This window comes from Bacillus sp. FSL M8-0350 (assembly GCF_038593345.1).
Classification (GTDB): Bacteria; Bacillota; Bacilli; order Bacillales; family Bacillaceae; genus Bacillus; species Bacillus safensis.
The window spans coordinates 975,685-1,091,027 of sequence record NZ_CP151985.1; the positions used below are offsets into that span (position 1 = coordinate 975,685).

118 protein-coding genes (2 of these 118 only partly in view) are annotated in these 115,343 nt (G+C 41.0%); 65 read left to right on the forward strand and 53 right to left on the reverse strand.

The window, feature by feature from the left end:
• Positions 1-986, forward strand: partial view of an amino acid permease gene (locus NSS80_RS04915; RefSeq protein ID WP_024425289.1) — the 3' portion only. It extends 415 nt beyond the left edge of the window; the window shows 986 of its 1,401 coding nt (coding positions 416-1,401); the start codon falls outside the window, past its left edge; its stop codon occupies positions 984-986.
• Positions 987-1,050: 64 nt separating this feature from the next.
• On the opposite strand, the gene NSS80_RS04920 is transcribed toward NSS80_RS04915, so the two are convergent.
• The 3 genes from NSS80_RS04920 to NSS80_RS04930 are packed head-to-tail and all read right to left on the reverse strand — an operon-like array spanning position 1,051 to position 2,871.
• Positions 1,051-1,341, reverse strand: coding sequence for a hypothetical protein (locus tag NSS80_RS04920; RefSeq protein ID WP_024425288.1), 291 nt, complete (start codon positions 1,339-1,341; stop codon positions 1,051-1,053).
• Entirely contained in the window at positions 1,329-2,387 is a 1,059-nt protein-coding gene (locus NSS80_RS04925; protein WP_024426591.1) for an anti-sigma factor, read from the reverse strand. The genes NSS80_RS04920 and NSS80_RS04925 overlap by 13 nt, the downstream gene beginning before the upstream one ends.
• On the reverse strand, positions 2,380-2,871 hold the full coding sequence (locus NSS80_RS04930; RefSeq protein ID WP_024425287.1) for a sigma-70 family RNA polymerase sigma factor: 492 nt from the start codon (positions 2,869-2,871) through the stop codon (positions 2,380-2,382). The genes NSS80_RS04925 and NSS80_RS04930 overlap by 8 nt, the downstream gene beginning before the upstream one ends.
• A 370-nt stretch (positions 2,872-3,241) precedes the next feature.
• On the opposite strand from NSS80_RS04930, the gene NSS80_RS04935 reads away from it, so the two are divergent.
• A complete protein-coding gene (locus NSS80_RS04935; protein WP_024425286.1) occupies positions 3,242-3,844 on the forward strand; it encodes a 1-acyl-sn-glycerol-3-phosphate acyltransferase in 603 nt (200 codons plus the stop codon).
• 39 nt (positions 3,845-3,883) lie between these two features.
• On the opposite strand, the gene NSS80_RS04940 is transcribed toward NSS80_RS04935, so the two are convergent.
• Positions 3,884-5,215, reverse strand: a complete 1,332-nt coding sequence (locus NSS80_RS04940) for a hemolysin family protein (RefSeq protein WP_034282244.1) — start codon at positions 5,213-5,215, stop codon at positions 3,884-3,886.
• A gap of 58 nt (positions 5,216-5,273) precedes the next feature.
• The gene (locus tag NSS80_RS04945; protein ID WP_034667702.1) at positions 5,274-5,714 is read right to left on the reverse strand and encodes a MerR family transcriptional regulator; all 441 of its coding nucleotides are present in this window, start codon (positions 5,712-5,714) and stop codon (positions 5,274-5,276) included.
• Positions 5,715-6,051: 337 nt separating this feature from the next.
• Here NSS80_RS04945 and NSS80_RS04950 point away from each other — a divergent pair, with 337 nt between their 5' ends.
• Positions 6,052-7,434: a hemolysin family protein gene (locus tag NSS80_RS04950; RefSeq protein WP_041116973.1), complete on the forward strand. Its 1,383-nt coding sequence runs from the start codon at positions 6,052-6,054 to the stop codon at positions 7,432-7,434.
• A gap of 90 nt (positions 7,435-7,524) precedes the next feature.
• Complete coding sequence (locus tag NSS80_RS04955; RefSeq protein ID WP_034282242.1) at positions 7,525-7,917, forward strand: hypothetical protein; 393 nt, start codon at positions 7,525-7,527, stop codon at positions 7,915-7,917.
• Here NSS80_RS04955 and crcB (NSS80_RS04960) read toward each other — a convergent pair.
• Genes crcB (NSS80_RS04960) through NSS80_RS04970 form a run of 3 tightly spaced genes read right to left on the reverse strand, consistent with a single transcriptional unit; the run spans position 7,914 to position 9,396 of the window.
• Positions 7,914-8,279, reverse strand: coding sequence for a fluoride efflux transporter CrcB (crcB, locus tag NSS80_RS04960; protein ID WP_041116974.1), 366 nt, complete (start codon positions 8,277-8,279; stop codon positions 7,914-7,916). The genes NSS80_RS04955 and crcB (NSS80_RS04960) overlap by 4 nt on opposite strands.
• The gene (gene crcB, locus NSS80_RS04965; protein WP_041116976.1) at positions 8,280-8,675 is read right to left on the reverse strand and encodes a fluoride efflux transporter CrcB; all 396 of its coding nucleotides are present in this window, start codon (positions 8,673-8,675) and stop codon (positions 8,280-8,282) included. It abuts the gene before it with no gap.
• A gap of 4 nt (positions 8,676-8,679) precedes the next feature.
• Positions 8,680-9,396: a glycerophosphodiester phosphodiesterase family protein gene (locus NSS80_RS04970; RefSeq protein ID WP_034282238.1), complete on the reverse strand. Its 717-nt coding sequence runs from the start codon at positions 9,394-9,396 to the stop codon at positions 8,680-8,682.
• A 305-nt stretch (positions 9,397-9,701) separates the two neighbouring features.
• Here NSS80_RS04970 and NSS80_RS04975 point away from each other — a divergent pair, with 305 nt between their 5' ends.
• From NSS80_RS04975 to NSS80_RS04985, 3 genes are all read left to right on the forward strand, one after another.
• Entirely contained in the window at positions 9,702-9,803 is a 102-nt protein-coding gene (locus tag NSS80_RS04975) for a YhdX family protein (protein WP_017360338.1), read from the forward strand.
• Between the two features lie 164 nt (positions 9,804-9,967).
• Complete coding sequence (locus NSS80_RS04980; RefSeq protein WP_041116978.1) at positions 9,968-11,056, forward strand: mechanosensitive ion channel family protein; 1,089 nt, start codon at positions 9,968-9,970, stop codon at positions 11,054-11,056.
• Positions 11,057-11,070: 14 nt separating this feature from the next.
• Positions 11,071-11,817, forward strand: a complete 747-nt coding sequence (locus tag NSS80_RS04985; protein ID WP_080769816.1) for an NAD-dependent protein deacylase — start codon at positions 11,071-11,073, stop codon at positions 11,815-11,817.
• 40 nt (positions 11,818-11,857) lie between these two features.
• Here the strand turns inward: NSS80_RS04985 and NSS80_RS04990 are convergent, their stop codons facing one another.
• A complete protein-coding gene (locus NSS80_RS04990; RefSeq protein ID WP_034282235.1) occupies positions 11,858-12,712 on the reverse strand; it encodes a polysaccharide deacetylase family protein in 855 nt (284 codons plus the stop codon).
• Between the two features lie 296 nt (positions 12,713-13,008).
• Here NSS80_RS04990 and dat point away from each other — a divergent pair, with 296 nt between their 5' ends.
• Positions 13,009-13,866 (forward strand): D-amino-acid transaminase, encoded by an 858-nt coding sequence (gene dat / locus NSS80_RS04995; protein ID WP_041116980.1) that lies wholly within the window; start codon positions 13,009-13,011, stop codon positions 13,864-13,866.
• 45 nt (positions 13,867-13,911) lie between these two features.
• Here dat and NSS80_RS05000 read toward each other — a convergent pair whose 3' ends face one another.
• Positions 13,912-14,418, reverse strand: a complete 507-nt coding sequence (locus tag NSS80_RS05000) for a universal stress protein (protein ID WP_034282233.1) — start codon at positions 14,416-14,418, stop codon at positions 13,912-13,914.
• Between the two features lie 556 nt (positions 14,419-14,974).
• Here NSS80_RS05000 and NSS80_RS05005 point away from each other — a divergent pair.
• Both NSS80_RS05005 and NSS80_RS05010 read left to right on the forward strand, forming a co-directional pair.
• On the forward strand, positions 14,975-16,732 hold the full coding sequence (locus NSS80_RS05005) for an ABC transporter transmembrane domain-containing protein (protein WP_041116982.1): 1,758 nt from the start codon (positions 14,975-14,977) through the stop codon (positions 16,730-16,732).
• A complete protein-coding gene (locus tag NSS80_RS05010; RefSeq protein ID WP_041116983.1) occupies positions 16,729-18,744 on the forward strand; it encodes an ABC transporter ATP-binding protein in 2,016 nt (671 codons plus the stop codon). The genes NSS80_RS05005 and NSS80_RS05010 overlap by 4 nt, the downstream gene beginning before the upstream one ends.
• A 117-nt stretch (positions 18,745-18,861) precedes the next feature.
• Here NSS80_RS05010 and NSS80_RS05015 read toward each other — a convergent pair whose 3' ends face one another.
• The 7 genes from NSS80_RS05015 to NSS80_RS05045 form a co-directional block, all read right to left on the reverse strand.
• On the reverse strand, positions 18,862-19,479 hold the full coding sequence (locus NSS80_RS05015; RefSeq protein WP_041116985.1) for an NAD(P)H-binding protein: 618 nt from the start codon (positions 19,477-19,479) through the stop codon (positions 18,862-18,864).
• A gap of 285 nt (positions 19,480-19,764) precedes the next feature.
• Complete coding sequence (locus tag NSS80_RS05020; RefSeq protein WP_024425744.1) at positions 19,765-19,968, reverse strand: alpha/beta-type small acid-soluble spore protein; 204 nt, start codon at positions 19,966-19,968, stop codon at positions 19,765-19,767.
• A 236-nt stretch (positions 19,969-20,204) separates the two neighbouring features.
• Complete coding sequence (ugpC, locus tag NSS80_RS05025) at positions 20,205-21,311, reverse strand: sn-glycerol-3-phosphate ABC transporter ATP-binding protein UgpC (RefSeq protein ID WP_024425745.1); 1,107 nt, start codon at positions 21,309-21,311, stop codon at positions 20,205-20,207.
• A 145-nt stretch (positions 21,312-21,456) separates the two neighbouring features.
• Positions 21,457-22,332: a helix-turn-helix domain-containing protein gene (locus NSS80_RS05030; RefSeq protein WP_041116987.1), complete on the reverse strand. Its 876-nt coding sequence runs from the start codon at positions 22,330-22,332 to the stop codon at positions 21,457-21,459.
• Between the two features lie 20 nt (positions 22,333-22,352).
• Positions 22,353-22,562, reverse strand: a complete 210-nt coding sequence (locus NSS80_RS05035; protein WP_003211787.1) for a YheE family protein — start codon at positions 22,560-22,562, stop codon at positions 22,353-22,355.
• A gap of 152 nt (positions 22,563-22,714) precedes the next feature.
• Positions 22,715-24,073 (reverse strand): YheC/YheD family protein, encoded by a 1,359-nt coding sequence (locus NSS80_RS05040; RefSeq protein WP_041116989.1) that lies wholly within the window; start codon positions 24,071-24,073, stop codon positions 22,715-22,717.
• Complete coding sequence (locus NSS80_RS05045) at positions 24,030-25,142, reverse strand: YheC/YheD family protein (RefSeq protein ID WP_342498439.1); 1,113 nt, start codon at positions 25,140-25,142, stop codon at positions 24,030-24,032. Before NSS80_RS05045 ends, NSS80_RS05040 begins: the two co-directional genes overlap by 44 nt.
• Positions 25,143-25,357: 215 nt before the next feature.
• Here NSS80_RS05045 and NSS80_RS05050 point away from each other — a divergent pair, with 215 nt between their 5' ends.
• The 5 genes from NSS80_RS05050 to NSS80_RS05070 all read left to right on the forward strand — a co-directional run bounded on the left by NSS80_RS05050 (position 25,358) and on the right by NSS80_RS05070 (position 31,250).
• Positions 25,358-26,491, forward strand: coding sequence for a DUF445 family protein (locus tag NSS80_RS05050; RefSeq protein ID WP_065214184.1), 1,134 nt, complete (start codon positions 25,358-25,360; stop codon positions 26,489-26,491).
• A 121-nt stretch (positions 26,492-26,612) separates the two neighbouring features.
• On the forward strand, positions 26,613-26,969 hold the full coding sequence (locus tag NSS80_RS05055) for a YlbF family regulator (RefSeq protein ID WP_024425750.1): 357 nt from the start codon (positions 26,613-26,615) through the stop codon (positions 26,967-26,969).
• A 451-nt stretch (positions 26,970-27,420) separates the two neighbouring features.
• Positions 27,421-28,287: a Cof-type HAD-IIB family hydrolase gene (locus tag NSS80_RS05060; protein WP_039177545.1), complete on the forward strand. Its 867-nt coding sequence runs from the start codon at positions 27,421-27,423 to the stop codon at positions 28,285-28,287.
• Between the two features lie 113 nt (positions 28,288-28,400).
• Positions 28,401-29,900: a coproporphyrinogen III oxidase gene (locus NSS80_RS05065; protein WP_252050499.1), complete on the forward strand. Its 1,500-nt coding sequence runs from the start codon at positions 28,401-28,403 to the stop codon at positions 29,898-29,900.
• Between the two features lie 75 nt (positions 29,901-29,975).
• Positions 29,976-31,250 (forward strand): SidA/IucD/PvdA family monooxygenase, encoded by a 1,275-nt coding sequence (locus NSS80_RS05070; protein ID WP_342498440.1) that lies wholly within the window; start codon positions 29,976-29,978, stop codon positions 31,248-31,250.
• A gap of 37 nt (positions 31,251-31,287) precedes the next feature.
• Here NSS80_RS05070 and NSS80_RS05075 read toward each other — a convergent pair whose 3' ends face one another.
• The 3 genes from NSS80_RS05075 to NSS80_RS05085 form a co-directional block, all read right to left on the reverse strand.
• Positions 31,288-32,511 carry a cation:proton antiporter gene (locus NSS80_RS05075; RefSeq protein WP_041116997.1) on the reverse strand — a complete coding sequence of 408 codons (1,224 nt, stop codon included), beginning with the start codon at positions 32,509-32,511 and terminating at the stop codon, positions 31,288-31,290.
• 3 nt (positions 32,512-32,514) lie between these two features.
• Positions 32,515-33,012, reverse strand: a complete 498-nt coding sequence (locus NSS80_RS05080) for a cation:proton antiporter regulatory subunit (RefSeq protein ID WP_024425442.1) — start codon at positions 33,010-33,012, stop codon at positions 32,515-32,517.
• Between the two features lie 64 nt (positions 33,013-33,076).
• The gene (locus NSS80_RS05085) at positions 33,077-33,403 is read right to left on the reverse strand and encodes a potassium:proton antiporter (RefSeq protein WP_231506868.1); all 327 of its coding nucleotides are present in this window, start codon (positions 33,401-33,403) and stop codon (positions 33,077-33,079) included.
• 181 nt (positions 33,404-33,584) lie between these two features.
• Here NSS80_RS05085 and NSS80_RS05090 point away from each other — a divergent pair, with 181 nt between their 5' ends.
• The gene (locus NSS80_RS05090) at positions 33,585-34,358 is read left to right on the forward strand and encodes an enoyl-CoA hydratase (RefSeq protein WP_052470345.1); all 774 of its coding nucleotides are present in this window, start codon (positions 33,585-33,587) and stop codon (positions 34,356-34,358) included.
• 31 nt (positions 34,359-34,389) lie between these two features.
• On the opposite strand, the gene NSS80_RS05095 is transcribed toward NSS80_RS05090, so the two are convergent.
• Positions 34,390-34,578, reverse strand: coding sequence for a YhzD family protein (locus tag NSS80_RS05095; protein WP_041117003.1), 189 nt, complete (start codon positions 34,576-34,578; stop codon positions 34,390-34,392).
• A 171-nt stretch (positions 34,579-34,749) separates the two neighbouring features.
• Here NSS80_RS05095 and NSS80_RS05100 point away from each other — a divergent pair, with 171 nt between their 5' ends.
• The 4 genes from NSS80_RS05100 (at position 34,750) to NSS80_RS05115 (ending at position 40,125) form a co-directional block, all read left to right on the forward strand.
• Positions 34,750-35,964 carry a DNA repair exonuclease gene (locus NSS80_RS05100; protein ID WP_081124169.1) on the forward strand — a complete coding sequence of 405 codons (1,215 nt, stop codon included), beginning with the start codon at positions 34,750-34,752 and terminating at the stop codon, positions 35,962-35,964.
• A 16-nt stretch (positions 35,965-35,980) separates the two neighbouring features.
• Complete coding sequence (locus NSS80_RS05105; protein WP_041117007.1) at positions 35,981-38,767, forward strand: AAA family ATPase; 2,787 nt, start codon at positions 35,981-35,983, stop codon at positions 38,765-38,767.
• Between the two features lie 62 nt (positions 38,768-38,829).
• Positions 38,830-39,777: a 3'-5' exoribonuclease YhaM gene (yhaM, locus tag NSS80_RS05110; RefSeq protein WP_024425447.1), complete on the forward strand. Its 948-nt coding sequence runs from the start codon at positions 38,830-38,832 to the stop codon at positions 39,775-39,777.
• Between the two features lie 117 nt (positions 39,778-39,894).
• Positions 39,895-40,125 carry a sporulation YhaL family protein gene (locus NSS80_RS05115; protein ID WP_041089925.1) on the forward strand — a complete coding sequence of 77 codons (231 nt, stop codon included), beginning with the start codon at positions 39,895-39,897 and terminating at the stop codon, positions 40,123-40,125.
• A gap of 53 nt (positions 40,126-40,178) precedes the next feature.
• Here NSS80_RS05115 and NSS80_RS05120 read toward each other — a convergent pair whose 3' ends face one another.
• The gene (locus tag NSS80_RS05120) at positions 40,179-41,063 is read right to left on the reverse strand and encodes a peptidylprolyl isomerase (RefSeq protein ID WP_041117009.1); all 885 of its coding nucleotides are present in this window, start codon (positions 41,061-41,063) and stop codon (positions 40,179-40,181) included.
• A 161-nt stretch (positions 41,064-41,224) separates the two neighbouring features.
• Here NSS80_RS05120 and NSS80_RS05125 point away from each other — a divergent pair, with 161 nt between their 5' ends.
• Together NSS80_RS05125 and NSS80_RS05130 are read left to right on the forward strand one after the other, a co-directional pair.
• Positions 41,225-41,311, forward strand: coding sequence for a YjcZ family sporulation protein (locus tag NSS80_RS05125; protein ID WP_008361129.1), 87 nt, complete (start codon positions 41,225-41,227; stop codon positions 41,309-41,311).
• A gap of 145 nt (positions 41,312-41,456) precedes the next feature.
• Entirely contained in the window at positions 41,457-41,546 is a 90-nt protein-coding gene (locus tag NSS80_RS05130; RefSeq protein ID WP_017360317.1) for a YjcZ family sporulation protein, read from the forward strand.
• Positions 41,547-41,597: 51 nt separating this feature from the next.
• Here the strand turns inward: NSS80_RS05130 and NSS80_RS05135 are convergent, their stop codons facing one another.
• A complete protein-coding gene (locus tag NSS80_RS05135; RefSeq protein ID WP_072368131.1) occupies positions 41,598-41,783 on the reverse strand; it encodes a hypothetical protein in 186 nt (61 codons plus the stop codon).
• Positions 41,784-41,865: 82 nt separating this feature from the next.
• The gene (locus tag NSS80_RS05140) at positions 41,866-42,387 is read right to left on the reverse strand and encodes a DUF3267 domain-containing protein (protein WP_034282208.1); all 522 of its coding nucleotides are present in this window, start codon (positions 42,385-42,387) and stop codon (positions 41,866-41,868) included.
• A gap of 232 nt (positions 42,388-42,619) precedes the next feature.
• On the opposite strand from NSS80_RS05140, the gene NSS80_RS05145 reads away from it, so the two are divergent.
• A complete protein-coding gene (locus NSS80_RS05145; protein ID WP_041117011.1) occupies positions 42,620-42,964 on the forward strand; it encodes a YhaI family protein in 345 nt (114 codons plus the stop codon).
• On the opposite strand, the gene NSS80_RS05150 is transcribed toward NSS80_RS05145, so the two are convergent.
• Positions 42,942-43,562, reverse strand: a complete 621-nt coding sequence (locus NSS80_RS05150; protein WP_034282207.1) for an HTH-type transcriptional regulator Hpr — start codon at positions 43,560-43,562, stop codon at positions 42,942-42,944. The two genes, NSS80_RS05145 and NSS80_RS05150, sit on opposite strands and share 23 nt — an antisense overlap.
• A 187-nt stretch (positions 43,563-43,749) precedes the next feature.
• Positions 43,750-44,106 (reverse strand): YtxH domain-containing protein, encoded by a 357-nt coding sequence (locus NSS80_RS05155; protein ID WP_024425453.1) that lies wholly within the window; start codon positions 44,104-44,106, stop codon positions 43,750-43,752.
• 128 nt (positions 44,107-44,234) lie between these two features.
• Between NSS80_RS05155 and NSS80_RS05160 the strand changes: the two genes are divergently transcribed.
• Complete coding sequence (locus NSS80_RS05160; protein ID WP_041117013.1) at positions 44,235-44,426, forward strand: hypothetical protein; 192 nt, start codon at positions 44,235-44,237, stop codon at positions 44,424-44,426.
• Positions 44,427-44,678: 252 nt separating this feature from the next.
• Here the strand turns inward: NSS80_RS05160 and NSS80_RS05165 are convergent, their stop codons facing one another.
• The 3 genes from NSS80_RS05165 to NSS80_RS05175 all read right to left on the reverse strand — a co-directional run bounded on the left by NSS80_RS05165 (position 44,679) and on the right by NSS80_RS05175 (position 46,992).
• On the reverse strand, positions 44,679-45,197 hold the full coding sequence (locus tag NSS80_RS05165; protein ID WP_024425455.1) for a tryptophan transporter: 519 nt from the start codon (positions 45,195-45,197) through the stop codon (positions 44,679-44,681).
• A gap of 127 nt (positions 45,198-45,324) precedes the next feature.
• On the reverse strand, positions 45,325-46,404 hold the full coding sequence (serC, locus tag NSS80_RS05170) for a 3-phosphoserine/phosphohydroxythreonine transaminase (protein WP_034282206.1): 1,080 nt from the start codon (positions 46,402-46,404) through the stop codon (positions 45,325-45,327).
• Between the two features lie 159 nt (positions 46,405-46,563).
• On the reverse strand, positions 46,564-46,992 hold the full coding sequence (locus NSS80_RS05175) for an HIT family protein (protein WP_024425457.1): 429 nt from the start codon (positions 46,990-46,992) through the stop codon (positions 46,564-46,566).
• Between the two features lie 486 nt (positions 46,993-47,478).
• On the opposite strand from NSS80_RS05175, the gene NSS80_RS05180 reads away from it, so the two are divergent.
• The 3 genes from NSS80_RS05180 to NSS80_RS05190 are packed head-to-tail and all read left to right on the forward strand — an operon-like array spanning position 47,479 to position 50,185.
• Positions 47,479-48,219 (forward strand): ABC transporter ATP-binding protein, encoded by a 741-nt coding sequence (locus NSS80_RS05180; protein WP_046310435.1) that lies wholly within the window; start codon positions 47,479-47,481, stop codon positions 48,217-48,219.
• Positions 48,212-49,432, forward strand: coding sequence for an ABC transporter permease (locus tag NSS80_RS05185; RefSeq protein WP_317222121.1), 1,221 nt, complete (start codon positions 48,212-48,214; stop codon positions 49,430-49,432). Before NSS80_RS05180 ends, NSS80_RS05185 begins: the two co-directional genes overlap by 8 nt.
• 45 nt (positions 49,433-49,477) lie before the next feature.
• On the forward strand, positions 49,478-50,185 hold the full coding sequence (locus tag NSS80_RS05190) for an EcsC family protein (protein ID WP_034282199.1): 708 nt from the start codon (positions 49,478-49,480) through the stop codon (positions 50,183-50,185).
• Between the two features lie 27 nt (positions 50,186-50,212).
• Here the strand turns inward: NSS80_RS05190 and NSS80_RS05195 are convergent, their stop codons facing one another.
• Positions 50,213-51,400: a M20 family metallopeptidase gene (locus tag NSS80_RS05195; protein ID WP_176967538.1), complete on the reverse strand. Its 1,188-nt coding sequence runs from the start codon at positions 51,398-51,400 to the stop codon at positions 50,213-50,215.
• Positions 51,401-51,683: 283 nt separating this feature from the next.
• Here NSS80_RS05195 and NSS80_RS05200 point away from each other — a divergent pair, with 283 nt between their 5' ends.
• Positions 51,684-51,836, forward strand: a complete 153-nt coding sequence (locus NSS80_RS05200; protein ID WP_224426392.1) for a hypothetical protein — start codon at positions 51,684-51,686, stop codon at positions 51,834-51,836.
• A gap of 64 nt (positions 51,837-51,900) precedes the next feature.
• On the opposite strand, the gene NSS80_RS05205 is transcribed toward NSS80_RS05200, so the two are convergent.
• Positions 51,901-52,386, reverse strand: a complete 486-nt coding sequence (locus tag NSS80_RS05205; RefSeq protein ID WP_111927080.1) for an antibiotic biosynthesis monooxygenase — start codon at positions 52,384-52,386, stop codon at positions 51,901-51,903.
• A gap of 127 nt (positions 52,387-52,513) precedes the next feature.
• On the opposite strand from NSS80_RS05205, the gene NSS80_RS05210 reads away from it, so the two are divergent.
• The 7 genes from NSS80_RS05210 to NSS80_RS05240 all read left to right on the forward strand — a co-directional run bounded on the left by NSS80_RS05210 (position 52,514) and on the right by NSS80_RS05240 (position 62,558).
• Positions 52,514-54,649 carry a PBP1A family penicillin-binding protein gene (locus tag NSS80_RS05210; RefSeq protein WP_252050314.1) on the forward strand — a complete coding sequence of 712 codons (2,136 nt, stop codon included), beginning with the start codon at positions 52,514-52,516 and terminating at the stop codon, positions 54,647-54,649.
• A 125-nt stretch (positions 54,650-54,774) separates the two neighbouring features.
• Positions 54,775-55,833, forward strand: a complete 1,059-nt coding sequence (hemE, locus tag NSS80_RS05215; RefSeq protein WP_111927084.1) for a uroporphyrinogen decarboxylase — start codon at positions 54,775-54,777, stop codon at positions 55,831-55,833.
• A gap of 32 nt (positions 55,834-55,865) precedes the next feature.
• Entirely contained in the window at positions 55,866-56,804 is a 939-nt protein-coding gene (hemH, locus tag NSS80_RS05220) for a ferrochelatase (protein ID WP_024426557.1), read from the forward strand.
• Positions 56,805-56,826: 22 nt separating this feature from the next.
• On the forward strand, positions 56,827-58,239 hold the full coding sequence (gene hemY / locus NSS80_RS05225; protein WP_041117028.1) for a protoporphyrinogen oxidase: 1,413 nt from the start codon (positions 56,827-56,829) through the stop codon (positions 58,237-58,239).
• 175 nt (positions 58,240-58,414) lie between these two features.
• Complete coding sequence (locus tag NSS80_RS05230) at positions 58,415-58,993, forward strand: TetR/AcrR family transcriptional regulator (protein WP_041117030.1); 579 nt, start codon at positions 58,415-58,417, stop codon at positions 58,991-58,993.
• Positions 58,994-59,056: 63 nt separating this feature from the next.
• Positions 59,057-61,366: a YhgE/Pip domain-containing protein gene (locus NSS80_RS05235; protein WP_041117032.1), complete on the forward strand. Its 2,310-nt coding sequence runs from the start codon at positions 59,057-59,059 to the stop codon at positions 61,364-61,366.
• A gap of 142 nt (positions 61,367-61,508) precedes the next feature.
• Positions 61,509-62,558: a M42 family metallopeptidase gene (locus NSS80_RS05240; protein ID WP_041117034.1), complete on the forward strand. Its 1,050-nt coding sequence runs from the start codon at positions 61,509-61,511 to the stop codon at positions 62,556-62,558.
• A 34-nt stretch (positions 62,559-62,592) separates the two neighbouring features.
• Here NSS80_RS05240 and NSS80_RS05245 read toward each other — a convergent pair whose 3' ends face one another.
• Positions 62,593-63,882 carry a cation:dicarboxylase symporter family transporter gene (locus NSS80_RS05245; RefSeq protein ID WP_024425470.1) on the reverse strand — a complete coding sequence of 430 codons (1,290 nt, stop codon included), beginning with the start codon at positions 63,880-63,882 and terminating at the stop codon, positions 62,593-62,595.
• A gap of 340 nt (positions 63,883-64,222) precedes the next feature.
• A complete protein-coding gene (gene yhfH, locus NSS80_RS05250) occupies positions 64,223-64,360 on the reverse strand; it encodes a protein YhfH (protein WP_008359029.1) in 138 nt (45 codons plus the stop codon).
• 156 nt (positions 64,361-64,516) lie between these two features.
• Between yhfH and NSS80_RS05255 the strand changes: the two genes are divergently transcribed.
• From NSS80_RS05255 to NSS80_RS05265, 3 genes are all read left to right on the forward strand, one after another.
• Positions 64,517-65,260, forward strand: coding sequence for an MBL fold metallo-hydrolase (locus tag NSS80_RS05255; RefSeq protein WP_041117214.1), 744 nt, complete (start codon positions 64,517-64,519; stop codon positions 65,258-65,260).
• Positions 65,261-65,262: 2 nt separating this feature from the next.
• Positions 65,263-66,252 (forward strand): lipoate--protein ligase, encoded by a 990-nt coding sequence (locus tag NSS80_RS05260; RefSeq protein ID WP_024425472.1) that lies wholly within the window; start codon positions 65,263-65,265, stop codon positions 66,250-66,252.
• 172 nt (positions 66,253-66,424) lie between these two features.
• Positions 66,425-67,978, forward strand: a complete 1,554-nt coding sequence (locus tag NSS80_RS05265; protein WP_041117036.1) for a fatty acid--CoA ligase family protein — start codon at positions 66,425-66,427, stop codon at positions 67,976-67,978.
• Between the two features lie 76 nt (positions 67,979-68,054).
• Here the strand turns inward: NSS80_RS05265 and NSS80_RS05270 are convergent, their stop codons facing one another.
• Positions 68,055-68,462 carry a hypothetical protein gene (locus NSS80_RS05270; RefSeq protein WP_034282188.1) on the reverse strand — a complete coding sequence of 136 codons (408 nt, stop codon included), beginning with the start codon at positions 68,460-68,462 and terminating at the stop codon, positions 68,055-68,057.
• Positions 68,463-68,639: 177 nt separating this feature from the next.
• Between NSS80_RS05270 and NSS80_RS05275 the strand changes: the two genes are divergently transcribed.
• Positions 68,640-69,926: a M48 family metallopeptidase gene (locus NSS80_RS05275; protein WP_034282187.1), complete on the forward strand. Its 1,287-nt coding sequence runs from the start codon at positions 68,640-68,642 to the stop codon at positions 69,924-69,926.
• 45 nt (positions 69,927-69,971) lie between these two features.
• On the opposite strand, the gene NSS80_RS05280 is transcribed toward NSS80_RS05275, so the two are convergent.
• From NSS80_RS05280 to NSS80_RS05295, 4 genes are all read right to left on the reverse strand, one after another.
• Positions 69,972-71,117, reverse strand: a complete 1,146-nt coding sequence (locus tag NSS80_RS05280; protein ID WP_041117216.1) for a S8 family peptidase — start codon at positions 71,115-71,117, stop codon at positions 69,972-69,974.
• A gap of 387 nt (positions 71,118-71,504) precedes the next feature.
• Positions 71,505-72,089 carry a histidine phosphatase family protein gene (locus tag NSS80_RS05285; protein WP_024426547.1) on the reverse strand — a complete coding sequence of 195 codons (585 nt, stop codon included), beginning with the start codon at positions 72,087-72,089 and terminating at the stop codon, positions 71,505-71,507.
• Between the two features lie 61 nt (positions 72,090-72,150).
• Positions 72,151-73,446: a globin-coupled sensor protein gene (locus tag NSS80_RS05290; protein WP_024426546.1), complete on the reverse strand. Its 1,296-nt coding sequence runs from the start codon at positions 73,444-73,446 to the stop codon at positions 72,151-72,153.
• A 93-nt stretch (positions 73,447-73,539) separates the two neighbouring features.
• Entirely contained in the window at positions 73,540-75,072 is a 1,533-nt protein-coding gene (locus tag NSS80_RS05295; protein WP_041117038.1) for an FAD-dependent oxidoreductase, read from the reverse strand.
• 141 nt (positions 75,073-75,213) lie between these two features.
• Between NSS80_RS05295 and NSS80_RS05300 the strand changes: the two genes are divergently transcribed.
• Positions 75,214-76,074: an SDR family oxidoreductase gene (locus tag NSS80_RS05300; RefSeq protein ID WP_034282185.1), complete on the forward strand. Its 861-nt coding sequence runs from the start codon at positions 75,214-75,216 to the stop codon at positions 76,072-76,074.
• A gap of 56 nt (positions 76,075-76,130) precedes the next feature.
• Here NSS80_RS05300 and NSS80_RS05305 read toward each other — a convergent pair whose 3' ends face one another.
• Complete coding sequence (locus NSS80_RS05305) at positions 76,131-76,367, reverse strand: IDEAL domain-containing protein (protein WP_008348804.1); 237 nt, start codon at positions 76,365-76,367, stop codon at positions 76,131-76,133.
• Positions 76,368-76,656: 289 nt separating this feature from the next.
• On the opposite strand from NSS80_RS05305, the gene NSS80_RS05310 reads away from it, so the two are divergent.
• From NSS80_RS05310 to NSS80_RS05345, 8 genes are all read left to right on the forward strand, one after another.
• The gene (locus NSS80_RS05310; RefSeq protein WP_041117040.1) at positions 76,657-77,235 is read left to right on the forward strand and encodes a competence protein ComK; all 579 of its coding nucleotides are present in this window, start codon (positions 76,657-76,659) and stop codon (positions 77,233-77,235) included.
• 298 nt (positions 77,236-77,533) lie between these two features.
• The gene (locus NSS80_RS05315; RefSeq protein WP_041117042.1) at positions 77,534-78,016 is read left to right on the forward strand and encodes a hypothetical protein; all 483 of its coding nucleotides are present in this window, start codon (positions 77,534-77,536) and stop codon (positions 78,014-78,016) included.
• Between the two features lie 282 nt (positions 78,017-78,298).
• Positions 78,299-78,574 carry a barstar family protein gene (locus NSS80_RS05320; protein ID WP_041117044.1) on the forward strand — a complete coding sequence of 92 codons (276 nt, stop codon included), beginning with the start codon at positions 78,299-78,301 and terminating at the stop codon, positions 78,572-78,574.
• A gap of 161 nt (positions 78,575-78,735) precedes the next feature.
• Positions 78,736-79,686: an ABC transporter permease gene (locus NSS80_RS05325; RefSeq protein WP_041117046.1), complete on the forward strand. Its 951-nt coding sequence runs from the start codon at positions 78,736-78,738 to the stop codon at positions 79,684-79,686.
• Positions 79,679-80,629: an iron chelate uptake ABC transporter family permease subunit gene (locus NSS80_RS05330; protein ID WP_041117048.1), complete on the forward strand. Its 951-nt coding sequence runs from the start codon at positions 79,679-79,681 to the stop codon at positions 80,627-80,629. Before NSS80_RS05325 ends, NSS80_RS05330 begins: the two co-directional genes overlap by 8 nt.
• Complete coding sequence (locus NSS80_RS05335) at positions 80,620-81,378, forward strand: ATP-binding cassette domain-containing protein (protein ID WP_041117050.1); 759 nt, start codon at positions 80,620-80,622, stop codon at positions 81,376-81,378. Before NSS80_RS05330 ends, NSS80_RS05335 begins: the two co-directional genes overlap by 10 nt.
• Before the next feature lie 22 nt (positions 81,379-81,400).
• Complete coding sequence (locus NSS80_RS05340) at positions 81,401-82,345, forward strand: siderophore ABC transporter substrate-binding protein (protein WP_317222120.1); 945 nt, start codon at positions 81,401-81,403, stop codon at positions 82,343-82,345.
• Positions 82,346-82,483: 138 nt separating this feature from the next.
• Positions 82,484-83,437 carry an LCP family protein gene (locus tag NSS80_RS05345; RefSeq protein WP_034282168.1) on the forward strand — a complete coding sequence of 318 codons (954 nt, stop codon included), beginning with the start codon at positions 82,484-82,486 and terminating at the stop codon, positions 83,435-83,437.
• 68 nt (positions 83,438-83,505) lie between these two features.
• Here NSS80_RS05345 and NSS80_RS05350 read toward each other — a convergent pair whose 3' ends face one another.
• Positions 83,506-83,868 (reverse strand): hypothetical protein, encoded by a 363-nt coding sequence (locus tag NSS80_RS05350; protein ID WP_034282166.1) that lies wholly within the window; start codon positions 83,866-83,868, stop codon positions 83,506-83,508.
• A 156-nt stretch (positions 83,869-84,024) separates the two neighbouring features.
• Between NSS80_RS05350 and NSS80_RS05355 the strand changes: the two genes are divergently transcribed.
• The gene (locus NSS80_RS05355) at positions 84,025-84,642 is read left to right on the forward strand and encodes a TVP38/TMEM64 family protein (protein ID WP_024425492.1); all 618 of its coding nucleotides are present in this window, start codon (positions 84,025-84,027) and stop codon (positions 84,640-84,642) included.
• Complete coding sequence (lepB, locus tag NSS80_RS05360) at positions 84,642-85,154, forward strand: signal peptidase I (RefSeq protein WP_041117054.1); 513 nt, start codon at positions 84,642-84,644, stop codon at positions 85,152-85,154. Before NSS80_RS05355 ends, lepB begins: the two co-directional genes overlap by 1 nt.
• A 38-nt stretch (positions 85,155-85,192) precedes the next feature.
• Here the strand turns inward: lepB and NSS80_RS05365 are convergent, their stop codons facing one another.
• The gene (locus NSS80_RS05365; protein ID WP_034282161.1) at positions 85,193-86,338 is read right to left on the reverse strand and encodes an AbrB family transcriptional regulator; all 1,146 of its coding nucleotides are present in this window, start codon (positions 86,336-86,338) and stop codon (positions 85,193-85,195) included.
• Positions 86,339-86,604: 266 nt separating this feature from the next.
• Between NSS80_RS05365 and NSS80_RS05370 the strand changes: the two genes are divergently transcribed.
• Genes NSS80_RS05370 through NSS80_RS05380 form a run of 3 tightly spaced genes read left to right on the forward strand, consistent with a single transcriptional unit; the run spans position 86,605 to position 88,327 of the window.
• The gene (locus tag NSS80_RS05370) at positions 86,605-87,027 is read left to right on the forward strand and encodes a BlaI/MecI/CopY family transcriptional regulator (RefSeq protein ID WP_034282159.1); all 423 of its coding nucleotides are present in this window, start codon (positions 86,605-86,607) and stop codon (positions 87,025-87,027) included.
• On the forward strand, positions 87,020-87,859 hold the full coding sequence (locus tag NSS80_RS05375; RefSeq protein ID WP_041117056.1) for a M56 family metallopeptidase: 840 nt from the start codon (positions 87,020-87,022) through the stop codon (positions 87,857-87,859). Before NSS80_RS05370 ends, NSS80_RS05375 begins: the two co-directional genes overlap by 8 nt.
• 57 nt (positions 87,860-87,916) lie before the next feature.
• Entirely contained in the window at positions 87,917-88,327 is a 411-nt protein-coding gene (locus NSS80_RS05380) for a DoxX family protein (RefSeq protein WP_034282155.1), read from the forward strand.
• Positions 88,328-88,523: 196 nt separating this feature from the next.
• Here NSS80_RS05380 and NSS80_RS05385 read toward each other — a convergent pair whose 3' ends face one another.
• Positions 88,524-88,970: a ferritin-like domain-containing protein gene (locus NSS80_RS05385; RefSeq protein ID WP_034282153.1), complete on the reverse strand. Its 447-nt coding sequence runs from the start codon at positions 88,968-88,970 to the stop codon at positions 88,524-88,526.
• A 152-nt stretch (positions 88,971-89,122) separates the two neighbouring features.
• Here NSS80_RS05385 and addB point away from each other — a divergent pair, with 152 nt between their 5' ends.
• The 5 genes from addB to NSS80_RS05410 are packed head-to-tail and all read left to right on the forward strand — an operon-like array spanning position 89,123 to position 101,227.
• Positions 89,123-92,623 (forward strand): helicase-exonuclease AddAB subunit AddB, encoded by a 3,501-nt coding sequence (gene addB / locus NSS80_RS05390; protein WP_317222119.1) that lies wholly within the window; start codon positions 89,123-89,125, stop codon positions 92,621-92,623.
• The gene (addA, locus tag NSS80_RS05395) at positions 92,610-96,314 is read left to right on the forward strand and encodes a helicase-exonuclease AddAB subunit AddA (RefSeq protein WP_317222118.1); all 3,705 of its coding nucleotides are present in this window, start codon (positions 92,610-92,612) and stop codon (positions 96,312-96,314) included. The genes addB and addA overlap by 14 nt, the downstream gene beginning before the upstream one ends.
• 26 nt (positions 96,315-96,340) lie before the next feature.
• On the forward strand, positions 96,341-97,516 hold the full coding sequence (gene sbcD / locus NSS80_RS05400; RefSeq protein ID WP_046310472.1) for an exonuclease subunit SbcD: 1,176 nt from the start codon (positions 96,341-96,343) through the stop codon (positions 97,514-97,516).
• Positions 97,513-100,908, forward strand: a complete 3,396-nt coding sequence (locus NSS80_RS05405) for an SMC family ATPase (protein WP_317222117.1) — start codon at positions 97,513-97,515, stop codon at positions 100,906-100,908. The genes sbcD and NSS80_RS05405 overlap by 4 nt, the downstream gene beginning before the upstream one ends.
• A 19-nt stretch (positions 100,909-100,927) precedes the next feature.
• A complete protein-coding gene (locus NSS80_RS05410; protein ID WP_034282144.1) occupies positions 100,928-101,227 on the forward strand; it encodes a hypothetical protein in 300 nt (99 codons plus the stop codon).
• A 47-nt stretch (positions 101,228-101,274) separates the two neighbouring features.
• Here the strand turns inward: NSS80_RS05410 and NSS80_RS05415 are convergent, their stop codons facing one another.
• The 9 genes from NSS80_RS05415 to NSS80_RS05455 all read right to left on the reverse strand — a co-directional run bounded on the left by NSS80_RS05415 (position 101,275) and on the right by NSS80_RS05455 (position 105,624).
• Positions 101,275-101,493: a spore germination protein gene (locus NSS80_RS05415; protein WP_003211468.1), complete on the reverse strand. Its 219-nt coding sequence runs from the start codon at positions 101,491-101,493 to the stop codon at positions 101,275-101,277.
• 22 nt (positions 101,494-101,515) lie between these two features.
• Positions 101,516-101,947 carry a spore germination protein GerPE gene (locus NSS80_RS05420; RefSeq protein WP_041117063.1) on the reverse strand — a complete coding sequence of 144 codons (432 nt, stop codon included), beginning with the start codon at positions 101,945-101,947 and terminating at the stop codon, positions 101,516-101,518.
• Positions 101,947-102,123 (reverse strand): germination protein GerPD, encoded by a 177-nt coding sequence (locus NSS80_RS05425; RefSeq protein ID WP_003210893.1) that lies wholly within the window; start codon positions 102,121-102,123, stop codon positions 101,947-101,949. The genes NSS80_RS05420 and NSS80_RS05425 overlap by 1 nt, the downstream gene beginning before the upstream one ends.
• Positions 102,120-102,734 carry a spore germination protein GerPC gene (locus tag NSS80_RS05430; RefSeq protein WP_041117065.1) on the reverse strand — a complete coding sequence of 205 codons (615 nt, stop codon included), beginning with the start codon at positions 102,732-102,734 and terminating at the stop codon, positions 102,120-102,122. Before NSS80_RS05430 ends, NSS80_RS05425 begins: the two co-directional genes overlap by 4 nt.
• 30 nt (positions 102,735-102,764) lie before the next feature.
• Entirely contained in the window at positions 102,765-102,998 is a 234-nt protein-coding gene (locus NSS80_RS05435) for a spore germination protein GerPB (RefSeq protein WP_003210877.1), read from the reverse strand.
• A 14-nt stretch (positions 102,999-103,012) separates the two neighbouring features.
• The gene (locus NSS80_RS05440) at positions 103,013-103,234 is read right to left on the reverse strand and encodes a spore germination protein (RefSeq protein ID WP_003211745.1); all 222 of its coding nucleotides are present in this window, start codon (positions 103,232-103,234) and stop codon (positions 103,013-103,015) included.
• Positions 103,235-103,359: 125 nt separating this feature from the next.
• Positions 103,360-103,521, reverse strand: coding sequence for an aspartyl-phosphate phosphatase Spo0E family protein (locus NSS80_RS05445; RefSeq protein WP_029707539.1), 162 nt, complete (start codon positions 103,519-103,521; stop codon positions 103,360-103,362).
• 122 nt (positions 103,522-103,643) lie between these two features.
• Positions 103,644-104,738 (reverse strand): CotH kinase family protein, encoded by a 1,095-nt coding sequence (locus NSS80_RS05450; RefSeq protein WP_317222116.1) that lies wholly within the window; start codon positions 104,736-104,738, stop codon positions 103,644-103,646.
• A gap of 670 nt (positions 104,739-105,408) precedes the next feature.
• Positions 105,409-105,624: a hypothetical protein gene (locus tag NSS80_RS05455; RefSeq protein ID WP_046310485.1), complete on the reverse strand. Its 216-nt coding sequence runs from the start codon at positions 105,622-105,624 to the stop codon at positions 105,409-105,411.
• Positions 105,625-105,735: 111 nt separating this feature from the next.
• On the opposite strand from NSS80_RS05455, the gene NSS80_RS05460 reads away from it, so the two are divergent.
• Both NSS80_RS05460 and NSS80_RS05465 read left to right on the forward strand, forming a co-directional pair.
• A complete protein-coding gene (locus tag NSS80_RS05460) occupies positions 105,736-106,641 on the forward strand; it encodes a fumarylacetoacetate hydrolase family protein (RefSeq protein WP_317222115.1) in 906 nt (301 codons plus the stop codon).
• Between the two features lie 92 nt (positions 106,642-106,733).
• Positions 106,734-107,102 (forward strand): YisL family protein, encoded by a 369-nt coding sequence (locus NSS80_RS05465; RefSeq protein WP_046310488.1) that lies wholly within the window; start codon positions 106,734-106,736, stop codon positions 107,100-107,102.
• A gap of 38 nt (positions 107,103-107,140) precedes the next feature.
• Here the strand turns inward: NSS80_RS05465 and NSS80_RS05470 are convergent, their stop codons facing one another.
• The gene (locus tag NSS80_RS05470; protein WP_041117073.1) at positions 107,141-107,668 is read right to left on the reverse strand and encodes a DUF2777 family protein; all 528 of its coding nucleotides are present in this window, start codon (positions 107,666-107,668) and stop codon (positions 107,141-107,143) included.
• A gap of 154 nt (positions 107,669-107,822) precedes the next feature.
• Here NSS80_RS05470 and asnB point away from each other — a divergent pair, with 154 nt between their 5' ends.
• The 4 genes from asnB to NSS80_RS05490 all read left to right on the forward strand — a co-directional run bounded on the left by asnB (position 107,823) and on the right by NSS80_RS05490 (position 113,633).
• A complete protein-coding gene (asnB, locus tag NSS80_RS05475; protein ID WP_041117075.1) occupies positions 107,823-109,664 on the forward strand; it encodes an asparagine synthase (glutamine-hydrolyzing) in 1,842 nt (613 codons plus the stop codon).
• A gap of 147 nt (positions 109,665-109,811) precedes the next feature.
• Positions 109,812-111,329: a phytoene desaturase family protein gene (gene crtI, locus NSS80_RS05480; RefSeq protein ID WP_046310490.1), complete on the forward strand. Its 1,518-nt coding sequence runs from the start codon at positions 109,812-109,814 to the stop codon at positions 111,327-111,329.
• A complete protein-coding gene (gene crtI / locus NSS80_RS05485) occupies positions 111,326-112,801 on the forward strand; it encodes a phytoene desaturase family protein (protein WP_034282128.1) in 1,476 nt (491 codons plus the stop codon). The genes crtI (NSS80_RS05480) and crtI (NSS80_RS05485) overlap by 4 nt, the downstream gene beginning before the upstream one ends.
• Positions 112,794-113,633, forward strand: a complete 840-nt coding sequence (locus NSS80_RS05490) for a phytoene/squalene synthase family protein (RefSeq protein WP_046310493.1) — start codon at positions 112,794-112,796, stop codon at positions 113,631-113,633. The genes crtI (NSS80_RS05485) and NSS80_RS05490 overlap by 8 nt, the downstream gene beginning before the upstream one ends.
• Before the next feature lie 25 nt (positions 113,634-113,658).
• Here the strand turns inward: NSS80_RS05490 and NSS80_RS05495 are convergent, their stop codons facing one another.
• On the reverse strand, positions 113,659-115,035 hold the full coding sequence (locus NSS80_RS05495) for an MATE family efflux transporter (protein ID WP_034282125.1): 1,377 nt from the start codon (positions 115,033-115,035) through the stop codon (positions 113,659-113,661).
• Between the two features lie 113 nt (positions 115,036-115,148).
• Here NSS80_RS05495 and NSS80_RS05500 point away from each other — a divergent pair, with 113 nt between their 5' ends.
• Positions 115,149-115,343: the 5' end (the start) of an AraC family transcriptional regulator gene (locus NSS80_RS05500; protein WP_041117083.1), read on the forward strand. 672 nt of this gene lie beyond the right edge of the window; the window shows 195 of its 867 coding nt (coding positions 1-195); the start codon lies at positions 115,149-115,151; its stop codon lies beyond the right edge, outside the window.

Genomic DNA, 115,343 nt, shown 5'->3' on the forward strand with positions numbered 1-115,343 from the left:
GGATTCATATACCAGTTGAGTTAACAGCAGCACCAGGTGGTTTAAAAGGGCAAGTGACATATTTTAATCTTCCAGCATTTATTATTTTAATGGTCATCACCTTCCTGCTGTACTTTGGTATTAAAGAATCAAAACGAGTCAATAACATCATGGTTATTATGAAAATTGCTGTGATTCTGCTCTTTATTTTAGTCGCTGTGAAATATGTAAAACCTGAAAACTGGACACCATTCGTACCATTTGGGACATCAGGGGTCTTAAGTGCAGCAGCCCTCGTATTCTTTGCATTTATCGGGTTTGATGCAGTTGCTTCTGCAGCAGAGGAGACAAAAAATCCATCACGCAACCTGCCTAGAGGGATTATTACTTCCTTATTGATTTGTACACTGCTTTATGTCGTTGTCAGTGCGATTATGACAGGCATTGTTCCTTTCATGAATTTTGAAGGAGTATCACATCCAGTGTCTCTCGTTTTACAAGTAGCCGGACAAAACTGGGTGGCTGGTATTGTGGATGTCGGAGCGATTCTAGGGATGACAACCGTAATGCTTGTCATGCTGTACGGCCAGACACGCGTGATGTTTGCTATGTCTCGTGATGGCTTGGTGCCAAAGGTATTATCAAAAGTTCACCCAAAGCATAAAACTCCTTACATCAATACACTGTTCTTCGGTACATTGTCAGCATTAATGGGTGGATTTATTCCACTTGATGAGCTGGCAAGCCTAGTGAATATCGGGACACTTTCAGCATTTATTTTGATTTCAGTGGCGGTCATTGTGATGAGAAAAACGCAGCCGGACTTACCACGAGCTTTCAGATGCCCAGCAGTTCCGCTTATTCCGATCTTAGCTATTCTATCTTGCGGATTGCTCATTTATAAGCTTGGTGCAATCACCTTTGTTCGTTTCTTAATCTGGCTTGCCATTGGGCTGGTTGTGTATTTCTTATATTCAAGAAAGCATTCAGAATTGAATAAAAAGTAAATGAAAAAAGCCCGTGCTGCTTGGCATTAGTCAAGTAACACGGGCTTTTGCTTTTGAGTGCTGATTAAAAACCTAACTGAAGATCGACATCGATTGATACGATGGCATAGACACAAACAATGACAAAGATATTCAGTACGACACCGAGGAAACCTGGACCCGTACGGCCTTTTTTAATGAACAGTTCAATAATGCCAAATGGAACTGCGGCCATTGCAAAAGGAAGCATTTGAAAAGAATAAAATGTCACGTTGCTGATAATGGCGAGGTTTAGCATGAGCAGGGATAATATCGCTGTGCCGACAGAAATCCAGCCAAAAACATTATGCTCTTTAAAAATTCTTACCAATTCCATAATTCCACCTCGCTCACTTTTGCCGTTTTAATGCGTTTTGTCTTTACAAATTTCTCAATTTCTTTAGAAGGTCCAGTGACCACAGAGCCATAAACGGTGACGCCATTTTGATCTATATAGCGTATACGATTAGACAGATCAAGATCAGGTCTGCCAGAGATCGTTGTTGCCCATGTCGGGTGCTGATTAACATAAGCAAGGGCATCTTTGAATTGATCTACCTCAGTTTTTGATGTGTGCTGAAGCTCTTTTAAAAATTCAGAGTCCTTCCCAGGAAAGCCGATTGGCCGCTGATTTCCACTTAATGAATCCTCTGTTTTAATCGCATTCCACAGCACTTTCATATCATATTTTTTAGCAAAGGAATAAATATCCTTTGGTGTGTAAGCTCTGTCATAGGATACATACACTTCACTTACTGTTCCTTCAGGAAGCTTGTCTAACGTAGTGAGTGTTTGTTTTTTTGAGGCATCTGCCTGCGCCGAAGGATGGGTAAAGAAACCCTCCGTTTCGCGTGCGCTGTCACCATAATAAGAGATAGTAGGCTGCTTTAATTTATCGAAAAACATCTCGATTTGTTCACTGCCAATGGCTTCTGTTTTATTGCCAATTTGCTTTTGCAGCTTCAATTCGGTGTTCATTCCAAAAAGCTTGACCTGACCTTTTAAATCCTTCATATCAATGGCCACGTTTGGTTTGGTCAAAGCGACGGTGACAGCCGCTGTTTCCATGAAGTGATTGCCTTTGCTCTCGGCTCCGCCAACGCCGTAGTATAAATAACTTCCTAATGTACAAAGCGGTAAAATAATGAGTGTCGATATGACAGCAAGTACGGAAATACGTAAATATGACTTTCTTTTTCCGTATTGTAGAATGGCTTTTTGCTTCTCAGGACTGATGGAAAAATCTGTCCAATCCGAGTCGTTCAGTTCCTGGCTTAAGCGTTTTTCGTTTTCTTCAAGCTCTTCCTCAAACGCTATCATTTCTTCCTCATTCATCTCACCATTATTATATTGTTCCCATCGCTTGTTAAACTCTTCATTCATCATTAACACCTCTGTTGTAAAGTGCTTTTAGGCGCTGCCTTGCACGAAATAAAACACTTTTAAAATTTGCTTCAGTAATATTCATGACCTTGGATGCTTCCTTGTAATTTAGCTCTTTTAAATAATACAATGTCAACGCTTCCTTGTAGTTATCTGGAAGCTGCTCCAAATACATGGTGAGAACTTCCTTTATTTCAACCTGTTCAGCAGGGCTTTGTACAGACGTTTGTAAAAGACCGCCAATGAGGTCATCCGATATGGTCACTTCTTTTTTATGTTTCCTGACATAATCAATAAAAGCATTTCGTGCCACCTGAAATAACCAAGGTTTCACTTTGCTATGGTCGTAGGAATGAATATGTATATACGCACGCATAAAGGTTTCCTGCAATAAGTCTTCTGCCAAATGTTTGTCTTTTGTCATGGAGAGCAGAAACCTGTAAACATCGTTCATATACATTTGATAAATTTCATCGATCGTCACTGATTTTTCTCCCCTCTATGTTATACACGCATAAGAAAGGCATAAAGTTGCACGAAACTTCTCATTACCGTACATTACTCATTTCTTTCGCCGAATCAAAATCATTTCTCCTTATCATAGCGAAATTTGCATCATTTATAAAGTATTTTCAATAGAACAAATCAGGAAAAAACATCGAAAAACGACAAAATTGGACACAATTCCTATTCTATTCTCCCCTAAAACCTTGTGCTTGAATACAGTCAGAACGTTCATTTTAAACGAAAAAAATAGGGAGGATTGGACTGCGTACAAATTTTTAGTACCAGGTAATAAAAAATTTGTTATAATAGAGACAAATCCTTCATTCTTCAAACAAAGGAAGTGCACTATGTATAAATTTTCAGGCTATACCGTCAAATTATTATTTGGTCTCCGAGGTGGAATCAAAGTATATCAAAAAGAGAATCTGCCAACTGATCGGGGTTTTGTCATTGCTTGTACACATGAGGGTTTTGTGGATGTTCTTGCATTAGGCGCAGGAATTCTTCCGTTTGAGATCCACTACATGGCGAAAAAAGAATTGTTTGCAAATAAATGGATCGGTGGATTTTTAAAAAAGATTCATGCCTTTCCAGTTGATCGAGAGAATCCTGGGCCAAGCAGTATTAAAACGCCCATTAAATTATTAAAAGAGGGAAAGATCGTTGGGATTTTTCCAAGCGGCACACGTACTACAGAGGATGTTCCTTTAAAAAGAGGAGCGGTTACCATTGCGCAGCTCGGTAAAGCGCCAATTGTTCCAGCCGCATACAAAGGACCTTCAAATGCGAAAAGCCTTTTCAAAAAAGGGAAAATGCGCTTAATCATCGGTGAACCGATTGAGCTGTCTGAATTTGACCATCTGCCGCCAAAAGAAAGATTAGGTGCCATGACAGAAGTATTAAACACAAGAATCAAAGAGCTAGAAGCTCAATTAATGGAAAAGGCATAAGAAAAACGACCGCTTGCTTAGGCAAGGGTCGTTTTTGTCTTAAGAAGCGCCTTCTTCAGCTGCTTCTAATAACTGTTCATTTAACTTTTTTACTTCGATGTATGCCACATGGTGTCCATCGACTTCATTAATAATAAATTCATAGCCTTGTTCACGAATGGCGTCATTTTTCTCTACTTCATATTTCTGAGTAAGGAACCAGCCGCCGATTGTGTCGACCTCTTCATTATCAAGCTGTATACCTAATAGCAGGTTGACTTGATCAACAAGAACCTTGCCATCAAAGATGTAATGGTCTTCTCCAAGTTTACGCACTTCGTTGATTTCATCAATGTCGAACTCATCACGAATTTCACCAACGATTTCTTCAAGGATGTCTTCAACAGTGACAAGACCTGCTGTACCGCCATATTCATCTGATAAAATGGCCATGTGTACACGTTCACGCTGCATTTTGAGCAGTAAATCATGAACAGGAACCGTTTCAATCACATGAATAATCGGATTTACAAACTTTTCGATCGTATCGCTTGTAGAGCACTCACCGCTAATGCAGGCAGTGAGAACCTCTTTAATGTTAAGAACACCGATAATGTTGTCTTTGTCGCCATCTTCAATTGGATAACGTGTATATTTCTCTACCTTTGTTACCTTCAGCATTTCCTCAATGGTAATATCATATGGGAAGCTGACAACTTCGGTACGAGGAATCATAATTTCTTTCGCCAGACGGTCATCAAATTCGAAAATTTTATTTACATATTTGAATTCAGACTGGTTAATCTCGCCGCTCTTATAGCTCTCTGATAAAATAATCCGCAATTCTTCCTCAGAGTGCGCCATGTCATGCTCAGATACTTGCTGAAGACCGAACGCTTTCGTTAACAAACGAGCAGATCCATTTAATACCCAAATAAACGGGAACATCACTTTGTAAAAGATCATCAGTGGTCTAGCAAAAAGAAGGGATACTTGCTCAGCCTTTTGAATGGCGAGTGTTTTCGGTGCAAGTTCTCCAACGACAACGTGTAAAAACGTCATGATACTAAACGCAATAATAAAAGTGACAATAGAACTAGCTGATTGAGGAATGGACAGCTCTGCAAAGAGCGGCGCAAGCATATGCGCAATTGTTTCTTCCCCTAACCAACCAATACCAAGGGCGGTAATGGTAATACCAAGCTGACAGGCTGATAGGTACTCATCAAGATGAGTCGTTACATGCTTGACAGCAACTGCTGTTTTATTACCTTCTGCGATTAACTGATCAATTCTTGAGCTTCTTAAGCGAATGATCGCAAACTCTGATGCAACGAAAAACGCGGTTAAAGCTATAAGTAAAGCGACTATGAGTAAATTAACTATGTCCAATTAAGGCCTTCGTTCTGACTTTGAGAACGAAGGTAACACCTCCTGTTTAGTAAAAATTTTAACTTAACAGCAGTAAAAATGATTGGACAGCCGTCATTTTTTCAGGAGTAAGCTGCTCTTTTAGTTTTTCACGTTGTTCTGGCTGAAGCTGCTTACAACGTGCCAAAATGCGGTCCATATGCTCATTCATCCGATCGATATCAGAGGTTAAATGGACAAGTTCATCATGATCTTCCTTTTGAGAAGGGAATTGTTCATCTAATCTGGATTTGATGTCAGAAAGAGCCAATCTCTGCTGTTTGCAAAGAACGATTAATTGTAATCGTTTTAAAGCATATTCATCGTAATAACGATAATTTGAGCAAGATCTAACAGGCGCAAGCAAACCTAGATTTGTATAATAATCTACAGTTCGTTTCGTCACCTGTGCAATCTGTGCTAGTTCACCAATACGATACTTTTTCTCAGCCCCATCTGAACATCTCCTCCTAACCGTCACGTTATAGTTTATGAAATTAGTTTAATATAATTCTAGTCTGAAACACAAGTTAATTGTTCATATTTCCTGCCAATAAGAAGAAACAGAGGAGGATTTCCCTCAATTTAGTCAGTCATGTCAAAAACAGCATGATGATACAGGAATTTTCAGATTATTTATGGTAAGATAAAATGAATACCGTTTCATATATATGTAGAGAGGCGGAATTTTACGTGAACCGGAGGTGGTTAAGTGGGGCCCTCAATGTAGTCTTATTTAATCAGTTAACCGTTTTGCAAAACATAACATCATCAATCAGGAGGTGACTCCTTGTTCTTCTAAGAAAGAGCAAGGTTAAATGGACGATATTGTTAATCTGAGTATAGTCGGTGTTTTGATTGCTTTAACAGCTTTCTTTGTTGCATCTGAATTTGCCATAGTAAAGGTGAGAAGTTCAAGAATTAATCAGCTTGTTGCCGAAGGGTCCAAAAAGGCCATCATGGCGAAAAAGGTGACATCAAGGCTAGATGAATATTTGTCAGCCTGTCAGCTCGGTATTACAGTGACATCCCTTGGTTTAGGGTGGATTGGTAAGCCGGCTGTGAAAGAACTTTTGGTTCGAGGTTTTGGTTTGACAAACATTCCTGATTCAGCAATCAGCCTGATCTCAGCAACACTTGCGTTCTCTATTATTACCTTTTTGCATGTAGTTGTAGGTGAGCTAGCACCAAAAACGCTTGCCATTCAAAAGGCGGAAAAAATGACGCTATGGCTGTCAGGACCGCTGCATGCATTTTATATCCTTATGTTCCCTTTCATTTATGTGTTAAACGGATCAGCCCGTTTGCTAACTAAAATGATGGGCATCGATATGGGGTCTGAAAAAGAACATTCCCATTCTGAAGAGGAATTGAAGATTTTATTATCTGAGAGCTTAAAAAATGGGGAAATCAACCCATCAGAATATAATTATATGAACAAGATTTTCGATTTCGATAATCGAATTGCCAGAGAGATCATGATACCGCGGAGAGAAATTTGTGCGATTCCAGAAGATATGCCGTTAGATGATATCCTCGCCATCATGACGCAGGAAAAGTATACACGTTTCCCTGTTTTTTCAGGAGATAAAGACCATGTCATCGGCATGCTGAACAAAAAGCAGCTCTTTGCAGATCTTGTGTATCAAGGAGAAAAAGATCAACTGAAAATTCAAGATTATATATATCCAGTGATTGAGGTCATCGACACGATTCCTATTCAAGAGCTTCTCGTTAAGATGCAGCGTGATAGAATGCATATGGCGATCTTAACTGACGAATATGGCGGAACGTCTGGACTTGTCACAACGGAAGATATTTTAGAAGAGATTGTCGGAGATATTCGAGATGAATTCGATGAAGATGAGCAGCCAGTTATTCAAAAAAGAGCCGATCATCATTATGTTTTAGATGGCAAAGTGAGATTAGATGAAGTTCAAGATTTGATCGAGATCTCTTATCATGATGAGGAAATTGATACAATCGGCGGACTCATCTTAAAAGAGAATATTGATATCAGAGAAGGACAATCCGTCTATCTTGATGATATTCGAATGAAAGTGCTGGAAATGGATGGACGCTACGTTAAAAAGATCGATTTGAAAAAAGGCGTCACATCGTCAGAAAAAGGCAGCGCACGCACTGGGCTTGATATAAAGGAGCCGCTTTTAGTAAACGAAATGACCTTGAGCGAAAAATAAGCTCAAGGTTTTTTTAGGTATTTAGTCTCTTTTTAACGAATGTATGTTCGGTATATAATAAGAACAAACGTTCGATAGAGGGGGATGGACATGCTTTGGTATGAAACAGCAAGTATCACGGAGAAAAAAACCTCAATGAAACGAATTGAGTTTCATTTAAAGAATTTCAAAAATTATCAAGCAGCGATCTTAAATATCGAAAGGCAGCTTGAAAAAAGAAGCCCGCATCATCTCGACCACATGACTCGGAAAAAGTTAGAAGAACAAAAAAGTCAGTATGAACTCATCGTTGCTTGTATTGAAACGGCATTAAAAGAGTTGGACGAAATAGAGCAGCAGCTCATCGATTACAAATATTTTCGAGATTGGCGGATGGCAAAGTGTGCAATGGAAATTGGCTATAGTGAAAAAACACTCTTTTTGATGAAGCGCCAGCTCATGGATCAGCTGCTCATCAGCTTAGCCGCCATTACCAATATTTAAATAAGATGCTGTCCTATTTGATAAAACGCAGCAAAGAGACATAAAGACCCGATGATTGTGACCAGCAAGTAGACAGCAAGAAGTCCAATTTGCCGCTCATGCAGCATGGACGCAGCTTCTACACTAAATGTAGAGAATGTTGTAAAACCACCGAAAAACCCAGTACCAATGATCATAAGCAGCGGATCATTGTCAGACACTGCACCTGTCAGTAAACCTAAACCGGCAGCGCCGAGTAAGTTGATGAGAATAATACTATACGGAAAACGAGTATGAAACTTGGTTTTCTGAATCGATTGACTGAGGAAAAAACGAAGGGCACTGCCCATCCCGCCGGCAACAGCTGTATAAAATACAATCATTTATCTGCTTCCTTTCGGCTGCTCATGTTGTTGAAAGAGGCGCTGAGCGGTGATCAGTCCACATAAGGCAGCGCCCACTCCAGCAATCACTGAGAGTAGAATGTACATGATACTTGATGTGAACAGTCCATCCTGTAATAAGAGAACCGTTTCTTTAGAAAAAGTGGACATTGTCGTAAAACCACCGCAAAATCCTGTTCCGATCAAAGCAGCAAGATATTTTTTTCCTTTCCGAAACATAAAATATCCTGTTGAAAAGCCAAGAAACAGACTGCCTGTCATGTTTTCAATCAGTGTTGCATAGGGGAATGTCTGGCTGACAACGGATTGGCTAAGTTCATATCTGCAAAGGGTACCAACCAATCCACCGATAAATACGGCGAGATATGCTTTCATTTAATCATTTCTCCTTTAGAAAAAATGGCGGGTGATCCGTCACCACTCCATCAATGAGGTATGTTTTCATCCTGTCGGCTGTTTTTTGATCTTTCACTGTCCATATAAAGACATCCATTCCAAATGAGTGGATGCGGTCAATCCACCATCTGTTGATCATCGTTTTCTTCATATTAAGGCAATTCGCAAAGGAGCTGTACTCCGCTAATTTCCTTTTCGTCAGTTTAAAGGCAGAGGGTTTTATAATAAAAGCTGTTCGAAGAGAAGGGGCGTAAGCTTTGACTCTTTGAAGTGCATTGGCATCAAAAGATTGAACCATGATGTGACGGGAATAGGCAAACCGGTTGATGATGTCGACAACTGCCTTTTCAATCCCAATCTGCCGTTTTGGATGCTTGATCTCAATCAGTATCCCGACACGATGAGTGTACCTTTCAAGAATTTCCTGTAAGGTGGGAATTCGTTCGTTGGCGTACTGTGAATCAAACCAGCTTCCTGCATCCAGTTTCTTCAGCCGATCAAGTGTATAACTTTTCACTAAGCCGCTTCCGTTAGTTGTTCGATTAACGGTATCATCATGGATGACGGCTACGTGCTGATCCATTGTCAGCTGGACGTCTAACTCAATATAATCCGCACCTTGCTGAACAGCTAAATCAAATGCGGCGATTGTATTTTCTGGGGCAGCGCTTGAAGACCCTCTATGCGCGATAATATACACATGCTCCAGCTCCTGACATAAGTTCTGGTCTTATCATATCAAATTTTTGCTGTTTTTCCTTCTTTACTATATGGAACGATGGAGAGCTGTATGTAATGGAACATGGCGTGTGGTGAGAAAGCATCGTGTATAAAAGGTGAAAAGTTGCAGGAATATCCCAAGCTCTTATTGAGTAAATCTGAACTACATCATTTTTTCTTCGATCAATTTTGTCCAAATCGTCAGCGTTCGTCAAAATATTAGTGCTTTCGTCATGTTGACTGAAAATTCTGATGTTTTATAATGATGAAAAGGAGGCGAGATGATTGGGTAAAGGGAGAATTAGAGTGGAAGAACGTATTAAGGCTGAAACGGATGCTGAAATGTTTAAAGCGACTCTCCTTGATCAGGCTCAGAAGAAAAAGTAGTTTGCTGCCCGTCGATATGTCTCTAGCCAAAATTTCATATTTGAACTTCATGCCTCGGGATCAGTCCCGAGGCTTTTTATGTAGAGGTCAGACATTTAAGAGAGGACATGAACGAAGGTTATATTATAAACTAGAGAGGATTGTTTTAAAGGAGAGAGACAGACATGTTTACACAAAAATGGATGGATACATATTTTACAGTAGATATTGCGATCCAAATTGGTATTAGCCTTTGTATTTTATTGCTTTTTTTATTGCTTCGGAAAGTATTTACGAAGTATTTATTTCAGCTTCTGTTTAGGCTGACGAATCGGTCTAAAACGGAGGTCATTAACCAAATTGTTGTGGCATTTGAAAAACCAGCCAGGCTGTTTTTCGTGGCACTTGGTTTATATTTTGCGTTAAGACAGGCACCATACTTTGAGCATCATATGGATATCATCATTAAATTGTATAGATCTTCTATTATATTAATGCTGACGTGGGGGCTTTGTAATTTAACCGCTGCATCTTCTTTCTTGTTTCAAAAGGTCAATTCGAAATTTGAATTAGATATGGATGATATTTTAGCACCATTTTTATCAAAGGTACTTCGTTTCATTATTATTGCACTGAGTATTAGCGTCATTGCACAAGAATTTAATTATGACGTAAATGGACTTGTGGCAGGGCTTGGTCTAGGTGGTCTAGCATTTGCGCTCGCTGCTCAGGATACAGTGGCTAACTTTTTTGGAGGGATCGTCATCATTACGGAGAAGCCTTTTACGATGGGCGACTTTGTGGAGACACCAAGTGTACTTGGGACTGTGGAGGACATTACATTTCGAAGCACAAGGTTTCGAACACCTGCTGAAGCCGTCGTGACCGTTCCGAATTCTACGCTTTCTAAGGAGCCAATCACAAACTGGACAAGAATGAATAAACGTCAGATTACGTTCTCTGTTCGCGTTTCCTACAATACACCAAAGGAAAATATTGATCAGTGTATTAAGCGTCTCAAACAGATGCTTCACGAGCATGATGGGGTGCATAAAGAGACGATTATGGTAAATCTCGATGTACTGGCAGACAGCTATTTGAACTTGTTTTTCAACTTTTACACTAATACGACAGCTTGGTCTGAAAACCTTGATATTAAGCAGGATATTAACTATCGCATCATAGATATTTTCCACGAGGAAGGCGTAGAATTTGCTTTCCCTGGTCAGGCCATTTATATGAAACAAAAAGGTGAGAAGCAGCTGGGTGAATAAAGGAGGAATGGTGCGTGGATCAAACAAAAGTGGAAGCACTAAGAGAGAAATTATCACAGGCTTCACATATCACAGTACTCTCAGGTGCAGGTATGAGTACAGAATCGGGTATTCCTGATTTTAGATCAACGGGTGGTCTGTGGACAGAAGATACTTCCCGCATGGAGGCGATGAGCCGGTCCTACTTTTTATCAAACCCTCATCAATTCTGGCCGAAATTTAAGGATTTGTTTCAAATGAAAATGAGTGGAGAATACGAACCAAATAGCGGGCATACCTTTTTAGCCAGCCTTGAGCAACAAGGGAAGCATGTGGATATTTTTACCCAAAATATTGACGGTCTTCATAAAAAGGCGGGAAGCCAGCATGTATATGAACTCCATGGCTCCATTCAAACGGCTACTTGTCCATCGTGCCAGGCGGTATATGATCTGCCTTATTTATTGAAAGAAGAGGTGCCGGTCTGTCAAAGGGTTTCCTCAGACGGCAGTACGTGTGGACGTGTGCTAAAAACAGATGTTGTCCTATTTGGCGATATGGTCAAACATTTAGACCAAGTGGAGACATCACTTCAGAAAACGGACATGCTCCTCGTCATGGGGACTTCCCTGGAGGTAGCGCCAGCAAGGTATATTCCAGAAGATGCAGCTCATGATCCTTCCATCTTCATGGTGATGATGAATTTGAGTGAAACAGAATTCGATCCGCTTTTTGATCTTGTCTTTCATGAGCGAATTGGCGATCTCGTGAAAGCTTTATAAATCATTAAAAAACCCGCATCCTAAAGGTGCGGGTTTTACTTTATTGCTGCAGCGGCTTCATTGTTTCATCAAGGACTTCAAATGTATAGCCCTTTGCCTTTAGCTGCGTGATTAAGCTGCTTAAGTATTTTGCCGTCGCCGGCTGATCATGCATTAAGATGATTTTTGGTTCTTTTGGATATTTTGTCTCCAGCACTTGCAGCTGATTTAATACCTCTGGTACATATTTTGAGCTTTTATATTTCCAGTCAAGACTGTCAATGGTCCAGTCCCAGTAGACAAAGCCTTTTTGTTTTAAACGTGCTTTTTGCTGATCGGTTAAATTTGGGGTGCTGCCATAAGGTGTTCTTACAAGATGGGTATACTCACCTGTGACAGAAGCCAAAATGCGCTGATCTTCCTTCATCTCGTTAACAGGAGAATCACTTTTTTGATAAAAGCGTTTCACATCATGGGTAATACCATGAAGCCCTAATTGATGACCTTCTTGATGGAGTCTTTTCACAGCTGCCGGGTGTTCTTTAATCTGCGGTCCGAGCATAAAGAATGTGGCTTTCACTTGATGCGCTTTTAGCACATCTAACAGCTGATTTGAAGTCGCTGATGGACCATCATCGAAGGTTAAAAAGATCGTTTGATCCGTTACATGTTTATTTGAATGGATCTTAAAATGTGCATCTAATGTTTTCCGAGAAGCATCTTTTGCTTTCATACTAGTACTTGTGTCCCTAAATTGACTGCTCGCAGACAATTTCGCCGGCTGATCTGCTGCCTGCATATTGGTTTTGGACATATCCCAAATAAAAAAGAGGATTAGTGTCAGGATGACAAAACCAATCGCCTTTGAGAGCAGCATTGTGTTTGAAGGTGTCTGTTTTTTTTTAACCCGTTGCATTACAATCGCTCCAATAAATCAAAAATTTGTGTCGAATCATGTAGTGGATTCTGTCTTATTTCGCTGTTTTTTGTCGTGTTTATATGGAGTAAGTATACAGGAAAAAAGAGCCTATGAATATAGAAGATGCTAAAAAATTGGAATCTTTTTGGTTATCAAACTATATTTGTTACAATAGAAGGTTATCCATTTCATACGATGTGAAATAATTCTGAATAATCATTGAAACGAACCCATTTATCCGCTAAGATAGCATCAGATTCAACCATTATTGCAAAGCGAAGGGGAGATTCCATATGAAAATATTGTACAATGGAGATTTCATTGAAAAAAAGGATGCACATGTTGATATTGAGGACAGAGGCTATCAATTTGGTGACGGAGTCTATGAGGTCATCCGTGTATACAATGGTACTTTGTTTACGTTAAAGGAACATACAGAGCGTCTGTTCAAGAGTGCAAAGGAAATTGGCATTCATCTGCAAGGTACAGTATCAAATATGGAAGAAAAGTTACAACAGCTCGTCGCTCACAATCAATTAACAGATGGCGGTGTGTATATTCAAGTCACGCGGGGTGTCGCCCCTCGTAAACATCAATATAGTGATTCTCTTACTCCTCAAATCACGGCATATACGTTCCAGGTGAAAAAGCCTGTTCAAGAGCAGAAAGCTGGGGCAAAGGCCATTTTATCTGAGGATCTTCGCTGGTTAAGGTGTGATATCAAAAGCTTAAATCTTTTATATAACATCATGGAAAAGCAGAAAGCATCTGAAGCTGGTGCGTTTGAAGCAATCCTTGTGAGAAACGGTTTTGTGACCGAGGGAACCTCCTCGAATGTATATGCCGTGATTGATGGCGTGATTCGTACTCATCCTGCAAACAATCTCATTTTAAACGGCATTACTCGTAGAAAGCTGCTGGAGGTATGTGAGGAAGAAGGATGTACGGTTGAAGAAACTCGTATAAGCAAAGAAGAACTGCTGCGCGCTCAGGAAATCTTCATCAGCTCGACGACAGCTGAAGTTATTCCGATTGTTGAAATAGATGGCGAGCCCGTAGGGGAAGGCGTTCCAGGAGAGCTGACAAAGCGCGTACAGGAAGGCTTCCAGCAAAAAATTAAACATGAAAGTGAAGCATCCATCTCTTCATAAATAAAAAAGGCTGTAAACCAATGTTTACAGCCTTTTGTGATGCATTTATTTCACAATAAGCACAGGTATATCTGATTTTGCTGATAACTTTTCACTCACACTGCCAAACAGCATTTTTTTCAATCTGCTTTGGTCACGTGCTCCCATGACGATGAGGTCTGCTGATATTTCCTCCGCATATTCGATAATCGCTTCTGCTGGTTCTCCTTCTACAATTTCAATGGCAGCCTCAAACTGCTCCTCATTTAAAAGCATTCGTGCTTCCGCAACGACCTCTTCTGTATGGTCTTCAAAAATCAAGGGACTTTGCTGTTCATCGTGAGGTACATATACAGGGGGAGTTTGAAGATCTGCCGTACCGCCGCCGATATAAGCTCCGCCAGTCATTGGGCGCGGTGCATCAAACACCTGTCTGTCTGTTTTGCCATCATGTGCATAGGTAACGGTCAGCTTGGCATGTAAGGTTTTAGCTAAAGCGATTGCCTTTTTTAATGCTTTCTTACTGTCTTCATGTCCATCAAACGCTACGACCATCCGATCAGCTTGAAACAATGTCCTCATTCCTTTCAAAAGGAGTCTTTACACTGATGGTATACCCGTTAATAGAAAAAGATACACATGAAGGAGAATGATTTTTGTTAGAAAATTTCATTTATTGAAAAATATTTATTGACAAAATAGTGACAGCCACTATAAGATAAAAAAAGATTCAAGAGCCAAAAGGAGGAAATGTCATGTGCAACATTGGAAGAATGAAATCAAACTGCATGAATGGGTTGATTCACGTGACAATTACACCTTCATTGGTCATTGAAAAGGAACTCGTCTGTTCCAATTGATCGGATGAATCAAGGCGTATGTTGCGTATTTGTCAACATGCGCCTTTTTACATGACGAAAAGAGGCGTACCAGCCAGCTGGTGGCCTCTTTTTTTGTTGAATTCATTTCGTATTTCGAAATAAAGGGATGAAAAACAACAAGTAAATGAAGAGGAGTGAAAGCATGTGAACATGCCAAAATCAAGACAAATGACAAAAGCTCAAAAAACGAAACAAGGTGACTTGCAGGAAAATTTAGAAAGCGGTTAGCTTGAAAAGGAGAGACAAACATGTTTTCAGTATTTGCGAAATTAGGCTGGTTCTTTAAACAAGAGTGGAGGCGTTATACCATTGCTATTACGCTCCTGCTCATTGTGAATGTGCTTGAAATGCTGCCGCCAAGATACCTAGGCCAGGCAGTTGATGACATTCGTTCTGGTCAATTTACAACATCCAGTATTGTGTTTTATGTGACCATTTTTTGCTTACTAGGTGTCGTCGTCTATACACTTACATATTTTTGGATGTATCAGTTATTTGGCGGCGCAAATGTCATGGAGCGTGTGATGCGCGGGAAACTGATGCGCCACTTGCTTAAGATGACGCCTACCTTTTATGAAAAGAAAAAAACCGGCAACTTAATGGCATTAGGTACAAACGATTTGAATGCTGTGGCCTTAACGACAGGTTTTGGCGTTCTGACCTTGGTTGATTCCACTGCTTATATGCTGATGATCTTCTTTACGATGGGGCTGACGATTAGCTGGAAATTAACCTTAATGGCGATTATCCCTATGCCGCTGATGGCGCTCTTGATTGCGTTTTATGGAAGCAAAATCCATGAGCGCTTTACAGTCGCTCAAGATGCATTTGGTGATATGAACGATCGCGTTCTTGAATCAGTGGCAGGTGTCCGGGTCATTCGCTCTTTTGTGCAGGAGAAACAAGATGTCGAACGCTTTCGAGAAATGACAGATGATGTATTTCAAAAAAACATGCGAGTGGCGATCATTGATTCTTTGTTTGAGCCGACAGTGAAATTACTTGTGGGGATCAGCTACTTAATCGGAATCGGCTACGGAGCATACCTCGTGTTCCAAAGTGATTTAACCATTGGGGAGCTTGTTGCATTTAACGTCTATCTTGGCATGATGATCTGGCCAATGTTTGCGATCGGCGAATTGATTAATATTATGCAAAGAGGAAATGCGTCGTTAGACCGGTTAAATCATACACTCAGCTACAAGCCGGACGTAACAGATGCTGCTCAGCCGAAAACGTTACAAGAGCCTGGAGATATTGAGTTCGATCATGTGACATTCAGGTATCCAACTTCATCTAAAGATAATCTCATTGATGTGTCCTTTACTGTACGAAAAGGGCAGACGATTGGGATTACAGGCAAAACGGGAAGCGGCAAAACGACCATTGTCAAACAGCTTTTGCGCCAGTACCCGGCAGGTGATGGGCAAATCTTGCTATCAGGTGTTCCAATCCAAGACATTGAATTAGATCAGTTATTTCAATGGATTGGATACGTACCGCAGGATCATATACTTTTCTCAAAAAGCGTGGAACAGAATTTGCGCTTTGGTCATCGGGATGCGAAAGAAGATGAGTTAGCACAAGCAATCAAAGATGCTTACTTTGAAAAGGATTTACGCCTTTTGCCAGAGGGTCTGGAAACCATGGTTGGGGAAAAAGGTGTGGCGCTGTCAGGCGGACAAAAACAGCGAATATCCATCGCACGTGCTTTATTAATTGATCCAGACATTTTAATTCTGGATGACTCATTATCTGCGGTAGATGCAAAAACAGAAACCGCTATTTTAGAAAATCTAAGACAAAACCGTCATGGCAAAACGACGTTTATTACAACTCATCGCCTATCAGCTGTTGAACATGCGGATCTCATTCTTGTCATGGAAGAAGGACGCATTGTCCAAAAGGGCACCCACAACGAGCTCATCCAGCAGGATGGGTGGTACAAGGAACAATTTTTGCGTCAGCAGCTGACAAATCAGCTGGAAGGAGGGGATGAGGCATGACAACAGGAAGAAGACTCCTTGCCTACGCACTCCTATATAAGAAAGTATTGTCTGTTGCCTTAATCTTTCTAATGATTGCAGTTGGTGCTGAGCTGACAGGACCGTTTATTGGGAAGAAAATGATTGATGATCATATTTTAGGTGTAGAAAAACCGTATGTCGAGGTCAATGAAAAGACAGACAAAACCGTTTATTACCAGGGAAATAACTATATACGAAGCGATCGATTAAATAATGGAATGGATTCTGGAAAGCAAATCAATGTAGTGCAAGTCGGGTTCGGTTACTATTTTGTGAATGAGCCGATTCGTTTTGATGGAAACAGAAAAATAGCGGGAGATCAGCTCACCATTGATAATGGAAACGAGCGTGAGACCTATGAGGTACAGCGTTTATCAAAAGAGGAGATTTTCGCTTTTTATCAGCCAGAAATCAGTGGTTTGGTGCAGCTTGTTCTATTTTATCTAGGACTGCTCATCGTTGCGATTTTCTTTCAGTATGGGCAGCATTATTTGCTCCAGAGGATTGCAAATCGAATTATTCAAAAAATGAGGGTAGACGTATTTGAGCACATCCAAACACTGCCGATCCGATATTTTGATAATTTACCGGCTGGAAAGGTTGTCGCGAGAATCACAAATGACACGGAAACCATTCGTGATTTATATGTAACAGTCCTTGCTAATTTCGTGACGAGTGCCATTTACATGATTGGGATTTACATTGCCATGTTTTTGTTAAATGTAAAGCTGGCACTCATTTGTTTGGTCGCAGTACCGATTATTTTCCTATGGTCGATGACTTACAGAAAGTTTGCATCAGTGTACAATCACCGCATTCGTTCGATCATCAGTGAAATTAATGCCAAGCTAAATGAAGCCATTCAAGGGATGACAATCATTCAAGCGTTTCGTCATGAAAAAGCGACGCAAGAGGAATTTGATGAGCTGAACAACAATCACTTTCGATATCAGCGAAAGATGCTGCATTTAAATTCACTACTTTCACATAATTTGGTTAACCTGCTGCGAAATTTAGCATATGTGGCACTCATTTGGTATTTTGGCGGTGCTTCGTTAAGTGCGACAGGCATTGTGTCCATTGGTGTACTCTATGCGTTTGTCGATTATTTAAATCGATTGTTTCAGCCGATTACAGGCATTGTGAATCAATTCTCTAGGTTAGAATTAGCAAGGGTTTCATCGGAGAGGGTTTTCAGGTTATTAGATGAACCAGGAACAGAAGTGGAAGAGCCTGTTCAGAAGAAGCTGGAGGGACACGTTCAGTTCAAAGATGTCACCTTTGCTTATAATGAAGGGAAAAATGTCTTAAAGAACATTACGTTTGAAGCAAAGAAAGGTCAAACGGTTGCACTTGTGGGGCATACTGGTTCTGGGAAAAGCTCGATCATGAACTTGCTGCTGCGTTTTTATGACATTCAGCAAGGAGACATTCTCATAGATGGCGAAAGCATTTATGATCAGTCGCGCCAAACGCTGCGTAAACAAATGGGCATTGTGCTGCAAGACCCGTATTTATTTTCTGGAACAATTGCTTCCAATGTAAGCTTAGGAAATGAAGACATCAAAAGAGAAACCATTGAATCTTCATTAAAGCAAGTAGGCGCAGCAGAGTTATTGAAGCACCTGCCAGAAGGTTTTGATGAACCAGTCGTTGAAAAGGGAAGCACCCTTTCCTCAGGGGAACGTCAGTTGATTTCATTTGCGCGCGCATTGGCGTACGATCCAGCGATTTTAATTTTAGATGAAGCCACAGCCAACATTGATACAGAAACAGAAGCGATCATTCAGCGGGCACTTGATGTAGTCAAAGAAGGACGGACGACTTTTGTGATTGCTCACCGATTATCCACTATTAAGAAAGCCGATATGATCTTGGTGTTAGAAAAAGGTGAAATCGTCGAGCGTGGCAGTCATGAACAACTCATGCAGCAAGAAGGGCTGTATGCACAAATGTATGAACTGCAAAAAGGTGCTGTTGCCAACAGCTGATGAATAGTAGAAAAAAGAGCCTCTTCCAATTGAATGAGGCTCTTTTCCTTTGCATGAAAAAGTCGGAGATTCTGTTCTCGACTTTTATTGATTATATTGTTTGGACAGGCATCATCATCAATAAGCGATGCCGACGCGTTGATGTACAAACTCCTTCGAATTTAACTGCTGATATAAAAAGTGTGCGGTATCTTCAACTGAAATTTTCTTTCCATCTATAGGGAGAAAATCTTTCTCATAGCGATATGACCGTGTCACTTCTCCATTTGGTAAATAGGTTGGACAAATAATGGTCCAATCTAGATCAGTCGATTGAAGGATTTCAAACGCTTTCGCATGCTCTTCAGCTGCTCGGGAAGTAGTCCGTCTTGATTCATTTGTTTCAAAACGGTAGAGCTCCGGCTGCTTTCTTGCTTTTAAAATACCTGCTGTACCAATTGTAATAATTCTAGATGTATTTGTTTGCTTCATGGCTTGTACGATATGCTCCATTGAAACAGATAATGTATCGTCACCATCTGTTGATAGACAGCTCACAACAATATCTGCTCCTTTGATTGTCTCAAGCACATCTTCCCGATTTCTTGAATTGCCGGTGACTTGAAACATACCCGCAAGCATTTCTTCTCGGTTTGTTCGAATCAATGAACGAACCATGTAACGATCATCTACTTGAACGAAACGAAGAAATGCTTGTCCTACACGTCCATGAGCACCGAAAAGAGCTATTTTCATCTGTTCGATCCCTCCACTACATACTATAAGTGAAAAGAACCCAAATTGGTACAACTTTTATGTGATGCTTTTTTTATAAAGGTGAAAGGACCGAATACTATGAGCATATTCACATAATAGAGAGATCCCTACAAATTGTAAAAGTTCAAAGTTCATACCAGAAAAAATGTCCATGAAGATCCGCTCCTTTCTACTACATGATATGAGCTGAAAGGAGTTTGGTGAGGGATAAAAACAAAAAAAGAAGACACCATAAGAGGTGCCTTCTATGATCCAGATATGAAATTAAGCTTTTGTTCCGCCAAGGTTTTGTTGAGCGAAAGACACAAGACGTTTTGTAATTTCTCCACCAACTGAACCGTTAGCACGAGATGTTGTTTCTGCTCCAAGATTTACACCAAATTCAGAAGCGATTTCGTATTTCATTTGATCGATCGCTTGTTCTGCTCCAGGAACTAGTAATTGGTTTGAACTATTAGAATTAGCCATGATGTGATTCTCCTTTTTGTATATGATTTGTTTTTTTGGTTGGGTTTGCTGGAATCGCACCAGCGAAATGATTAAGTCATTTGCCACTTGGCGAAACCCAATGCAGTAACTGCTTTGTACTAAGTATTATGGTTATTTCCGAAAAAAACATACGAAAAAAGAACATGGTAAATGTTGTGTTAACATACAAAAAACCATCACCCAATGATGAGTGATGGTGCTGCTTATATATCTTTTTATTCTGCTGAGCGAATGCGCAGCTCCGTATCCGAATCAAAGAAATGGGCTTTGTTCATATTAATCGCAAGAGGGATGGACTGTCCGGCCTGTACATCGGTACGAGAATCAACACGTGCAATAAACGATTGACCATCAATAGAAGAATAAAGCATCGTTTCTGCCCCCATTAATTCAGCTACTTCTACGTCAGCATGAATTTTTGTGCCTTCAGACGCCTCTATAAATACTGGTTCATCGTGAAAATCTTCTGGTCTGATGCCTAAAATGACATCCTTTCCAATATAGCCTTGGCTGCGTAATACTTTCATTTTTCCTTCTGGTACACGAATATGAGTTTTTCCAACCGCAATGGCACCGTCAGAGAGCTTTCCTGTAAAAAAGTTCATCGCAGGTGAGCCGATAAATCCACCTACAAACACATTCTCTGGGTTTTCATATACATCTTTCGGCGCTCCTACCTGCTGAATAAAACCATCTTTCATGACAACAAGGCGTGTTGCCATTGTCATGGCTTCAGTCTGATCATGTGTCACATAGATAAATGTTGTTTGCAGACGCTGATGAAGCTTAGAAATTTCAGCACGCATCTGAACACGGAGTTTTGCATCTAAATTAGAAAGCGGCTCATCCAAAAGGAAAACCTTTGCATCACGTACAATCGCTCTGCCAAGTGCAACACGCTGTCTTTGACCGCCAGACAGTGCTTTTGGTTTTCTGTCTAAATATTGCTCAAGCCCTAATATTTTAGCGGCATTTCGAACCCGCTCATCAATTTCTGCTTTTGGAAACTTCCGAAGCTTTAATCCAAAAGCCATATTATCGTACACATTCATATGAGGATATAATGCATAGTTTTGGAAAACCATTGCGATATCCCGGTCTTTCGGCGCTACATCATTCATCCGTTTTCCATCTAACAGAAAGTCTCCTTGTGATATTTCTTCTAGACCTGCAATCATGCGAAGGGTTGTTGATTTTCCGCAGCCTGATGGACCAACAAACACAATAAATTCTTTATCTTCTATATGTAGATTAAAGTTGTCTACTGCTGTTACTTTGTTATCGTATACTTTATAAATTTGATTGAGCATCATTTCAGCCATTAGATGTCAGCCTCCCCAGTCCCTCTTTTTTTTGAAAGCGCTTTACTAGTAAATAAAGTGTATAAAATGAGGAAGAGTCTGTAAATGGACAACGTGCACAACATCCTATTTTCATTTTTGGGCAGGGTGCTCAAGTCTTCATTCTTTATGAAAGATCGAGTAGAGTCATCATCAAATAAGCAGCGGATGCTTCTGGAAAATGTCGTATATCTAGCCCAGTGCGCTCAATAAATTTATCAATTCGATATTGAAGACTGTTTCTGTGAACATATAACGCTTTTGCTGCCTTGGATGCGTTTAAATTACATTGCATATAGGTCATGAGAGTGCGATAAACATCCCGGTCAAAGACCGCTTCTTTAAAAGCATCTGAAATAGCGTGAGAGAGTGCAGATGCATCATAACAAATGAACGATGGCAGGCATTGATAAAATGTGGAAGCCCCTGATCTAAGCTTTTCTCGCTGCAGATGGCATAAAAAGAGCTGTTGTTCATTTAATAACCTCATCTGTAAATGGTCATTAGGCAAATGCAGCTGTCCTTGCATAAAGACTGAGTCTGTTAAAAAATCACTTGTAATAGCCAGAGACAAATCATTTAACTGATCTAATTGACTGTTTTCTGATGTGGCGTTTGGTTGAATCAGCATAGCTGTTTCAGGGCCTGTCCATATGAAATGAGTATGTTCGAGGCTGTTATTCACAGCCTCTTTTATTTGCTGTCTTTGTTCTTCTTGATGGATCATTTGAAAATAATAAACACGGACGGGATGTTGGACAGTTAGTGGTTTGTTTTCAAAAAGATAGCTGAACCATTTTTGTTCATCCTCGGTCTGCGCTTTTTGAAATAGATCAATTGGTGTAAGAAAAGAGTTGAGAAGAAGTGTTTCTCTTTCTGAAAGCTCCGATTTGTTTACTCCAAATATTTCACCTTCTTCTGTTTGATACCAAAGAATTTGTTTGTCATGAGTAGGTGTGCTGATGATATGGTCTCCGTAAACCAGTTTTAATTTTTCTAACATGGCGGGGCTCCTTAATCAGTTTAATCATAGACATGGAACAGCATTAATTCGTGGATTTCTTCTTTTAAAGTTGGTTCTACTTCATGGGGCGGAAGCTGAGAGCCCCATTCAATGTCACCTGTTTTGTGGTAGATGCCTTCATAGTGCGCACCGTTGTGGAAAAAGGATATTTTCCAGCCTGGCAATTGTGCTTTCTTAAAAAGGGGTTTCCATTGAAAATGAGAAATCATATCATCATTGCCTCCTTGCTTTTATTGATGTAACAATAAACAAACACGACAACACGGAAACAACCTTGAACTTGATTTTATTGTATCTCATCTCATGAAAAGAGCATAGAAAAAGCATAGATTTAAGAGCACTGACATGTGACAAAAAAGCGTCAGTAGACGTTCGCGTGATCTGAAGTTGTGAGTGCCGTTTTTGAAAGGTAAGATGCGTAATCCATGATACTTTTCCCAATCATCCATTCTGATTTTTTCAAAGAGACATGCTGGAAAATCTCTCGGCCAGGGCGAGAATTAGCTTCGAACATCCAAATTGCACCTGTTTGATCAATGCCTAAGTCAAAACCGATTTCACCGATATGCCCGGACATTTTTTTATCTATCACCTGGCTGAGTATGATGGCAGTATGAGAAAGCTGCTGTAAAATCTGCAAACGTTTCTTTTCTTCTGGAAAGACAGCATAAAGTGTTTTCACCTTTCCCCCGTGTAACTGGTGAGTCGTGATGGTATGATCTCCAGAAACCTTTGCTGCTGCTGCTGTGACTATCCAATCACCTTCTTTATTTTTATTCGTATGAACTCTGAAATCCATCGGTTGATTGTCTATTTGAAGAAGCTCAATGCCTTGTTGTGCAATAAAATCATGAATTGCATGATCTTTTCGCAGCTTTTGAACAAACTGATCTATTGAATCATATGGAATAGACCTTCCCGAATTTGAGTATACAGTGATTCCGTGATTTTCCTTCTTTAACTGATAAATACCGTCTCCATGACTTCCGTTTGTCGGTTTTAAGTATATAATTTGATGCAGGTGGAGAAGTGTTTCAATTTTAATTAGAGCGTCCACGGGATCTAATTGTACAGAATGTGGGAGTAAGGACCATGTTTTTTCATCTGTTAATAGCTGTTCATGAATCTCCCATTTATTAAAAAAGTAAGGATTGAACCAAGGGATATCATAGTCTTGAGTGAGTTTTCGCTTCGTTTCTTGTATGAGTGCCGACTGAGCAGCTTTTCTATTTGGAAGCCGGTCATAAATGACTGACGGCAGGGGAAGCTGTTTTTTAACCCATGAATCTTGCTGGTACAACAGTCCTTCTACAATTCCTTTTTCCCAATCAATCGAATGTGACCCAAAAAGATAGGCAAAACCAGGATGCTGCCTGAAAGAGTGCAGCAGTTTGATAAAAAATTCTGATCTCGTTCCCAATGGCTGTGTACTTTGCTCAAAACCCGCAGTGAAAATGCCCATCAACGGCCCCATAAAAAGTGTATGGTCAATGATGATCACATCAGCTTTTGATTGGTAAGGAATCAGTAATCCTCTGTATAGATCTTCAGATAATAAAATTTTATTTGGATGCTGATGATAGGAAATGTTGAAGCCATCTACTAAACGAGACCCTATAGCAAGAGAATAGATGGCATCTTTCTGTTTATAATGGACGGGAAGATGAATTGTTTTTTCACTTGTGAGGTGTGGGGCGATGATGCAGCGCTTTCTGTTCATAAGAAACCTCCTTCGGTTGAGACTTTATCGATTGCGCATGTTCAAGAATGATACGAATCAATTCGTGTTCCTTCTCAGGATAAACTTTTAAAAAAGCGGACCGCCCTGGCTTTGATCTGATATTTGATATGAAAAGTCTGCCTTCATTTGAATGAAGTAAGTCTACTGCGAATTCAAAGCAAGGAGAGTAAGTTTTATCTATATAAGCTGGGATTGATGCCTGAATGGATGCAATATCATCTAAAAGGAGCTCCTTGATGTGTGGCTGCAATGTATTTAGATAGTGTTCAAAGCCTATCACAGGAGCTGATTTTTGTGTATGACTCAAAAGACTATTTTCTGCAGGTGATTTTATGTGAATTCCCATGCGTTTCCATTGATTTTGTGAATCTTTCATAAGAAAAATCTTGATTTCATTGAATAAAAGTTCTTTTTGATCATTCGTGTTGAAAAATTGAAGAAAATACCGGCCTGCATATTTTTTGCACCAGCGCTCCAGCTCTGACGTACGAGAAAATGTAATGGTTTGATTGGAACTTAGCTGAACGGTAAATGTTGATTTGCCATCAAAGGAAATGAAGTAAGTAGATGCTGCATGCTGATGGGAGAGAGGCTGCATTCTACAATAACCGCCAGCCCCGCACTCCCTTACCATATTGATCAGGTCTGAGGGTTCTTTTAATATAAAGCAGCCAGGTAAATATGGCTGTAAAGCAGAGCGGAGACGGAGCTGCTCAAATAGCACCATTTTATTTGAAATGCCGGTATTCAAAAAATTTGTTTTTGGATATTTTTTTAGCCATTCCATGATGGGTTTTGCTTTTTTAGATAGTGCGTCATGCCGGTAAAGACATCGGTCATAAATCAAGTCGGGAATCGGAAATTGTGCGTCGGCAAACCCTTGGCCATTCGTATATGTTTGGCCTTGTATCAAATTTGAAGCCGGCTTTAAATCAAATGGTGTAAAACGAACAACCACTAAACGATAAGAAGAGGCAGCTTTGGCGAGCTGCCGTGTGAATGCCTCTTCATACTGCGGAGAAAGGCTCACAATACCTAATGTTGTCATTAAAAAACACCTTCTTTTCAACTTCTTTTTTTTACCATCACAAAAACATTTTTTTATGATTTTACATAAAGCTTGCGCTCCTTTATCATTACGACAGATCGCTTGATCATATGTCTCGCTGCATGCTTCATTTGCTTGGGAACTTGACAACAACTATAATACGTATAGATCAAAACAATAAACCTCGGGTGTTGTTTGAAAGGTAGATGACGACTTTGAATATATTCACAACGTTTATCTTTATGATTGTTATCGGCGCAGTCATAGGAGCAGCGACAAACCATCTTGCAATTAAAATGCTTTTTCGGCCTTATAAGCCATATTACTTATTCGGAAAACAGCTTCCATTTACACCAGGGCTTATCCCTAAAAGAAGAGACGAAGTAGCCAAGCAGGTTGGTGTCATGGTTATGGAGCATTTGCTCACGCCAGAAGGTATTCAAAAGCGATTTGAATCATCGGAGGCAAAGCAGGAGATCCTGCGTACAGTCCATCAATATATTGACAAAGGCGCAAATATGCAGATCACCGTATTCTCCCTGCTAGAAAAATTCGGCGTTTCACAGGCTGATGTCAAAGCAGATAGATGGCTCCATCAGTGGTCTGACCAGAAGCTCGCTTCATTGCTTGAAACATATAACGAGCAAACTTTATCTGAATTGCTCCCGGTAGAAGTGGAAACCAAAATATCATCAAAAATTCCAGATGCAGCAGATTATATTTTAAAGAGAGGCATTCATTATTTTGAAAGTGATGAAGGCAAAGCCAGGCTTGGCAATATGATTGATGATTTCTTAAAAGAACGGGGAATGCTTGGCAGTATGGTCCAAATGTTTCTAGGGAATTCAAGCTTAATTGACCGTGTGCATCCAGAAATTATCAAGTTCTTAAGAAATGCAGAAACAAAAAGATTTTTATCAGATTTACTTGTTCAAGAATGGGACAAGGTGAAGCTATTTTCTCTTCATGAGCTTGATGAAAAATGGAATGTGAAGGAACTTATTTTTAGTGTGAAAAATCAATTGCTTTCTCATTTCTCTACAAAGCTGATATTAGACAAACCAGTTGGAACATATGTCAGTGCTGTAGCGGATGACCTTAAAACACATTTTGCGCCAGTGTTGATTGATAAGGGGATCGAAGCGGCTTCAAATGCTTTAGAGAGTCTGCTTGCAAAGCTGCAATTTGAAGATATCATTCGTGAACAAATTGAACTTTTCCCGCTTGAAAAAATGGAAGAGCTTGTAGTCAGCATCTCTAATAAGGAGCTGAAGATGATAACATTTCTAGGCGGTCTTTTAGGCGGGATGATTGGTGCTATCCAGGCTGTTTTTGTGGCGCTATTCTAAGACAAGCTATAGAAATTTTAATGAATTCATTGTATATATGTGAAACGAAAGCCATAGTTTGTTATAGTGGAGTGGTGTCCGCCGATCATATCGGTGATAACGGATAGAAAGGAGACATAACATGTCTGTAAATCTTTATGATGTTGCATATGACCTTGAAAAAGCATTGCGTCATAGCGAAGAATATTCAACTTTAAGAAATCTTTATGATGAGGTAAACGCGGATGAGTCCTCTAAAAGAATGTTTGAGAACTTCCGTGACATTCAAGTAAACCTTCAACAAAAACAAATGACTGGTCAAGAGATCACACAAGAAGAAGTGGAGCAAGCTCAAAAAACAGTTGCGCTTGTTCAGCAGCACGATAAAATCTCTCAGTTGATGGAAGCAGAACAACGTGTGAGTGTTCTTATCGGTGAATTAAATAAAATTATCATGAAGCCACTTGAAGAGCTTTATGGGAATCCAGAAGAAAACTAATGGAAAGGGCGATGTCATTCGCCCTTTTTTGTTTTATCTTTTCTCCTCAATATCTTTTAAAAAAAGGTTGTCGAAGCACATAAATTCTGCGATAATACTTATATTGAAAGTGCTTTCAAAAGGCGCTCTCAAGGGACAATTGGGTGCGTTTCACTTGGGATTTATGGCGGTGAGCCAAACGAGAGAGAAGCGCTTCTGGGAGAAACGCAAAGCATCATAAGGGGATCTGATATAAGCAATGCTTTGGTGTGTAAATGATAAGGGGATCATGGGGAGCTTCATCACTCCATTGTAACGCATCCAAACCATACATAAAAAAAAGCCTAGGGGTAGGCTTTTTTTATTTATCCATCTATTCATAACCTGGGGCTCTTTCAACTGCATGTTCTAAAGCACCAAGCTAGGGCATATCCTCATCGTAAGTACAGTCATCAAGAAGGGGGATGCCTCAGTGTCAAAAAAACTACTTGCACTCAATATAGATGGGACGTTACTTCGTTCCAATGGTAAAATCCATTCTGCTACAAAAGAAGCTGTGGAATATGTAAAGAAAAAAGGGGTTTACGTGACGATTGTCACCAACCGGCATTTTCGTTCCGCTCAAAAAATTGCCAAGGCGTTGAAGATTCCAACATCAACCCTTGTGACGCATAGTGGTGCATTTATCGCCGATAAACTCGATGAGCCGCTTCATGTGAAAAAATTAACGGAAGAAAAGACATTTAATCTTGTGCAAATCCTTGAAAGCTTCGATTGTAATGTCCGCTTGCTGCATGAAAAATTCTCGATCGGCAACCGGAAAAAAACGCAGTCTCAGCTGATGGGAAAGACGCTCATTCATCCGTCTGATCCAATTTTCTATCCCGTCCAATTTGTTGAATCGTTAAGTGATATGCTGATGGATGAACCAGTCAGTACTCCAGTGATTGAAGTATATTCGACTGCGGAGCTTCAGCCTGAGATTCACAGGACCATTCAACAAGCATTCCCATCTGTTGACCTTATTAGGATCAGTGATGAGAAAATGAATATTGTATGCAAAGGGGTTTCGAAGGAAGCGGGACTTTCTCTTTTAACCTCTGCACTCGGCTTTACTTTAGAAGATACGGTCGTCATTGGTCATGGAACAGATGACATTCCAATGCTTGAATTGGCTGGTTTAGGTGTTGCTATGGGAAATGCCCCCAATGATGTCAAGCGTAAAGCCGATTGGGTGACGCGCTCGCATGATGAACAGGGTGTGGCTTATATGATCAAGGAATACTTTAGAATGCAGCAAAGAGAAGGATTTTTGCATCAATTCGATATTAAGAGATAATACAGTGAAGGCCCTGTCAATCAAGAAATGACAGGGCCTTCGTCTGTTCCCTTCATTGCTTTTCCTACATGAATTTTGTAAAATGAAACAAGTTTGAAGATAAAGGTGATATGATGCGAATTTTAATTAAAGGGCTGTCAGATGAACGATTTCATCGCCCGCTTGTCAATATAGCCAATTTATTTGAAGAAGATAGTGAAGTGATGTTTGATCCAAGTGAATTGGATGATGGTTTGGTCATGGTATTTAACTGGAAGGAAGAAAATGGCATGGTGGAAGCATCTGGTCATATCGATGGATCAGACATCACCAGTCGTTTTTCGCGGGATGTCCCAGAGAGCTTGAACGATAAGGAGCGCTGGAAACAAATCAAAAACACAGTGCTGTCTGTTTATTTACACTTGCTTCAGGAGCACACAGGAATGACACAAAAGTGGGGCATTCTCACAGGAATACGTCCTACGAAATTGCTTCATAAGATGCTGAGAGAAGGCATGTCAAAGGAAGATGCACATGCGGCATTAAAGCGTGATTACTTGATTCATGATGAAAAAATCAATTTGATGCAGGAGATTGTCGATCGTCAGCTTCAAGCCATTCCAGATCTGTATGACCTTCAGCAGGAAGTGAGTATTTATATTGGTATTCCTTTCTGCCCCACAAAATGTGCTTATTGCACGTTCCCTGCTTACGCCATTAAAGGACAAGCTGGCAGAGTGGGAACGTTTTTGTTTGGTCTGCATTATGAAATGCAAAAAATGGGCGCATGGCTAAAAGAACACGGGATCAAAGTGACGACCGTTTACTTTGGCGGAGGCACGCCAACGAGCATTACAGCGGAAGAAATGGATTTGCTGTATGAAGAAATGTACCGCTCGTTCCCAGATGTGAAGCATATACGGGAAGTGACTGTCGAAGCAGGGCGTCCTGATACGATTTCGCCTGATAAGCTAGAGGTGCTAAACCGCTACAACATTGACCGGATTAGCATTAACCCGCAATCGTATGAGAATGAAACACTAAAGGCTATTGGCCGGCATCATAGTGTCGAAGAAACGATTGAAAAGTATCACTTATCAAGACAGTACGGCATGAACAATATCAATATGGACTTAATCATTGGATTGCCGGGAGAAGGGCTCAAAGAATTTCAGCACTCCTTGCAGCAGACTGAAGAGCTCAAGCCTGAATCTTTAACCGTGCATACACTCTCCTTTAAAAGAGCATCTGAAATGACGCGCAATAAGGAGAAATATCAAGTAGCCGACCGAGAAGAAATCACACGTATGATGGATGAAGCGGTCACTTGGACGAAAGCACATCGTTATCACCCATATTATTTATATAGACAAAAAAATATTTTGGGGAATCTTGAAAATGTCGGGTATTCATTAGATGGACAGGAAAGTTTGTATAATATTATTATCATGGAAGAAGTACAGACAATCATTGGCATTGGATGCGGTGCAGCAAGTAAATTCATTGATCCACGATCAGGAAAAATTACGCAGTATGCCAATCCAAAAGATCCAAAATCGTATAATGACCGCTATGAACACTATACAGAAGAGAAAATTCAATTCCTTGAATCATTATTTGTTTCTCACGTTTAAACACTGCGATGACGCAGTGTTTTTTTCATTTGTAAAAGGGTATATAAGTGATAAAAAGTTAAAGCAGGTGTACATATGATAGATGTGATCGGAATTGGGATTGGGCCCGCAAATTTAGGGTTGGCCGCTTTGTTAGAGGAGTATGAGGATGTCTCATGCTGTTTTTTTGAACAAGAGTCTGAGTTTGCTTGGCATCCTGGTATGCTGATCAAAGGAACGGATTTGCAAGTTTCCTTTTTAGCAGACCTTGTCACAATGGCGAATCCAAGGAGCAGGTATACATTTTTAAATTATTTACATGAAGCAAATAGACTTCACCGGTTCTATACATTTGAACAGTTTGATATCCCGCGGAGAGAATTCAATGAGTATTTATCATGGGTGGCAGGAGAATTAGACAGCTGTCAGTTCGGGATGAAGGTAGAAGAAGTGACGGACTGCCAAGAAGGCTACCTTGTGAAAGTCAGACGGCTGAACGATGGATCGCTTTCTGAATATCGTGCAAAGCATGTCGTGTTAGGCACAGGAAGCAAACCAATGATTCCAGTCGATGTGCCTGAAGCATCTTACCCATATGTGACCCATAGCAGCCGTTATTTAGATCAGCAGAAAGCACTTCATGAAGCTGAGTCGGTGGCGGTAATCGGCTCAGGGCAGAGTGCAGCTGAAATTTTCTTAGACCTGCTTCAGCATCAAAAGAAAGGACAGCAGCTTTCATGGTTTACGCGTTCTAGTGAATTTAGAGAGCTGGAGACGGCAGAACTTGGCCAAGAGCTTTTTACACCAAAGTATGTCGAGTATTTTCATTCGCTTCCTTATGAAGAACGTATGAACACATTGCCCAGGCTGACAGGATTAAGAAATGGCATCGATGCATCAACGCTTTCGCGCATTTATCAGGAGTTGTATCATCGCTCCGTTTCAGGTGAAGAGCCATCTGTGCTCATTCAGCCAATGACCGAGCTTGAAGCGATTCAAAGAGGAGAGCATCAGCCTTTGGAGCTGCATCTCAAGCAGTGGCAGCTGAAGAAAGAAAAAAGCATAACTGTAGATCACGCTGTATTGGCTACAGGATACACACCGAATATTCCTGAATGGTTTAGCGCATATGAACCTTTGATTGAATGGGAAAGTGAAGAGCATTTTAAAGTGACAGACGACTTCAGGCTTGTGTTCAAAGACAAGCGTTCAAATCATTTCTTTACATTCACGAATCTTGATCATTCTCATGGAACAGCGGCAACCAATTTGAAACTATCGATTTACCGCAACCAGAAAGTCATTCGAACCATTCGCGGGGTCGAGGAAGCGCCAGTCAAGCAAGAAACTGCATTTCAGCAATTTGAATAAAACATAGAAAAGGGCCCAAGCATAGGGCCCTTTTTCATTAGATCGTCGTTTCTTTTTTTACTTTTGGTTTTTCAAGTTTCCATTTGAAGATTTTGTTTAGGATTTGATAGATTTTCTTAGATTCTTTCGTTACGAGCGGTCCTAAGATCGCAAGGATTAAGACATACAATGCAGCAAAGGGCTTCAAAGTAGCGGCAAGTCCGCCGGCGATGCCAAGCTCGGCAACAATGATTGAAAACTCTCCTCTCGATACGATGGTTAATCCAATATTAGAAGAGGCTTTATGAGAAAATCCAGCTCTCCGTCCAGCGAACATTCCGGCAGTGAAGTTCCCAATTAAGGTAAGAATCACAGCGCCGATTGCAAGCCAGAAGGCATCACCTAATGTAAATGGATCGATACTGAGACCAAAGCTGAAAAAGAACATCGCTCCAAAGAAATCTCTAAACGGAACCACGAGATGCTCGATGCGGTCTGAGTGCTCTGTTTCTGAGAAAACAAGACCAAGTAAGAGAGCCCCAATAGCCTCTGCTACATGAATTGTTTCTGAAAAACCAGCGACAAAGAACAAAGCGGCAAAAATCACAATGATGAACACTTCGTTCGAACGGATATCAAACAACTTATTTAATAGTTTTGGCAGCTTCCGCGCAATGATAAAGAAAAGCATCATATAACCAAAAGCGATTAAAATCGATAATAAGGCACCGCCAACAGTAGTGGCATCTCCAAGGACAAGACCTGATACGACAGATAAATATACGGCAAGGAAAATATCCTCAAACATAATAATCCCTAGAATTAACTCTGTTTCAGGATTTGCCGTCCGTTTCAAATCGACAAGGACCTTGGCCACAATGGCGCTGGATGAAATGGTGATCACACCTGCCATAATGAGAATCTCAAGGAATCCAAACCCTGTGATAAAACCGTAGAGCAGTCCTAAGCTGAAGTTGATCAAAATATAAATAGATCCGCCGACTGCAATAGATTTACCCGATTTAATGAGTTTTCCGACAGAGAACTCAAGTCCAAGATAGAAAAGAAGGAACAGGACGCCCATTCTGCCAAAAAACGAAATGATCTCCGTGCTTTCGATAAATTTCAAATCAATGATCCCGATAGTTGGAGCATGCGGCCCAACAATCATTCCGAGGACAATGAGAAAAGGGATGATAGAAAATTTAATTTTATTGGCGATTAAGCTGGCGATGGCGATAAGAATTAGCGCCGTCCCAACTTCAAAGACTAAATGATCCATTCATCACTCTCCCCCTCTAGAAAGAAAATCACGTACCAATCGTTTCAAGTGTTTTCTTTCGCCCGAAATGACCATCGTATCATTTGCTTGAATAATCGAATCGGCACCAGGGTTGAGTAATTTTTCATTTGTATGTTTAATGATCGCAATCACGGTGACTTCATAATTTTGTCTCACATCTAAATCACCGAGTGTATGTCCAACCGCTTTTGCACCTTTTTCCACTTTAAACCATTCAATGATTAAGTCGTTGAAGGCCATTTCAATGGTTTCTAGTGCTTGCGGTTTATACACCATACCGCCGATAATAGCAGCGATTTGCCGGGATTCAGCATCATCGAGTGAAATGGTAGACAGCACTTCATCTGGATCATCATCGTCAAAACGATAAATTTCCCGTCTGCCATCATCATGAATCACAATCGTCATTTTTTCTCTATTTCTCGTTTCAATTTCAAATTTCTTTCCGATCCCAGGAAGATCATTTTCTTTAATGTTCATTTTATCCCTCCGAATTTGATATTCTGTGTTTTTCATATAGTAAATGCGGATGAAATAAAATGAATCAGTAGAGGTAATTAGATTGATACATAACGGGGATCGCACACTTCATTTCCAAAAAACATAGATCAATGGACAATGCAGCTGATGGGGCAGGCTTTGGCAGAAAAGTCTTGGCATCCATCATTGATAATCTGTCCTTCAACAGAATGGATGAGGCATGTTTTTTTGAAAATGATGGTGTCTTCACAGCATTGATTTCTTCATCATAAATGGATGGAGAAATCAGGCTAGGTATACTCGCTTCTGCCTGTGAAGCAAAAACGACATTTGAAAAAGGAGAAAACATGACGATGAAGCTAACCAATATCATGATGGAACATCTGATCAATCATCCTCCTCCTTTCAAATTTATTTTCTTTCTTTTTTTACTATATAAAAATATATTTCTTGTTTCAATCATTATGCTTATTTTAGTATCAATTGATCTTGAAATTTTTTATTTAGAGAAAAAGGTTTTACATGATGAAAATGGAAGTAAGTGATGAGCTTTTAAAAGAAGAGGGGGATGGATGATGACATATATCAATTGTCAGTTAGACGGGGATGTTTTTGAAATCGTTTTCAATAGGCCTGAAGCTTATAATTCTTTTCATGTGGACATGTTTGCTGAATTCAAAGAAGCATGTGATGCAGCGGAGGAAAGCAGTGCAAAAGTCGTTGTCATCAAGGGAGCGGGAAAAGGATTCTCAGCAGGCGGAGATATTGGGATGATGCTCAAGCAGGAAAGTGAAGAAGATTTCCATCGTGTGATGGATTTGATCGAGGGAATTACACTTTCTCTAGCTAGCTTGAAAAAAGTGACGATTGCGCTTGTTCACGGGTCAGCAGCAGGCCTCGCTTTTAGCTTTGCTCTAAGCTGTGACTACTTGTTTATGCATCAGGATGCAAAACTCGCCATGAATTTTAATGGAGTAGGATTAATTCCAGATGGCGGGGGGCATTTTTTCCTCACAAAAAGAGTGAGTGAGCAAACCGCTAAACAATTGATTTGGAGCGGACAAAAGCTGCCGGCTGAAGAAGCGTTAAAGCTGCGCCTTGCAGATGGGGTGTTTCAGGATGAGGTCGATACGTACCAAAAAGTGTGTGTGAAGCCATTTATGAACATGCCGCTTCAAGCCTTTATCGAAACAAAGATGATCTATTTCCACCAGTCAGAATCAAAGCTCTTAGCAGTTCTTCAAAAAGAGAGAGCAGCACAGGCAAGACTGAGAAAAAGTCATGATCACAAGGAAGGTATACAGGCCTTTTTAGAAAAAAGACGTCCTGTCTTTCAAAAAGCATAAATGAACATGAGGCCGGCGAAAGCCGGCTTTTTTAACGTTCAAATAAAAGCAGTTTTCCTGCTTGATCAACGAGTCGATGAGAATGCTTTGTGTATTGCTGTTCCATTAAGCGATGACGTCCTAATTCCTTTGCTTTCTCGTCACTATCCGCTGTGATTTTTTCATTTAATAAAGTCTCACCCGACCGGTCAAATACGGTTAAAAAGTATGTCTTCTCCATTCCTCATCTTCCTTTCCTCTGTTTTTAATGTAATTAAACATGGAATAAGACAAAACCTCTTTTTTAGCCCTTAAAAATGTGTTTTTTAGAATGAGAGTGATAGAACGTGCATTCGTAAAAATGGCATGATAAAATATGGACAATGACAGTATCGGACAAGGAGATAGACGTTTGACTAAGCTCACCTTTATTCATGCCGCAGATTTACATTTAGACAGTCCATTTGCAGGAATGTCGACTATACCTAGTTCCATATTTAAGCGGCTCAAAGAAAGTACATTTCAAAGCGCTAAGAACATCTTTGATCTCGCCATTGTGCGGGCAGTAGACTTTGTGCTGCTGAGCGGAGATTTATTTGATGAATCCAATCGCAGCTTAAAAGCACAGCTGTTTTTAAGAAATCAGTTTGTAAGACTGCAAACGCACGGGATTGAAGTCTTTATTATTTATGGGAATCATGATCATTTAGGCGGTGAATGGACACCGATTGAGTGGCCCGAGAATGTACATGTCTTTTCGAGCAGTACACCAAGTGAGCACTCCTATTATCGAGGGGATCAGCTTGTCGCGAGTATTTATGGGTTTAGCTACAAAGAGCGGGCTGTCTATGAAAATATGACATCTCATTATGTCAAAACAACAGATGCTGCCTATCACATTGCGATGCTTCACGGCACATTAGCCGGACAAGAAGGACATGATGCATATGCCCCATTTCAGCTGCAGCAGCTCATAGCGCGGGATTTTGATTATTGGGCGCTTGGACATATACATAAAAGAGCCCTTCTGCATGAAGACCCATATATAATTTACCCTGGTAACGTGCAGGGCAGACATATAAAAGAAACGGGAGAAAAAGGCTGTTACTTGATTCACCTCTCCGAAGATTCACGGGCAGCGGATTTTATCAGCTGTGCAGATATCATCTTTGAGAAACTGGCAATAGACATCACAGAAACAACTCATATGACGGATCTTGTCACACTTGTGGAAGGCAAAATCAATGAGCTGAAAGAGGAAGGTATTCCTCATTTTGTGAGAATTGAATTGACAGGTGATGCGCCTTCTTACTTTGAGCACACGCAGCTTGAGGTCCTCGAAGAGCTGATGACTGTTTTTCATGAGCAGGAGGAAGATGAAGATGTGTTTGTTTGGGTGATGTCAATTGATTGCCGAACAAACGAGGATGTCATTTATCCAGAAGATTCCTTTTTGAAGGAACTAACGGCAGAAATTGCACAGTTTGAGTCATATGAAGAACTGCTTTCACCGATCAAGCGTCACCCAACCTACAGGAAGTCAGGAAAAGCGCTCACAAAAGAGGATGAAGTGGATATAAAAGAAGAGGCACAAAGGCTGTTGACGGAACAGCTGAAGCAATTATGAGAAAAGGAGAGGTATGATGAAAATACGTTCACTCCATATAGCGAATTTTGGGAAATTTTCAAATCGAACCTTTCACTTTTCTGATGACGGTTTTCAGCTAGTTTACGGCCTGAATGAATCGGGGAAAACGACATTGAAGGCATTTATTGAGTCGATGTTATTTGGTTTTTCAAAAAACAAGATATACAAGCCGAAACAAGGATCTTTCTATGGCGGCTCCCTCACTTGCTTAGATGAGGAGTTAGGTGTCATTCACATTGAGAGATCGTCCGATCGAGGCGGTCAAGCACAGGTGTTTTTACCGAATGGTGAAGTGAAAGATGAAGCATTTCTACGAACTCTTTTAAAGAGAACAGATCGCAGATTATTCCAATCAATCTATTCATTTGATGTGTTTGGACTGCAAAATGTCCAAGCCTTAAACGAAGATCAAATCGGTGAATTTCTCCTTTTCTCAAGTTTATTTGGCTCAGATGCTGCCTCCAAGATGGATAGCAGGCTGCTTAAGCAGCAGGAGCAGCTGTTTAAACCAAATGGACGCAAGCCGGAATTAAACCAGCAGCTTGATCGTTTAAAAGAGCTGACTGGCCAGCTGAAACAAGCTAGATTGGCAGAAGGCCGTTATACAGAAAAAAAACGGGAGCATTCTGAATTAATAGAGAGTATCGCAGCGCTTCAAAAGGAAATGAAGCAGACAGAAGAACAGATTCAGCAATTAAATGAACACATTCGACTTTATCCCATGATAGAGAAGAAGATGGAGTTAAAAAAAGAATTAGCCCGTTATCCAGAACGAGTCAAACGCTTTAGAGCAGAAACAGAGCATGAATTGGATAAATTAGAATCACACCTTCATCCGAAAAAGGCTCAAATGACTGCACTAAAGCAAAAATTAGACCATTTGCAAACCTCGCTGGCACAAGTTCAACCGCTTCATGACAAGGATACATTACTGGAGATGACACGTGTCATTGATGAATCATCTCATGCTGAACGTATCAAAAACCGCTTAGCAGAATGTAAAGCAGAACGTGATTCATTGAAACAAAAAATGGACGAAGCCGCAGCGAAGCTGAAGTGGCAGCGTTCAGTCAAGCTTGATCAGATTGACGACTCCCTTGAATTTGAGTGGGAATTAAAGGAGGCTGTCAGCCACTACGTTCGTTTAATGGACAGAAAGGCACAGCTGGATGACCGGTTTGATCATGCAAGACATGAGCTGGAAGAAGCGGAAACCGCTTTAAAAGGATTAAAGGAACAGCAGGCCAGATCGGACAGTTCAGTGGAAGCTGGGGAAACAAGAGCAAAAGAGAAACAGGTTCATTCCCGGGCGTGGTTATTCCCTGTGATGGTGATATTTGATGCTGCATTTCTGCTTGTCCTTTTCTTTTTAACAGAGTGGTGGGTTACTTTCTTATTTGCAGGGTTTTCTGTTTTTGTCTTCTTTGCTATTTACCCATTTTTGAAATCGACACAGGTGAAACAGGGAAGCGGCGGGGGAACATTCGATTCCTTCCAAGTACAGGCAGCTTCAGCTGAAACGCTTGTGAGGCAGAAGGAGCTTTTGTACGAAAGGATCATCCGGCAATACGAAGACTGGGAGCAGGAGCTGGAACCTGTCCAGCAGCAAGTAGAGGAAAAGAAAAAACAGCTGGGCTTGTCCTCAGAGCTTTCTTTCCTAGTAGAAGCCTTCCTTATCCTGAAGCAGTTAAAAACGAATACAGCGGGATATGAGGAGCTTAGCCGGGAAATAGACGAGCTTGCCGGCCAGCAGTCCAATTATGAGCAAAGGGTGGAAGCGTTAAGCAGTCTTCTGCAGCGAAAGGAAGGCACCATTCAAGAGAGCATCTCGGCCTTTCAAGAGATATTGAAAGATGAGGCGAAAAGAGAAAAAGAACGTCAGACATTGGATGTATCGATTCAACATGTGAAACAGCAGATCACGACACTGGAAGGGGAAATTGACTATTACGAAAAACAAATGGACGTGCTTTTTCGTCAAGTAGAGGCAGAGTCCAAAAAAGATTACCAAATTCTTTCCCATCTGTCGAAAGAATATCGGGAACGGCTTTCCCATTTGCAGCAGCTGAATCAAGAGCTGCATAGAAGCGGCTGCTTTGATGAGGAAGAATCGATTGTTCGTAAAGGATTGCGTCTTCTTGAAGAAGAGTGTGCGGAAGCAAAGCAGCACCTGAATAACATACAATCGAATGCGGCGAATATGGAAAAACGTCTGGCAGAACGAGCAGTGGAAATCCGGCAAATAGAAGCTTCAGGTACGGTGTCTGAGTTGACTCATCAGCTTTCAGCTGAGCAGGAGCATGCAAAGCACCTTGCGAAAAAATGGGCGGCGATTCAGCTTGTCCGCTCCGTCATTCGAGAAAAATTGAATGAACATAAAGAAAAAAGGCTGCCAGAACTGCTGCAAACAGCTTCCCGCTTTATTCAGCCGTTAACGAATGATCGATATGAAGCCATTTTATTTTCACCAGAGGATGACCGGCTGATCGTGAAAAGGATGGACGGACGAATATTCCGCCCAGACGAGCTCTCGCAAGCAACATGTGAACAAGTCTATCTGGCCATTCGTTTTGCACTCGCCTTGTCTCATCAGCAGGAATGTCAGCTTCCGTTTATGATGGATGACAGCTTCGTTCATTTTGATCATGTTCGTCTAGGAAGAGTGCTGGAGTTGATGAATGAACTCACGCGTTTTGAAACACAGCTGTTTTATTTTACCTGTCATCAGCATATGGCGCAGGCTGCAAAAGATGGACAGATTACGAGTTTAGCAGTTGAATGATTGACAAATAATGACTTATGTTATACTTATATGAGCAGAAACATGGAAGGAGCTTTTATTGAATGGCTAAAGGGATCATGACCTATGATGTCGGCGAACAAGTTGACCTGCATTTATTAATTAAATCATCTACTAAAGGAATTGCAAGTAATGGCAAACCATTTTTAACGCTCATTCTTCAAGATCAAAGTGGAGATATTGAGGCGAAACTATGGGATGCAAAGCAGAATGATGAAATCACCTATGGACCGCAAACCATCGTGAAGGTAGTAGGCGACATTCATCATTATCGCGGGAGGAATCAGCTGAAGCTTAGGAATATACGCCCTGTTGCTGAAAACGAGCAAATTCGAATTGATGACTTTCTCGAAACAGCTCCTATTCCAAAACACGATATGATGGATACGATTATGCAATATATCTTTGATATGAAAAACCCTAATATTCAGCGTGTTACAAGGCATTTGCTGAAGAAATATGGACAGGAATTTGCTGATTATCCAGCAGCGACAAAAAATCATCACGAATTTGTCTCTGGACTCGCCTACCACGTCGTGTCTATGCTGCATTTAGCAAAATCCATTGTTGACCTATATCCATCACTAGATCGAGATCTTTTATATTCAGGCATCATTCTTCATGATTTAGGGAAAGTCAAAGAGCTTTCGGGTCCAGTCTCCACGACATATACTGTGGAAGGGAATTTAATTGGCCACATTTCCATTATGGTGACAGAGATTGCGAAAGCTGCGGAAGAGCTTAGCATTGATTCAGAGGAAATTCTTATTTTACAGCACTTAGTCCTGAGTCATCATGGAAAAGGAGAATGGGGCAGCCCGAAACCACCAATGGTAAAAGAAGCTGAAATTCTCCACTATATTGATAATTTAGATGCGAAAATGAACATGATGGATCGTGCGCTTGAGCATGTGAAACCAGGAGAATATACAGAACGTATTTTTGCACTTGAGAATCGTTCGTTTTATAAACCAACCTTCCATCACGAATAATCATGTCAAAACGTCCGTTTATGCGGGCGTTTTTTTTCATAACTTGTCTTCTTTTCGCATAAGCATGTAACACAAAGGAAGAGAGGAATGTCCTTAAGAAAAGGAGGCGATGAAAAAATGTTGTTTTTTCCGTGGTGGGTGTATGCATGTATCATCGGCATTATTTTCTGTGCGTATAAATTAATGACAACAGCCAAAGAGGAGCAAGAGATTGATCAATCCTTTATTGAAAAGGAAGGAGAAATTTTTATCGAGCGAATGGAACAGGAAAGAGAGCGCAGACGTCAGGATCAGCAGGTGAAAAGATCGCAGGATACTGCGGCACATGAAGATCATTCGATTGCTTAATCTCGTCATACAAAAACCCCTCTGCACGATGACGGCAGAGGGGTTTTTTGTGATTACTGGCCTTGTTGAGGCTGCTGATTTTGTGCAGGCTGTTCAGATTTTTCTTTGAACGTTTTTTGAAGCTCTTTATCTTTTACTTTCACATCAGCATCTTTTACTAATTTGTTTAAGATGTTTTGGATTTCATTTGTGTCTGCTTGTTTTTGGTCAAGCAGTTCTTTTTTCAAGTCCGCTTTCATGTCATCATATTTACCGCGTTCTTCAGTCTTTTTAATGATATGGTAGCCGAATTGGGATTTTACTGGCTTGCTGATTTCATTTACTTTTAGTTTGAAAGCAGCTTTGCTGAAGTTCTCGTCCATTTGGCCTTCTTTTGCGAACCAGCCTACATCGCCGCCTTGTGCTGCTGAAGCAGTATCAGTTGAATATTCAGAGACAAGGGCATCCCATTTTTCACCTTTATCTAATTTCTTTTCCACTTCGTCAGCTGTTTTCTTATCAGCTACTAAAATGTGACTTGCGCGGATTTTTCCTTTAAGGTCATCGTAATACGATTTTACTTCTTTATCAGTGATTTTGATGTTAGCTTTGGCAGCCTTTTGAGTCAGCAGCTCATATTTCACTTGATCTTTGATGTAATCTTTACCGAATTCATCTTGAAGCTGTTTTAAACGATCTTCACCAAGTGTCTTTTTATATTCTTCCAATTTCTTATCAATTTCTTTATCAGATACTTTGTATTTGTCAGCAAGAACCTTTTGTTGAACAAGTAGGTTTAAAGCATCTCCACCTGCTTGTTTCTTAAGAGTAGTATAAAGTTCTCCTTTTGTGACATCTCCTGATTTTGTTGTGGCGATCACATCTTTATCACCGCTACTGCATGCGCCAAGAGTTAAAACACTTACTGCTGTTACAGCTGCTAAAGCCATTTTTTTCATTCAAAAAACACTCCTAATCTTTCCAATTTATTTATCATTGCTTGTATCATAACATATTGTGACACGCTGTAAAAAGAAATGCAAATGGAAGGGCATTCGTCTAGTCAAAAAATTGCGCGCGACATACACATATAGTGATCACAAAAAGGAGGCTGAATTATATGGGAGCAGGATATTCTAATGGGTTTGCTTTATTGGTCGTGCTATTCATTTTGCTGATCATCGTTGGTGCAGCATATCTTTACTAATTAAATCGCTGTGACAGAAGGGAGCCGTCCTGCCGTGCGTGAGGGCGGTTCTTTTTTCAAACGATGACAGGTGCCTAAACGTTTTTTATTTTTCTGCATACACTGAGCTTAGAACAGAGGAAGAACTGGCAGGAGGTGTTTTCACATGGGAGGAGAAGTCTTTGCTGGCGGTTTTGCACTAGTCGTCGTATTATTTATTTTATTGATCATCATCGGTGCATCTTGGATTTGCTAATGAAAATATACACAAAAAGCTGCCCTCAAACTGGCAGCTTTTGCTTTGATCTTAAATGGAAATGGTAATTTCAACAAATGATGAGATAAGTAAGATCAGTATCGATACATTGATAAAGCGAAACACCTTATCTTGCCGTTCTTCAGGAATCTCTCTGACAAGGCATAATGTATTAGTAAGCCTGTTTATTGAATACACAATAAACGCGGCAAAGACGATGAAGTAAAATAAAACTATCGGAGATCCCCCCTCTCTATGCTATTCCCATACTACATTACCAAATTTTTTATGAAAAAGATAGAAGTTGGCTTTAAAAACCTCATGATGAGGAAGTTTGGTCAACTAAAATATCAAACTCGTCTTGAGCTTGATCGATGATGCAGGATTTAGGTGCTTTGAGCAGCTTCCATGCAAATAAAAAGTCAGGCAAACAATAGCCTGCATGTATACTTGCGATGATGATAAAATAGTGTGCGTACATAGGAAACGCCACGCCTAACAAAAAGTAAACCGGAGAGATGACACAAAACGGGCTGAGAAGTGAAAAAAGCATCACTTTCTTAGGCACGCGCTGCCAGCAATTTCGTTTCATCAATAGCGTCATTTTTTTCTTATTTTTCATCACTGGGATCAAGTGAACCACACGGTGGACAAGCAATGTCACAAGTAAGAGTACGGCAAAAAGTGGTGCGTTATGGCTGCTTAGCCGCGTTTCAGGATGAGTCAGTTGAAAACATAAAAATGCCATAATGAAAAAAAGGATAGCAAGACTTATGGCTGAAATCATCATTCTCGTATAACCATAATCCTTTTCAAGATTAATGGTCTTCCAACAATTCATTTTTCATCCTTCCAATCTAAAAATCGAATTGAATATCTCAAGATAATTTACTCTTCCTGAGGATAAAAATCAATGGTTTTGATGAAAAAAAATAAAATGGTGCCTTCATATGGAATAAAGAGAGGAAACTTTGGATTTTTCAAGAAAAAAGAACAGAAGGGGGAGGTTCGTCTCTTTCGTCAATGAGTAATTTCGGCTAAAATAGAAGGACTAAGAGAAAGAGGGAACGTACATGAGTATTGAGGAACGAATGAGCCAGCTTGAATATTACATGGAACTTTTATTGACGGCAGCCGATATGACCCGTTATCCATATTATGCGTTATTGATCAGGCAGCGTGTATCGAAAGAAGAGGCAGAGGAAATTGAGCGTATTTGTGCTGAGCTTTCAGAGGAAATGGATAAGCAAAAAGCACAAGGCTACGTCATGTTTGACGATCTCCTTGCGCTCTTTGCGGGACAGTTAATTGAAAAGCTGGATGTTCATGAGACGATATTTGCTTTGCATGATCAGGGGCTGTTTCAGCCGCTAATGAATGAATTTATAAAGATCATTAAACAATTTGATTTGTTTTAGCCGCTTTTTCTGCTGCCTCAGCTGAGTTTTCAAGTTCCTCAGTCTTTTTTGTGACTTTTCCTCGCTCATTCAAAAAGTCCTTCTCAATGTTTGAAAACGATTTCTCAAAAATCTCCATGAAATCCTCACCATAAATGTTTCGGATAATACACATCATTTCTAAAATCTCAGGGAACTTTCCGTAAATGTCATGAAGCGGCTGTGCGCCTTTGACAATACCAGTTCGTGCCGGGTCATAATCTTCGAGTAGTTTATGGAATGTCTCTTCGCCTTTTGGCGTTAGCTCAATATACGTATTGCGCTTATCGTTTAACTTTTTAGAAAATTTTAAAAATCCTCGTTCCTCCAGTTTCTTGGAGAAGTTAAACGCCGTTGATACATGCATGACGCCAAACTTTGCAATTTCTGATATTGAAGCTCCTTTTAATTGATACGCAATCCACAAAATATGATGTTCATTGATATTTAGGTTATACGGTTTGATCCACTGCTGCCAGTCCTTTTCAATGGATTTCCAAAGAGCTTTGCTCAATTGGGCCATTCTTTGACTGAATAAAAGTGCTTCTTTTACATCGAAAGGCTGTTCCGAATGATTCATCCATTTCACCTACTTCTCTTTTTCTTGTAATTCTATTATGCCAATAAAATAAAGATTAATAAAGCTGAAAATTCAAGAATTTTTAAAAGTCATGAAAAACATTGACAAAATAACCTTTTTTCAACAAAAAAAGTGCGGGATACGCACCCCGCACACTTTTGTAAACGAATATTTTTTTGTGAGTATATTAGTTTTGTAAGGTTTTCTCCAGTTGTTTGAGCTTTTCCTCAATCTCTTGAATTTCCTTTTGTAAGTCCTGCTGATGAGGTTTGATTTCTTCGCGCCATTGCTGAATCGATGTTTGCAATTCAGACCCGACTTCTTTAATCACCTCTGCGCTTTCTTTTGCTGTTTCCACAATTTGCTCTTTTAAAGCTTGTCCATCTCTTTTTAATTTTGTCAGCGTATCTTCGAATTTGTCATAGCCGTCTTTCACTTTTCCGCGCACATCTCTGCCAGAAGAGGGAGTCGTCAGGAGCACTGCCGCACCTCCAAGGAGACCGCCTACAAATAATCCTGTTAATAAAGAACGTCCACTAGCCATTCAAATCACCTCTAGTCAAATTTTACACATTCGCATGTTCTCTCTGAGCTGACGATCAGCTTCATTGAACTTCCATACATAGCTTGCTTTATTTTAGCATACTTTTGAAGAAAAGGGAGGGGAGAAGGTTGTCTGTCTTTCTGTTTGTTTTTATGTGTATCGGCATCGTTTTTACAGTTGGTTCTATTCATTATGCAAGACAGCTTGGGTATGCAGGGTCTTATCCGCCAAAACATGTCTTAAAGCAAAAAGCACTTGTGTGTGCGGCTGGTGCAGGGATTTCACTCCTCATTTTGCTGCTGACCCTTTTTCTTTTATAAAAGCATGAAAAAAACCTCTTCATCTATCATGAAGAGGTTCCAGCGTGTAGACAAACCCTCGCATTCTTTGTCAGTCCTGCGTGCTGGTGCTCACGAATATCAAATTCGCTCCGCGCCAGTACTCGTCCTTCCTAGACTTCAAAGGTTTTCTATCACGCTGAAAAGAAGACAAAGGGCTAAAATCAAGATCATTTTAGCCTTTATCAACAATCTGAAACCTCTTCATCTATCATGAAGAGGTTCGGTTATTCGTTAAGCAACTTCTATCATTCTTGCACGTCTCAAAATGGACTGAGCAATTGGGAAGACAAATACCATAGCAATGGTATTAATCACGGCTGCTGGCAGGACCACGCCCACAAGAAGTGCCGGTAATGCAGCTGGCAGTCCAGTGATCAGTAAAGCGGCAGATAGGAAAATCACGCCGGATACGATGGTTCCAATCGCAGTTAACACAGCGGTCAGCACCACTTTGTTCTTTATCTTTAAGCAAGATAAGAAAAGGGCTAGGAAGATAAAGGCTGTCACTGGTTTATCAATCATATTCGGAATTTGTCCGCCTGGGAATCCCGTTGTTAATGCAGAAATCACGCCAGTCACTAGCGCAATCACGACAACATGCTGAACCTTTGGGAAAAGGATGATGCTTAAAAACATCATGACCAGCATCATATCAGGTTTCATTCCGAAAAAGATGGGCGGGAAAATCGTATGCAAAACAGCTCCCATTGCTGCAAGCAATGACATAATCACTAATTCTTTTGTTTTCATTTCTATGCTCTCCTCTGCTAAGCTCTTATAGGACTCTCCAATAATATGGCTCATCATTCATTGCAAGAGTCATGACTTTATATTTCTCGTTATTATAACAAATTTATTTCCCTATAGAAAAGCCTTTTTACTCATTTTCTTGCTGGAACTTTTTCATAAAGTCCGCAAGCTTTTGGCAGTCTTCTATTGAGACCGCATTGTAAATAGATGCTCTGCATCCGCCGACAGAACGGTGGCCGGCAAGTCCAACCATTTGCTCTTGCTTTGCTTTTTCCACAAAGGAAGAAGTAAGTGCATCATCACGAAGAGTAAAGGTGACGTTCATATGAGAACGGCTGTCAGCACGCGCATGTCCTTGATAAAAACCGCCGCTTTGATCAATGGTATCATAGAGAATGCCTGCTTTTTGTTCATTGCGTTTTTCCGCTGCTTCTACACCGCCAGCATGTTTGACATGCTCAAGGACAAGTGACAGCATATAAATCGCAAAAGTCGGTGGTGTATGATAAAGAGAATTGGCTTTTGCGTGTGTTGAATATTTTAATATTTTTGGCGTGCTGCTTTTCTCTTTCTCTAATAAACGTTTGCGCGCAATCACAATCGTGATACCTGAAGGCCCTAGGTTTTTTTGTGCCCCGGCATAGATGAGATCAAATGAAGAAACGTCTATTTTTTTGCTGAGAATATCACTGGACATATCCGCAATGAGCGGGAGTGACGTGTTTGGGAACGTTTTCCACTGAGTGCCGAAGATCGTATTGTTCGATGTGATATGTAAGTAAGCGCCATCTGTTAAACCGGATGCATCTACTTCTGGAATATACGAGTAGTTGTCATCTTCACTTGAAGCAAGCACAGATGTCTGCCCAAACCCTTTTGCTTCTGACAATGCTTTTTCTGACCAAGCGCCTGTTTGAATGAAATGAGCTGTTTCGCCTTCATGTAAGAAGTTCATTGGAATCATCGCAAATTGAAGACTAGCTCCGCCTTGTAAAAAGAGGACTTCATAATCTTCTGGAATGTCCATCAGTTCCACTAAAAGCGCTTTTGCTTTATTGTGGACTGCTTCATATTCACCGCTGCGATGAGAAAGCTCCATCACAGACATCCCAGTTTGTTTAAAATCAACAAGTTCTTCCTGTGCTTTTTGAAGCACTTCTAGCGGCAATGCCGCCGGACCAGCATTAAAATTCGTCGTTCGCTTCATCACAATCTCTCCCTATTTCTCGCGTTAATGGATCAAAAGATAAAACCATCCTATCACAAATTTGAAGCATTTGGACAAAAAAATTGAATCGTTCAAAATATCTTACTATTAAAAGGCGGAAGCGGTGAAAAGGGGTGAAAATAAGAAAAACCTCATCTGTTAAGATGAGGTAAGCCGCGTGTGGATGGCAGAAGAAATGTCTTTTAAATCCTCTGACGTGTATTGATCTTGATGTGATTTCCATACGGCACCAAAGCCATCACCTTTTCCGTAGCGCGGAATGATGTGCATATGGTAATGGAATACCGATTGTCCGGCTTTTTCACCGTTGTTGTTCAGGAGGTTTAACCCGATTGGTTCAAATTCCTGTTTGATCGCCCTTGCAATTTTCGGAATCGCTTGGAAGTAGTGGTTAGACACTTCTGGTGTCATCTCATAGATGTTTTCTTTATGTATTTTCGGGATTACAAGGGTATGTCCTTTTGTTACTTGGCTGATATCAAGAAAAGCCAATACATGCTCGTCTTCATATACTTTTGCACATGGAATGTCTCCATCAATGATCTTGCAAAAAATGCAGTCGCTCACGCCATGTCACTCCTCATTATTTTTCCTTTATCGTATCACAAAAAGAAGCAAAAAAGAAAACAGGACAAGCGAACTCCTTTGGTCGCTCATCCTGCTCCTGCAGAAGAAATGCTGATGCTTTCATTCGAATGCCTTTTGAATTCTTTATTTACTGAAATAAAGAATTCATATGCCTGCTATTTCTGCCGTAAACACCTCATTTGACGTTTTGGTTTGTCGTATACATATTGTATAGGACACAAAAATCAAGAATCAGTGAAGCAAAACAGAAGCTAAGGTTTTTAGATGAAAAACCAACTTGTCATGCGGTTCTTTGCCTTTAACAAACACCTCATTTACTTATTGGTCATCAAGTTCATTTCTTCTACATACATTATGATGACCAAAGCGCCTATTTTTTATTCATGACTCGTCTATAGGTAAACATTTCAAATTATCATTCGTTTTTGTTACTATAAAGGAAAAAAGAAAGAAAGGAACGAATTCATGTCCCTTCTCACTGTAAAAGATGTAACGGGTGGATATACGAAGAATCCCGTTCTAAAAAATATTTCATTTGAATTAGAAAGAAATCAAATCGTCGGTCTCATTGGCTTAAACGGGGCGGGGAAAAGTACAACCATCCGCCATATTATCGGGCTCATGAAACCGCATAAAGGTGTCATTGAATTGAATGGACGAACCCTTCAAGACGACCAAGAGGCGTATCGTTCACAATTTACATTTATTCCTGAAACACCTGTTTTATATGAAGAATTAACGTTAAAAGAACATTTAGAGCTGACAGCGATGGCTTACGGTCTATCAAAGGAACAATTAGACGAACGCCTGCCATCATTGCTGAAAGAATTTCGAATGGAGAAACGGCTGAAATGGTTCCCTGCTCATTTTTCAAAAGGAATGAAGCAGAAGGTCATGATTATGTGTGCATTCCTTGTGGAACCAGAGCTGTATATCATCGATGAACCGTTTTTAGGGCTTGATCCTCTTGCGATCAATGCACTGCTTGAACGGATGAATGCTGCGAAGAAAAATGGCGCTAGTGTCCTGATGTCAACGCATATTTTGGCGACAGCTGAACGCTATTGTGATTCCTTTATTATTTTGCACGAAGGGGAAATCAGAGCGAAAGGAACGCTGGCAGAGCTGAGAGAACAGTTCAATATGAGAGATGCGACACTCGATGATCTTTATTTGGAATTAACAAAGGAAGAAAGCTATGAGTAAAACAACACAAACCATTTGGAAATCAAGACTAGAGGAACACGTACAAGAAACAAGAAAATACTTAAAATACATGTTCAACGATCATCTTGTCATTGTGCTCATTTTTTTCCTTGCAGGCGGAGCAAGCTGGTACAGCAGCTGGCTTAAACATATTCCGGCTCACTTCCCATCTTACTGGGTGATGGCAGTTGTTTTCTCATTGGTACTTACAAGCTCATACGTACGTACGTTGATTAAAGAAGCCGATCTCGTGTTTTTGCTTCCTTTGGAAGGGAAGATGGAGCCTTACCTAAAACAAGCGTTTAACTTTAGCTTCATTTCTCAGCTGTTTCCTCTCATTGCTGTATCCATTGTCGCACTTCCGCTTTATTCGGCGGTGTCTTCAGGAGGCATCACGGGATATGTGCTGATACTGGCGCAAATGATTTTAATAAAGGGCCTGAATACAGCCATTCAATGGAGAATCACATATTTTCAAGGAAAACACGTGAGAAGGCTCGATGCAGCTCTTCGTTTTCTATTAAATGTGATGTTGATCTACACCGTCTTACAGGAAGCCTATGCGATTGCAATCGTTTTTTATCTTATCTATGGTGTATATCTCGTCTACTTAACAAATGCAGTGAAAAAACAGCCCTTTCAATGGGAAATGCATATATCTGATGAATTAAAACGGAAGCAGCGCTTTTATCGTTTGGCAAACTTATTTACAGATGTGCCTCACTTAAAGAAACAGGTGAAAAGAAGAGCATACATGGATTGGCTTATGATGTTTGTTCCTTACGATCAGCGTAAAACTTTTTCTTATATGTATGTGAGGGCGTTTGTACGCTCAAATGATTATTTTGGTCTGGTGTTTAGATTAACGGCCGTGTTTGTCCTGATTATTTTGTATACAGGTGCAGCAGGCTGGGTGGGTGCGTTACTAGTCTTGTTCACAGTATTTATCACAGGTGTACAGCTTGTGCCGTTAACGAAGCACTTTGCTCATCTTTCATTACAGGCACTTTATCCAGTTTCTCAAAAAGAAAAGGATCGAAGCTTTTTTGTTCTCGTCCGTAATGTGCTGATCATCCAATCAATCTTGCTGAGCTGTGCGGTACTTCCAGCGGGAGGCTGGCAGGGAAGCGGACTGGCCTTTCTCATTTCTTTAGCATTTGTGCTTGTCCTCTTTAAGCCTTACGTACAAAGCAGGTTAAAAAAGATGAGATAAGTGGAGATTACAGCGAGCGTATGATGACATCAAGGAGGGGACCGGATGAATGCAGCTGAACGGGAGTTGTATGAAGAAGCCATTCTTTTTCAAACACGTTTTTTAAGAAAACCTTCAAAGATCGAACGGTTTTCAAAAGGAGTTCAGCAGCATGTGAACCGCCGAATTCCTGCGAGGTTTCATCAAGTCATCACAAGTGCAGTCAAAACAATGGTTGAATCCACCGTATCAGGATCACACTTTACTTCATTTTCAGTGATTGATGAACAATTATCTATTGTAGAACGAAATGAACTGGCAAAGGATAAAGTGAAGTATTACCAAAAGGCGGCTGCTATCGAAGGGGTTGGAACAGGTGCAGGCGGTTTATTCCTCGGAATGGCAGACTTTCCGCTGCTGTTAAGCATAAAGATGAAATGCCTTTATGAGCTGGCGTGTATTTATGGCTTTGATTTATCTCAAAAGGAGGAAAGACTCTTTTTGCTCTGTATATTTCAGCTCGCCTTTTCCAGCAGTGCCCATCGTCAAAAAATGATGAAGATCATAGATGATTGGGAAACGAGCCGCGAGGAAATGGATTGGTACAGCTTTCAGCAGGAGTATCGAGATTACATTGATCTTGTAAAGCTGTTTCAATTAATGCCGGTCGTCGGAGCCGCTGTTGGCGGGGTGGCGAATCATCAGCTGACAGGACAGCTCGGAGAGGTCGCACGCCATGTGTTTCACTTGCGAATATTGAAAGAAATGATATAGAAAAGCCGCTGATGACAGCGGCTTTTTTTATTCATTGTAGGAAAGAACGGCGTTCGCGAGTACCTTTGCTGCAATAGGCATTGCTTTTTCGTTGATATCAAACTTTGGATGATGATGTGGATACACGTCCTGGCTGTTTTCCGGCATGGCGCCTGTGTAGAAGAAGGTACCAGGGACATGCTGAAGGTAGTAAGCAAAGTCTTCTCCGCCCATTTGGGTTTCCGCTTCTTTTACTTCTGTGACACCTTCTGTCTGGTTTGCGATGCCAGCAATATATTCCGTCGGCTTTGGATGGTTTTTGACAGCAGGGTATCCTCTGACGTACTCATATGTGTAGGCAGCATCATGCATCTGGCATACCCCTTTTACCACCTGTTCAATTTCTCGTTCGATAATATGCCGTGCACTTTCTTCAAAGGATCGTGCAGTACCAGTTAAAACAGCTGAATCTGCAATAACGTTAAAGGCATTCTCTGCTACAAAACCTCCAACAGAAACAACAGCAGAATCAATCGGATTGACTTTACGTGCAACGACTTGCTGCAGGTTTGCGACGATTTGTGAACCGATGAGTACGGCATCTTTTGTTAAATGAGGCTGAGCGCCGTGTCCGCCTTTCCCTTGGACTTGAATGGAGAAACGATCGGCCGCTGCCATAAAGTTCCCGCTTTTATAAAGAATCGTGCCACAAGGCTCTGAAGACCAAAGGTGCGTACCGAATATCACATCGACACCGTCTAAACAGCCGTCTTCAATCATTGGTTTTGCACCGCCGGGAGCATATTCCTCCGCATGCTGATGAATGAGGACGATCTTTCCTTTTAATTGATTACGATGCGTATGCAAGACTTTTGCTAATACAAGAAGTGTCGCAGTATGCCCATCGTGACCGCACGCATGCATCACACCAGGCTTTGTTGATTTGTAAGGTACATCTTTTTCATCGTGGATGGGAAGTGCATCAAAATCAGCTCTGAGGGCAATGGTTGGTCCCGGAGAAGCTCCTTCAATAAAAGCGAGTACGCCATGACCGCCCACCTTGGTGCGCGTAGGTATTTGTAATGTATCATAGTAGCTGGCGATGAAAGCGGCTGTTTCTTCTTCCTGAAAAGAAAGTTCAGGATTCATATGGAGATGGCGTCTAATTTCAACCATTTCCTCATAATGTTCATCAAGACGTTCATTGATGCTTTTTTGTAAAGTGGATATTGTCATTGAATCGAAAACCTCCTTCATGCTCTTTTACTGATTGTATGGTAATTGTTAGAATCTTTCAACAGAAGAGGATTTCGTGGTCAGTAGCAAAAGGTCATTTTACATAAAAGTCGAAGTTGATATGAAGCAGGGAAAGGGAGGAGTAGCGTTGGGAAGCTGTCCAAATTGTTCAAAAACATTTTCTTTCGTCGAAAAATTTCATTTATCACATACGAAAATGATGATGTGTCCAAGCTGCCGGCATCAAATTAAAGAAACATTTCTCTCAAAAATGAGTTTTTTCATGATCTGCTTGATTCCACTATTGGTGCTGCTGATTCAATTGAAAGGTGCTTCACCTATGTTGAAGTGGCCGGTCTTATTAGGTTGGATATTGCTGAATTTCTATGTGCTTCAGCCGATCATTCATCGGTACGAGCTGAAATCAAGCTCATAAAATGAAGAGCCCATCGACTGGGCTTTTTTTGATGAAAAAAAGAAGTGCTGAGAGCAGCACTTCCTTAATTGTCTGTGACGGCATGATAGGATGTGAGGTAAGCTGGACGAGAGAAAATGGAGCCTGTATCCTCGTGTGGCTGAAAGAATGCTTCTGATTCTTGAAAGTCTTGAAATAAGTCCTCTGATTCCCAAAGTGTCAAAATCAAATAAACTTCTTCATCTTTTTTAGGTCTTAAAACGCGAATAGCCTGGAAGCCGCGCTGATGTTCTGAGATGTTCGTCTTTTTCTGAAAGGTGGATTCAAACAGTGCTCTGCTTTCAAGCTTAACAGGGATATGATTCAAGGTGACGAAACCAGATTGGACAAGCGCGCCTTTCGTATAAATCACATCATAGGCATGAGGGGCTTTAAATACAGTCTCACCCTCCGTTTCATGAAAAAGAGCTGCTTGTTCTTTTCCGACCATATAAAGCAGATTTTCCAGATGGTGTTTCTTTGCGATTTTATGCAAAAAATCTGCTGTTCCATATGTAATATAGAAATTCATCTAAACCGCCTCCTGCTTGATAGTATAACAAAAGAATGATATATAATTCTTTGGCAGTCAATCCATAAAACATATTATGAAGCAATACATCCCATACTATCCGTATAAAGGAATGAGGTGACCTAATTTGAAGAAAAAGAAGATAATCATTCCATTAGTCATTGCAGGAAGTACAATCGTACTCTCATTTATTGGCTATCTGACGATTTTATTTTTAGGACATTATGTCATAGATGAAAAGAAGCTTGTTTTTCACGCTTCCTCCAAAATCATTGATCAGAATGGAAAAGAACTCACAAGCATGTATTCAGAAAATCGGGACCCTGTGTCATTAAAAGAGGTGCCTGATAAAGTAGCAAAAGCTTTTGTGGCTGTTGAGGACAAGCGTTTTTATGAGCATCACGGAATTGATGCACAGTCTATTTCAAGGGCGGTTTATCGAGATATATTAGCAGGAGGGAAGGTAGAGGGCGGCAGTACAATTACCCAGCAGCTCGCAAAAAATATTTTTCTCACAAATGACAAAACCTTTCTTCGAAAAACAAAAGAAGTCATTATTGCCATTAACTTAGAAAGAGATTATTCAAAGGATAAGCTGCTTGAGATGTATTTGAATCAGCTATACTTTGGCCATGGTGTTTATGGTATTCAGGCAGCAGCCAATTATTATTTTAGTAAGGATGTGAAAGATTTAACGGTCAGCGAAGGTGCCACACTCGCTGCGATGCCAAAGGCACCATCTTCTTACTCGCCTGTTTTACACCCTGATAAAAATAAACAGAGGCGGGACACCATCCTGAATTTAATGAATGAACAAGGATATTTGTCTTCAACAGAAACAATAGAAGCAAAAGGGAGAACACTAGGCATTCATTTAAAAAAGAAATCAGAAACACCTTGGGTGGACAGCTATGTTGATCTCATTATTAAAGAAGCAGAATCAGAGTATGCCATTTCGCATGAACAATTGCTTCAAGGCGGCTATACCATTACAGTTCCGATTGATATGAATCTGCAAAAAAACGCTTATGATGCGATGAAGAACAACCGTTATTTCCCGGGAAAAAGCGGTTCTCCGGAAGGCAGCGCCGTATTCATTGATAACGAGTCTGGTGGAGTGAAAGCAGCCATCGGTGGACGAGAATATCAGGCGAGAGGCTACAACAGGGTGACAGCTGTTAGACAGCCGGGATCTGTTTTTAAGCCGATCGCAGTCTACGGCCCGGCAATGCAGGAGAAAAAATTCAGACCTTATTCACTGCTTGAAGACAAAGAAAAAAGCTATGACGGCTATTCACCAAAAAATTACGATGGGCAGTATGAAGGAAGGGTCACAATGGTGGATGCCCTCATGAAAAGTAAAAATACCGCTGCTGTGTGGACGTTAAGCAAGCTGGGCATTGACACGTCGAAATCATATCTTGAGAAAATGGGGATAGATATCTCGGATAAAGGACTAGCCATGGCGCTTGGCGGTTTAGAAAAAGGAGTTTCCCCATTACAGATCGCTGGAGCCTTCCATACATTTGCAAATGAAGGCGTATATAAAAAGCCTTTCTTCATTCAGAAAATCACCAATGATGAAGGAGAAACTGTAGAAAAGAATCGTGGTAAGCAAGAACGAGTGTTTAGCGTGCAGAATGCTTGGAATATGACAAGAATGCTTCAGCAAGTCGTCAAAGGCGGAACAGCCCAGAGCGGTTCATACGCTGGAGATTTAGCAGGTAAGACAGGTACGACCACATATTCAGGTGTGAAAGGTGCAACAAAGGATGCCTGGTTTGCCGGCTATACGCCTAGTACAACGGGTGCGATTTGGATGGGGTATGACAAAACCGATAACAGTCACTATTTAACCGGCGGCAGTCAATTCCCGGTGCAGCTGTTTAAAGATATTTTAACAGCAGCTCAAATCACCAATGAAACGTTTGAAAAACCAGAGGGGATAAAAGAGCTCGAGTCGCCTATCCATTTAGAGGGACTATCAGGATTTGAAGCCCGCTATGCGTTTAAAATCAAAGGATTGTTTACATTAGAGCTGTCTTGGGACAATCAAGAGGATAAACGCGTTGAATACCGCATTTATGAAAAGAGAAATGGAAGCGAGACGCTGATCGACACAGTGACAGGCGTGGGCAGCTATACAATGCCGTATGCCAATGTATTTTCAAATGCAGAGTATAAGGTTGTTCCATATAATACCCAAACGCAAGAAGAAGGCGAAGGCAGTCCATATGTCAAGCCAGAGGCTTTTGGACGTTAATATTCGGCGATTTTTTGAACATTGAGCCGCTTTAGTATACCGTGCCTTGAAAAAACGGTATAGTAAAAGCAGGTTTGAGCCTTGTACAAAAAGAGAGTATAAGGCGAAAGGTGGAATGAAAGGTAATGGGAAAAACGAAGGTTTTTAATGACACGTTCTTAAAGGCGTGTAAAGGGGGAAAAACAGACCATGTACCAGTGTGGTATATGAGACAGGCAGGACGCTCACAGCCTGAATATCGTGCCCTTAAAGAAAAATACGGGCTATTTGAAATTACGCATCAGCCAGAGTTATGTGCTTATGTAACAAGACTTCCTGTAGAACAATATGGTGTAGATGCCGCTATTTTATATAAAGATATTATGACCCCGCTTCCGGCTATTGGAGTGGACGTAGAAATTAAAAATGGAATTGGACCTGTGATTGATGCACCGATTCGATCTAAAGCAGATATCGAACGTCTTGGGGAACTTCATCCTGAAGAAGACCTGCCATATGTGCTTGATACCATTCAGCTTTTAACGAAGGAGCAGCTGAATGTTCCACTTATCGGTTTTGCTGGCGCACCATTTACGATGGCAAGCTATATGATTGAAGGCGGCCCATCTAAAAATTATCATAAAACAAAGGCACTGATGTACAGTGATCCTGAGGCGTGGATGCTGCTTATGAACAAGTTAGCTGATATGACGATTACGTACATACGCGCGCAGGTAAAAGCCGGGGTCAGTGCATTTCAAATTTTCGATTCATGGGTTGGTGCTTTAAATGCAGCAGATTACCGGACATTCATTAAGCCTGTCATGCAGCGAATTTTCACAGAGCTGAAGTCTGAAAACGTCCCAATGATCATGTATGGAGTTGGTGCAAGCCATTTAGCGAAAGACTGGCATGACCTGCCGCTTGATGTGGTTGGACTGGATTGGCGTATGAGTGTAGACGAAGCAAGAAAAGAAGGGCTCACAAAAACGTTACAGGGGAACCTTGATCCAACCATTTTACTTGCTCCTTGGGAAGTCATTGAAGAGAGAGCAAAAGCTATTTTAGATCAAGGAATGAAATCAGATCACTTTATCTTTAACTTAGGTCATGGGGTATTTCCAGATGTTTCACCAGATACGTTAAAGAAGCTGACAGATTTTATTCACGATTATTCAGCGAAACATAAAAAATCATCCATCTAAACTATTTCAAATGATCTGAAGGAGTGTTGGTTGTGGAGAAAAAGAAAATGGGACTTCTTGTCATGGCATATGGCACCCCATATAAAGAAGAAGATATTGAGCGTTATTATACACATATCCGCAGAGGCAGAAAGCCGGAGCCAGAGATGCTGCAAGATTTGAAGGATCGCTACAAGGCAATCGGCGGTATTTCTCCTTTATCAAAAATTACCGAACAGCAGGCAAATGGTTTGTGTGATCATTTGAACGACATCCAAGACGACATTGAATTTCATGTCTACATTGGCTTAAAGCATATTGAGCCGTTCATTGAGGATGCAGTTGCAGAGATGCACAAGGACGGCATCACAGAAGCAGTGAGTATTGTTCTTGCGCCGCATTTTTCAACCTTTAGCGTGAAATCGTATAACAAGCGTGCACAAGATGAGGCAGACAAGCTTGGCAATCTGAAGATTACGTCTGTGGAAAGCTGGTACGATGAGCCGAAGTTTGTGGACTATTGGGTGAAACAAGTGAAGGATACGTATGCATCGATGAGTGAAGAGGAAAGAGAATCAGCCGTACTCATTGTGTCTGCACACAGCCTTCCTGAAAAGATTATTGCAGCAGGAGATCCATATCCTGATCAGCTCGCACAATCTGCCAAAATGATTGCAGAAGGTGCAGGAATTGAACATTATGAAATTGGCTGGCAAAGTGAAGGCAACACGCCTGATCCATGGCTTGGACCAGACGTTCAAGACTTAACACGGGACCTATTCGAACAAAAAGGCTATAAAACGTTCGTATATGTGCCTGTTGGATTTGTCGCTGACCATCTTGAAGTGTTATACGACAACGATTATGAATGTAAAGTCGTGACAGATGAAATCGGTGCAGCCTACTATCGTCCAGAAATGCCAAATGCGAAACCAGCATTTATTGATGCCCTCGCAACTGTCGTATTAAAGAAGCTTGACGAAAGCAAGTAATTATATAAAAGAAGGCGATCCTATGCATGACAATCAAAAACACCTTGTCATCATTGGCGGTGGCATCACTGGTTTAGCCGCCGCCTTCTATTTGGAAAAGGAAGTCGAAGAAAAAGGTCTTCCCATTCAAATATCTCTTATTGAAGCGAGCCCTAGGCTAGGTGGAAAAATACAAACATTATATAAAGACGGCTACATCATTGAACGTGGACCTGATTCATTTTTAGAAAGAAAGGTCAGTGGACCGCAGCTGGCGAAGGATGTGGGTCTCGCAGATCAGCTCGTCAATAATGAAACAGGGCAGGCATATGTACTAGTCAATGAAACTCTTCACCCGATGCCAAAAGGCGCTGTCATGGGTATTCCAACTCAAATCAGCCCATTCATCACAACCGGTCTTTTTTCAGTTGCAGGAAAAGCGAGAGCCGCAATGGATTTCGTCTTGCCAAAAAGCAAGCAAACAGAAGATCAGTCGCTCGGTGAATTTTTTAGAAGACGTGTCGGTGATGAAGTAGTTGAGAATTTAATCGAACCTCTTCTATCAGGCATTTATGCAGGTGACATTGACCGTCTCAGCTTAATGTCCACCTTCCCGCAGTTTTATCAAACAGAACAAAAGCATCGCAGTTTGATTCTTGGGATGAAAAAATCACAGCAGCATGCGAAAGCGCAGCAAGTGACAGCGAAAAGACAAGGGCAGTTCCAAACGATCAATCAAGGACTGCAAGCGCTTGTTGAAGCAGTAGAAAGCAAGCTCAAGCTGACAACGATTTATAAAGGGACAAAAGTGCAGCAGATTGAAAAAACAGATGGGGGCTACGGTGTGCAGTTAGACAGCGGTCAAACGCTTTTTGCTGATTCAGCCATTGTGACAACTCCGCATCAATCGATCTATTCCATGTTTCCAAAAGAAGCAGGGCTTGAGTACTTGCATGATATGACATCTACTTCTGTTGCAACGGTGGCACTCGGTTTTAAAGAAGAGGATGTTCATAATGAATATGACGGTACTGGTTTTGTCATCTCAAGAAACAGTGATTTCTCTATTACAGCCTGTACGTGGACGAACAAAAAATGGCCGCATACAGCTCCTAAAGGAAAAACGCTATTGCGTGCCTATGTAGGGAAAGCTGGCGACGAATCAATTGTCGAGCAATCAGACCATCAAATTGTCAGCATCGTGCTGGAGGATTTGAAAAAAATCATGGATATTAAAGCAGATCCAGAACTGACGACAGTGACTCGCTGGAAGACGAGCATGCCGCAGTATCACGTCGGTCATCAAAAAGCTATTTCGAACATGCGAGAAACGTTTAAGCAATCATATCCTGGTGTTTATATCACAGGTGCTGCTTTTGAAGGTGTCGGAATCCCTGATTGTATTGATCAAGGAAAAGCTGCTATTTCAGAAGCTTTATCTTACCTATTTTCATAAAAAAACAACTCCCTTTTCTGTCATGGAAAGGGAGTTTTTCATGTTCGAATCAATCGAAAAGAGTTGGGAATCATAAATGTGAACAAAGTTGTTGCATCCGGGGAAAAGGGTGTGGTATATTACTTTCTGTACTTAATGACCAAAACGTTCAAATAGTCATTTTGGGAGTGAGATCATGAGTGTTGATAGGAGACAAATGATTTTAGACGGGGCTACGAAGGCATTTACTCAATTCGGGTATAAAGCCACCACAATGGACCTTGTGGCAAAGCTTGCCAACGTCGGAAAAGGAACCATTTATACCTTTTTCAAAAACAAAGAAGAGCTGTTCGATGAAATTTTCACATCCCTTTTAATGGAGATGAGGAAAATTGCGGATGAAGCAATGGATGAGGAAAAAAGTTTCTCTGAAAACCTTCACTTAGCACTCTTTGCAATATTGGAATTTCGAAAAAACCACCAGCTCACAATCAAAATCTTTCAGGAAAGTGCGGAGCTTGGCACGTCAGCGGTCAAGGAAATGATTGAGAAGATGGAGCAAATGATCATTCGCTATATCAAAACGAAAGTAAAAGAAGCGATTGATAAAGGCGACATTAAGCCATGTGATCCTGAATTGACTGCATTTGTGATGGTGAAACTATATATTGCACTTATTTTTGATTGGGAAAAGCGATACGAGCCTTTAACAAAAGAAGAGGTGGCCGAGTCGCTGGAACTTTATGTTCTCAAAGGACTTTTAGCAGCACCATAATTTTTTTTAAGTTCAAATGACCAAATTCTAAATTTAGTCATCATCTATGGGAGGAAAACAGCAATGAATTTAATTCGGAATCAATGGAAAGACATTGTGACGAGCAAAAAACTACTGATCCCGATTTTAGCTGTCTTATTTATTCCGCTGATTTACAGCGGTGTATTTTTAAAAGCGTACTGGGATCCATATGGTACAGTCGATCAGTTGCCTGTAGCGGTTGTCAACTTGGATGAAGGCAGTCATTATGACGGGAAGACACTGCATGTCGGCGATGATTTAGTGAAGGAATTAAAGAAAAACGATAATTTCAAATGGAACTTTGTCGATAGTGAAGAAAAGGCAGTGAAGGGATTAAATAATGAGGATTATTATCTCGTCGTGGAAATACCAAAGGATTTCTCGAAAAATGCAAGTACAGTCCTTGATAAACATCCAAAAAAATCGAATCTGAAATATTATACGAATCCAGGCGCCAACTATGCGGCGTCACAAATTGCGAATAATGCCATTATCAAATTAAAAGATTCGGTTTCAAAGGAAGTCACAAAAAATTACGCAGAGGTCATTTTTGATAACTTCAAAACGATTGCAAAAGGCTTAGATCAAGCAAGCGATGGTGCGAAGAAAATTGATGACGGAACAAAAAGTGCAAAAGATGGCAGTAACAAGTTAAAGGACAATTTAGCAAAATTGGCTGAAGGAACATTAACCTATAGCGAAGGTGTTCATCAGTTTGCTGGTAAAATGGGTGAACTGAACACAGGGATACAATCTCTTGACAGCGGACTTGGCCAGCTCTTAACAGGCTATCAAACCATCGATCAGAAATTTGGAGAGCTTGGTACAGGAATTGATACATTGACTGAAGGGTTAAACACAAGCCGTGAAGGTCATCAGCAGCTCGCTTCTAAAATGCCGCAATTCACAGCGGGTATTGAGCAGCTAAACAACAAAGCACAATCTTTTTCAGAAAAAATTGAAGCAGTAGAAAAAGTCTTGTCGTCACCAGAATTAGCGAACCTTGAAAAGATGGCGCCTAAACTCGATCAGGTGAAAAAAGACGCAAAAACGTTTCGTACAAAACTTGCTTCATTAAAAGAAGCGCTATCGAATCGAGATGCTAAAGTAAAAAGCATCATCCAAAACAGCTCAATGACAGATGAAGAGAAAAAGGCGGCAATGGATCAGCTTGACAGTCTGCCTAAAATCGAACTGCCAGATCTGTCTGGACTTGAACAAAGCTTAGCGGCCTTGCAGGAACTGCCTGATGCAAGTGAGGTTCAATCTGCGGTTGCTTCTGCAAAAGCTCAGCTGCAGCAAGTCAAACAGCTGCCAAAGAAAACGGAACAGCTGTACACATCTACAGTCGCGATACAAAATGCGATTGATCAAATGACATCTGGTACGAATAAATTGTATCAAGGTGCACTTAAGCTCCAAACAGGTCAAGGCCAATTACAAGATGGTCTGCAAACAGCAAATGGAAAGCTGGATACAGCGAAAAGCGGTGCAGATAAGCTTGCGAATGGTTCAAGCCAGCTGAGTGCAGCGTTAAATAAGCTGGAAAGTGGTTCAACGAATATCCAAAGCAACACATCTAAGCTTGCTGAAGGCTCAAAATCACTCGATAAAGGATTGGGAGATTTAAAGAGCGGTACAGGTAAGCTGTCCGATAAATTAAAAAGTGCCGCTGATGAAACAGGAGAAATTGATGCGGGTCAAGACAATTACAATATGATTGCGAGTCCCGTGAAAACAGAAAATGATACAGCGAAAAAGATCGATAATTATGGTACAGGGCTCACACCTTATATTTTATCGATGGGACTCTTTGTAGGGGCTCTCATGCTCACCGTTGTATTCCCAATGAAAGACCCTGCTGGACGCCCTAGAAACGCGTTTGAATGGTTTTTCAGCAAATATAGCGTACTCCTCTTTGTCGGTATCCTGCAAGCAGTCATTGCAAGCTCCATGCTCATCTTTGGGCTTGGTCTTGAGGTGGAAAGCCTCTGGCGCTTCTATCTCTTTGCGATTATCGTCAGTCTGACATTCTTAGCGATCATTCAGCTGCTGGCGACAACTATGGGGAACCCAGGACGCTTCATTGCCGTTATTATCTTGGTTCTTCAGCTCGCAGCAAGTGCTGGTACATTCCCGCTTGAGCTTGTGCCGAAATTCTTCCAAGTCATTCATAGTCTGCTTCCAATGACGTATACAATCAACGGATTTAGAACGATCATTGCAAGCGGTGATGACAGCTATTTATGGCACCAAGCAGCGATCCTTGGAACAGTTGCGATCATCATGATGGCGGCAACAACAGCATACTTTGCTTGGAACGTAAGAAAAATGAAACAGGACGAAGCTTAATTCATGATCCTTTCTCTTTATAGAGGAAGGATTTTTCATTTGAAATTAGACATCTCGAACCTGAAGCGATATATTTTAAGAAGAGATGCTGAAAAAGGCATACATGGAAGGAATTGCTTTCAGACAAAGGAGGAAATGCCGAATGACAACTGAAGTAAACGAAACCGTTCAGCTGATTCAAAAGCTCGTATCAATCCCAAGTCCATCAGGAAATACGGAAAAAGTGATCGGCTTTGTTGAACGTTTTTTACAAGATTTGAATATTGAGACAAAACGAAATCGAAAAGGCGGATTAATTGCCACAATCAAAGGGACAGATGACAAAGAACACCGCATGCTGACAGCGCATGTCGATACGCTCGGTGCGATGGTTAAGGAAATTAAATCAAATGGACGGCTTCGTCTTGCACTTATTGGAGGCTTTCAATATAACTCAATTGAAGGCGAATATTGTGAAATTGAAACAGCATCAGGCTATACATACACAGGGACCATTCTTATGCATCAAACATCCGTTCATGTTTATGCGGATGCTGGAAAAGCGAAACGAAACCAAGAAAATATGGAGATTCGTCTCGATGAAAAGGTGAAAAAGGCAGACGATGTCAAAGCACTTGGCATTCAAGTAGGGGACTTTATTTCATTTGATCCGAGAGTGGAAGTGACGTCTTCAGGGTTTATTAAATCAAGACATCTTGATGATAAGGCAAGTGTTGCGCTGCTTTTGCGGCTCATCCACCGGATTCAAAAGGAAAGCATCACATTGCCGCATACGACGCATTTTTTAATTTCCAATAATGAAGAGATTGGCTACGGCGGCAACTCGAATATTCCAGAAGAGACAGTGGAATATCTAGCTGTTGATATGGGTGCGATCGGTGACGGTCAATCAACAGATGAATACAGTGTATCGATTTGTGTAAAGGATTCGAGCGGCCCTTATCACTATGGATTACGCAAGCATTTAGCTGCATTAGCAGAAGAGAACAACATTGATTACCGCCTTGATATTTACCCTTATTATGGCTCTGATGCATCAGCAGCCATTAGAGCAGGGCATGATATCATTCATGGACTGATTGGTCCTGGTATAGATTCCTCGCATGCTTTTGAAAGAACACATGAAGATTCACTTGTCCATACAGCGGATCTCCTTTACTACTATGTTCAATCACCATTAATCACAGCATAAAAAAAGAACCCCTGATAGATGGGGTTCTTTTTGGTTAGCTTGAAAGCTGTGTTGGCTCAGGTGCCTCTTGTCCAGTCATCACACGATGTCCTTTTTCAGGGTCATACTGCCCTTCCCATTTAGACATGACAACAGCTGCAAGTGCATTTCCTGTTAAGTTTACAACTGTCCGCGCCATATCCATGATACGGTCCACACCTGCAATAAATGCAAGACCTTCAGCAGGTACACCGATCGTTCCTAATGTCGCGAGTAATACAACAAATGAAGTACCAGGAACGGCAGCCATTCCTTTAGATGTAACCATCAGCACAAGAACTAGTGTAAGCTGCTGGACGATCGTAAGGTCAATGCCATATACCTGTGCAAGGAAAAGCGCAGCAATGGCTTGATACAAGACGGAGCCGTCCAGATTAAATGTATAACCGATTGGGATAACGAATGAAACAATGCCTTTTGGACATCCGATGCGCTCCATTTTATCCATGACTCTTGGTAAAACTGTTTCTGAGCTGGATGTACTAAAGGCAAGAAGCATTTCGTCTTTCATGTAAGCAAGAAATCTGAAAATATTGACGCCAATCATCTTTCCGATAATTCCGAATACAACGATAAGGAAGAGAGCGAGCGCAAAATAAACAAGACCTACAAGCTTACCTAATGAAATAAGAGATTCAAGACCAAATTTTGATACGGTCACACCAATGAGTGCAAATACACCAAATGGTGCAGCTTTCATCACAACATTGACGACATGGAACATGGCATGTGATACACCTTCGAAGAAGGCGAGCACTGGTTTACCGCGTTCCCCAATCGCTGAAACGCCAAGTGCAAATAGCACAGTGAAGAAAATAATCGCAAGCAAATCACCTTCCGCCAATGATTGGAAGAAGTTCGTTGGAACGATATGAAGGAACGTATCAGCAACTGATTTGCTGCTTTGCTCTTTTTCCGTTTCAACATATTGGCTAATATCTTGTTTTTCTGCATGTCCAAAGTCAACGCCTGCACCAGGTTGTACAAAGTTTGCAAGGACAAGACCAAGGACAATCGCAAATGTTGTGATAATTTCAAAATAAAGAATGGTTCTAAAACCTAGTTTCCCTACTTTTTTACCATCACCCGCACCTGCAACACCTAAAATTAAGCTGGATACGACAATTGGTATGACAATCATCTTGATGAGTCTTAAGAAGAAGTCTCCAATTGGTTTTAAGTATGTCTCGACACCTGGGTTACCGAAAAAGATTGCCCCAACAACGACACCGAGAATAAGACCGATTAGGATTTGAGTAGCCAATCCAAATTTTAATTTTTTCATAGATTTCCTCCCTAACATATTCATTAAAGGAATATTCCCATCATATTAAGTTTTAATATATGAATTAAAGTATAACTAAAATTAAAGAGGTTCGTCCACGATAAAATTATATTAAGAAAATACAAAATTGTTAGAAAAAATAGACATTTAGAACCCCCCTTCATTGCTTCTAGTCAATAAAAAGTGTCTTCAGAACTAAAACTCATCATATGAAAATACTAAAAAACCCTTTTGTGACAGGGGTTTTACCTTTTTACCTATTTTTCAGAAAAAATAAAAAGCACTTTTGACTCCAACTGACGAAGGAGGAAAAAAGTGCTTTTTTATTCAATTTATTTCCTTATTTAAGATAACTTACTTGTGAGCATTCCTCACATTCATTACCATAACACTCGTGCTGTTCCATTAAATCATTTCCACATTTTGTGCATTTTTTTGAGGGCAAATTTCTAAAAAACTCTGTGATTTTTCCTAGCATTTGTCATCCTCCTATACGTTTTGTTGTTATTATTGTATTATAACAGATTAATAATTGTCAATCTGTTTTGTAACAATAGGCAGGAAGAATGCTTTTTTCATGAAAAATGGGTATATTGTAAGAAGGGGATTTTTAGAAAAGGAGGGAAAAATGACGATGAAATTAACCGTAATTGGATGCTATGGAGGGTTTCCGGCAGCTGGTGAAGCGACATCAGGCTACCTTTTTGAATCAAATGGCTTTCGTCTTCTTGTAGACTGCGGAAGCGGTGTTCTTTCAAAGCTTCAGCAATACATTGATATAGAAGAACTAGATGCTGTTCTCCTTTCTCATTATCACCACGATCATATTGCAGATATCGGACCACTCCAATATGCGAAGCTAGTGGGATATCATTTAGGAAAAAGCAGCGGCCCGCTTCCGATCTATGGACATACTGGTGATCAAGAAGCATTTGGACGGCTTTGTGATGATGTACATACAAAGGCAAAGCCTTATCAGCCGGAAGAAGGGATTCAACTCGGACCCTTTCAAATTGATTTTTTGAAAACGGTTCATCCAGCAGAATGCTATGCGATGAGAATTCAGGCAGAAGATGCTGTGGTCGTGTATACAGCAGACTCAAGCTATCAGGAGGCATTTATTCCATTTAGCAAGGGGGCAGATCTGCTCATTGCCGAAAGCAATTTTTACGCCGGACAAGATGGATCAGGTGCTGGACATATGAACAGTACGGAAGTAGGAAAGATTGCAACGGAAGCAAATGTTGGGGAACTCATCATCACCCATCTGCCCCATTTTGGTCGTCATAAAGACCTAGTCAATGAAGCACAGGCGTTATATACTGGCAGTATACAGCTTGCCCATTCAGGGCTTAGATGGAACAAGGAAGGAAGATAGAGATGCTGTTTATCGATAACGAACAACATTATGATCCAATGATTAATTTGGCAATTGAAGAATATTGCTTAAAATATTTAGATCCAGAAGAAACGTATTTGCTGTTTTACATTAATCAGCCGTCGATCATTATCGGAAAGAACCAAAATACAATAGAAGAAATCAACACAAAGTATGTGGAAGACAACGGAATCAAAGTCGTGCGCCGCTTATCCGGCGGTGGTGCAGTTTACCATGACAAAGGGAACTTAAACTTCAGCTTTATCACAAAAGATGATGGAGACAGCTTCCATAACTTTAAAAAGTTCACAGAGCCAGTCATCAAAGCGCTTGAAAAGCTGGGCGTTAAAGCTGAATTGAGCGGCAGAAATGACATCATGGCAGATGGACGTAAAATTTCTGGAAATGCCCAGTTCGCAACAAGAGGACGTATTTTCAGCCATGGCACACTTCTATTTGATTCAGAAATTGAACATGTCGTTTCGGCTTTAAATGTGAAAAAAGAAAAAATTGAATCAAAAGGCATCAAATCGATTAGAAGCAGGGTTGCCAATATTAGTGAACTGATGGATCAAAAAATGACAACAGAAGAATTTAGAAAAATTCTTTTAAGCTACATTTTTGATACAAATGGGGACGTGCCTCAATATCGCCTGACTGAAAAGGATTGGGAAAAGATTCACGAAATTTCTAGAGATCGCTATCAAAAATGGGAATGGAACTACGGCCGTTCACCGAAATTTAATTTGCAGCATTCTAAGAGATTCCCTGCAGGCTCCATTGATTTGCGATTAGAAGTGAAAAAAGGGATGATCCAGGATTGCAAAATCTTTGGTGATTTCTTTGGTGTAGGGGATATTGCCGATATTGAGAAGCGGCTCATCGGACAGCAATATGATCGTAAAACGATCAGTGATGTCTTAGAAGATATGGATATGCGCCACTATTTCGGCAACGTATCAAAAGAGGATTTTCTTGATTTGATTTATTAATTGCGGGAAAGCACGGCTAGAGATAGCAGTGCTTTTTTGATTGAAGGAAATGAAAGCGATTTACATTTGATCTTGTGGATTTTTTCGATTGTCTATTATAATAGAAAGGAGGAATGTTCGGCCATAAAATGAATGGTCATTCATTCATTGATGACATGTAAGGGGTGGGAGAATGGATTTGATCAAAAATCTTCAGCAGACGGCGATGACGAAGGGAGAAAATATCGCACTGATCTTTGAAGGAAAGAAGTGGACCTATCGAGAGCTGATGACAAGTATCGAGCGTTTTGCAGATGGATTAGTCAACGAAGGGTTTCAAGCTGGGGATCATATCGCGCTTATTTTAGGAAATTCACCGCATTTTGTCATTTCTTTTTTTGGCGCATTAAAGGCAGGGCTTGTCGTTGTACCTATTAACCCAACGTATACACCTAGTGAAATTGGATATATGCTCATCACAGGCGATGTGAAAGGTATTGTGGCGCCTGAACAGCTTCTGCCAGTTTACGAGCAGGTGTATGAGCAGCTTCCGTCGATTGAAAGAGTCATTATTTGTGCAGAAAATGAAGCGGCGTGCAGATCAAGCTTCAAGGAAGTATCTGATCGACTTGTTTTCTTTGGAAAGCTTGTGTCAGGTGCTGCGAATGAAAACGTACATCCTTCCATTCAGCCAGATGATACTGCTGTTATTTTATTTACATCTGGCACGACTGGAAAACCAAAAGGTGCCATGCTGACTCATTTCAACCTTTATTCAAATGCCAGAGATGTCGCTGAGTATTTATCGATTGATAAAAAGGACAAGGTTATTGCCGCTTTGCCAATGTTCCATGTATTTTGTTTAACAGTCTGTATGAATGCACCGTTGATTCATGGTGCGACGATTTATGTCTTGCCGCATTTCAGCCCGTCAGAGCTTTTGCGCATGATGGAAAAAGAGAAGCCAACGTTATTTGTTGGAGTGCCCACCATGTATAACTATTTGTACCGCCAGGAGGGGCATGAGGAAGCGATGTCATCCGTGAGGATCTGTATATCAGGTGGTGCCTCAATGCCTGTTGCCTTACTCCATGGCTTTGAGAAAAAATTCGGTGTTACGGTCCTTGAGGGCTATGGGCTATCAGAGGCATCTCCAGTGACTGCATTCAATCCTCTTGACGGAAAAAGAAAACCAGGTTCTGTCGGAACTGACATTATGAATGTGAAGAATAAAATTGTGACTGAACTTGGAGAAGAAGTCGGTCCTAATGAAGTCGGAGAGCTGATAGCAAAAGGGCCAAACATCATGAAAGGCTATTATCAAATGCCAGAAGATACGGAAGCTGCACTAAGAGACGGCTGGCTGTATACTGGCGATTTGGCGAGAAGAGATGAAGACGGATATATTTACATTGTCGATCGGAAAAAGGATATGATTCTTGTTGGCGGTTATAATGTTTATCCAAGAGAAGTAGAAGAAGTACTATATCAACATGAAGGTGTAGCAGAAGCCGTTGTCATCGGTGTGCCAGACCCAAACACAGGAGAGGCAGTCGTCTGTTACATTTCCCCTAAGAAACATGCTCACATCAATCAAGAAGACATCATCACACATTGTTCACGCTATTTAGCAAAATATAAGCAGCCCCAAACGATCCATTTCATAGATGATATTCCTAAAAACACAACTGGTAAAATTTTAAGAAGAGCGCTAAGAGAAAAGTATCAAGCAGAAGAAAGTAAATAAAAAAAGGGAGTCTCTGATGAGGAGGCTCCCTTACAAATCCCCGCAATTCAAGGTTTTCTCTCAAAGACATTTTATTTTAGCTCTTTTGAATGGCTTCTTTTAACTGTCTCTGAAAAGAATTCGACTGTTTTTGATTCAGTTCATAAAACGTTCCATCAACTAAAAAAACGACCTGTGATCGGTTGGTCCAAAGCTGGAAGGTGGTGCCGTTTGTTCGTCCGAACATCACCTTGGCGATATAATCAGGCTTTTTTAAATTTTTCTTGAGATGATTGCTTGTTTGTTTGCCTTTATTTAATTCTTCAATTAAATCTTCTGCTGTGTCCTTATCATCTATTTCATAAGAGATTGATTCATTCGCAGGTGAGAGCAGCAATTTTTCTGCTCGATTCTCATCAAAGATTTCGCTCGTCCGGCTGAACACATAAAAGAAAGTGATTAATAAAAGTCCAAAAATCACAACTCCTGCAAGGATTTTCTTCATTTTGATCCTCCAACTTACTGTTTTACATGTAGCTTCTCCGATTTTTGAGCCGCATAATCATTTTTTTCGCGAAAGCTTTTTCAGATGGGGCATGCTATGATGGAGCCACATGAGACAGGTTCTAAACGAAAAAATGCGCGACTAGAATAGAGAGAGGGATGGAAGGGAGGCTGACCTGTGCGAGTACGTAAATGGATAGCTCTTGTAACGGTAGCATACATATTGTACGGTCTTTTTATTTATTCGTATTTGTTTCTAATGGGGGATTCATCGGTACCTGAAAGTATAAAAGAGACAAGTGCAGATCCGCATACTTTTATGACAAGCCATGAGCTTGTGATCAGTGAGAATTTCTCGAACATACGGAACCTGCTGTATTTCATAACCATCCCATTAGATTGGTATGTCTTTTTTCTTTTGCTCATTTCAGGGTTTTCACGGAAAATAGCAGACTGGAGCTTGGCAGCAGCCCGTTTCAAGTTTTTAAGCAAACTTGTGTATGTGTTTGTGCTGTCACTTTTAACAATGATCATTTCATTCCCAATTAAATGGATTGGCTATCAGCTGTCTTTACACTACGGAGTATCTTCACAAAGTACGGCAAGCTGGTTGAAAGATCAAACACTGGATTTTTGGATTCAATATCCGCTCCTTGCCCTTTGTGCTATTGTGTTCTTTTGGCTGATTCAAAAGAGAAGAAAGCGCTGGTGGCTGTATGCGTGGTGTTTGACAGTCCCAGTTACGCTGTTTCTCTTCTTTATACAGCCGGTCGTCATTGATCCGTTATATAACAATTTTTATCCACTAAAGGATCAAGCCCTAGAGAAGAAGATATTAACGCTGGCAGACAAAGCGCATATTCCGGCAGATCATGTATACGAGGTCAATATGTCTGAAAAAACGAATACGATGAACGCTTATGTCACAGGAATAGGTGAAAATAAGCGTATTGTCTTATGGGACACAACACTGCAAAAGCTGAAAGACCGAGAAATTTTATTTATCATGGCGCATGAAATGGGACATTACGTCATGAAACATGTCTATATTGGGTTAGCAGGATACTTAGTGCTGTCACTGGCCGGATTTTTTGTAATCGACCGTCTTTATTTTTATCTTTATCAAAAAGGAGCAGCCTCATTTCGACTCAAGGTGTCTAACGACATCGCTGCTCTTCCGCTTCTTTTAATCATCGTATCCATGCTGTCATTTGCAGCTTCACCTTTTACAAATGCAGTGTCAAGGCATCAAGAACGGGCAGCCGACGAATATGCGGTGAACATGACAAAAGACGGGAATGCAGGCGTAACGTCTTTTCAAAAGCTTGCAAAATCAGGGCTCTCCCAGGTGAATCCACCATTTCTAGTGAAGATTTTCCGCTATGGACACCCGACCATGATGGAAAGAATTATGGATATGGAAAAAGCAGCGGAAAAAGAGAAAACGCCGAAAAAGCAGGAATAAATAAAATCCGGCTGGATCAGCCGGATTTTTATTATCACATTTGGATTAGTTAGAAGCCGCTTGAACGTTGATTAACCCTTTTCCGTAATAGAATGAGTCACCAAGCGGTGTTGCCGTGTTTTCTAAGCGCTGGCGAACCTGAGAAGTTGATAGATTCGGATACTTAGAAAGGATAAGCGCTGCTGCTCCTGCTACATGAGGAGACGCCATAGATGTTCCAGTATAAGAAGTGTATCCACTGCTTGGCACTGTACTTAAAATAGAAGTACCAGGTGCAGAAACATCTAATTCAGGACCTGCGCTAGAAGATGAGTTTCTGACATTGTTACTGTTTACATTGGCAACAGCAATTGTAGAATCGTATTTTGCTGGATAGCCAACGGTGCTAGTAGAGCCAAATGAACCTGAATTTCCTGCTGCGGCAACGACAACTACTCCGCGGTTATTCGCTGTGTCAACAGCATTTTTAAGCGCTGTGGAGCCGTTTGGTCCGCCTAAGCTCATATTGATGACATCCATGTTATTCGCTACAGCCCATTCAATACCGCTAATAATCCAGCTGTATTGTCCGTCGCCATTACGGTCTAATACTTTCACAGCATATAGGGAAGCGCTTGGAGCGACCCCAAGAACACCAATTGTGTTATCAAGGGCAGCAATGGTTCCTGCTACGTGAGTTCCATGTGATTGAAAGTCTTGGGTGGCATTTGGCTCTGAAGGGACGAAGCTCGCACCGCCTGCAACATTTAAGTCAGGGTGTGCAGCGTGGATTCCAGTATCAAGGACAGCTACTTTGACATTAGCACCTTTATAACCTTGAGCGTGTACAGCTGGAGCTTTGATTTGAGGGATTCCATAAGGGACGGTTTGTGCATATGCTTCTGCTTTATGGTCTTCTTCTACGTAAGCAATGCTAGGGTCATGTTCAAGTTTCTTGGCGGCTTGTTCGGACATTTTCACTTGCGCAGCATTAATGAGGCGGTATTGTTTTTCTAGTTTTCCACCATTTTGAACGACAGCTTGTTTCTTAGAGCTGTTTGTGGTGGCAGAGGCTTTAAAACCAACAATATAGCTTTTTTCACTATCTGTTTTGGAGACCGTTTCGGCATTTGCCATGGATCCTCCAAACCCTGCTGAAAACAGAAGAGGGACAGCCAATAAAACACTTGTCATCACATTTTTCTTTTTCACGCACATTCCACATCCCTTTTTTCTTATTTCAGAATAATCATCCGTAGTCTATAAGAATGAACCGTTTGATTATTCTGTATATTCAGTTTAAGGGAAGTAGGCAAATAAGAGTAGACCCGAATTTTTGTGAAAGTCCTAGCGAAAATTGGGGAATTAAGTCACTTGGAACTGGTGGTAAAATATGTTTATTCTATCATTTCAGCGATGTTCTATTAAAAAGGGAGTGTGCTTTTTTTCTCATGATCCATTTCCGGTTAAATATTCGATACCCGAAAAGCCATAAAATAGGTAGAATCGTCTAGCATCTATTTCGAATTTCGATATAAAAAAATATTATTTTATCATTGTTTTTGCCATAAAAAAGAACCTGCTCAGATAACAGGCTCTTTAAGAAGGGGCGGATTGAGTTAAATGGCTGACCACGTTGTAATCACGGACCTTCCATTTACCATCTGACCATTCCACATAATTTAAGCAAGCATTAACAAGTCTCGTGTTCTGTAGCCCCATATGTTCATCTGCCAAAGTGGTGAGTAAAGCATGGATAGCAGCTCCGTGAGCCACGATCAGGACATGTTGATCTGGATAGGCGGCTCTGACTTTCTCAATACCTTCTAGCATTCGGTTTTGAATCGTCTCAATTGGTTCCATATTTGGATACTGTTTATCTGGAAACAGCTTCTGACGCTCCTCAAACGACATGCCTTCAGCGTCACCATAATCTCGTTCTATAAAATCATCCATGATGACAAGTGGAGCATGGACATGATTTAAAATCAAGTGTGCCGTTTCTTTTGCCCTTGTTAGTGGACTGGAAATGACAACATCCCAATGGACATCCTTTAAGTAAAGTCCAGTTTGTTCAGCCTGCCATTTACCTGTGTCGTTTAAAGGGATATCTGTTCGTCCTTGAATTCGTTTCGCTGCATTCCAATCTGTTTCCCCGTGTCTGACTAGGCAAATTGTTGTCAATCAAATCCCGCCTTTTCTATCTTTTCTTCTATTATACTAAAGCAGAAGAAAAAAGACTGTATTAGCGATTTGTCAGGCTTGTTAAGGATTCGACGGAGCTTGCAACTTGAGACACCGTTTGTTTGACTTCCTTCAATTCGTTAAGGAAAGTCTGAAGGTCAATTTCAATTTTTCCGTTTTGGTTTTTGCTTAAGTTCATGCTGCTGACGATATCATCGAAGAGTGAATTGATTTGTGTCATTTTTTCTTTACTGTCTGTCACAAGTAAATTCACGTCCGCAATGTGCTGAGAGACAATGGCGATTTGTGAATTGGTATTGTTGACAAGTTCAGATACAGTTGAAACCGTTTTCTTTGTGTCCTCTGATAATTTGCGCACCTCGTTTGCAACGACAGCAAAGCCTTTTCCATGTTCTCCTGCTCGTGCAGATTCGATTGAAGCATTTAAAGATAACAAGTTCGTCTGCTCTGCAATGCCTGTGACAATCCCAAAGATTTGTTCAATTTGTTTGGCGATTTCCTCAAGACGCTTAATTTCTGTTTCAATCTTCGTCATGCTGCCATCAATCTGATTCATTTGTGTTTGCTGAATTTCTAATTCTTTTTTACCGCCGATTGATTTTTCTTCGACCTGTGCTGAAATTTGTGTTCCAGCTTGTGACATGTCCGCCATCTCATCCGATTTTGAGACAAGCTTGTCGACCGCACTTGTTGTGTTTGAGAAGAGCGAAGCAAGCGAATTTGAAGTCTCTGTGATTTTTGTATGAAGCTCCTGCTGCTGCTCTTCTGCTTCATCACGAATTTTAGAATATTCATTTTGGAATGTATCTAGAACAAGCTGCTGCTCTAAATTTAAAATTTTCGTCGTCGCTTTGACCGCTGTCTGATATTCTTTGAAATCTTGGATATGGTTAGCGAATAAATCCATAATGGATAGCAGAAGGTCTTGGAATGCTGCCATGTACCATTTAGGCTGGAGTCCAATCCGTAAATGAACTTGCGCAATTTTAATGCGTTTTGCCACATAGGCTTCGTCAATCACGCCTGCAAACATTTCGCTAATATGAATGCGGAGTGTTTTTTTCAAACGATCGACAGAACTATTGTCTTGAATGATATGCATCAAGGAAGACTCGACTTCTAAATTTTTATAAAACTTATCAACAATATGTGCAATATCATCCTGAACAATTGGATTGAGCTGCTTTAATATCAATAGGTCATGCTGCGTCAGGTCAATCATTTTGATTTGTTTGGCGATGTCCGTATTGTTCGAGAAGTTGATTCGTTTTATCCCATCATCCTGCTGTGTGAAAAAAGCAGTGTTTTTTCTTTTCGGTTCTTTTTTAAATAACAATGTGTTTGTCCCCCCATAATCATCAAAAATATCAGACTTTATGTTTTTTATCGGATAATATTGGATTTTTTAAAGGGGGGGACGAGTGAAATTTTACTGTTCTTTATATGACCTTTTTAGTGGTTTTTTAGCAGGGCCTTCTACTACTTCTCCAGTAATGGAAAAACGTGAACCGTGACACGGACAGTCCCAAGTGCGGTCACTATTATTCCAAGCCACTTCACAGCCTAGGTGAGTACATGTTGTATCGACTAGAAAGACATTCCCATCCTCTGATTTATAGGCGCCGCACTTTTTATGTTCATACGAGATAATGCCGCCCTCACCTGGTTTTAAATCATCGATTGTTTGATCAGTTCGTTTGAATTTACCACTGATCAGCTTGGCAGCGACATTGGCATTTTCTTTAACGAAATCTTTGACGAAAGAGTCAGTAACAGGTCTTGATGGCGTAAAGATTGATTCGTATGGATTCGATTTACCTTCAATTAAATCACCGATAAGAGTGGCAGCGACGTGGCTTGTAGTCATGCCCCATTTTCTAAAGCCGGTTGCTACAAAGATATTCTGGTGGTGTTTGGTCAGGCGGCCAATGTAAGGGATTTGATCCATTGTGACCATATCGTGGGTTGACCAGCGATACAGCACTTCTTCTATTCCGAGGGTGGCATCTCCAAACGTTTCTAGTCCTTCATAGTGAGCGGATTCATCTCCGCCTTGTCCTGTTTTATGGCCTTCTCCTCCGATGAGGACTACTTCTTCTCCGTCCCATTCTGCCGTTCTTAAAGAGTGAGCAGGCTGGTCAATTCCTAGGTACATTCCGTCTGTGAGTGGTTTGGTTGTTTTAGCTGCTACGACATAGGATTGCTCTGGATGAATACGGGTGAAATAAAGTCCTTTTCCATCATAAAAAGGAAAGTGTGAGCATGAAATGACATAGCGCCCTGTCAGATGATATCCGCTTTTTGTGACGACAGCAGGGCGGTTCCCTTCTTTTACATCAACAGCGGTTGTTTGTTCAAAGATACGTACACCTCGCTCTAGGAGCTTGTCGATTAGCGCATTGAGATAATGAAGGGGATGAAACTGTGCCTGATTGGTCATCGCAAGGGCTGCTTTAATGTCAGCGTCAAAAGGAAGCTTTGTTTTCCATTCCCGGTCAATACCAAGCTGTTTGTAGGCATCTAATTCCTTCTTTAACTTTTTTACACCGCTTTCTTCCTTTGTATAAAGGTAAGCATCTTTTATCTCTAGCTGACAATCGATGTCGTGCTCTTTGATACGAGCTTGAATGAGGTCTTTTGCTTTCTCATTTGCTTCTACATACAAACGTGCTTTTGGCATCCCAATTTGTTGAATCAGCTCATAATAGTACACATCATGCTGTGAGGTGATTTTAGCCGTTGTGTGTCCGGTCGTGCCTTGCAGCAATTGTTCGGCATCAATGATGATCACATCTAGTCCTCGCTCTGTCATTTCAAACGCCGCAGCGATACCGGTAATACCGCCGCCGACAATGATCACATCTGCTGTGAGATCTTCACTGACAGCAGGAAAAGAATGCTTCTGACTATCCGCCAGCCATAACGATTTTGCCTGTTCCATTCCTTTATGTTCTTGTTCCATGTTGTCGCCTCCAATGATTTGTTGTGTATAATTTTTCCACAATGCTGAAAATCATACATCTGAAAGGAAACAGGGGCGTCATACATAAAAAAGCAGCCAGCACATAAAAATAAACAAGATAAAAGGAAGGAGTGGACTAACGTGTCAACAAAGCAGCCGAAGAAAACATTACCGCCTCAGCACCAAAATGAACGTCCGGGTCTTGAATATAAAATGAACCCTAGACCTGTCTTTGATCGTGAGGTGCAGAATAAAAAGTTAGCAGGAAAAACAGCCATTGTGACAGGTGGAGACAGCGGGATTGGAAGAGCAGTCTCTGTTTTATTTGCGAAGGAAGGTGCCAATGTCGCCATTGTTTACTTAAGTGAACATCGTGATGCCGAGGAGACGAAGGACTATATTGAGAAAGCGGGAGGCCGTGTCATCTTAATTGCAGGTGATTTAGGGGATGAGGCTTTTTCTAATGAGGTCGTCAAAAAAACAAAAGATGCCTTCGGTTCCATTGATATTTTGGTGAATAACGCCGGGGAACAGCATCCACAAAAAAGCATTGAGCAAATTACCTCGCATCAGCTTCTTCGGACGTTTCAAACGAATATTTTTGCCATGTTTTATTTAACAAAGGCTGTTCTTCCTCATTTAAAAAAAGGAAGCAGTATCATTAATACAGCCTCTGTCACCGCCTATAAAGGGCATGAAACATTGATCGATTATTCATCCACAAAAGGGGCGGTCGTCACCTTTACGAGATCATTATCTTTATCGCTCATTAAACAAGGGATTAGAGTGAATGGAGTAGCTCCCGGTCCTATTTGGACACCGCTGATTCCCTCAACCTTTACGGAAAAAGAAGTCTCTGAATTTGGCGGAGATGTCCCAATGGAACGTCCTGGTGAGCCAGTAGAGCTTGCGCCAAGTTATTTATTTTTAGCGAGCGAAGACTCATCTTATATGAATGGACAAATGCTGCATGTGAATGGCGGGACCATTTTAAATGGATAAACAAAAAACTTGCGGTAAAGAGACGAGTTACTGTCTCTCTGCCGCAAGTAAAATCATCATGATTGATGTAAGCAGTGTTCTGCATATTGAGCTGACAAGTCATTGAATCGCTTTTCATCACGCTGATCCAGTGCCTTATCAATCTCTTCTCTTAGGAAGGTTAAGCGCTGTTTATAAAGCGCCTCATCTAAAACCATTTGAATATAGATGTCTAAAATGGTGACGCCGTTTTCTTCGGTTTTTTGGGTGTTGCGGGACTTCATGAGCTCAGCATACGTTTTTTTCTCTTTCATAAAGAATCCCCCCGATGCCTTTTTTATAGTATATGGATTGGCGGAGAAAAAATCAACAAAAATTTATAATTTTTAGACAATTTATTTTTGAGCAGAATCGACACCTCTTGTCCAATCGACAGGATGTGATATATCTTTAAAAATGGCTTTTCGATAGATCGAATGGACTAAAAAATATGATAAAAAGATGATTTTTAATAAATTTTGAAAAAATCCTGTCGTTTCTTATATGTTGGTGATAGATTAATAGTATCTCAAATAACCAAATATTAACACAGGAGGAAATGAAGTGTCAGGAATTAGTGAAACACCTTTAGATTCATACGTCATTAATCAAACAACAATGGCGGTCCTTCCAGTTGAAGAAGGAAAAAGAGTATATTCAAAAGTTATAGAAAGAGAGACAAGCTTTTACGTTGAATTAAAGCCCCTGCAAATTATTGAACGCAGCTGCAGATTCTTCGGCTCAAGCTATGCAGGCAGAAAGGCGGGAACATACGAAGTAACAGGAATTTCTCACAAACCCCCAATTGTGATTGACTCATCCAATCATCTGTATTTTTTCCCAACCTATTCATCCAACCGTCCTCAGTGCGGCTGGATCTCCCACAAATACATTCATACCTTCCAAGAATCATCCCTCGGAGACACGGTGGTCACCTTTACAAACGAGCAAGCCGTCAAACTTGATGTCTCATATAAATCATTTGAGAGTCAGGTGCACCGGACAGCATATCTCCGAACGAAATTTCAAGATCGTCTCGATGGAGGTCTTCCGAAGAAACAAGAATTTATGCTGTATCCAAAAGAACAGCAGCTCAATCTCGTATACGATTTTATATTAAGGGAGCTTCGAAACAAATATTAGTCAAAAGCCAGCGGCAGAGCAGCCGCTGGACCTCTTATCCAGCATGAATGAAATGCAAAAAGGCGCCGCTACATCATAAAGAAGAATTCATTGAAACCAAATACGTATGTCTCGTCGTCTATTGGTTGTTTGGGAAATGACAGGGAAATGTGAATCCTTAGACATATTTTCATTCATTTATCCATAAATCACAGAAGAGACACGAGCTTGTCTGTTACAATAAAAGAAATCTTATGTGGTAAAGGATGCTTATATTTGACCGATATGAACGAATGGGATGAAGAAATGGAGGCTCTGTATGAAAAAACAATCACATTTGGTGCTGCTATTTATCCTAACTTTGACATTACTAGCAGCCTGTCAGCAAGCAGGTCAGCCGCCTTCAAAGCAAGACACAAAAGAAGCTGCTTATGAACAATGGGTGCAGTCTTATATGGATGAGTTAAATAAAGCATATGAAAATATGACCGATCAGTTTATCTCAGATGGACATGGAAAGATCCAAACAAATAAAAAATTGACAGAAGCGACGAAAGCATTTGATCGTGTGATTCAAAAAGGGCTTGATCATCAAGAAGTTCCAGCTGCTTATCAAAAGGCCGATCAACAATTAAAGACAGGCCTTGCTTCATTTGAAAAAGGGATCAGTAAGGTGGAAAAGCTCTTGAAGCATCCTGATCAAGAAAAGCTGTTTATTTCCGCTACCCTTCATTTTCAGGATGGCTTGCAGCAGACAGCCGCATTTATGGAAGAAGTAGGTCAGATTCAGCAATCATCCTAAAAAAGCTTGGAAGTAAACCTTCCAGGCTTTTTTAGATGTGAAGGATTTTCTTTAAACGGCGTACGCCCTCTTGAATCATGCTTTCGTCCGTACAGGCGAATTCTAGCAGTAATCCCTTTCGAAACAATAAGGACTTAATGGATAAATGCCAACGCCAGCTTCTTTTGCTGCCTTACTCATTTTGTTGATCTCAGGGGTCAGGCAGAAACAAAAGTAAGATGTCCATCTTTCTCTTTCTCTTCCAATTCGTTTAAAATATAGAGAAGAGAGGGGAAGATGAACATGAAAAAAGTGCAGCTTGATGGCGCAGCGTGCAGGTCGCAAGAAGAGCTTCATGACCAGCTAAAAACAGTTTTACACCTTCCTGACTATTATGGGAAAAACCTTGATGCCCTTTGGGACTGTTTGACAGGAGAGGTGACTCTTCCAGTTGAACTGACATGGGTGAATTTTCAAACGAGCAAAGACGCTCTTGGTGATTATGCTGAGAACTTGCGTCAGTTATTTCAAGAAGCAGAAGAAGAACTGAATGGACGATTTCAATTGAATATTCAATAAGAGAAAAAGCAGCCGCTGCCGCAGGCTGTTTTTTTGAGTTTTCGTCTTTTTTATACTGCTATTGAATATTTCACTAGATGTGATAATATATGAACTGTCGCTTAATTGATAATGATAATCATTTATGGCGGATAGAGCTTGATAGAAAGTGAGAAACCTGTATGAAGTTGTATCAATTAAGTTTGTTATTTGTATGTTTGGCATGTATATCTCTGTTTGTCGGTGTACAGGATCTGTCCATTTTAGAACTGTTTCATTTAACAGATGAACAAGTGCACACGTTAGTTTCAAGCCGCCTCCCGCGTCTCGTGAGTATTGTGCTTGCTGGTATGAGCCTTAGTTTATGCGGCTTTATTATGCAAAGCATGACGAGGAATAAATTTGTTTCACCAACCACTGCAGGAACGATGGATTGGGCGAAGCTTGGTATTTTAGCAGCAATGCTTGTTTTTACACATGCGAATCCGCTTATGAAAATGGGGATTGCGTTTCTATTTACTTTAGCTGGAAATCTTCTTTTCTTAAAAATCCTGCGGCATATCAAGGTGAACGATACGATTTATGTACCATTAGTCGGCTTAATGTTTGGGGGGATTGTCAGTTCAATATCTACGTTTATAGCCTATAAATATGATTTGATCCAAAACGTATCCGCATGGCTTCAAGGGGATTTTTCTCTTATTGTCCAAGGGCGTTATGAACTGCTCTATGTGAGCGTTCCACTATTGATCATTGCGTATTTATATGCTGACCGCTTTACAGTGGCAGGCATGGGCGAGAGCTTTGCTGTCAACTTAGGTTTAACGTATAAACGTGTGATGGCAGTTGGTTTGGTGATCGTTTCAATGATTACGTCTGTCACCATTTTAACTGTCGGGATGCTGCCATTCCTTGGATTAATCATTCCGAATATTGTTTCGATCTATCGCGGCGATCACTTGAAAAAAAGCCTCCCTCATACAGCTTTACTAGGAGCTATTTTTGTTCTGATTTGTGATGTGCTCGGAAGGGTGATCATTTATCCATATGAAATATCAGTTGGGCTCATGGTAGGCATCATCGGGAGTGCGATCTTCCTGTACATGTTATTAAGGAGGAAACGCTATGCATAAGAAACGTATATTATGTCTAATTGCAGCCATTGCAGCCGTGTTGATCGTAATTTTTATTACCTTTCAAATGGGGTACTGGCCGTACACAGTCCCAAGCCGTTTAAAGAAAGTGCTTGCGATGACATTAACGGGAGGCGCGATTGCCTTTTCATCTGTTGTCTTTCAAACTTTGACCAACAATCGAATCTTAACGCCGAGCATATTGGGTTTAGACGCACTGTACTTGTTTTTGCAAACAGCGATTATTTATGTGTTTGGGTCGACTCATTTAATGATCGTCAATAAGAATCTTAATTTTTTCCTTTGCGTTGGGCTGATGATTCTATTTTCTGTACTGCTGTATACAGTCATGTTCAAACGCAAAAATAAACACATTTTCTTACTTCTGCTTGTTGGAATTGTGTTTGGGACATTGTTCAAAAGTCTTTCTTCGTTTATGGAAATGCTGATCGATCCGAATGAATATCAGGTCGTACAGGATAAATCGTTTGCAAGCTTTAATCACATGAACACGGACATCTTACTGATTGCTTCTGTTTTATTTGCGGCGCTGTGTGTTTACATTTGGACATTCCGCTCCAAATTAGATGTCATGTCTCTTGGTAAGGAGCATGCGGTAAATCTAGGCATTGACTATGACAGCATCACAAAAAAGATGCTGATCGTGATAGCTGTCCTTGTGTCTATCGCAACGGCACTTGTCGGACCAATTACGTTCCTCGGCTTACTTGCCGTAAACGTCGCACGAGAGCTTTTTCGGACATACCGGCATACATACTTGCTATTAGGCTCTTTTTTTATCAGCGTGATTGCCCTTGTAGGCGGGGAATTTCTTGTAGAAAAGGTATTTACTTTTCAAACGCCGCTTAGTGTGTTGATTGATTTAGTCGGCGGACTGTATTTTATTTATTTACTGTTAAAGGAGAGTCGTTCATGGTCTTGATGAAGGGCGTCAGTAAGGCGTATAACGGAAAAACAGTGCTTCACGACACAACGATCAGTGTGAAAAAGGGACAGCTGACGTCTCTCATTGGTCCGAATGGTGCGGGAAAAAGCACGCTTTTATCCATCATGAGCCGGCTGATTCAGCCAGACTCAGGTGCAGCTTATTTAGAAGACAAGCCATATAGTGCATACCCTCCGCAGGAACTTGCAAAGAAGATGAGTATTTTAAAGCAGGCCAATCATATGAATGTGCGGCTGACCGTTCGGGAGCTTGTCAGCTTTGGCCGTTTCCCTTACTCGCAGGGTCATCTGACAAAAGAGGATGAGAAGATGATTGATGTGTCCCTCCAATACATGAAGCTTGCCGATATCCAGCATCAATATGTAGATGAACTGAGCGGTGGACAAAGACAAAGAGCTTTTATTGCAATGGTGCTGGCGCAGGATACAGATTATATTTTCTTAGATGAGCCTTTAAACAATTTGGATATGAATCATTCTGTCGAGATGATGAAGCTCTTTCAGCAGCTCGTCAAAGATCTTGGGAAAACAATTGTTGTGGTTCTTCATGATATTAACTTTGCCTCTGTGTATTCCGATCATATCGTCGCCTTAAAAGATGGACAGGTCATTAAAGAAGGTGGAGTGGACGAAGTGATTCAAACAGATGCACTTGAACAAATTTATGACATGCGCATACCGATTGAAGTTATTCGTGGTGAGCGCATTTGCTTATATTTTTCTTAAAAAAATGAAGAGGTGATCACATATGAAAAAATGGATATGGATAATGACTGTATTAACAGCGATCGTGGTACTCGCTGGCTGCGGAAATCAAGGACAAACAGAAGGAATTAAAGAAGAAACTGTGACGGTAAAAGACATGCTGAATAAAGATGGTGTAAAGATCAAGAAAAACCCGAAAAAAGTGGTCGTGTTTGATATGGGAAGCCTTGATACGTTAGACAAAATAGGTGTGAATGTAACAGCTTTACCGAAACAAGCGGTGCCTAAATATTTATCAAAATATGAAGGAGACAAATATGAAAATGTCGGCGGATTAAAAGAGCCGAACTTTGAAAAAATTGCAGAAATTAAGCCGGATTTAATCATTATCCAGCACCGTCAAGCAGATGCATTCGATGAATTTTCTAATATTGCCCCTACGATTTATATGGATGTAGACAATGCCAATTATATGGAATCATTTAAAAAGAATGCCAAAACTTTAGGCAAGGTTTTTGATAAAGAAGACAAAGTTAAAGAAGAACTTGCAGCCATTGATCAAAAAGTGGATGCTTTAAAGAAAGAAGCAAAAGAGTTAAAGAAAAATGGGCTGGTGATCATGGCGAACGACAGCAAAATGACAGCGTTCGGACCTAAGTCAAGATACGGTCTCATCCACGATGTGTTTGGTATCACACCGGCAGATCAAAAGCTTGAGCCATCTGATAAACACGGTCAAAGCATTTCGTATGAATACATGGTCAAAACGAACCCAGACTATCTATTTGTCGTTGATCGAGGCGCAGCGATCGGAGAAGAAACGTCTGCGAAACAGCTTGTTGAGAATGATTATGTGAAATCAGTCAAAGCGGTCAAAAACAACCATGTGGTGTATTTGAACTCTGACATGTGGTATCTATCCGGCGGCGGGCTTGAATCATTATCTGCCATGATTGGTGAAGTAAAACAAGGTATTAGCCAAAAATAATGAACGAAAGCTGCTCATCTTGAGCGGCTTTTTTATTGTGGATTCATAAAAATATGTTGCGTGCAGGAAACTTTCATCAAAATATGTTATAGTGGAACCTACATTGATAGACTAAGATAGAGTGAGGGTTCGGAAAGGATGAAGGAAAAAAGATCAAAAAGAAGACTAAGACCTTGGGTAAAAGCCGTGCTGTTTATCATGGCATTTGTCATGGTGATGGCAGTGTCCGTGACTGGATACGCATACTATAAAATTTCAAAAGCGTCGAATAAGGCGCAAGTATCATTAGAAAGAGGAGACACCTCGCAAAAGCGTGTGAAAGCTTTTGATCCAGGAAAGGACAGCTTTTCGGTGCTGCTGCTTGGAATTGACAGCCGTCCAGGTGAAACGGTAGATGAAGCAAGAAGTGATGCGGTCTTACTGGCGGCGGTGAACCGAACAGACAAAACCATTAAGCTTCTCAGTATTCCTCGTGATTCTTATGTAGATATACCGGGAAGAGGATATGATAAAATTGCTCACGCCCATGCGTTTGGGAGTGCAGATTTGTCAGTCAAAACGGTCGAAAATTTGTTGAACATTCCTGTAGACTATGTGATTTCAGGGAACTTTAAGGCGTTTCAAGACATTGTGGATGAGCTAAATGGAATTGACGTAACGATTGAAGATGAAAGCATCGCAAAACAGATGGAAAAGGATTCAAAGGGAAAAGTTCAAGTGCAAACAGGCACTCATAGACTGAATGGCGAAGAAGCTTTGGCCTTCGTGAGAACGAGAAAGGCTGATAGTGATCTCATGCGCGGAAAGCGCCAAATGGAAGCACTTCAAGCCATCTTTGAAAAATCTAAATCGATTTCTTCGATCCCGTCATACGACAACATCATTGATACGCTTGGTGATAATGTCTCAACCAACCTTTCCATGAAACAGTTCATCGGTCTTTTTCCATTACTGAGCTCATTGAAATCAGTGGATACGATTCAGCTAAAGGGCCATGATTATCAGCCTGGGAATGTGTATTACTTTGAGTTAGATGGACCAGGATTAGAAGAAGTTAGAACAGAGCTGAGAAAACAGCTTGAATTATCATAAATAAGAAGGAGCCTGCCGCCGCGGCAGGCTTTTTTTGCATGGGTACCGCGCCGCATTTCAGCAAGAAGTTAATTTGCTTGATGCAGAAAATATGCAGTCAGCAGTTCCTCTACCCGGTGACGTATACGCGGATTAAAGTATTTATGCTTTTCTTCATAGCCATTTATGATAAATAGATACGTTGTAAATCCTTCATCGTGTTCAATTTGCTGTACTTTCATATTTTCTTTACGTAAATGCTGCTTCAGTTCGTAAAGTGCTTTCTGTGCTTCCTTTAACACAGAGGTCACAAGCTGAATGTATGGTTCATTTAGTTTAAATGTTTGATGTTGTTTTAAGTGTGTCAGGTCACGATTGAGGATGGAGATGACCATTGGAAGAAAGATGGCCTGTTCCATCATCTGAAGCTGTATTCTTGATAGTCTTGTCATGTCCAAGCCTGCTTTCTTTATGAATAGAACAAATGTTCTTGTTTATTATATCGAATGAGTCAAACAATCTCAAGGGGGCGAGTGGGATTCATTTGTATATTTTTATGTTTTCCATGTAAAATGAAATGTAGACAAACCTTGAAGGAGTCAAACAAGTTGACATCATTTCTTTCTCTATTTACTCATGAAAATATCACATCATTTTTTGAAAGCTACAAGGCTTTTGGACCAATTGTCGCTATATTGCTTCCTCTGATTGAAGCATTTCTTCCGTTTTTACCACTTGTGGCGTTTGCGGTGGCCAATGCAAATGCATTCGGCCTTTGGGAAGGCTTTTTATTAACCTGGATCGGTGCAAGTGCAGGGTCTATTCTTGTCTTTTTACTGATCAGAAAATTTGGACAGATGAGAATGCTGAACTTTATCAGCAGACACCCTTCCATTAAGAAATTGATGCTTTGGGTAGAGAAGCGGGGATTTGGTCCGTTATTTATTTTACTCTGCTTTCCTTTTACACCTTCTGCGGCTGTCAATGTTGTCGCAGGCTTATCAAGAATTAGCATGTGGCAATTTTCATTAGCTGCTTTAGCTGGTAAGTGTGTCATGCTCTTTATCATTAGTTTTATCGGTTATGATCTTTCTGCTTTAGTAAAGAATCCGTTAAGAAGTGTTTTTGCGGTTCTAGTTATCGTTTTATTATGGTATGTTGGAAAGAGAGTAGAAAATAGGTTGAATATTCGAATGAGCAAGCGTGAGGACAAAGGAGGCTCTTAATGAAAAAGAAGCCATTGCTGTGGTTGATGATTATTACATGCATCGTCTTATTGTTCCAGGTAAAGAATTTCATGTTTGTGAAGTATAAAGTAGAAGGGGTTAGTATGGACCCTACATTTACAGATGGAACAGAATTATTAATCAACAAGTTCTCGCCAAAACTCACGAAAATTAGCCGGTTTGATTATGTGTTATTTCACGGACCCAAAAATCAAATTTTGATCAAACGGGTCATTGGGCTCCCAGGAGAATCGATCAAGTATGTAGATGATCAGTTATTTGTCGATGGGGAAAAATGGAAAGAACCCTATTTAAAAGAGCAGAAAAAACATAAAATGGGGAATGTCCTGACTGGAGATTTTCAGCTGAAAGCTATCACAGGACAAGATAAAATCAAAAAAAACCATTACTTCGTGATCGGAGATAACCGAATACATAGCTTCGACAGCCGGCATTTTGGAACGATTTCAAAGGATCAAGTAGTTGGTGTCAAAAGAAATCAGGATGAATAAAAGAAGAGGCGCTCTGCACATGCAAAGCGTCTCTTTTTTTATTTTGCGGCTTTATATTCAGGATGTCTTTTTGCCCAGACATGATGTAAGAATCGAAAAAACGGTGGCAGCATCGCAATGACAAGAATGATTCTAACGACTTGTACAGCTACTACAAAGGTTGAATCCTCATGGAGTGTGACTGCTGTTGTTGCCATTTCTGCAATACCGCCAGGCGAAAAGGCAAGAATGGCTGTAATGACAGAAATGCCTGTGACCTCTGCAATGGCAATTGAACTGAGAACCGTTGCAGCAATCAGTCCAGCTGAGCTGACGACGGCCACAATTAACGTGTTTTTTAGCCCGACAAACATCTGTTTATTCATTTTTGAACCGATGGTTGCACCTAGAAATACCTGTGACGCGATATTCGCTTGTGCTGGCCAGTAAGGAATCAAATCATGACCTATGAGCGCACCTGCACCTACTTGAAGAGCTGCAACTCCTAACATACTGCCAATCAGCCAAGGGGCAGGGAAATGAAGACGAACCGCGAGGCGTGACATAAGCCAGGCACCTAAAATAAGTGCGATACTCCACGAGATATTTGACAGGGTGAAAACGCCGGATGAAAAGGCGCTCCCTTGCACGGTTGCAGCTGCATCCGCTGGATTTTTTGTATTTAAATAGAACACCGTAAATGGGATGGTGAGTACCACCATTAATACACGTGTTGTTTGTACGAGACTGACAACGGCTGTATTTGCTCCAACCTCTTGGGCAATCCCTGGCATAGCAGATAAACCGCCTGGTGCTGTTCCGACAAAACTGGTCAGCATATCTGTTTTACTCAGCTTCCATAAGGCAAAGCCAGAGAGCATCGCCAGTAGAATAGAAAAAACGAGCATGAAACTCACAGGGAGCCAATGTTCAGTGAAAATATGAAGAACTTTCATGTTCATTTTCTGTCCGAGTTCGATTCCGAGAATAAATTGACCAAGGAGTAGCCATCTGCTGTGGATACGCAAGGTGTTGTTTCCTTTACGCTGAAACAGGGCGGGACGTCGCATGGCAATAAATGCAGCCGTGATTAATGTTCCGATCATCCAGCCAATAGACATTCCTGTTAAAGACAAAAGAAATCCACCTAAACCGCTTATCGCGATCAAAATGAGATCGGTTCGAAGGCTGTTTCCTTGTTTCATCACATGTAAACCTTCTTCCTATAAATTTGTTCAGTAAGTGAAATGTTGTTATCTTCACTATAATACAAAAGTCTCTATAAATAAAATACGAATTTTTTTACCAATTTCATAAGATTATCTTATCGAGAATCAGATTGCCTATTGATATAAATAGGTTCGTAATTTTTACTAAGAAGCAAGGTAATATGCAACGATTTTCCCCTATTTTGGTTATCTGTTGACTATCATTTTCAATTACACTACAATCCTTAGTGTGAGGTGATGACATGAAAATTCCTTCTTTTAAATATAATGAAAAGGGATTGAATCGCTTTTTCGGTCCTTTAGAGGGAAGGATTATGGAGATCCTTTATCAAGGTGAGGGTATGCCGATTAAAGAAGTGCAGCAGAAGCTGTCAGATGAGAAGCCGATTAATTTCAACACGGTGATGACTGTGCTGAACCGCTTAACCGAAAAGGGAATTGTCGAGAAGAAAACAAAAGGGCGTTCATCTATTTATAATCCCATTTTAACAAAAGAAGAATTTCTAAATGAGCAGACAAAATGGATTACCCAAGGGCTGATGGACGATTTTGGTCCACTGGCAGTGAATCATATGGTGGATGCAATTGAAAGTGCTGACCCTGAATTACTCAAAGTGCTTGAAGCAAGGCTGGCATCCAAAAAAGAGGAGCAGCAAAATGAATAAAATGAAATCGAGCCTGCTGTTTTTAGGCGGTATATTGATTGGTTTAACGATTTTTTATCAGATGGGTTATTACGTGCTTTCAAGCTTTTTTGGCTGGAATCAAGCATATAATCTTATTCATGTATGCCAATCTGTTCTCGAATTCTATGGATTCACTCCTTTGAAATATTTTCTAGATGCTTTAGTCCTCTACACACTGGGATTTGCGATTTTCTATATGACGAAGCAAATCAAAACGTACATTCAATTCAAGCAAAATCTGATGCTTGCAGTCGATTACCACTGGACCGAATCTTTATCTGAGAAATATGCAAATGACATCATTGTGTTTCATTGTCATGAACCGCTTGCTTTTGCCATGGGGATGCTTCACCCAAAGGTTTACTTATCAACGTCTCTCATGGACATGCTGGATGAAGAGGAGATTGACGCTGTTGTTTATCATGAATTACACCACAAATACAGCTATGATCCTTTAAAGGCTTTCACATTCTCAATGCTCACAAAAGTCATTTGGTACATTCCAGTGTTAAAGCATATGAGACAAAGCTATTCCGTTTTTCGTGAAGTGATCGCAGATGACTATGCGATTCGGCAGACAGGCACTGAGCTTGGAGTAGGGCAAGCCCTTTTGAAGCTGATTAAAAAGAGAACGCAGTTTCAAAAACAAACGAAGTTTGCGGTATCCTTTGGAGATCGGGCATTGAATTTAAGAATACAGAAGATCTTAAATCCAACATACAATATTCCTTTCAATGTACCCATCATTCCCATTGTCACATCAACCATTCTCATGGTGGCCTTAATGATTATGCTTAACCTAAATTACTAATTTTTTTTACTTATTAACATTACATTATGTAGTGTAAAAACAGGAGGAAATCACTATATGAAAACGAATCAAGAAATAGGAACACTTTTTGTACGTGTTATTTTAGGTATTATCTTCTTTCTACACGGACTTCAGGCATATCAAGGAGGTCTGGGGGGGACAGCGGCATTCTTTGGACAAATCGGTGTACCGGAATTTATGGCCTATATTGTAAAGACAATTGAGCTGGTCGGTGGTATCGCCTTGATTTTAGGTCTAGGAACACGTATTTTCGCAGCATTATTTGTACCAATTATGGCTGTGGCGATTATTACGGTTGGTTTTTCTAAAGGATTTGTTGGCGGTTATGAATTTGAACTATCGCTGCTTGTCATGGCCCTTTATTTAACACTCAGCGGCAGTAAGATGCTGTCCATTGATGGGTTGCTAAAACATCAGCAGCAAAGCAATGAAGCAAAATTTCATTAAACGATCATGAAAAAACTCCTTCTGCTATTTGTGGCAGAGGAGTTTTTTTATTTATCAAATTGTCGTTTTCACGTTTGAAAAAGTGAAAGAGATGAGGGATTTATTGAGAATAGTATTTTATTTGATAGATTGAATGAACAAAAAGCCGATTTCATTTTTTGACGGAACATACGATCTCCTATTAAAATAGGACTATCTAAGACACATGGTGCGTTAAAAGATATAAAAACCATACAGCATGCTGCTGTTCATCTTGAGCGATACGTTTCATCAGCTCTTTTGTTCCTTGATCCCGGACATAATCTGATATCGTTAAGTAAAAATCGACAGTTCTTTGTTCATCTTTAAATGCGAAAAGAAGCCCTTCTCTAAATTGATCTGGACAAGGTTCTGTTACGCTTGGTTTGTGATTTTTACCTGTTAAAGAATAATACAGCTTTGAAAATAGTTGATAGTGTCTGACTTCATCCTGGCGTATTTCTTGAATGATTTTTTTTGCCTCAGGAGTTTTTGCTCTTTGAGCAAGTTTTTCGTAGCATTGGATCGCAGAATATTCACCATTGATTGCTTTTTCAAGGTCTGAAATGATTCTTGTGTTTTGGCGCATGTCATATGGCGGGTAGTCGTAATAACCGTAATACATGATATTGCCAGCCTCCTTTGAGTTCATGATGGTTTATGATATGAGATGAGTAAGGAAAGGTGCCTATATCTTTTTAGGAAGGAGAAGGGGAAAATAGCTATTTACTTTTATTTTCGCTAGAATATGAGTACATAAGAAAGGTGTTGTGGAGCGTGGAGATTCAGTTTTTAGCAGGCAGATCGGGGAGTGGAAAAACGACTGCAATCTTAGAGGAAATCAAAGAACAGCTTCGGCTTGATCCGTTGGGTCCGCCAATCATTTTTTTAGTCCCGGATCAAATGACATTCTTAATGGAATACGAGCTTGCAAAAACGTCTGAAGCTGGCGGGATGATCAGGGCCAAAGTATTTAGTTTCACGCGTCTTGCTTGGTCTATTTTACAGCAGACTGGTGGAGCGAACCGGCAATTTGTGACAAGCACAGGAATTCAAATGCTTTTAAGAAAAGTGATTGAAGAGGAGAAAGAAAAGTTTAAGGTATTCAAAAAAGCGAGTGATAAGCCGGGGTTTGTCGAGCAAATCGAAAAGACGATGGCTGAGTTCAAGAGATACTGCATGCTGCCTGAGGATATTGAAAAAATTTCATTACAGAGCATGCATTCAGAGTATACAGAAGAAAGACGGGCAGCCGAGAAATTGCATGATCTGCATGTTCTTTATCAGCAGATGGAGCAGCATTTACAAGATGAATATGTGCACTCAGAAGACTATTTGACGCTTCTCACGGAGCAAATTCCTTTATCTGAAGAAATAAAAGGAGCACACATTTATATAGATGGTTTTTATCAATTTACACCGCAGCAGCTTCTCGTCATTGAACAGCTTTTGCTGCATGCTGAGAAAATAACGGCTGCTTTCACAGTGGATCGTTCCTATCATGATAAACAGCCAAATGAACTTGATTTATTTCGTATGACAGGTAAAACGTATTTCCAGCTCTATCAGCTTGCTAAAGAGTGCGGCGCGTCCATTTCTGAGCACATTTTGGAGAAAAATAACCGTCATCTTCATACGTCGGATCTTGCTTATTTAGAACGGCAATATGAGCAGAGACCGGTGAAGCCATATCAGGAAATAACCCCTCATCTCACAGTGTCTAAAAGTGCGAGTAAACGAGCTGAAATTGAGGGAGTAGCGAGAGAAATTCTTCATTTAGTGAGAGAAGAAGGACTTAGACTGCGAGATATTTCGATTGTAGCGCGGCATGTAGACGACTATAAAGATACGTTAAAAGAGGTTTTTCGAGATTACGATATTCCATTTTTTATTGATGGAAATGAATCGATGCAGTATCATCCGCTCATTGAATTAATTCGTTCAAGCTTGGATGTCATAAAAGGAAACTGGCGTTATGAGGCCGTGTTTCGCTGCGTGAAGACAGAGTTCTTATTTCCGCTCGAACTTGCCAAAAACAAAGCGAGAGAACAGGCAGACCAGCTTGAAAACTACTGTATTGCTTATGGTGTAAAAGGAGAACGCTGGACAAACGGTTCCCGTTTCCATTACAGGCGATTCCAATCCTTAGATGAGGATTTTGGACAAACAGATCAAGAAATTGAAATGGAACAGATGCTGAATGATGTAAAGGAATGGATCGCACCGCCGCTTTTCCAATTGCAAAAAAGGCTGAAAAAAGCGCAAAAGGTAAAAGACATGGTAGAGGCAGTTTATGTCTTTTTAGAGGAAATACAAGTGCCGGATAAACTTGAAAAGGCTAGGCTGGAAGCTGAAGAAGCAGGTAGATTAGCTGAAGCCATGCAGCATGGACAAGTATGGGATGCTGTTATTCAATTAATGGATGAATTTGTTGAGATGCTCGGTGAGGAGGAGCTCTCATTTCCTTTATTCCAACAGATGATGGATACAGGATTGGCCTCTTTAAAATTCGCTTTAATTCCGCCTTCACTCGACCAAGTATTTATCGGAAGTATGGATTTATCGAGAATGTATCAAGTGAAGTGTATGTTTATCATTGGGGTAAATGATGGCGTTATTCCCGCACGTCCTTCTGACGAAAGTGTTTTGTCTGAGGATGACCGGGAGTGGTTAAAACGAGCAGGAGCAGAACTCGCAGAGACAGGAAAGGAACGGCTGCTAGATGAACAATTTTTAATTTACCAGGCGCTGTCGAGTCCATCTCATCATTTGTATCTGTCTTATTCAGTGTCAGATGAAGAGGGGCGCTCTCTATTGCCTTCGCCTCTTATCAAGTATTGTCAGGAGCTTATGCCAAATCATGAGCATGCTTTGTATGTGTTAGACCCGGAACAGCTGGATGACAAGGAGCAATTAAAATTTGTAGCGAATGAGCATGTCTCGTTATCGTATACTGTCTCGCAGCTGCAGCAATGGCTCAACCAATACCCCATCAGTGGTGTATGGTGGAGTGTCTATAATTATTTGATGACGTCATCTCATCGGGATGTATCAAAAAACATCTTGTCGAGTTTGTTTTTTACAAATCGAGCGAAGCGCTTAAAACCTAACGTCACAAAAGAACTTTATGGTGATCACATTCAAGGCAGTGTTTCAAGAATGGAGAAATTCAATGCGTGTGCATTTTCTCACTTTGCTTCCCACGGGTTAAAACTAAAGGACCGGCAATTTTATAAATTGGAAGCACCCGATATCGGCCAGCTGTTTCACTCGGCCTTAAAGCATATTTCAGATACGCTTGTTGAACAAAAAAAGGATTGGAAAAACCTAACGAAGGATGACTGTGTCAACTATTCAAGACATGCAATCGAACAGCTTGCACCGCGTCTTCAAAAGGAAATCCTATTAAGCTCTAACCGGCATGCTTATATTAAAGAAAAGCTCCAGAAAATCTTGATTCGAGTCTCTTCTATATTAAGTGAGCATGCAAGAGTGAGTGGATTTTCTCCCGTTGGGCTTGAGTTAGGCTTTGGCGGCCAAGGGCCACTTCCGCCGTTTACTTTTCAATTGAAAAATGGCTGCACGATGGAGCTTGTCGGAAGAATTGACCGGGTGGATAAAGCAGAAGGTTCAAAAGGGCTGCTGTTGAGAATCGTCGACTACAAATCGAGTGAGAAAGGCCTTGATCTAGCAGAAGTATACTATGGGCTGGCCTTGCAAATGCTCACATACTTAGACCTGACGATTACGTATTCAAAGGAGTGGCTCGGTGTAGAAGCAACGCCAGCTGGCATTTTATATTTCCATATTCATGATCCGCTCATTCAAGCACCGATTCCGCTTGCAGAGGATGAAATCGAGCAGGAAATATTCAAGAAATTTAAAATGAAAGGTCTTTTGCTTGAAGATGTAGAAGCGGTAAAGCTAATGGATCAAACGCTTGAATCAGGAAGATCACAAGTCATTCAAGCTGGCTTGAAAAAGGATGGGTCTTTCCGTTCTGACTCTGCTGTTTTAAGTGAAGATCATTTCCATATACTCACACAGCATGTTCGGCGCACGTTTGAAGAGGCAGGCGAAAGAATTACAAATGGCGAGGTAGCCATTAATCCATATAAGTTGAAGGATCAAACACCATGCCGCTTTTGTTCATTTAAGTCTATTTGCCAATTTGATGAATCGATAGAGGATAATGAATTTAGAGTGCTTTCATCTGAAAAGGATGATGTTGTGATAGACCGGATCAAAAAAGAAGGGGATCAGTATGCAAATACCTAAACCGAATAACAGTACTTGGACGGATGACCAGTGGGAAGCCATCGTTTCAGAAGGACAAGATATCCTTGTTGCGGCGGCGGCAGGGTCAGGTAAAACAGCTGTTTTGGTTGAACGGCTGATTCGAAAAATGACCCGTCCTGAAGATCCAGTTGATGTGGATCGTCTGCTCGTTGTGACTTTCACAAATGCATCTGCGGCAGAGATGAAGCATCGGATCACAGAAGCACTTGAAAAGGAATTAGCTAAGAACCCCGGGTCCCTTCATATGAGAAGACAGCTGTCGCTCATGAATCGTGCCAATATTTCCACCATGCACTCCTTTTGTTTACAGGTTTTGCGCACCTTTTACTATGAGATTGACCTTGATCCAGGCTTTCGTTTGGCTGATCAAACAGAAGGAGAATTATTAGGAGATGAAGTGTTAGATGAACTGTTTGAGGATGAATATAAGGCTGGAAAGCCAGCGTTCTTTGAACTGGTTGATCGTTACACTTCTGACCGTCATGATTTAGATTTGCAATGGCTTGTGAAGAGAATTTATGAGTTTTCCAGATCTCATCCTTCACCTGAACAATGGATGAGGGCATTCCTTTCTCTTTATGATGTAGATGCTCAAACAAAAGTAGAACAATTACCGTTTTACCCATATATCAAAGAGGACCTTTCTCTCGTTTTTCGAAGCTGTCTTGAACTGCTCGAACGAGCTCTCGCCCTATCAAAAGAACCGGGTGGCCCCGCGCCGAGAGCAGAAAATTTTATAGATGATTTAGAGCAGATCAATGAATTAATCAGACACCAAGATGATTTTGAGAAGCTTTACGAGCTTTTGCCAAACATCAATTTTAAAAGGCTCAAAACATGTAAAGGGGACGAATATGACCCTGTGCTGTTAGAAAAAGCCACAGATGCACGCAATCAAGCAAAAAAACAATTAGAAAAGCTCAAAGATGAATACTTTATGCGCAGTCCCGCCCAGCATTTGAAAAGCTTAGCTGAAATGAAGCCGGTGGTCGAAACACTTGTGGAGCTTGTCATCCAATTTGGACAGCGTTTCGAAAGAGCGAAGCAAGAAAAATCAATCGTGGATTTTTCGGATTTAGAGCATTATTGCTTACGCATTTTAGCAGAGCAGGACGCGGAAGGAAATTTGATTGAAACAGAAGCGGCCAAGTACTATCAACAGCAGTTTGAAGAAGTGCTCGTTGATGAATACCAGGATACAAACCTTGTACAGGAAACGATTTTAAGGCTTGTATCTAAAGGGGAACATGCTGCAGAGGGCAACCTGTTTATGGTTGGTGATGTAAAGCAGTCCATTTATCGTTTTAGACTAGCTGAGCCTATGCTCTTTTTAAACAAATATAAACAATTTACACCAGACGGCAAAGAAACAGGGAAGAGAATTGATTTAAATAAAAACTTCCGCAGCCGTTCAGATGTGTTAGACAGTACGAACTTTTTGTTCAAACAGCTGATGGGGGAAACAGTTGGAGAAATTGATTACGATGAACAAGCTGAATTAAAGCTTGGAGCTAGTTATCCAGAAAGCGAAGATACAACGACAGAAATGCTTCTTGTACATTTAGATCAACAGGAAGCAGAAACTGACGAAGAGCGAGAAGAACTAGAGACCGTACAACTAGAAGCGAGAGTCATTGCTAAAAAAATAAGAGAACTGGTGGAGCAGCCATTTCAAGTGTACGATGCAAAACAGCAAATGACCCGTAACTTGCAGTATCGGGACATTGTGATTTTACTCCGCTCCATGCCTTGGGCCCCGCAAATGATGGAGGAATTGAAGAAGCAGGGAATCCCTGTGTATGCGAATCTTTCCTCCGGTTATTTTGAAGCAACAGAGGTGTCTGTGATTCTTTCTCTGTTAAAAGTCATCGATAATCCATATCAGGATATCCCGCTTGCAGCTGTATTAAGATCACCAATTGTTCATTTAGACGAAAATGAAATGGCACTGATTCGCACGAGTGATAAAAAAGGCACTTATTATGATGCTGTGAAGGCATTTATGAGTGTGACTCATTCAGATCACCCTACATGCAAAAAACTAGAACGGTTTTTCAGGTTGCTGCGTAAGTGGCGTGATTTCTCCATGAATCATTCAGTAGCGGAATTGATTTGGGAAGTATACCGCGATACGCAGTATCTAGATTACGTTGGCGGGATGCCTGGAGGCAAGCAGAGACAGGCGAACCTCCGTGCTCTTTATGATCGAGCGAAGCAGTATGAAAAAGCTGCCTTTAGAGGGCTGTTCCGTTTTCTTCGTTTTATCGAAAGAATGCAGGAGCGTGGAGATGATCTTGGTGCGGCAAAAACGTTCAGTGAAACAGAGGACGTTGTTCGCATGATGACGATCCACAGCAGTAAAGGATTAGAATTTCCAGTCGTCTTTACCGCAGGACTCGGCAGAAACTTTAATATGATGGACTTAAACCAGTCCTACTTGCTTGATAAAGAATTAGGCTTTGGAAGCAAATATATTCATCCAGAGCTGAGAATTAGCTATGCAACATTACCGCTTGTGGCGATGAAAAAAAAGATGAGGAAAGAGCTATTATCTGAAGAGCTGAGAGTTCTATATGTAGCGCTCACAAGGGCTAAGGAAAAATTATTTCTTGTCGGCTCTGTCAAAAATCAGGTGAAGGCATTAAGCAAATGGCAAAATGCTGCAACCGGAGAGGACTGGCTCCTCCCTGATTTTGAACGTTATCAATCGAAAACATACTTAGATTTTATTGGTCCTGCTCTCATCCGTCACCAAGCAATGTCATCTATTTTAGAAGAAACAGGTGATGTTGTTCTTTCACACCCATCAGCATTCACGATCTCATTTACTCAAGCTTCCGATCTTCTAAAAGAAGATATGTCACTTGAAAAGAAGCAGCAGGACGAGGTGGTACAAGCTTTGATGGAAGGTCTGCCTGTTGAAGAATATGGTGATGCTGATGAGAAAGTAGCAGAGAGACTTTCATGGAGATACCCATACCTAGCGGCCTCACAAGTCGGCACAAAGCAGTCAGTTTCCGAGATAAAAAGAATGAAAGAAATACAGGATGAGTATAGTGTTCCTTCTTCTCTTCGAAAAGCCCGTGCCACGATGTATGACCGGCCGGCTTTCATGAAGAAAAAAACACTCACTGCCGCAGAGCAAGGCACCGCAATGCATACAGTCATGCAGCATATTGCGCTTCCTTCTGACGAGCCCTTCGATGAAATCCGTATACATCAGCTGCTCGATTCCTTACAGCAGCGAGACTTGCTAACAAATGAACAAGTCCAGTCAATTGATCAAGAAGGAATTGCAGCTTTCTTCTCTACTTCTATTGGTCAAAAGCTGCGGAAAGCGGACTGGGTGAAACGAGAAGTGTCATTTAGTATGGTGTTACCTGTTAAAGAGGTATACAGCCATATTGATGCAGAGGGGGAGCCTGTCCTTATTCAAGGGATGATTGACTGTTTATTTGAAACAGATGGAAAACTATATTTACTAGATTATAAAACAGATAGAGTGCAAGGCAGATATACAGGCGGTCTTGAAGCAGCTGTACCTATATTGAAAAAGCGCTATGAAACTCAAATAGCGTTATATGCAAAAGCAGTAGAACGTTTAACAAACAGAACATTAGAGGAGAAAATTCTTTATTTCTTTGATGGTAATTTAGAAATTTCATTATAAATGTATCGGAATGAGAGGTGAATCACATGAGGATTCTGCATACGGCAGATTGGCATTTAGGAAAAACCCTTGAAGGCCGGAGCCGGCTTGATGAGCAAGCACAGTTTTTAGATGAGCTGTATCAAATCGTAAAAGACGAACACATTGATGTCATTGTCATGGCTGGAGACGCCTTTGATACAGTGAATCCGCCTGCTAGAGCAGAACAGCTTTTTTATGAAAGTCTATCCGCCTTATCAGATAAAGGAAAACGTCAGGTCGTGGTCATCTCAGGCAACCATGATAATCCGGATCGACTATCTGCCGCATCTCCTTTAACTAATGATCAGGGGATTCATTTAATTGGTTATCCGACAAATGACATCATCCGCGTCGATGTTCCTTCTTCAAGTGAACGTTTATCCATTGCAGCACTCGCTTATCCGTCTGAAGCGAGATTAAACGAGGTGCTGGCTGAAACATTTGAAGAGAAATTGCTTCGCGATCATTACAATTTAAAAATACAGCAAGCGTTCCAACATTTAAGCACTCAATTTCAAGCCGATACGGTCAATATCGCAACGAGCCATATTTATGTGGCAGGAGGAAGTCAAACAGATTCAGAAAGACCGATTGAAGTAGGCGGTGCATATACTGTTGCAGCAGAAAGCCTGCCAGAAGCAGCCTGCTATGTGGCCCTTGGTCATTTGCACCGCCCGCAAACCATCAAGCGTGCCAAAACGATTGCCCGCTATTCCGGGTCACCTCTTGCTTACAGCTTTTCTGAATCAGGGTATGCCAAATCAGTCACGATTGTAGAGGCAAAACCTAATGAAAAAGCAAGCTGGAAAGAAGTGTTGTTATCAAGCGGCAAACCACTTGTGAAATGGAAGGCAACTGAGGGACTGAGTCAAGTGCACGAGTGGCTGGATGAAAAACGGGATCTTCAGGCATGGATTGATTTAGAAATTCATTTAACAGATCAGCTCTCCATAGAAGAGATCCATCAGCTCCGAAAGCAGCATAGCGGGTTTGTCCATATTAGACCGAAATTTAAAGAACTTCAGCAAGTGGAAGAACAAAAGCAAGCCGAAAAGCTCTCAATCGAGGAGCGGTTCGTGAAATTTTATGAGCGCCAGACAGGCGGCGGTCTTCCTGATGAAAAAACAGTCAAGCTGTTTTTGGAGCTCGCCAATGAAATGCAAGAGGAGGAAGCGACTTGAAGCCGATTACGCTAACCATTAAAGGACTTCATAGCTTCAGAGAAGAACAAACAATTGACTTTAGCTCATTATGTGATGCAGGTGTGTTTGGCATTTTTGGACCGACAGGCAGCGGAAAGTCGTCCATATTAGACGCCATGACCCTGGCACTTTATGGCAAAGTGGAACGTGCGTTAAATAATACACATGGTATTTTGAACCAAGCGGAAGAGAAGCTGTCAGTTTCCTTTACGTTCGCTTTACAAAAGGAACACCACATTTCTTATAAAGTCGAACGTGCTTTCAAGCGGGCAGATGAAATGAAAGTCAGAACGACACTATGCCGTCTGATTGAAATTGGGGATACACAGACAGTTCTTGCAGATAAAGCGAGTGAGGTCAATCGTAAAATAGAAGAATTACTCGGGTTAACCATTGATGATTTTACGCGAGCGGTTGTCCTGCCTCAAGGGAAGTTTGCAGAATTCCTTTCCCTAAAAGGAGCCGATAGACGACAAATGCTACAGCGTTTGTTTAACCTGGAAAAATATGGGGATCAGCTCGTTAAACGTTTGCGCGCAAAAGCGCAGAATCAGTATGGACAAAAAAATGAACTGCTTGCTGAGCTGAATGGCTTAGGAGAAGCTGGCCCAGAGGCGCTCGCAAAGGCAAAGGAAGCGGCTGAGCAGGCAAAGGCTATTTTTCATGAGAAAAAACAAGCACGGGATGAAGCGTTCACTGCTTTTACAAAGGCGCAAACAATTTGGCAGTATCAAAAGGAACGAGAAGCCTATGAGACGGAACTAAACCATCTGAATCAACTGGCACCATCAATGGAAGAAAAAAAGGCCAAGCTTCATATTGCTGAGCAGGCAGAGGCATTAAAGCCTTATGCGGATGCATTAACAAAGGCTGAAAATCAGTTTTCTCAAGCATTAAAAGAGAAGCAGGAAGCAGAAAATCAGCTACTGCATCAACGAACGATCTATGATCAAATGACGCAGAACTATGAGCAAGCAAGGCAAAAGAAAATAGAAACTGAGCCAGAACTTCTTCAAAAGAAAGAGCAGCTGCTTCAGCTAAAGGAAATTGAACGGAAAAAAGAGGCGGCTCTTCAGGAAAAGACGGCAATCGAACAGCGAAAAAACGATACAGCGCAGCAATTATTACAAAAAAAAGAAGAAGCAGACAATCTCCAATCTTTGTTAGAACGTGCACTGGCAAAACAAACACAGCTGAAGCGTGAGCTGGAGCAATTACAAGTCTCTGTAAAAGAACGGAAAAGTGTACAGGATGCTTTGCGTTTAAGCGAAAATGTTCAAAGAATACACCAAAGCATACACAAGGAAGAACAAAAGATGGAGGAGCTCAAAAAGCGATCAACACAGACCGCAGCAGCATATGAAAAGCTTCAAAAACAGCAAAAAGACCATCATGAAAAAATAGACCAATCGTTTCAAGCGATTGAACAGCTCTATTTCTATGTATGTGAATTCGAACGGGCTTTTACAGAATGGAGTAAAAGAGAACAAAGTCAGAAGCTCGCAAAATTAAAACAGCGTGATGCTGTTAGGGCGGCAGAATTAAGAAAAGAATTAGCGGCAGAGCTCGTAGATGGTGAGCCATGTCCTGTTTGTGGATCGATTCATCATGATCCCAAGGCATTGGAAAACAATGACCATGAAGAAACAGTGGCACAAATCGATGAAGTGATTCAACGGATGGACACAGAGCTCAAGCAGGCAGAGGAATATACAAGAGACATGTATGCCGCCAAGCAGTTATTGGAAACGCACGCCAATCAATTAGTAAAGCAGTTTGCCTTTTTATCTCAGAAAGCTCCAGGTGCGGAAGTTGCAGCAGCAGTAGAAGCAGTGCAAAAGCCGGAGTCCTTGCAGTATCTCATGCAAGAATGGAAAGGCTTGAAACAAGATATTCAAGAAGTTGAACGTAAACGAGCTCGTTTAATGGATGAAACATACGATCAAGCAGCAGAGATAAGCAAGACGAAAGATCAAATGACATTTGATCAGCAGCGTATCGAAGAATTAGACGGGCTGATCAAGGAGCTTCAATCTGAGCTTTCAGAGCAAACGTCTCAATTTGAACAGGCCTTCCCGCACTTTACATTGCACCAAGTACAAGAGATGCAAAAGCAGATCGACGAAAAGGACCAGCAAGCGGAAGGCTATAAAGAGCGTATTGAGAAAAGTATTTCATTTTTGGAAGAAAAACAGCAGGCAAAAGAACAGCTGCAAACAGCCATATATGATGTAGAGAAGGAACTTGATAAACTAGCGCATCAGCTAGAAAGCCAGCAGCAGCTCATTTATCAATATGAAACAGATTTAGGGAGATATCCATTGAAAGCTGTCTCTATTTCTGAAGAGCTGATCGAGGTTGAACACACGCTTGCTCGTCTCAATGAAATGGAACAGCAATCGTACAAGCAATTACAGCATGCGCAGGAGCTCTTTAGTGAAGCACAAAGTCATTTTTCAAGCTGTGAGCGTCAGCTTCAAGAGGCTGACCGGAGAAAACAAGAAGCAAGTGCAGCATGGGCTAAAGAATCGGAGTCTTCTCCTTTTGATAAGCCTCAAGAGATTGAATCTGCTTTTATGAATCAGGCAGTACGTCACTCGGTTAAACAGGAAATTGACGAATTTGAGGATAAAAGAAAGCAATGTGCCGCAAACTTAAAGCGAATTTCTGAGCTGCTGAAAGATGAGTCACTAGATGAAAAGCAGTGGTCTGATATTCAACTGAGGAAAGAAGCGGCAGAGAAGGCATTGGAAGAAGCAACAGTGATGAGCGGCTCTGCATATGAACATCTGCGTGTAATGGAAGAGAATCACCAGCGATTTGCAAGTATTCATGAACGCTTGGCGGAGCTGCAGCAAGAAATTGATCGGCTCGATAAGCTGCAAACCGTGTTTAAAGGAAATACATTTGTTGAGTTCTTAGCAGAAGAACAGCTGGAAAGTGTCAGTCGTGATGCATCTGCCCGTCTTGGTATTTTGACAAGACAAAGGTATGCGATTGAAGTTGATTCAGAAGGCGGCTTTGTCATGCGTGATGATGCGAATGGCGGTGTCAGACGTCCAGTGTCCAGCTTGTCCGGCGGGGAAACCTTCCTGACGTCGCTTGCGCTTGCACTAGCTCTTTCAGCGCAGATTCAGCTGAGAGGTGAGTTCCCGCTGCAATTCTTTTTCCTTGATGAAGGCTTTGGTACCCTTGATCAAGACTTGCTCGATACAGTGATTACCGCATTAGAGAAATTACAGTCTCAAAACTTAGCTGTTGGTGTCATCAGCCATGTGGAAGAATTGAAAATGCGGCTGCCGAAAAAACTGATTGTCCATCCAGCAGATCCAAGCGGGAAAGGGACAACAGTCTCAATGGAATTAATGTAAATATTGAGGTGATGACACGGTGGCAAAGCAAACAATTGGATTATGTGAGATGTGCGGAAGACAAGATGTCCTGCTCACAGAACATCACTTAACGCCAAGAGAAGAGGGCGGGGCTTTTTTACCGACTGCCTTCCTATGCATCCCTTGTCATAAACAAGTACATGCCCTCTTTACAAACCAGGAGCTTGCCGCACGTTTGAATACAATTGATGCGCTGAGGCAGGATGAAAAGCTTGCTTCGTACATCAAATGGATTCGGAAACAGCCGGCAAGCAAGCTGGTCAAAACGAAAAAATCGAGACAGCGCAGAAAAAAATAAGCATAAAAAAGCGCTCCTCTATTTGAAATGGGTGTAGAGGAGCTGCTTTATGCATTGCCTACCATATTCTGATCATTTAAGTCAGGATCCACATAGTTGGTGGCGCTAATGCCATTATTTAATATCAAGAAATCTCCGGTATTCCCCGCTCCAGAGCCTAAAGCAGATTTTGACGAACTTTTAGGCGACAGGTAGAATGAGTCACCGACGTTTACGACGCCTCCAGAAATAGAGTTAATGTAAATGGGTCCGACAATTGCTGGCATAATCGACATCCTTTATTCGAAGTCATATCACCATCATATGCGCAGGTAGGTCCATTTGTGAGTTTTGCGGACTTTCATCATTGCTAAACAGCTCTCTAATATGCTTCACTCGCGCAACGCCATTCATTCTACAAGTAGAGCCGATTTGATAGACAGAGGACGATGATACCCCTTCTACATGGATTGAAGACACTTTAATCACAGGCTTTTCATGGTAAAATGCCGTTCTCACTGATCGTTCTGGCAGCATCAATGGAATGGGCTCATAATACACTTCAAATTCTTTCGCATCTAAATTTTCTGCTTCATAGCCATAAAACAAACTAATGGTTCGTTGAACAGCTAAAACCTTGACTGCCGGGCACAGCTCTTGTGTATCACCAATTTGAACCACACTCGAAATCCCGACAGAATTCACCTTTGAGAACTTCACTTTAGATGTGCGCTTGATCATTATCGAGGTGCCAGAGGAACAAACGGGCCAATAATCAGCGATTCTGGCGGTGTATCGAAAATCGAGGATAATTGTACATGGTCTGTGTCCCCGATGATAAACAGGGAAGAGGACGAAACCCCGACTACTTTAATGCTTCCGGTCTCGATGTTGCGGTTGACAACTGTGAAATTCATCCGTTTTCCTCTCCTTTCGTTTCACTTGGAATATGGGCTAAAAAGTGCTCAATCGCCCGCTTTACATCATGCTTCACATATTCAGCAATTTGCTCTGAACGCTGCAGCGGTGTCATTTCTTCCCGGTGTGGCAGCTGTCCCGCATAGTATTTGATCCTGCTGTCAATTTGCTTTCGAATATCCTCAATGATATGGTGTTTGTTGCTTTCATCGAGGGACCCTTCATATCGCTGTTCTAGTTCTTCAAGAAGTTCTGGAGCTTCTTCATTTAAAAATGCATCGACAAGCTGCCGTGTTTGATTGAAAAATTGATCAGCCATTTCTTGCTGCATCATTCCAATTCCCGGGGTTGTTGTTTGGCCCACTTCAAAGTTTTGAACACTGTTTGGATCAGATGGATTGAGGCCGATATTCAGCGTTCCTTCCAGCCGTTCGATTTTCAGTTGATCAAATTGATAATCAATCCGTTCAATATTCGTTGTCGGTTTATCTTTGATCATTTGTATTTCCTGCTGAAGCTCGTTAAGCCTTTTTTCAAGCATCATGATTTGTTGCGAGTGTTTTTGAATGATGCCATATACCTGTGAAGCGTTGCTCTGATAATCATACATTTACATACACCTCCGGGGATTGCAGATGACTTAAGTTGTTGGTGACTGAAGCGGTACAAAAGGTGCTGTGCTTGCGCCTTGAGATTCTTCAATTCCTTGTGTACCTGCTGCGGCAGGCGCTGCTTCTACGTAGCTTCCCGTGTTATACAGGTTGGAAAGGGCCTTGATGGATCCAGCACTCCCAATTTGCAGAACAGAGGAGTTACTTACAGACTCTACACGTAAATAATTAATTTGTATCGCTTGATTAATATAGAAGTTCAACGGATCCTCACTCCTTACAAGTTACCAACAAGCGGTTGATCAATGACATCACTGTCGTACGTATTTGTCACACTTTTGTAGTTGCTAATTCGCAATTGATCACCAGTATTAAAACTGCCTGCGCCAGCAAACGTTTTAACCTGACTATTTGGAGAAATAGTGATGCAGTCTCCAACATGAACGACTCCGCTCGTTCCGACGGCATTTACTTTAAAGGCTCCCACAATAGCCGGCATAGCGGTGCACATCCTTTATAAAATTAGGGCACTTGTTTTGGGCGTTTCACCATAGCTTATGATGGGTCTTTTAATGTGTGATTGTCTTTTTGAAAGCTTTTGATGAGAGGAATTAGATGTATGGTTTACCCTTTTTTTGAGCAATCTTTAGAGGTGGATTTGATGCCTTTATTTAAGAGTGTGTCAAGCTCTTGACTGCACCTGATCGTTTCTTCGGCATTCATCCCGAATTTTTTTGCAGTCTCAATTAAATGTAATCTTTTTTGTTCAATTTCATAATTGATCATAACGGACGCCAACTCTCACATTTTTTATCAAATAGAAGGATATGGTTAGTATACCCTATTTTTCTATAAAAAAAGCTGTTTCGTCAATATGAGTAATAAAGTGACAAAATTCGAAAGTGTTCTTACGTACCAAAAATCTCTTTTTTGATCTCAGTCTGTAAATAACGTCGTCTTTTGTTGATATATTGCCGGATTAAGTCTCTTTCAGACTGCAAGACATCTTTTCGATCTTTCGTATATGGATCATCTCCAATTCGATTCTCAATCGATTCATGCCATTTCTCGATGACTGGGCAGAGCCGGTCTTCTACAAAATGTGTATCGAGTACATGCTGGAAAAGTGTGTAATAGGCTCTTTTAAACGAAGGGATATCTAGTAATCTAGCAGTTAATGTATTAAACCCGTTTACTGGGATATAATCAAACGGCATTTCTTCTCCATGAATGTCACGACCCCATGTTGCATCATAATCCCAAGGAAGTACTTGAAACCTCCCTTGTTCATTTACATAAAGAGCGTAGTTATGAACAAAACCATCAAAGTTTTGTGTGCATACCACACCGATGAGCCAGCGGAAATACTGTGTCACATCTAGGTATTGTTCAATTTTTTCTGCAAAAGTGTCATCTTTCGCTGTGTTGAGAAAGTAAATAAATTCGCTCAGCCGCTGATCATGTTGAGAAGTCCCCGTTTTTTTCTCATATCCGAGAAGAAGGTGCTTTTTTGGTTTTTTATCAAAAGAACTCAAAAGGGAGAAGTTCGCGTCATCATCAACCGCATAATAAATGCCGCCTCCTGAAAGCTGCCGTTTTTGAAGAAAGAACTCATCGACAGATTCTATTTTCAAATAAATCCCTTCTTTTCTTCCATTTATGGTGAGAAACACATGAGAAGCGGCTGGGCTATGCACCCCCATCTGCTCAAAGAAATAAAAGGACAGCCTGTTTCGGATAAACGACGGATCATTGTACTCTGCATTTAAATGAAAGATGGATTCGCCTTGTCTTTGTTTTGGCTTTCGGTATTCAATTTGATAGGACTTTTTCTTAAGCTTTCTAATGTGCGATCCGCGGTATGAAGCATAAATATGTGATTTGGTTTGGCCGGTTTTTAGAATAGCTTCAACAGGTTCATCGTTCCAAATGTCTTTTTTTAATTCAATCAGGTCCTTTGGATGAATCAACATATCAAGTTGTTTTAAAGGTTCTGTGTTCATATGTTCATCAGCCTCCTATATGCTCTTCTTTACGATATGAAAGTGAAGGAATGTCCTGTACCGGCTGGTAGGTATTCATGGAGTTTTCAAGGAAAGAGGCATTCGTCACGAACACTTGTCTACCGAATCTCGTAACATAAAGCAGAGAAGATAAACAGCTTTGTCTGTTTGTTTTGTCGAAGATAGACTGGGAGGGGAATTGTTCGTGAGTACATTTGATCATTCACACATTGAACATGCAGTAGCTTCACTTCGAAGTGAGGGACGTGATCATCACTTAGATCGTGAACCAGAATCGAGACGTTCGCATAAGTCAGCTCGTTCTCGTCATTCAAGTCGCGGTCATTGGTTCTTTGGCGGTGGTGGACGCCGTAAATCACGCCGCAGTAAAAAAAGCTACAGAAGCTATCGTTCAAAGAAAAGTTATCGCTCTAAGAAAAGCTATCGTTCGAAGAAAAGCATGAAGAGTAAAAAGTCATATAAAAGCAAAAAATCTTACAGAAGCAAAAAGAGCGAACCGAAAAAGTCACACCGCAGCAAATGCAGATCGCACCATAAGAAGAGCTGCCGCAAGTCACACCGCAGCAAATGCAGATCGCACCATAAGAAGAGCTGCCGCAAGTCACACCGCAGCAAATGCAGATCTCATCATAAGAAGAGCTGCCGCAAGTCACATCGCAGCAAGCACAGATCCCACAATAAGAAGAGCCGAAAGTCGCGCCGCAGCCATCGATCTAAACGTTCTCATCACCATAAGCGCAGCCGCTCTTGCCGAAGATGTGGAAAGAAGTCGCATCGTTCCAGAAATAGAGGAAATGTTGAGCGTAAATGGGATCAAGGGAACATGTGGGAGTACCGCCGTTTCCGCTAAGCATTCAATCATCATTTTTGAAACCCTTTTTAAAAGAGAGTATGATAAAAAAGGGTTTTTTTTATTTCGTAGAGAAATAAAATGAGACATCATAACTTAGCGAAATGAAGATTGTGAGGGGAAGACATGAAGTTTTTTACAGGTGAGATACATAGCAGCATGTTTATTGGGGTAGTCATTGATGATGAATGGGTGATGGACGTCAAAAAGGCAGAAGCCAAATTATTTGAGCTTGAGACACTGCCAAACTCTTTATCTGAGTGTATCAAAATGGGGGACAAGTTTGTTGAACATGTAGGACAGCTTCTTGATTGGGCTGAGAAAAAAGAAGAAGACCGCGGTTCTTATGTATATCCGCTTTCGGACGTGAAACTCCATGCGCCGATTCCAAAGCCGTCTAAAAACATCATGTGTGTCGGAAAGAATTATCAAGACCATGTCATGGAGATGGGAAGTGCGGCGGATATTCCTAAAGACGTGATGATTTTTACAAAGGCACCTACTTCTGTCATTGGACACGAAGCGGACATTCTTCTTCATGAAGGTGTGACCAGTGAACTGGATTATGAAGGAGAGCTTGCCATTGTGATGGGCAAATCAGGGAAAAACATTGCTCCTGAAGAGGTCCAAGATTATATATTCGGTTACACCATTTTAAATGATGTGACGGCAAGAGATTTGCAGAAAAAACATAAACAATTTTTCATTGGCAAAAGCTTAGATACAACCTGCCCGATAGGACCTTATATCGTTCATAAGTCAATGATCGAGGATCATGGTGCGCTCTATGTGGAAACAAAGGTAAACGGAGAGGTTCGTCAGTCTGCCAGTACGGAATTAATGATCTTCACAATTGAAGACATTGTCTCCACTCTTTCAAAAGGGATGACATTAGAAGCGGGTGACATCATTGCAACAGGTACACCTTCTGGGGTAGGGAAGGGCTTTGAACCGCCTAAGTTTTTAGCTTCTGGAGATCGAATTGACATCACAATTGAGCCGATTGGAACGCTGACAAATCACGTCAAATAAAGCGCGTGATGACACAGGATTGTCGCTTTGTGTTCGACTTATTTCGTGGTACGATGAGAAGGTACTTGTTCTGATAAAGGGGGAAATCACAAATGGGAACACATTTACATATCACAGCATGGGTGCTGGGGATTATTTTATTCTTCGTAGCCTTTGCTCTTGCAGGTAAAAACGACAAAGGCGCTACAATTGTGCACATGATCGTTCGCTTATTCTACTTGATCATTATCGCAACAGGCGTAGAATTGTATGTTCGCACAGGAATGAAAATTCCAGGTTTCGGGGGCGAGTATATTGGAAAAATGATTCTCGGTATCCTCGTGATCGGTTTCATGGAAATGGTCCTAGTGCGCAAGAAAAAAGGAAAATCGGTGACTGGTGTGTTGATTGGGTTTATCGTATTTGCGATTGTGACCATTCTTCTCGGTTTACGTCTGCCGATCGGTTTCCATATCTTTTAATATAAAAAGGGCATTGCTTATACGAAGCAGTGTCCTTTTTATGTGGCATCAAATTGTGAAACGATCCGTTGTCCGTCTGAAGTGGTCCATTCAAAACGAATGTGGCTGGCTGCAGGCTCATAGTGACATTGAAGTGCAAGTGATTGCGTATCTGTCGAAAACTGAAAGAAAGAGACGCGCTGCATTGAATAAAAGGAGGAGAAGACACAATCATAGACGGAAAAACCAAGCTGCTCTACCTGTTCAAGGATGTGATCAAAAACGTTTTCCGGTACGAACATGAGAAGATCAAGCCATCCTTTGGCAAGGGACGCCGTATATTGAATGTTTTCTCCTCCCTGTACTTCTATTAGCTGCCCGTTTTCATGAAGAATCATAGAACCGAGCAATTCCCCTTTTGTCCATTGGTCATTTTCCTTCAAACAGATCATTGTGCTTTGAAGACTTTCTGGCAGCATGATCTCTCCTTCTTCATCTTCAATCAGACAATGCCCGTTTTCAATGAGCAAATACCCGTTACACCATCTTCGGCTGCAGCGTTCAAGCTGCTTCATTCGATTTTCCATTTGCAAAAGCTCCTTTCTTCTTTCTTTTCTTACCAAATCAAGCTTGTCCTATACGCCGGGAAAAAAGGACAAATCAACTATCAAGGAAACGATGCATAAACTAAGAAAGGCTGAATGAGAACACTTGAGGAAAAACGGATGGGAGCTGATGATGATGTGTGGAATTACAGGCTGGGCAGACTTTAAAAAGCAGCTCATCCAACAGGATCATGTAATCAATCAAATGACAGATACATTATCTAAAAGAGGGCCAGATGATACAAATACGTGGAAAAGTGAGCACGTTCTTTTCGGGCATAAAAGGTTAGCGGTGGTAGATGTAGAAGGCGGAAAGCAGCCGATGACATATACACATCAAAACCATGCTTATACGATTGTATACAATGGAGAGCTCTATAACACGGAGGATATAAGAAAAGAATTATTAAAAAGGGGGCACCGCTTTCTTGGGCATTCTGATACAGAAGTTCTTCTTCATGCCTATACAGAATGGAAGGAAGAGTGTGTCTCCCATTTTAATGGCATTTTTGCATTTGTGATCTGGGATAGTGAGCGTGAATTGTTATTTGCAGGGAGAGACCGGCTAGGCGTCAAGCCATTTTTCTATACAGAACGTCATCATTCCTTCTTATTTGGTTCAGAGATCAAAGCACTTCTTGCTCACCCTGATATCAAAGCAAAAGTCGATTATGAAGGGCTGTCGGAGATCTTTGGCTTAGGACCGTCAAGAACACCAGGTCAAGGAGTGTTTAAAGGGATAAAAGAGCTGAGACCTGCACATGCCTTGACCTTTTCAAAAGACGGACTGCGCGTGTGGAGATATTGGAATGTCAAAAGCAAGGAGCATACCGACTCACTTGATGACACCGCACAGCACATTAAGCATCTCTTTACAGATGCCGTGACAAGACAGCTCGTCTCTGATGTGCCTGTATGTACATTTTTATCTGGTGGCGTCGATTCTAGTGCCATTACTGCCATTGCCGCTAAGCACTTTGAGAAAATAGGGGAAGCACCGCTTCATACGTATTCCATTGACTACGAAGGAAACGATCAATTCTTTGAGGCAAATCAATTCCAGCCGAATGCTGACGGCCCATGGATTGATCAAATGACAAAAGCGTTTCAAACGAATCATCACAGCTGTATCATTGGACAAAAAGAGCTCGCTTCCTATCTGAAGGAAGCCGTTGAGGTTCGAGACTTACCGGGTATGGCAGATATTGATTCTTCCTTGCTTTGGTTTTGCCGAGAAATTAAAAAGGACTTCGTTGTTGGCTTGTCAGGTGAATGTGCTGATGAAATCTTTGGCGGCTACCCTTGGTTCCATATGGAAAATGAAACGAATGGTTTTCCGTGGATGAGATCGACTGAAGCGAGAACTCAGCTCCTGCAAGACTCGTGGCAAAAAAAGCTGTCACTTAAGGAATACGCGCAAAGCAAATATGAAGAAACGGTGGCAGAAACGCCTCTTTTAGATGGAGAAACTGGCGTTGATAAAGCCCGTAGAGAACTTTTTTACTTAAATATGATCTGGTTTATGACAACACTGCTTGATCGAAAAGATCGAATGAGTATGGGGGCTAGTCTTGAGGTACGTGTGCCATTTGCAGATCATCGTCTTGTCGAATATGTGTGGAATATTCCTTGGGAAATGAAAATGCATGGAAATCGTGAAAAAGGGGTTTTACGAAAAGCATTAGAGGGAATTTTACCGAATGAAGTGCTTTATCGAAAGAAGAGTCCTTATCCGAAAACACATCATCCAGCCTATACTCAGGCTGTGAAAGAGATGCTAACAGACTGCCTCGCGCAAAAAGACTCTGTACTTCACGAATTTTTAGACCCACATCAATTAAAGCAGCTGATTGAAACGGAAGGAGCTTCTTTTCATGTGCCATGGTATGGCCAGCTTATGAAGGGCCCGCAGTTGATTGCCCATCTTGCACAGATTCATCATTGGTTTGAAACGTATCGAATTGATATAGAAGCGTAATAAAGGGTCGGCTTTCTTGCACTTGTTGAAAGGAAGCCGGCTTTTTTGATACATAACATGAGACTTTTTGAGCACATCAAAAGTTGATCTAATCTTTCTAATTTGTATAATTAACTTAAAGTGAATTAATTTGGAGGAAAAAGGATAATGAAAATCATTGTGATCGGAGCGGGACCAGGGGGCCTTGCAGCAGCTATGATGCTTCAAAGCAAAGGACATGATGTTCATGTATACGAAAAACAGCCCTTTGTTGGCGGGCGTAACGCTAAGTTTCAACTTGGTGATTTCACGTTTGATACAGGTCCTACCTTTCTCAGCATGATTCATATTGCAGAGGAGCTGTTCACCTTTGCTGGTAAAAATCTTTATGACTATATTGATGTGATTGAATTAAAAGAGATGTATAGATTAATATTTCAAGACAATCAGCTCGATATGATTCGGGATCGCGATGAAATGTACAAACGATTAGAAGCCTTTGCACCTGGTGAGGGCGAAGGGTATCTAAGATTTATGAAGGATACAAAGCGCAAAATGGATCGTTTGACACCAATTCTACAAAGTAAAATGGACCGCTTTCATCATTACCTTCGCCTGAAGGTGATCAAAGCATTTCCACAGCTTTCACTAAATAAAAGTTTGTATGATGTGCTGTCAGACTATTTTTCGAATGAATCAGTGAAATATGCTTTTACATTTCAATCAAAGTACTTAGGAATGTCCCCGTGGGAATGCCCTGGTGCGTTCTCGATCCTTTCGTTTATGGAACATGACACAGGTGTATTTCATCCGAAGGGCGGTGTCAATCAGCTGTCAGAAGCGATGGCAAAGGCCGCGCTTGAAGCTGGAGCAGAGATTCATCTGTCAGCTGGCGTTGAAAAGCTGCTCACGGAGGGAAGGAAAGTAAAAGGCATTCGTTTAGAATCTGGGGAAGAAATACAAGCAGATGAGGTTGTCGTCAATGGAGACTTTGCACATGTGATGACAAAGCTTGTCGAGCCAGGACTCTTAAAGAAATACAGCGAGAAGAAATTAAAAAAGAAAAAATTCTCTTGCTCTACCTTTATGCTTTATTTAGGACTGGATACCATATATGATGAGCCGCATCATACCATCGTTTTTTCCGATGATTATGCTAGATTTGTCAAAGGCATTACGAAGACATATGAGCTGCCAGATGACCCGTCTATTTATATTCAAAATGCAAGTGTAACCGATGACTCACTTGCTCCAAAAGGAAAATCAGCTCTTTATGTGCTGGCTCCAGTTGCCAATAACCAAAGCGGTATTGATTGGGAGGCGCATCAAGATGAATTTAGAGAGCTTGTGCTGGATACATTGGAGCGGAAAACGGGCTTTCAGAATGTGAGACAGCATATAGAAGTCGAGCGGATGATCACACCGAAGCAATGGGAGGAAGACCTTTACGTATATGAAGGAGCTACATTTAACCTCGGCCACCAGCTGACGCAGATGATGGTCCTAAGGCCGCACAATGAATTTGATGAATTAAAGCACTGCTGGCTCGTTGGAGGAGGAACACATCCAGGAAGCGGACTGCCAACCATTTTAGAATCAGCACGTATCACGACAAATGCCATTCTTAAAAAAGAGAAACATTCACACAAAACAATGCCGCATCAAGAAAAGGGGAGCGCCTCATGAAAAAACATATATTAATTGCAGGCGGCGGTATTGGCGGAATGATCTCAGCGCTTTATTTAAAAAAAGCGGGACATGATGTCACCCTTGTCGAAAAAAATGAACGGCTTGGCGGGAGACTTGCTTTTGTACGTGAGAAAGGATATAAAGTAGATGAAGGTCCGACCATTGTCCTACTTCCTGACATGTTAAAAGGCATTTTACATGAGGTAGGAATTGACGATTCATCTCTTGATCTGCTGCAGCTTGATCCGCTGTACACAATTCAATATCAAGATGGAACCTCCTATACGAAATACTCTGATGCACTTCGTCAGCTAGATGAAATCAGACGTGTATTTCCAAAGGAAGATCAAGGGTTCCTGAGGTTTATGGAAGAAATGACAGACCGGTTTCAAGAAGGGCAGCAAGCCTTTCTAGAAAAATCATTTCACGAAAAACGTACATTTTTTACAAAAGCGAATATGAAGATTTTAATGAAATTAAAGGCGTATCGAACGGTACAAAGTGCTCTGAAAAAATATTTCTCAGACGAACGCCTGCGAGATGCATACGCACTTCAAACCCTCTATGTTGGGGGAAACCCGTATGAAGCATCGGCTATTTATTCGCTTGTGTCCTATAGTGAGCACGCGCATGGAATCTACTATTTAAAAGGAGGCTATGCGAGTTTAGTAGATATATTGGAAGGGCAGCTCATCAAAATGGGTGTGCATGTAAGAAAAAATGAAGAAGTCACGCAATTGGTGTTTGAGGGGAAACGGGCAGTCAAAGCTAAAGTAAATGATGAATATGAAACCGCTGATGCATTTGTGATCAATGGAGATTATCCAGCTGCGTTAAAACAGCTTGGTTTAGACGAACAAGATCGCCGGAAATACGTGCCGTCCTCTGGCTGTGTGATGGTGTATCTCGGGTTAAACAAGATGTATCATGAAGCACCTGTTCATCAATTTTTTATGGGAGAACACTTTGATCAGCATATGAAAGAAGTTTTTCAAACGAAAACGATTCCTCAAGACCCGTCGTTTTATACATTTAATCCATCGATCATTGATCCATCTCTTGCCCCAGAAGGTTGCAGTGTTCTATACATGCTCGTTCCCGTTCCTTCAGGAGATCATATCAACTGGGAAGAGGAGACAGAGTTTGTCGAGAAGATGGTGGATGTCCTTGAGAAAAGAGGCTTTCCGAGATTGCGAGAGTCGATTGTCTGGAAAAAGGTCAGAACACCAAATGATTCCTTGCGAGAAGGATTGTTTGAAGGCGGCAGCTTTGGACTTGCGCCTAATTTGTTTCAATCAGGTGTCTTCCGCCCGCAAGTGAAGGTCAGTGAGACAGATAATCTTTATGCGGCAGGTGCTTCCATCCATCCGGGCGGCGGGGTGCCGATCGTGATGCAAAGTGCGAAGCTTATGGCTTCTGTACTACTAAAAGATTTGAATGATAGAAAGGAAGTGAAGCTAAGTGGTTGATGTACAAACAGCATTAAAAGTGTGTGAGGAAACCATTCAAACCCATTCAAAAACGTTTTACCGGGCCTTTTCCATGCTGCCTAAAAAGAAAAGACAGGCCGTCTGGGCCGTATATTCCTTTTGCCGTAGAGCAGATGACATTGTAGATGAATCCCCTTCGCCAAAAGAGGACCTTGCATCCTTTCGGGTTTCGTTTGATCGATTTTTACAAGGTGAGGTAGACCGGAATGATCCAATATGGGTGGCGCTAGAGCATACATTTCAAGAGTTTCGGATGGATGAAGCCCCGTTCCGTGACCTGCTCCAAGGACAGGAGATGGATTTAGAGCAGCAGCGATACGAAACGTTGGATGAACTGCTCATCTATTCCTATCATGTTGCTAGTACAGTTGGGCTTATGCTCCTTCCCATTATTGCACCGCGTAAAAAAGAGCAGCTAAAAGAAGCAGCCATTTCGTTAGGGATTGCTATGCAGCTCACCAACATCCTTCGAGATATCGGCGAAGATCAGGCTGAAAGAGACCGCATTTATTTGCCAAAGCAAGTGATGGATCAATTCGGGTACACAGAGCAAGAATTGCAGGAAGGGATTGTGAATCAAGCCTTCCAGCACGTCTGGGAGTACATTGCCTTTGAGGCAGAGGCATACTACGAGGAGTTTTTTGACCATCTTCATGAATTCCCGCTCTATTCACGAATACCGGTGAAAGCAGCAGCCTACTTTTATAAAGCCATTTTAGATAAAACAAGAGAAAACGAATACCGCGTCTTTACAGAGCGAGCATTTATTTCAAAACAGGAAAAAGCACTTATTTTAGAAGATATTACGTAAAAAAGGACTGCACCCGCAGTCCTTTTTATGTGGAAGAAAAACGATACTCCGTCCATACTCTGGAACGCCAGCGCCTATACATGAAGATACCTCTTACCCATTCATCCACAATAAAAGAAATCCAAACCCCGATGAGCCCCATTTCAAACTGAATGCCTAACAAATAAGCGATCGGAAGCCCAATTCCCCACATTGAAATCATCGCCATATACACTGGAAACTTCGCGTCACCAGCAGCCCGCAATGAATTAATAATGACCATATTAAAAGAGCGTCCCGGCTCTAAAATGATCGTCAATAGGAGAAGTGTGGCGGCGATTTCAATGATTTCACGATTGCTAGTGAAAAAGGTAAGCAAATGCGTCGATGATAAAGATAAAGCAGTGGAAGAAAGAAGAGAGATCCCAATGGCCCAGTATAAGCTTTTCATACATCTGCGGTAGGCAGCATCAAATTCTTTCGCTCCAATATGGCGCCCGATTAAAATCTGTGTCCCTTGGCTAATCGCTGCACCAAACAACATAATAAACATCATCAAATTTTGAGTGTAGACCTTTGCGGCTAAAGCCTGCGTTCCCATAAATGTAATAAACAGTGTAATAATCATTTGAGAGCCGTTATAAGAAAGCTGCTCTCCAGCAGAAGGAATGCCAATTTTCAGCAGCTTTTTTAAATGCGTCCGCTGGATGTGAAACATACTCTTCAGTGAAAAGCGCAATCCAATTCGGCGGCGGACAATGAGGATCATCGCCATCAATCCGATCAAACGAGCCAGCGAGGTTGAAAAGGCAACACCCATGACACCTAATACAGGAAAGCCAAACGGACCAAAAATGACCAAATAATTGCCGGCAACGTTTAGCAAATTCATTCCGATGGTGACATACATCGTGTCTCTTGTATATCCGTAGCTTTTTAAAATAGCACTATACGTCATAATGAGTGCTTGAATAAAAGAAAGCAGGCCGACAATTTGTAAAAAGACCGCCGCATCCGGCATGAGTTCACTTGATAAGCCCATCATGTGCAGGATTGGAACAGCTAACACAAACATGAGGAGACTAATGACAAAGCTGATCAAGAAGTTGGTTCCTAGTGAGACATAGGCGACTTGAGTCGCTTCCTGCTTGCGGTCAGCTCCTAAAAGCTGCGCAATCACAATGGTCGTTCCTGTTGTAATGAAGCTGAACATGACAATTAATAAATTCAGGAGCTGGTTGCTTACACCTACTGCGGCCACACTGTTATCGGAGTATTGGCTGAGCATAAGTGTATCAGCGCTCCCCATGAGCATATATAAAGAGATTTCGATAAAAATAGGCCAAGTTAATGCAAATAATGAAGGGTGTGTTTTCTCATCTTTGGCTTGAACCTTTTCATATGACAGGGTTTGAGATTTCATCACATAGCCCCCTTTCGTATAAATCCGATTTATAGTGTACCGTGCATCGACTATAATAAGAAGAGATGAAACCGAAACTTATTGGAGAAATCCGACTTCATAAGGGGATGAATATGGATCGATTTATTACATTTACTGTACCGCCGTTTCCTATTTATATTGCTTCAGGTAAAGGGGTATTTCATCAAGGAGAAAGACATATCTCAAGAACCTTCACTGTATTTGATCTGCTCTATGTCACAAAAGGTGAACTATGGATGACAGAGGGCGAGGAGGCTTTTCATGTAAAAGAAGGTGAATATATGATT

Bases quoted from the DNA above. Each gene is read 5' to 3' on its own strand.
- NSS80_RS04920 (WP_024425288.1), bottom strand. From the start codon at position 1,341: ATGGAATTGGTAAGAATTTTTAAAGAGCATAATGTTTTTGGCTGGATT.
- NSS80_RS04925 (WP_024426591.1), bottom strand. From the start codon at position 2,387: ATGAATGAAGAGTTTAACAAGCGATGGGAACAATATAATAATGGTGAG.
- NSS80_RS04935 (WP_024425286.1), top strand. From the start codon at position 3,242: ATGTATAAATTTTCAGGCTATACCGTCAAATTATTATTTGGTCTCCGA.
- NSS80_RS04950 (WP_041116973.1), top strand. From the start codon at position 6,052: ATGGACGATATTGTTAATCTGAGTATAGTCGGTGTTTTGATTGCTTTA.
- NSS80_RS04955 (WP_034282242.1), top strand. From the start codon at position 7,525: ATGCTTTGGTATGAAACAGCAAGTATCACGGAGAAAAAAACCTCAATG.
- crcB (WP_041116974.1), bottom strand. From the start codon at position 8,279: ATGATTGTATTTTATACAGCTGTTGCCGGCGGGATGGGCAGTGCCCTT.
- crcB (WP_041116976.1), bottom strand. From the start codon at position 8,675: ATGAAAGCATATCTCGCCGTATTTATCGGTGGATTGGTTGGTACCCTT.
- NSS80_RS04980 (WP_041116978.1), top strand. From the start codon at position 9,968: ATGTTTACACAAAAATGGATGGATACATATTTTACAGTAGATATTGCG.
- NSS80_RS04990 (WP_034282235.1), bottom strand. From the start codon at position 12,712: ATGCAACGGGTTAAAAAAAAACAGACACCTTCAAACACAATGCTGCTC.
- dat (WP_041116980.1), top strand. From the start codon at position 13,009: ATGAAAATATTGTACAATGGAGATTTCATTGAAAAAAAGGATGCACAT.
- NSS80_RS05005 (WP_041116982.1), top strand. From the start codon at position 14,975: ATGTTTTCAGTATTTGCGAAATTAGGCTGGTTCTTTAAACAAGAGTGG.
- NSS80_RS05010 (WP_041116983.1), top strand. From the start codon at position 16,729: ATGACAACAGGAAGAAGACTCCTTGCCTACGCACTCCTATATAAGAAA.
- NSS80_RS05015 (WP_041116985.1), bottom strand. From the start codon at position 19,479: ATGAAAATAGCTCTTTTCGGTGCTCATGGACGTGTAGGACAAGCATTT.
- NSS80_RS05020 (WP_024425744.1), bottom strand. From the start codon at position 19,968: ATGGCTAATTCTAATAGTTCAAACCAATTACTAGTTCCTGGAGCAGAA.
- ugpC (WP_024425745.1), bottom strand. From the start codon at position 21,311: ATGGCTGAAATGATGCTCAATCAAATTTATAAAGTATACGATAACAAA.
- NSS80_RS05030 (WP_041116987.1), bottom strand. From the start codon at position 22,332: ATGTTAGAAAAATTAAAACTGGTTTACGGAGACCATATCATCAGCACA.
- NSS80_RS05035 (WP_003211787.1), bottom strand. From the start codon at position 22,562: ATGATTTCTCATTTTCAATGGAAACCCCTTTTTAAGAAAGCACAATTG.
- NSS80_RS05040 (WP_041116989.1), bottom strand. From the start codon at position 24,073: ATGAACAGAAAGCGCTGCATCATCGCCCCACACCTCACAAGTGAAAAA.
- NSS80_RS05045 (WP_342498439.1), bottom strand. From the start codon at position 25,142: ATGACAACATTAGGTATTGTGAGCCTTTCTCCGCAGTATGAAGAGGCA.
- NSS80_RS05055 (WP_024425750.1), top strand. From the start codon at position 26,613: ATGTCTGTAAATCTTTATGATGTTGCATATGACCTTGAAAAAGCATTG.
- NSS80_RS05065 (WP_252050499.1), top strand. From the start codon at position 28,401: ATGCGAATTTTAATTAAAGGGCTGTCAGATGAACGATTTCATCGCCCG.
- NSS80_RS05070 (WP_342498440.1), top strand. From the start codon at position 29,976: ATGATAGATGTGATCGGAATTGGGATTGGGCCCGCAAATTTAGGGTTG.
- NSS80_RS05075 (WP_041116997.1), bottom strand. From the start codon at position 32,511: ATGGATCATTTAGTCTTTGAAGTTGGGACGGCGCTAATTCTTATCGCC.
- NSS80_RS05080 (WP_024425442.1), bottom strand. From the start codon at position 33,012: ATGAACATTAAAGAAAATGATCTTCCTGGGATCGGAAAGAAATTTGAA.
- NSS80_RS05090 (WP_052470345.1), top strand. From the start codon at position 33,585: ATGATGACATATATCAATTGTCAGTTAGACGGGGATGTTTTTGAAATC.
- NSS80_RS05095 (WP_041117003.1), bottom strand. From the start codon at position 34,578: ATGGAGAAGACATACTTTTTAACCGTATTTGACCGGTCGGGTGAGACT.
- NSS80_RS05105 (WP_041117007.1), top strand. From the start codon at position 35,981: ATGAAAATACGTTCACTCCATATAGCGAATTTTGGGAAATTTTCAAAT.
- yhaM (WP_024425447.1), top strand. From the start codon at position 38,830: ATGGCTAAAGGGATCATGACCTATGATGTCGGCGAACAAGTTGACCTG.
- NSS80_RS05115 (WP_041089925.1), top strand. From the start codon at position 39,895: ATGTTGTTTTTTCCGTGGTGGGTGTATGCATGTATCATCGGCATTATT.
- NSS80_RS05120 (WP_041117009.1), bottom strand. From the start codon at position 41,063: ATGAAAAAAATGGCTTTAGCAGCTGTAACAGCAGTAAGTGTTTTAACT.
- NSS80_RS05125 (WP_008361129.1), top strand. From the start codon at position 41,225: ATGGGAGCAGGATATTCTAATGGGTTTGCTTTATTGGTCGTGCTATTC.
- NSS80_RS05130 (WP_017360317.1), top strand. From the start codon at position 41,457: ATGGGAGGAGAAGTCTTTGCTGGCGGTTTTGCACTAGTCGTCGTATTA.
- NSS80_RS05140 (WP_034282208.1), bottom strand. From the start codon at position 42,387: ATGAATTGTTGGAAGACCATTAATCTTGAAAAGGATTATGGTTATACG.
- NSS80_RS05145 (WP_041117011.1), top strand. From the start codon at position 42,620: ATGAGTATTGAGGAACGAATGAGCCAGCTTGAATATTACATGGAACTT.
- NSS80_RS05150 (WP_034282207.1), bottom strand. From the start codon at position 43,562: ATGAATCATTCGGAACAGCCTTTCGATGTAAAAGAAGCACTTTTATTC.
- NSS80_RS05155 (WP_024425453.1), bottom strand. From the start codon at position 44,106: ATGGCTAGTGGACGTTCTTTATTAACAGGATTATTTGTAGGCGGTCTC.
- NSS80_RS05165 (WP_024425455.1), bottom strand. From the start codon at position 45,197: ATGAAAACAAAAGAATTAGTGATTATGTCATTGCTTGCAGCAATGGGA.
- serC (WP_034282206.1), bottom strand. From the start codon at position 46,404: ATGAAGCGAACGACGAATTTTAATGCTGGTCCGGCGGCATTGCCGCTA.
- NSS80_RS05180 (WP_046310435.1), top strand. From the start codon at position 47,479: ATGTCCCTTCTCACTGTAAAAGATGTAACGGGTGGATATACGAAGAAT.
- NSS80_RS05185 (WP_317222121.1), top strand. From the start codon at position 48,212: ATGAGTAAAACAACACAAACCATTTGGAAATCAAGACTAGAGGAACAC.
- NSS80_RS05190 (WP_034282199.1), top strand. From the start codon at position 49,478: ATGAATGCAGCTGAACGGGAGTTGTATGAAGAAGCCATTCTTTTTCAA.
- NSS80_RS05195 (WP_176967538.1), bottom strand. From the start codon at position 51,400: ATGACAATATCCACTTTACAAAAAAGCATCAATGAACGTCTTGATGAA.
- NSS80_RS05200 (WP_224426392.1), top strand. From the start codon at position 51,684: ATGATCTGCTTGATTCCACTATTGGTGCTGCTGATTCAATTGAAAGGT.
- NSS80_RS05205 (WP_111927080.1), bottom strand. From the start codon at position 52,386: ATGAATTTCTATATTACATATGGAACAGCAGATTTTTTGCATAAAATC.
- hemE (WP_111927084.1), top strand. From the start codon at position 54,775: ATGGGAAAAACGAAGGTTTTTAATGACACGTTCTTAAAGGCGTGTAAA.
- hemY (WP_041117028.1), top strand. From the start codon at position 56,827: ATGCATGACAATCAAAAACACCTTGTCATCATTGGCGGTGGCATCACT.
- NSS80_RS05230 (WP_041117030.1), top strand. From the start codon at position 58,415: ATGAGTGTTGATAGGAGACAAATGATTTTAGACGGGGCTACGAAGGCA.
- NSS80_RS05235 (WP_041117032.1), top strand. From the start codon at position 59,057: ATGAATTTAATTCGGAATCAATGGAAAGACATTGTGACGAGCAAAAAA.
- NSS80_RS05240 (WP_041117034.1), top strand. From the start codon at position 61,509: ATGACAACTGAAGTAAACGAAACCGTTCAGCTGATTCAAAAGCTCGTA.
- NSS80_RS05245 (WP_024425470.1), bottom strand. From the start codon at position 63,882: ATGAAAAAATTAAAATTTGGATTGGCTACTCAAATCCTAATCGGTCTT.
- yhfH (WP_008359029.1), bottom strand. From the start codon at position 64,360: ATGCTAGGAAAAATCACAGAGTTTTTTAGAAATTTGCCCTCAAAAAAA.
- NSS80_RS05255 (WP_041117214.1), top strand. From the start codon at position 64,517: ATGAAATTAACCGTAATTGGATGCTATGGAGGGTTTCCGGCAGCTGGT.
- NSS80_RS05260 (WP_024425472.1), top strand. From the start codon at position 65,263: ATGCTGTTTATCGATAACGAACAACATTATGATCCAATGATTAATTTG.
- NSS80_RS05265 (WP_041117036.1), top strand. From the start codon at position 66,425: ATGGATTTGATCAAAAATCTTCAGCAGACGGCGATGACGAAGGGAGAA.
- NSS80_RS05270 (WP_034282188.1), bottom strand. From the start codon at position 68,462: ATGAAGAAAATCCTTGCAGGAGTTGTGATTTTTGGACTTTTATTAATC.
- NSS80_RS05295 (WP_041117038.1), bottom strand. From the start codon at position 75,072: ATGGAACAAGAACATAAAGGAATGGAACAGGCAAAATCGTTATGGCTG.
- NSS80_RS05305 (WP_008348804.1), bottom strand. From the start codon at position 76,367: ATGAAAGAGAAAAAAACGTATGCTGAGCTCATGAAGTCCCGCAACACC.
- NSS80_RS05315 (WP_041117042.1), top strand. From the start codon at position 77,534: ATGAAAAAACAATCACATTTGGTGCTGCTATTTATCCTAACTTTGACA.
- NSS80_RS05320 (WP_041117044.1), top strand. From the start codon at position 78,299: ATGAAAAAAGTGCAGCTTGATGGCGCAGCGTGCAGGTCGCAAGAAGAG.
- NSS80_RS05325 (WP_041117046.1), top strand. From the start codon at position 78,736: ATGAAGTTGTATCAATTAAGTTTGTTATTTGTATGTTTGGCATGTATA.
- NSS80_RS05330 (WP_041117048.1), top strand. From the start codon at position 79,679: ATGCATAAGAAACGTATATTATGTCTAATTGCAGCCATTGCAGCCGTG.
- NSS80_RS05335 (WP_041117050.1), top strand. From the start codon at position 80,620: ATGGTCTTGATGAAGGGCGTCAGTAAGGCGTATAACGGAAAAACAGTG.
- NSS80_RS05340 (WP_317222120.1), top strand. From the start codon at position 81,401: ATGAAAAAATGGATATGGATAATGACTGTATTAACAGCGATCGTGGTA.
- NSS80_RS05345 (WP_034282168.1), top strand. From the start codon at position 82,484: ATGAAGGAAAAAAGATCAAAAAGAAGACTAAGACCTTGGGTAAAAGCC.
- NSS80_RS05350 (WP_034282166.1), bottom strand. From the start codon at position 83,868: ATGACAAGACTATCAAGAATACAGCTTCAGATGATGGAACAGGCCATC.
- lepB (WP_041117054.1), top strand. From the start codon at position 84,642: ATGAAAAAGAAGCCATTGCTGTGGTTGATGATTATTACATGCATCGTC.
- NSS80_RS05365 (WP_034282161.1), bottom strand. From the start codon at position 86,338: ATGAAACAAGGAAACAGCCTTCGAACCGATCTCATTTTGATCGCGATA.
- NSS80_RS05370 (WP_034282159.1), top strand. From the start codon at position 86,605: ATGAAAATTCCTTCTTTTAAATATAATGAAAAGGGATTGAATCGCTTT.
- NSS80_RS05375 (WP_041117056.1), top strand. From the start codon at position 87,020: ATGAATAAAATGAAATCGAGCCTGCTGTTTTTAGGCGGTATATTGATT.
- NSS80_RS05380 (WP_034282155.1), top strand. From the start codon at position 87,917: ATGAAAACGAATCAAGAAATAGGAACACTTTTTGTACGTGTTATTTTA.
- NSS80_RS05385 (WP_034282153.1), bottom strand. From the start codon at position 88,970: ATGTATTACGGTTATTACGACTACCCGCCATATGACATGCGCCAAAAC.
- addA (WP_317222118.1), top strand. From the start codon at position 92,610: ATGCAAATACCTAAACCGAATAACAGTACTTGGACGGATGACCAGTGG.
- sbcD (WP_046310472.1), top strand. From the start codon at position 96,341: ATGAGGATTCTGCATACGGCAGATTGGCATTTAGGAAAAACCCTTGAA.
- NSS80_RS05415 (WP_003211468.1), bottom strand. From the start codon at position 101,493: ATGCCAGCAATTGTCGGACCCATTTACATTAACTCTATTTCTGGAGGC.
- NSS80_RS05420 (WP_041117063.1), bottom strand. From the start codon at position 101,947: ATGATCAAGCGCACATCTAAAGTGAAGTTCTCAAAGGTGAATTCTGTC.
- NSS80_RS05425 (WP_003210893.1), bottom strand. From the start codon at position 102,123: ATGAATTTCACAGTTGTCAACCGCAACATCGAGACCGGAAGCATTAAA.
- NSS80_RS05430 (WP_041117065.1), bottom strand. From the start codon at position 102,734: ATGTATGATTATCAGAGCAACGCTTCACAGGTATATGGCATCATTCAA.
- NSS80_RS05440 (WP_003211745.1), bottom strand. From the start codon at position 103,234: ATGCCGGCTATTGTGGGAGCCTTTAAAGTAAATGCCGTCGGAACGAGC.
- NSS80_RS05445 (WP_029707539.1), bottom strand. From the start codon at position 103,521: ATGATCAATTATGAAATTGAACAAAAAAGATTACATTTAATTGAGACT.
- NSS80_RS05450 (WP_317222116.1), bottom strand. From the start codon at position 104,738: ATGAACACAGAACCTTTAAAACAACTTGATATGTTGATTCATCCAAAG.
- NSS80_RS05455 (WP_046310485.1), bottom strand. From the start codon at position 105,624: ATGATGATTGAATGCTTAGCGGAAACGGCGGTACTCCCACATGTTCCC.
- NSS80_RS05460 (WP_317222115.1), top strand. From the start codon at position 105,736: ATGAAGTTTTTTACAGGTGAGATACATAGCAGCATGTTTATTGGGGTA.
- NSS80_RS05465 (WP_046310488.1), top strand. From the start codon at position 106,734: ATGGGAACACATTTACATATCACAGCATGGGTGCTGGGGATTATTTTA.
- NSS80_RS05470 (WP_041117073.1), bottom strand. From the start codon at position 107,668: ATGGAAAATCGAATGAAGCAGCTTGAACGCTGCAGCCGAAGATGGTGT.
- asnB (WP_041117075.1), top strand. From the start codon at position 107,823: ATGTGTGGAATTACAGGCTGGGCAGACTTTAAAAAGCAGCTCATCCAA.
- crtI (WP_046310490.1), top strand. From the start codon at position 109,812: ATGAAAATCATTGTGATCGGAGCGGGACCAGGGGGCCTTGCAGCAGCT.
- crtI (WP_034282128.1), top strand. From the start codon at position 111,326: ATGAAAAAACATATATTAATTGCAGGCGGCGGTATTGGCGGAATGATC.
- NSS80_RS05495 (WP_034282125.1), bottom strand. From the start codon at position 115,035: ATGAAATCTCAAACCCTGTCATATGAAAAGGTTCAAGCCAAAGATGAG.